Origin of the sequence: Xenorhabdus bharatensis (genome assembly GCF_037996705.1) — a bacterium.
Taxonomy (GTDB): domain Bacteria; phylum Pseudomonadota; class Gammaproteobacteria; order Enterobacterales; family Enterobacteriaceae; genus Xenorhabdus; species Xenorhabdus bharatensis.
In genome coordinates this window covers 1-115343 of record NZ_JBBMXG010000013.1, presented here as the reverse complement: position 1 = coordinate 115343, position 115343 = coordinate 1, and the positions used below count along the sequence as shown (strand labels likewise).

General features: G+C 43.2%; 86 protein-coding genes, 2 tRNA genes and 2 pseudogenes (1 of these 90 running past the window's edge). 49 read left to right on the top strand and 41 right to left on the bottom strand.

Features of this window, described 5'->3' with window-relative positions; translation table 11 throughout:
* The 5 genes from AAC855_RS13675 to AAC855_RS13655 form a co-directional block, all read right to left on the bottom strand.
* Window positions 1-17, bottom strand: partial view of a helix-turn-helix domain-containing protein gene (locus tag AAC855_RS13675; protein ID WP_340610338.1) — the start only. 637 nt of this gene lie to the left of the window's left edge; 17 of the gene's 654 nt are visible here — the first part of the coding sequence; the start codon lies at window positions 15-17; its stop codon lies off the left edge, out of view.
* A gap of 359 nt (window positions 18-376) precedes the next feature.
* On the bottom strand, window positions 377-7825 hold the full coding sequence (locus AAC855_RS13670) for an amino acid adenylation domain-containing protein (RefSeq protein ID WP_340610337.1): 7449 nt from the start codon (window positions 7823-7825) through the stop codon (window positions 377-379).
* Entirely contained in the window at window positions 7822-20991 is a 13170-nt protein-coding gene (locus AAC855_RS21795; protein ID WP_340610336.1) for an amino acid adenylation domain-containing protein, read from the bottom strand. Before AAC855_RS21795 ends, AAC855_RS13670 begins: the two co-directional genes overlap by 4 nt.
* A gap of 26 nt (window positions 20992-21017) precedes the next feature.
* The gene (locus tag AAC855_RS21790; RefSeq protein WP_340610335.1) at window positions 21018-24257 is read right to left on the bottom strand and encodes a non-ribosomal peptide synthetase; all 3240 of its coding nucleotides are present in this window, start codon (window positions 24255-24257) and stop codon (window positions 21018-21020) included.
* Window positions 24258-24852: 595 nt separating this feature from the next.
* Window positions 24853-26490, bottom strand: coding sequence for a cyclic peptide export ABC transporter (locus AAC855_RS13655; RefSeq protein ID WP_340610334.1), 1638 nt, complete (start codon window positions 26488-26490; stop codon window positions 24853-24855).
* Window positions 26491-27037: 547 nt separating this feature from the next.
* Here AAC855_RS13655 and AAC855_RS13650 point away from each other — a divergent pair.
* The gene (locus tag AAC855_RS13650; protein WP_340610333.1) at window positions 27038-27244 is read left to right on the top strand and encodes a hypothetical protein; all 207 of its coding nucleotides are present in this window, start codon (window positions 27038-27040) and stop codon (window positions 27242-27244) included.
* Window positions 27245-27858: 614 nt separating this feature from the next.
* Window positions 27859-28074, top strand: a complete 216-nt coding sequence (locus AAC855_RS13645) for a hypothetical protein (RefSeq protein WP_340610332.1) — start codon at window positions 27859-27861, stop codon at window positions 28072-28074.
* Between the two features lie 154 nt (window positions 28075-28228).
* Here AAC855_RS13645 and AAC855_RS13640 read toward each other — a convergent pair whose 3' ends face one another.
* The 4 genes from AAC855_RS13640 to pth all read right to left on the bottom strand — a co-directional run bounded on the left by AAC855_RS13640 (window position 28229) and on the right by pth (window position 34190).
* The gene (locus AAC855_RS13640) at window positions 28229-30337 is read right to left on the bottom strand and encodes a peptidase domain-containing ABC transporter (RefSeq protein ID WP_340610331.1); all 2109 of its coding nucleotides are present in this window, start codon (window positions 30335-30337) and stop codon (window positions 28229-28231) included.
* Complete coding sequence (locus AAC855_RS13635) at window positions 30334-31620, bottom strand: HlyD family secretion protein (RefSeq protein ID WP_479715141.1); 1287 nt, start codon at window positions 31618-31620, stop codon at window positions 30334-30336. The genes AAC855_RS13640 and AAC855_RS13635 overlap by 4 nt, the downstream gene beginning before the upstream one ends.
* 743 nt (window positions 31621-32363) lie before the next feature.
* Window positions 32364-33455, bottom strand: coding sequence for a redox-regulated ATPase YchF (gene ychF / locus AAC855_RS13630; RefSeq protein ID WP_340610328.1), 1092 nt, complete (start codon window positions 33453-33455; stop codon window positions 32364-32366).
* Window positions 33456-33599: 144 nt separating this feature from the next.
* Window positions 33600-34190: an aminoacyl-tRNA hydrolase gene (gene pth, locus AAC855_RS13625; protein WP_340610326.1), complete on the bottom strand. Its 591-nt coding sequence runs from the start codon at window positions 34188-34190 to the stop codon at window positions 33600-33602.
* Between the two features lie 261 nt (window positions 34191-34451).
* Here pth and ychH point away from each other — a divergent pair, with 261 nt between their 5' ends.
* A complete protein-coding gene (ychH, locus tag AAC855_RS13620) occupies window positions 34452-34730 on the top strand; it encodes a stress-induced protein YchH (protein WP_340610325.1) in 279 nt (92 codons plus the stop codon).
* A gap of 141 nt (window positions 34731-34871) precedes the next feature.
* On the opposite strand, the gene AAC855_RS13615 is transcribed toward ychH, so the two are convergent.
* The 6 genes from AAC855_RS13615 to lolB form a co-directional block, all read right to left on the bottom strand.
* Entirely contained in the window at window positions 34872-36827 is a 1956-nt protein-coding gene (locus AAC855_RS13615) for an autotransporter outer membrane beta-barrel domain-containing protein (RefSeq protein ID WP_340610324.1), read from the bottom strand.
* A gap of 262 nt (window positions 36828-37089) precedes the next feature.
* Entirely contained in the window at window positions 37090-39249 is a 2160-nt protein-coding gene (locus tag AAC855_RS13610) for an autotransporter domain-containing protein (protein ID WP_340610323.1), read from the bottom strand.
* Window positions 39250-39660: 411 nt separating this feature from the next.
* Window positions 39661-41748, bottom strand: a complete 2088-nt coding sequence (locus AAC855_RS13605) for an autotransporter outer membrane beta-barrel domain-containing protein (RefSeq protein ID WP_340610321.1) — start codon at window positions 41746-41748, stop codon at window positions 39661-39663.
* Window positions 41749-42410: 662 nt separating this feature from the next.
* Window positions 42411-43358, bottom strand: a complete 948-nt coding sequence (prs, locus tag AAC855_RS13600) for a ribose-phosphate diphosphokinase (protein ID WP_141554498.1) — start codon at window positions 43356-43358, stop codon at window positions 42411-42413.
* A 97-nt stretch (window positions 43359-43455) separates the two neighbouring features.
* Window positions 43456-44325 carry a 4-(cytidine 5'-diphospho)-2-C-methyl-D-erythritol kinase gene (ispE, locus tag AAC855_RS13595; RefSeq protein WP_340610320.1) on the bottom strand — a complete coding sequence of 290 codons (870 nt, stop codon included), beginning with the start codon at window positions 44323-44325 and terminating at the stop codon, window positions 43456-43458.
* Window positions 44325-44942 (bottom strand): lipoprotein insertase outer membrane protein LolB, encoded by a 618-nt coding sequence (lolB, locus tag AAC855_RS13590; protein ID WP_340610319.1) that lies wholly within the window; start codon window positions 44940-44942, stop codon window positions 44325-44327. The genes ispE and lolB overlap by 1 nt, the downstream gene beginning before the upstream one ends.
* Before the next feature lie 244 nt (window positions 44943-45186).
* Here lolB and hemA point away from each other — a divergent pair, with 244 nt between their 5' ends.
* The 5 genes from hemA (at window position 45187) to kdsA (ending at window position 50244) form a co-directional block, all read left to right on the top strand.
* On the top strand, window positions 45187-46446 hold the full coding sequence (gene hemA, locus AAC855_RS13585; RefSeq protein ID WP_340610318.1) for a glutamyl-tRNA reductase: 1260 nt from the start codon (window positions 45187-45189) through the stop codon (window positions 46444-46446).
* Between the two features lie 30 nt (window positions 46447-46476).
* Window positions 46477-47559, top strand: a complete 1083-nt coding sequence (prfA, locus tag AAC855_RS13580) for a peptide chain release factor 1 (RefSeq protein ID WP_340610317.1) — start codon at window positions 46477-46479, stop codon at window positions 47557-47559.
* Window positions 47559-48446, top strand: coding sequence for a peptide chain release factor N(5)-glutamine methyltransferase (gene prmC / locus AAC855_RS13575; RefSeq protein ID WP_340610316.1), 888 nt, complete (start codon window positions 47559-47561; stop codon window positions 48444-48446). Before prfA ends, prmC begins: the two co-directional genes overlap by 1 nt.
* Window positions 48430-49245, top strand: a complete 816-nt coding sequence (sirB1, locus tag AAC855_RS13570) for an invasion regulator SirB1 (protein ID WP_340610315.1) — start codon at window positions 48430-48432, stop codon at window positions 49243-49245. Before prmC ends, sirB1 begins: the two co-directional genes overlap by 17 nt.
* Window positions 49246-49389: 144 nt before the next feature.
* Window positions 49390-50244 (top strand): 3-deoxy-8-phosphooctulonate synthase, encoded by an 855-nt coding sequence (kdsA, locus tag AAC855_RS13565; protein WP_228858230.1) that lies wholly within the window; start codon window positions 49390-49392, stop codon window positions 50242-50244.
* A gap of 197 nt (window positions 50245-50441) precedes the next feature.
* Here the strand turns inward: kdsA and dauA are convergent, their stop codons facing one another.
* The 4 genes from dauA to AAC855_RS13545 form a co-directional block, all read right to left on the bottom strand.
* Window positions 50442-52184, bottom strand: coding sequence for a C4-dicarboxylic acid transporter DauA (gene dauA, locus AAC855_RS13560; protein WP_340610314.1), 1743 nt, complete (start codon window positions 52182-52184; stop codon window positions 50442-50444).
* A gap of 319 nt (window positions 52185-52503) precedes the next feature.
* On the bottom strand, window positions 52504-54273 hold the full coding sequence (locus tag AAC855_RS13555; RefSeq protein ID WP_340610313.1) for a bifunctional alpha/beta hydrolase/class I SAM-dependent methyltransferase: 1770 nt from the start codon (window positions 54271-54273) through the stop codon (window positions 52504-52506).
* Between the two features lie 10 nt (window positions 54274-54283).
* Complete coding sequence (locus tag AAC855_RS13550) at window positions 54284-54907, bottom strand: CDP-alcohol phosphatidyltransferase family protein (RefSeq protein WP_340610312.1); 624 nt, start codon at window positions 54905-54907, stop codon at window positions 54284-54286.
* A 331-nt stretch (window positions 54908-55238) separates the two neighbouring features.
* On the bottom strand, window positions 55239-56003 hold the full coding sequence (locus AAC855_RS13545; protein ID WP_340610311.1) for a hypothetical protein: 765 nt from the start codon (window positions 56001-56003) through the stop codon (window positions 55239-55241).
* Between the two features lie 562 nt (window positions 56004-56565).
* Here AAC855_RS13545 and AAC855_RS13540 point away from each other — a divergent pair.
* From AAC855_RS13540 to AAC855_RS13520, 5 genes are all read left to right on the top strand, one after another.
* A complete protein-coding gene (locus AAC855_RS13540; RefSeq protein ID WP_340610309.1) occupies window positions 56566-58005 on the top strand; it encodes an amidase in 1440 nt (479 codons plus the stop codon).
* A gap of 206 nt (window positions 58006-58211) precedes the next feature.
* Window positions 58212-58898 carry a helix-turn-helix transcriptional regulator gene (locus AAC855_RS13535; RefSeq protein ID WP_340610308.1) on the top strand — a complete coding sequence of 229 codons (687 nt, stop codon included), beginning with the start codon at window positions 58212-58214 and terminating at the stop codon, window positions 58896-58898.
* Between the two features lie 88 nt (window positions 58899-58986).
* Complete coding sequence (locus AAC855_RS13530) at window positions 58987-59418, top strand: SRPBCC family protein (RefSeq protein WP_340610307.1); 432 nt, start codon at window positions 58987-58989, stop codon at window positions 59416-59418.
* A 93-nt stretch (window positions 59419-59511) separates the two neighbouring features.
* Entirely contained in the window at window positions 59512-59886 is a 375-nt protein-coding gene (locus tag AAC855_RS13525; RefSeq protein ID WP_340610306.1) for a VOC family protein, read from the top strand.
* A 99-nt stretch (window positions 59887-59985) separates the two neighbouring features.
* The gene (locus tag AAC855_RS13520; RefSeq protein WP_340610304.1) at window positions 59986-60504 is read left to right on the top strand and encodes a DUF6622 family protein; all 519 of its coding nucleotides are present in this window, start codon (window positions 59986-59988) and stop codon (window positions 60502-60504) included.
* A 98-nt stretch (window positions 60505-60602) separates the two neighbouring features.
* Here AAC855_RS13520 and AAC855_RS13515 read toward each other — a convergent pair.
* The 3 genes from AAC855_RS13515 to AAC855_RS13505 form a co-directional block, all read right to left on the bottom strand.
* Window positions 60603-60692 (bottom strand) — tRNA-Ser (locus AAC855_RS13515).
* Window positions 60693-60723: 31 nt separating this feature from the next.
* Window positions 60724-60813: transfer RNA gene (locus AAC855_RS13510), tRNA-Ser, on the bottom strand.
* 222 nt (window positions 60814-61035) lie between these two features.
* Window positions 61036-61623 (bottom strand): TetR/AcrR family transcriptional regulator, encoded by a 588-nt coding sequence (locus tag AAC855_RS13505; RefSeq protein ID WP_340610302.1) that lies wholly within the window; start codon window positions 61621-61623, stop codon window positions 61036-61038.
* A gap of 209 nt (window positions 61624-61832) precedes the next feature.
* Here AAC855_RS13505 and AAC855_RS13500 point away from each other — a divergent pair, with 209 nt between their 5' ends.
* The 3 genes from AAC855_RS13500 (at window position 61833) to AAC855_RS13490 (ending at window position 65428) form a co-directional block, all read left to right on the top strand.
* Window positions 61833-63083 (top strand): MFS transporter, encoded by a 1251-nt coding sequence (locus AAC855_RS13500; protein ID WP_340610300.1) that lies wholly within the window; start codon window positions 61833-61835, stop codon window positions 63081-63083.
* 772 nt (window positions 63084-63855) lie between these two features.
* On the top strand, window positions 63856-64797 hold the full coding sequence (gene ghrA / locus AAC855_RS13495; RefSeq protein WP_340610299.1) for a glyoxylate/hydroxypyruvate reductase GhrA: 942 nt from the start codon (window positions 63856-63858) through the stop codon (window positions 64795-64797).
* An 88-nt stretch (window positions 64798-64885) separates the two neighbouring features.
* Window positions 64886-65428, top strand: a complete 543-nt coding sequence (locus AAC855_RS13490) for a TorD/DmsD family molecular chaperone (protein WP_340610370.1) — start codon at window positions 64886-64888, stop codon at window positions 65426-65428.
* 99 nt (window positions 65429-65527) lie between these two features.
* On the opposite strand, the gene AAC855_RS13485 is transcribed toward AAC855_RS13490, so the two are convergent.
* Window positions 65528-66091: a lipoprotein gene (locus AAC855_RS13485; RefSeq protein WP_340610297.1), complete on the bottom strand. Its 564-nt coding sequence runs from the start codon at window positions 66089-66091 to the stop codon at window positions 65528-65530.
* A 54-nt stretch (window positions 66092-66145) separates the two neighbouring features.
* On the bottom strand, window positions 66146-67351 hold the full coding sequence (gene mdtH / locus AAC855_RS13480; RefSeq protein ID WP_340610295.1) for a multidrug efflux MFS transporter MdtH: 1206 nt from the start codon (window positions 67349-67351) through the stop codon (window positions 66146-66148).
* A 175-nt stretch (window positions 67352-67526) separates the two neighbouring features.
* Between mdtH and rimJ the strand changes: the two genes are divergently transcribed.
* Both rimJ and murJ read left to right on the top strand, forming a co-directional pair.
* Complete coding sequence (gene rimJ / locus AAC855_RS13475; protein WP_340610293.1) at window positions 67527-68099, top strand: ribosomal protein S5-alanine N-acetyltransferase; 573 nt, start codon at window positions 67527-67529, stop codon at window positions 68097-68099.
* 195 nt (window positions 68100-68294) lie between these two features.
* Window positions 68295-69833, top strand: a complete 1539-nt coding sequence (gene murJ / locus AAC855_RS13470) for a murein biosynthesis integral membrane protein MurJ (RefSeq protein ID WP_340610291.1) — start codon at window positions 68295-68297, stop codon at window positions 69831-69833.
* 64 nt (window positions 69834-69897) lie between these two features.
* On the opposite strand, the gene argS is transcribed toward murJ, so the two are convergent.
* Together argS and AAC855_RS13460 are read right to left on the bottom strand one after the other, a co-directional pair.
* The gene (argS, locus tag AAC855_RS13465; RefSeq protein WP_340610289.1) at window positions 69898-71628 is read right to left on the bottom strand and encodes an arginine--tRNA ligase; all 1731 of its coding nucleotides are present in this window, start codon (window positions 71626-71628) and stop codon (window positions 69898-69900) included.
* Window positions 71629-71746: 118 nt separating this feature from the next.
* Window positions 71747-72169, bottom strand: coding sequence for a DUF4180 domain-containing protein (locus AAC855_RS13460; RefSeq protein WP_340610287.1), 423 nt, complete (start codon window positions 72167-72169; stop codon window positions 71747-71749).
* Between the two features lie 558 nt (window positions 72170-72727).
* Here AAC855_RS13460 and cutC point away from each other — a divergent pair.
* Window positions 72728-73474, top strand: a complete 747-nt coding sequence (gene cutC / locus AAC855_RS13455) for a copper homeostasis protein CutC (protein WP_340610286.1) — start codon at window positions 72728-72730, stop codon at window positions 73472-73474.
* A gap of 85 nt (window positions 73475-73559) precedes the next feature.
* Here the strand turns inward: cutC and cmoB are convergent, their stop codons facing one another.
* From cmoB to AAC855_RS13440, 3 genes are all read right to left on the bottom strand, one after another.
* The gene (cmoB, locus tag AAC855_RS13450) at window positions 73560-74531 is read right to left on the bottom strand and encodes a tRNA 5-methoxyuridine(34)/uridine 5-oxyacetic acid(34) synthase CmoB (RefSeq protein ID WP_340610283.1); all 972 of its coding nucleotides are present in this window, start codon (window positions 74529-74531) and stop codon (window positions 73560-73562) included.
* A complete protein-coding gene (gene cmoA / locus AAC855_RS13445; RefSeq protein WP_340610282.1) occupies window positions 74531-75286 on the bottom strand; it encodes a carboxy-S-adenosyl-L-methionine synthase CmoA in 756 nt (251 codons plus the stop codon). Before cmoA ends, cmoB begins: the two co-directional genes overlap by 1 nt.
* Window positions 75287-75454: 168 nt before the next feature.
* On the bottom strand, window positions 75455-75853 hold the full coding sequence (locus AAC855_RS13440; RefSeq protein WP_340610280.1) for an MAPEG family protein: 399 nt from the start codon (window positions 75851-75853) through the stop codon (window positions 75455-75457).
* Between the two features lie 265 nt (window positions 75854-76118).
* Here AAC855_RS13440 and aspS point away from each other — a divergent pair, with 265 nt between their 5' ends.
* The 9 genes and pseudogenes from aspS (at window position 76119) to AAC855_RS13400 (ending at window position 83799) form a co-directional block, all read left to right on the top strand.
* Window positions 76119-77888, top strand: coding sequence for an aspartate--tRNA ligase (gene aspS, locus AAC855_RS13435; protein WP_340610278.1), 1770 nt, complete (start codon window positions 76119-76121; stop codon window positions 77886-77888).
* Window positions 77888-78322 (top strand): dihydroneopterin triphosphate diphosphatase, encoded by a 435-nt coding sequence (nudB, locus tag AAC855_RS13430; protein ID WP_340610276.1) that lies wholly within the window; start codon window positions 77888-77890, stop codon window positions 78320-78322. The genes aspS and nudB overlap by 1 nt, the downstream gene beginning before the upstream one ends.
* Window positions 78323-78412: 90 nt before the next feature.
* On the top strand, window positions 78413-79156 hold the full coding sequence (locus tag AAC855_RS13425) for a YebC/PmpR family DNA-binding transcriptional regulator (protein ID WP_099110169.1): 744 nt from the start codon (window positions 78413-78415) through the stop codon (window positions 79154-79156).
* A 137-nt stretch (window positions 79157-79293) separates the two neighbouring features.
* The gene (ruvC, locus tag AAC855_RS13420; RefSeq protein ID WP_340610274.1) at window positions 79294-79815 is read left to right on the top strand and encodes a crossover junction endodeoxyribonuclease RuvC; all 522 of its coding nucleotides are present in this window, start codon (window positions 79294-79296) and stop codon (window positions 79813-79815) included.
* A gap of 91 nt (window positions 79816-79906) precedes the next feature.
* The gene (gene ruvA / locus AAC855_RS13415; RefSeq protein ID WP_099110167.1) at window positions 79907-80524 is read left to right on the top strand and encodes a Holliday junction branch migration protein RuvA; all 618 of its coding nucleotides are present in this window, start codon (window positions 79907-79909) and stop codon (window positions 80522-80524) included.
* 16 nt (window positions 80525-80540) lie between these two features.
* Window positions 80541-81548: a Holliday junction branch migration DNA helicase RuvB gene (gene ruvB / locus AAC855_RS13410; protein ID WP_340610272.1), complete on the top strand. Its 1008-nt coding sequence runs from the start codon at window positions 80541-80543 to the stop codon at window positions 81546-81548.
* Window positions 81549-81574: 26 nt separating this feature from the next.
* Window positions 81575-82336 carry an aminoglycoside adenylyltransferase family protein gene (locus tag AAC855_RS13405; protein ID WP_340610270.1) on the top strand — a complete coding sequence of 254 codons (762 nt, stop codon included), beginning with the start codon at window positions 81575-81577 and terminating at the stop codon, window positions 82334-82336.
* 284 nt (window positions 82337-82620) lie between these two features.
* Window positions 82621-82796: pseudogene (locus tag AAC855_RS21630) on the top strand (IS1 family transposase); the annotation flags it as partial.
* 241 nt (window positions 82797-83037) lie between these two features.
* The gene (locus AAC855_RS13400; protein ID WP_340610268.1) at window positions 83038-83799 is read left to right on the top strand and encodes a hypothetical protein; all 762 of its coding nucleotides are present in this window, start codon (window positions 83038-83040) and stop codon (window positions 83797-83799) included.
* Between the two features lie 172 nt (window positions 83800-83971).
* Here the strand turns inward: AAC855_RS13400 and znuB are convergent, their stop codons facing one another.
* Complete coding sequence (gene znuB / locus AAC855_RS13395) at window positions 83972-84757, bottom strand: zinc ABC transporter permease subunit ZnuB (RefSeq protein ID WP_340610266.1); 786 nt, start codon at window positions 84755-84757, stop codon at window positions 83972-83974.
* The gene (gene znuC / locus AAC855_RS13390) at window positions 84757-85512 is read right to left on the bottom strand and encodes a zinc ABC transporter ATP-binding protein ZnuC (RefSeq protein WP_340610264.1); all 756 of its coding nucleotides are present in this window, start codon (window positions 85510-85512) and stop codon (window positions 84757-84759) included. The genes znuB and znuC overlap by 1 nt, the downstream gene beginning before the upstream one ends.
* 92 nt (window positions 85513-85604) lie before the next feature.
* Between znuC and znuA the strand changes: the two genes are divergently transcribed.
* The 3 genes from znuA to lpxM all read left to right on the top strand — a co-directional run bounded on the left by znuA (window position 85605) and on the right by lpxM (window position 88999).
* Window positions 85605-86561 (top strand): zinc ABC transporter substrate-binding protein ZnuA, encoded by a 957-nt coding sequence (gene znuA, locus AAC855_RS13385; protein WP_340610262.1) that lies wholly within the window; start codon window positions 85605-85607, stop codon window positions 86559-86561.
* 21 nt (window positions 86562-86582) lie between these two features.
* Entirely contained in the window at window positions 86583-87905 is a 1323-nt protein-coding gene (gene mepM, locus AAC855_RS13380; RefSeq protein ID WP_340610260.1) for a murein DD-endopeptidase MepM, read from the top strand.
* 125 nt (window positions 87906-88030) lie between these two features.
* Complete coding sequence (gene lpxM, locus AAC855_RS13375) at window positions 88031-88999, top strand: lauroyl-Kdo(2)-lipid IV(A) myristoyltransferase (RefSeq protein ID WP_340610259.1); 969 nt, start codon at window positions 88031-88033, stop codon at window positions 88997-88999.
* 41 nt (window positions 89000-89040) lie between these two features.
* On the opposite strand, the gene AAC855_RS13370 is transcribed toward lpxM, so the two are convergent.
* Entirely contained in the window at window positions 89041-89364 is a 324-nt protein-coding gene (locus AAC855_RS13370) for an AzlD domain-containing protein (RefSeq protein ID WP_340610258.1), read from the bottom strand.
* On the bottom strand, window positions 89364-90026 hold the full coding sequence (locus AAC855_RS13365) for an AzlC family ABC transporter permease (protein WP_340610257.1): 663 nt from the start codon (window positions 90024-90026) through the stop codon (window positions 89364-89366). The genes AAC855_RS13370 and AAC855_RS13365 overlap by 1 nt, the downstream gene beginning before the upstream one ends.
* A gap of 104 nt (window positions 90027-90130) precedes the next feature.
* Between AAC855_RS13365 and AAC855_RS13360 the strand changes: the two genes are divergently transcribed.
* The gene (locus tag AAC855_RS13360) at window positions 90131-90679 is read left to right on the top strand and encodes a helix-turn-helix domain-containing protein (RefSeq protein ID WP_340610255.1); all 549 of its coding nucleotides are present in this window, start codon (window positions 90131-90133) and stop codon (window positions 90677-90679) included.
* A gap of 51 nt (window positions 90680-90730) precedes the next feature.
* Here the strand turns inward: AAC855_RS13360 and pyk are convergent, their stop codons facing one another.
* Together pyk and AAC855_RS13350 are read right to left on the bottom strand one after the other, a co-directional pair.
* Complete coding sequence (gene pyk / locus AAC855_RS13355; protein WP_340610253.1) at window positions 90731-92173, bottom strand: pyruvate kinase; 1443 nt, start codon at window positions 92171-92173, stop codon at window positions 90731-90733.
* A 185-nt stretch (window positions 92174-92358) separates the two neighbouring features.
* Window positions 92359-93207 carry a MurR/RpiR family transcriptional regulator gene (locus AAC855_RS13350; RefSeq protein ID WP_340610251.1) on the bottom strand — a complete coding sequence of 283 codons (849 nt, stop codon included), beginning with the start codon at window positions 93205-93207 and terminating at the stop codon, window positions 92359-92361.
* Window positions 93208-93600: 393 nt separating this feature from the next.
* On the opposite strand from AAC855_RS13350, the gene zwf reads away from it, so the two are divergent.
* The 3 genes from zwf (at window position 93601) to mdtI (ending at window position 96252) form a co-directional block, all read left to right on the top strand.
* Window positions 93601-95076 (top strand): glucose-6-phosphate dehydrogenase, encoded by a 1476-nt coding sequence (zwf, locus tag AAC855_RS13345; protein ID WP_340610249.1) that lies wholly within the window; start codon window positions 93601-93603, stop codon window positions 95074-95076.
* 485 nt (window positions 95077-95561) lie between these two features.
* The gene (mdtJ, locus tag AAC855_RS13340) at window positions 95562-95918 is read left to right on the top strand and encodes a multidrug/spermidine efflux SMR transporter subunit MdtJ (RefSeq protein WP_340610247.1); all 357 of its coding nucleotides are present in this window, start codon (window positions 95562-95564) and stop codon (window positions 95916-95918) included.
* A 1-nt stretch (window position 95919) separates the two neighbouring features.
* Window positions 95920-96252 (top strand): multidrug/spermidine efflux SMR transporter subunit MdtI, encoded by a 333-nt coding sequence (gene mdtI / locus AAC855_RS13335; protein ID WP_340610245.1) that lies wholly within the window; start codon window positions 95920-95922, stop codon window positions 96250-96252.
* A gap of 94 nt (window positions 96253-96346) precedes the next feature.
* Here the strand turns inward: mdtI and AAC855_RS13330 are convergent, their stop codons facing one another.
* Window positions 96347-96691 (bottom strand): RidA family protein, encoded by a 345-nt coding sequence (locus AAC855_RS13330; protein ID WP_340610243.1) that lies wholly within the window; start codon window positions 96689-96691, stop codon window positions 96347-96349.
* A 402-nt stretch (window positions 96692-97093) separates the two neighbouring features.
* On the opposite strand from AAC855_RS13330, the gene AAC855_RS13325 reads away from it, so the two are divergent.
* From AAC855_RS13325 to AAC855_RS13315, 3 genes are all read left to right on the top strand, one after another.
* Entirely contained in the window at window positions 97094-99010 is a 1917-nt protein-coding gene (locus tag AAC855_RS13325) for a DNA repair helicase YoaA (protein ID WP_340610241.1), read from the top strand.
* Window positions 99011-99074: 64 nt separating this feature from the next.
* Window positions 99075-99770 (top strand): tRNA (adenosine(37)-N6)-threonylcarbamoyltransferase complex dimerization subunit type 1 TsaB, encoded by a 696-nt coding sequence (gene tsaB / locus AAC855_RS13320; protein ID WP_340610239.1) that lies wholly within the window; start codon window positions 99075-99077, stop codon window positions 99768-99770.
* A 205-nt stretch (window positions 99771-99975) separates the two neighbouring features.
* A complete protein-coding gene (locus tag AAC855_RS13315; RefSeq protein WP_340610237.1) occupies window positions 99976-100572 on the top strand; it encodes a Slp family lipoprotein in 597 nt (198 codons plus the stop codon).
* 50 nt (window positions 100573-100622) lie between these two features.
* Here the strand turns inward: AAC855_RS13315 and AAC855_RS13310 are convergent, their stop codons facing one another.
* Entirely contained in the window at window positions 100623-101789 is a 1167-nt protein-coding gene (locus AAC855_RS13310; RefSeq protein WP_340610235.1) for an MFS transporter, read from the bottom strand.
* Window positions 101790-102423: 634 nt separating this feature from the next.
* Here AAC855_RS13310 and fadD point away from each other — a divergent pair.
* From fadD to rnd, 3 genes are all read left to right on the top strand, one after another.
* Window positions 102424-104100 (top strand): long-chain-fatty-acid--CoA ligase FadD, encoded by a 1677-nt coding sequence (gene fadD, locus AAC855_RS13305; protein WP_340610233.1) that lies wholly within the window; start codon window positions 102424-102426, stop codon window positions 104098-104100.
* Window positions 104101-104570: 470 nt separating this feature from the next.
* Window positions 104571-105338 (top strand): Thoeris anti-defense Tad2 family protein, encoded by a 768-nt coding sequence (locus AAC855_RS13300; protein WP_340610231.1) that lies wholly within the window; start codon window positions 104571-104573, stop codon window positions 105336-105338.
* Between the two features lie 407 nt (window positions 105339-105745).
* Window positions 105746-106906, top strand: a complete 1161-nt coding sequence (gene rnd / locus AAC855_RS13295; protein ID WP_340610230.1) for a ribonuclease D — start codon at window positions 105746-105748, stop codon at window positions 106904-106906.
* Window positions 106907-106998: 92 nt separating this feature from the next.
* On the opposite strand, the gene minE is transcribed toward rnd, so the two are convergent.
* Genes minE through minC form a run of 3 tightly spaced genes read right to left on the bottom strand, consistent with a single transcriptional unit; the run spans window position 106999 to window position 108791 of the window.
* Complete coding sequence (gene minE / locus AAC855_RS13290; protein ID WP_340610229.1) at window positions 106999-107268, bottom strand: cell division topological specificity factor MinE; 270 nt, start codon at window positions 107266-107268, stop codon at window positions 106999-107001.
* 3 nt (window positions 107269-107271) lie between these two features.
* Entirely contained in the window at window positions 107272-108084 is an 813-nt protein-coding gene (minD, locus tag AAC855_RS13285; RefSeq protein ID WP_340610227.1) for a septum site-determining protein MinD, read from the bottom strand.
* A gap of 23 nt (window positions 108085-108107) precedes the next feature.
* The gene (gene minC / locus AAC855_RS13280; protein ID WP_340610225.1) at window positions 108108-108791 is read right to left on the bottom strand and encodes a septum site-determining protein MinC; all 684 of its coding nucleotides are present in this window, start codon (window positions 108789-108791) and stop codon (window positions 108108-108110) included.
* Window positions 108792-108925: 134 nt separating this feature from the next.
* On the opposite strand from minC, the gene AAC855_RS13275 reads away from it, so the two are divergent.
* From AAC855_RS13275 to AAC855_RS13250, 6 genes are all read left to right on the top strand, one after another.
* Window positions 108926-109198 (top strand): YcgL domain-containing protein, encoded by a 273-nt coding sequence (locus tag AAC855_RS13275; RefSeq protein WP_340610369.1) that lies wholly within the window; start codon window positions 108926-108928, stop codon window positions 109196-109198.
* Window positions 109199-109261: 63 nt separating this feature from the next.
* On the top strand, window positions 109262-110347 hold the full coding sequence (locus AAC855_RS13270; RefSeq protein WP_340610223.1) for a lytic murein transglycosylase: 1086 nt from the start codon (window positions 109262-109264) through the stop codon (window positions 110345-110347).
* A 48-nt stretch (window positions 110348-110395) separates the two neighbouring features.
* Window positions 110396-111052 carry a fumarylacetoacetate hydrolase family protein gene (locus tag AAC855_RS13265; RefSeq protein WP_340610221.1) on the top strand — a complete coding sequence of 219 codons (657 nt, stop codon included), beginning with the start codon at window positions 110396-110398 and terminating at the stop codon, window positions 111050-111052.
* Between the two features lie 18 nt (window positions 111053-111070).
* The gene (locus tag AAC855_RS13260; RefSeq protein ID WP_340610368.1) at window positions 111071-111508 is read left to right on the top strand and encodes a YcgN family cysteine cluster protein; all 438 of its coding nucleotides are present in this window, start codon (window positions 111071-111073) and stop codon (window positions 111506-111508) included.
* Window positions 111509-112013: 505 nt separating this feature from the next.
* Window positions 112014-112283, top strand: coding sequence for a hypothetical protein (locus AAC855_RS13255; RefSeq protein WP_340610219.1), 270 nt, complete (start codon window positions 112014-112016; stop codon window positions 112281-112283).
* 565 nt (window positions 112284-112848) lie between these two features.
* Window positions 112849-113130 carry a phage tail fiber protein gene (locus AAC855_RS13250; protein ID WP_340610217.1) on the top strand — a complete coding sequence of 94 codons (282 nt, stop codon included), beginning with the start codon at window positions 112849-112851 and terminating at the stop codon, window positions 113128-113130.
* An 86-nt stretch (window positions 113131-113216) separates the two neighbouring features.
* Here the strand turns inward: AAC855_RS13250 and AAC855_RS13245 are convergent, their stop codons facing one another.
* On the bottom strand, window positions 113217-113582 hold the full coding sequence (locus AAC855_RS13245) for a LecA/PA-IL family lectin (protein WP_340610215.1): 366 nt from the start codon (window positions 113580-113582) through the stop codon (window positions 113217-113219).
* 999 nt (window positions 113583-114581) lie between these two features.
* Between AAC855_RS13245 and AAC855_RS13240 the strand changes: the two genes are divergently transcribed.
* Together AAC855_RS13240 and AAC855_RS13235 are read left to right on the top strand one after the other, a co-directional pair.
* Entirely contained in the window at window positions 114582-114758 is a 177-nt protein-coding gene (locus AAC855_RS13240; protein ID WP_340610213.1) for a hypothetical protein, read from the top strand.
* Between the two features lie 4 nt (window positions 114759-114762).
* Window positions 114763-115343, top strand: a pseudogene (locus tag AAC855_RS13235) (phage baseplate protein); the annotation flags it as partial.

Genomic DNA, 115343 nt, shown 5'->3' with positions numbered 1-115343 from the left:
TTGTTTGTCTCTTGCATTATATTGTCTCATTGATATTATCTTATAAGATGTAAGTCGCTATAAATTTACCTTATCGCCATTATTTTTTATGATACAGGAACTTAAAAACAAGAGAAAGAGGAGTTTATTAGCCCTACACTAAATAGGAGTTGTTTTATAGTTACGCTGCTTATTTGTTCATCATATAAACTATATGAGTTTTAATTTTTAATGAAGGGTTATATTTTTATTTCAGTACACCAGGGAATCAATGTAAAATAATCACCTTTTATTATAATTGTTAAAGATATTTTTATGTCTGTGAGCTTTAGTTTTATTATTGGCTATACTATAAATGAACCACCTCTTACAGAGGTGGTTCATTCTTTTCGCTGCCTTATTGATTATTCATTACCGCTTTAACTAATGCTTTGCCCGTATCCTGAATATTGGGTTGCATCATCATAGAGTCATGATCTCCTTTAATCGGGATAATAGTCAGCTGCTCACTGGGTAGTATTTGATCCCATTTTAGTGCCATTGTTCCTCCTTCGGCGACTTCATCCATTGATCTGAACAGAGTGACGTTCGTGTTTATCGCCTGTGGTATGTAACAGTTAGCTGCCACAGAGATGTTATAGCGCATTTGCACAAGATCACTGACATTTTGCCGTGTGACCTTCGGTGGTAATAAATTGAGCTTCTCAGCTAATATTAACATCGCGTCGTAATCACGTTCATTGGCTAGCTTATTGAATTCATCGTTAATATCTTCTGGGATATCGTACGGGAGTAGTTCGAGCAGTATGGCACTTTTCTCAAACATCATTCCGGACTCTTTCTCTTCAGCTGAATAGAAATCCAAATAATTAGAGGCGCTGTCCAATAACCCGACAAAATTTACTGTTTCACCATCGGCAATTAATTGGCGGGACATTTCATAAGCAATCGTTCCGCCTGATGACCATCCAGCCAGATGGTAAGGGCCATGTGCTTGTACCTGACGAATGCAGTTAATATATTCTTGAGCAATATTGTTGATGGTGGGCTTTATGCCTTCTTCTGCAAGGGTGTCGCTGGCAATAACACCATAAATTGATAATTCGTCATTATCCATATATGGCTCAAGCTCGTAGGCATAGTGAACATCGCCATTGACTGCGTGAATGAGGAACAGTGAAGTATTGCCATTCCTCTGACGGATAGTCACTAAGTTTTGTTGTTGGGGCAGCGCCGCGTCTGACTGAATATAGGTTGCCAGTTCACTGATTGTTGAGTAAACCAGCAAGTCGCGGATACTGATATCCTTAGCTAAAGCCTGATTCAGACGGGTAGCAACCTGCAAGGTTAATAGGGAATGACCACCAAGCTCAAGGAAGTGGTCATGGCGTCCTATTTGTTCCAGCCGGAGTACGTCCTGCCATATCGCAGCAATGATCTCTTCGGTTTCACCGATAGGGGCTTCATAGTTGCGGCTGATAACAGACGATTTATCCGGTGCCGGTAATGCCCGACGATCCAGTTTGCCATTAGGTGTCAGCGGGAATGTATCCAGAATCACAAAAGCACTGGGGATCATATAGCTGGCTAAGTTGACGTGCAAAGAGTGACGCAGGTCTTCCAGATCGAGAGTTGTGCCCGGTTGTGGTACCAGATAGGCCACCAGACGTTTATCACCCAGAGTATCTTCCCGCACGATAACAATTGTGTCTTTGATTCCGGGGTATGCAAAGAGTCTGGCTTCAATTTCTCCCAGTTCAATGCGGAATCCACGGATCTTAACCTGAAAATCATTGCGTCCGAGATACTCAATTGTACCGTCCGGCAACCAACATCCTAAATCACCTGTTTTATACATACGTGCATCAGTTTGATGGCTGAATGGATCAGGAATAAAGCGTTCTGCTGTCAGTTCAGGCTGGTTGAGATAACCCCGTGCAACGCCTGCACCACCGATATGAATTTCCCCGGAAACACCGAGAGGAGCCGGTTGTCCCTGTCCATCCAGAATATATAGGCGTGTATTGGTTAATGGATAACCAATAGGCAGGGTTGGTTCGGTATACAGGGCATGACCATCCACTTTTAATACGGTTGCGATGACAGTGGTTTCTGTTGGGCCATAGGAGTTAATCCAGCGGCAATGTTGAGTTTCAGCCAGTGATTTCCAGAGAGTCAGATGGTGAAGCTCAGCTTTTTCGCCACCAACGATAACCAGACGTAACGAAGGACTGAAATCACATCGTCCGGCGACCAGCTCTTGTACCCACTGATGCCAGAAAGCGGTAGGGAGATCGGTGACGGTAATTTTCTGCTCCCGCAGGAAACGACCGAAGTGACTGTCTGGTACGCGGAGATCGGCAGGTCGCAGGATCAGGGTTGCGCCGGTTGCCAGTGTCGCAAAAATATCCGACACGGTGGTGTCGAAAGCAACAGACGTAAATTGCAGTACACGGTCAGCAGGGGTTAATTCGTTAGTCTGACGCTGGACATGAACGAAGTTAACCACATTACGATGTTCTATCATTACGCCTTTAGGCTGCCCGGTGGAGCCGGAGGTATAGATGATATAGGCCAGATGATGTGGTGCCAGCTTCGATTGTGGATGTTCAGGATTGTGGTGTGGTTGCTGTTCCACATTGCTCTGATGCGCTTCACTATCCATTAACCAGACAGGGACTTCTGTTGCCAGACGGTTTTGTAAATGTGTTTGAGTCAGTAATAGCTTCGGTTTACAGTCGGAAAGGATATAAGCCAGTCTTTCAGTCGGATAATCAGTATCCAGCGGGACATAGCCTGCACCGGCTTTCAGTATTCCGAACAAGCCGATAATCATATCCAGACTACGTTCAACACAAATTGCGACCCGATCATCGGGTTGTACACCTGCGGCAATCAGGGTGTGTGCCAGTTGGTTGGCCCGTTGGTTCAGTTCAACGTAGCTGAGTTGCTCATCACCACTAACCAGTGCAATGGCATCTGGTGTGCAAGAAACCTGCTGTTCGAATAGCTGATGGAGCAGGATATCCTGCGGATAAGCGATTTCAGCACCGTTAAATCCCACCAGTAACGCCGTATTTTCCTCTTCTGGAAGAATAGATATTGCCTGAATATTTTGCTCTGGTGCGATTTGTAATGCAGTCACCAGCCTTCTTAACGCCGTTGTCATATAGGCATTAATACGAACAGGGTCAATCTTTTGGTTGCATTGGGCTGTTAATTCAAACCCGTCGTCATAGGCATCAACGTCCAGTGATAAAGGGTAATTGCTGCGTTCTTTAGTGTTGAGGGTTTCTATACCTTCCCAGATTGATGAGAGAGTAGATTCCTCGTCATCAGAGACACCTGAACTATGACGGAAATTAAACAGACTGTTAAACAGTGGTAGAGAAGCGGGAATACCGCTGCACCGCTGAGCAATCACTAATGGTGCTTGTTCATGTACCAGTAATGTACTGAGCTGCTGGTAAGTTTCTTGTACTATTTGCCGAACCTTACGCCCCTGAAGAATAATCCGGACAGGTAATGTGTTAATAAACATGCCCAGTATTCGTTCTGTTTCTTTTCCACCCTGTAGTCTTCCCAATAAAACGGTACCGAAGATGACATCTTCACGCCCACTACACTGCGCCAGTACCTGTGCCCATGCAACATGGAAGATAACTGCGGTACTGACACCTTGCTGGCGGGCACATTGTTGTATCATCTGAACTAAATCATCATCCAGTGTCAGGATATCTTCTACAATAGTGTCATTGTTAGCCTGGATATCCAGTAACCCAAATGGCAAGGTTGGTTCTGCAACATCCCCCAGTAGCTGCTGAAAATAAGCTTGATGTTGTTCAAGAGGGATACTTTTGGTCTGGGCAATGAAATTACGATAGGGTAAAGGTATAGGGAGCTGTTCATATTTTCCCTGTAGCAGGGTATTAACTTCATCAAATATTAACTCCAATGACAAATGATCACAGACTAAATGATGGTGCAGTAAAGATAGCAGCCACTTATCACTATGAGGGTCTCTTGCAATGCTGGCAGATAATAGCGGTGCTTTGGTCATATCCATACGTACAGTTTCGGGATTGGTATAATCACGCAATTGCTGTTCAGCATCAATTTCAGGCGACAATTCTAACCCTGTGACAGGTATCAAGGCATGACGATGAACCACCTGTACCGGCTCCGGCAGATTTTCCCAATAGACGGCACTGCGCAAAATATCGTGGCGTTCAATGACCTGTTGCAATACTTGCAGGAATGTATCCAGATGTGAATGACTGTCGAAAGTCATCAGCAGGTTGTCCAGATAAGTATCACCGGTTGTTTCCAGCAAATGGTGGAACAGAATACCTTGCTGTAATGGCCCGAGTGGGTAGATATCCTGAATATTACTGACACCGTCTGTCACCTGTGAGGCTATCTGGTCAATATTCGCCTGAGACAGCGTTACCAGTGGCAGCATATCCGGTGTAATCGCCCGACAGTTATCCGGGATCAGGTTTGGTGGCACCGATGTGTTGTTGATATCAGATTCGGTTTGTTGCGTTAAATTGGCTGCCATCGCTGCCAGTGTGGGGGATGCGAATACCGCACTGACATCAATAGCAAGGCTGTGTTGACGGAGTTTCTCAATCAGACTGACGACCAATAATGAGTGTCCGCCCAGTTCGAAGAAGTTGTCATGGCGTCCGACTTGTTCCAGCCCCAACAGCTCCTGCCAGATATTTGCCAGTTGTCGCTCTGCTTCTCCTTCCGGTGCCTGATATTCCCGACTGATAATGGCGGTATGGTCAGGGGCAGGCAATGCTTTACGATCGACTTTCCCGTTGGGTGTGAGTGGGAAAGCATCCAGAACGACGTAAGCACCGGGCAGCATATACTCCATTAATTGCGTACTGAGTTGTTCACGTAACTGGAGGATATCCAGTATTGTCTCCGGCTGCGGTATCAGGTAAGCGACCAGACGTTTATTGCCACTTTCATCTTCATGGGCAGTAACAACGACATCTTTGACCCCGTCACATTGAGCCAGTTGTGCTTCAATCTCTCCCAATTCAATGCGGAATCCACGGATTTTGACCTGAAAATCATTGCGTTCCAGATATTCAATCGTACCGTCCGGCAGCCAGCGTCCGAGATCACCGGTTTTATACATGCGGGCATTGGCTTGTTGACTGAACGGATCGGCTACGAATCGCTCAGTAGTGAGATCAGGGCGATCCAGATATCCCCGGGCAACACCTGCTCCAGCGATATGAATTTCACCCGCGACGCCGATAGGCACCGGCTGCCCTTGCGTATCAAGGATATAAATTTGCGTATTGGTGAGGGGATATCCAATCGGGATTGTGCCTGCCGGAGATGCAGTATGACTGTCGGGTTTCCAGACCGTGGCGATAACGGTGGTTTCCGTCGGGCCATAGGAGTTTATCCAGCGACAAGACTGAGTTTCAGGTAACGCCTGCCAGGTATTGAAATGACGTAGTTCCGCTTTTTCTCCGCCGACAATCACCAGCCGTAAAGAAGGGCTGAAACCGCAGCGCCCGGCAGCCATTTCCTGTACCCATAAGTGCCAGAAAGCAGTGGGCAGATCGGAAACGGTAATGGCCTGTTCCCGTAAGAACTGGCTGAAATTTTTATCGGGTATGCGCAGCGAGGCCGATCTCAGTACTAATGTTGCTCCGGCGGCCAGTGTGGCAAAAATATCGGATACCGTTGTATCAAAGGCAACTGAGGTAAATTGAAGTACCCGATCAGAAGGTGTCAGCTCATTCGTTTCACGTTGAACATAAACAAAATTGACCACATTGCGGTGTTCAATCATCACTCCTTTCGGTTGACCCGTTGAACCGGAAGTGTAGATGATATAAGCCAGATGATGCGGTTTCAGCCCCAATTGATGCGGTTCAGGGTTGTGGGCGGGTTGTTGTGCCACATGATCCAGATAGTGACCGCTGTCCATTATCCAGATGGGAACTTCAGTACTCAGGCGGTTCTGTAAGTGCTCCTGAGTCAGTAATAGTTTCGGTTTACAGTCTGACAGAATATAGCCCAGCCGTTCAGTCGGGTATTCCGGGTCTAACGGTACATAACCGGCTCCGGCTTTCAGAATACCAAACAGACCGATAATCATATCTGCGCCCCGTTCGACACAAATTGCTACCCGATCATCCGGTTGTACTCCGGCAGCAATCAGGGCATGGGCAAGCTGGTTCGCCTTCTGGTTCAGTTCATGATAGGAGAGTTGTTGCGCTTCGCTGATCAATGCCGGGCTGGTGGGAGAGTGGGCGACTTGTTGCTCGAACAGTTGCTGGAGCAGCATTTCCTGCGGGTAAGACGCTGTTCTGGCATTGAAGCCGACCAATAATTGATTACGTTCATTTGGTGTCAGTAACGGCAAATCAGCCACACGTTGCGTATCATCAGCCACCATAACCGTTAACAGTGTTTGCAGATAACCCGCCATCCGTTCCATCGTGGCCTGATCAAACAAATCACTGGCATATTCCAGTTCACCGATTAAGCCATCATCCGTGTCATGCAGTGACAGGGAGAGATCAAAGTGGGAGCTGCTCTCGGATAAATCCATCTCGCTGATCGTTAATCCCGGTAATTCGAACTGTTGTTGTCCGGGCGTATTATCCAGAGACATCATCACCTGAAACACCGGGCTATAACTCAGGCTGCGGGGTGGTTTTAACGCCTCAACTAATTGTTCAAACGGGAGATCCTGATTTTCAAAAGCAGTGACAGTATGTGCTTTCACGTGTGCCAATAATTCGCTGACGGTCGGGTTATCCTGTAATTGAACCCGCAGTGCTAATGTATTGACAAAAAAGCCGATTAATGGCTCCAGAACGCGATACTTACGATTAGCGACTGGCGTGCCGATGACCAAATCATGTTGTCCGCTGAGACGGGAAAGCAGTATTGACCAGCCGGTCAGCAGCGTCATAAATAACGTAATACCGTGACGCTGTGCAAAGGCTTTTAATTTTCCGGTTAAATCCGGTGACAGGGTAACAAGTGCTTCTCCACCGGCATAAGTTTGCCGTGCCGGACGGGGGCGGTCAGTAGGAAGTGTCAGAAGCGTCGGCGCATCCTGTAGCCTATTACGCCAATAATCCAGCTGGTTTTCCAATGTCTTGCCCTGTAATTCCTTCCGTTGCCAGAGGGTATAATCAGCGTACTGAATTTTTAATGGCGGTAATGGGTCAGGCTGCTCGTGGCAGAAACTCAGGTAAAGAGTAGAAAACTCCTGCATCATGACGTTAACTGACCAGCCATCGGAAATAATATGGTGCTGGGTGAGTAACAGAATATTTTCATCTTCTGCGAGCCTGAATAACTGGCCCCGAATCAAGGGGCCATTTTCAAAATCGAAAGGATGGCTGGCTTCAAATTTTATCGCATTCTGGATAGCAATCTGTTGAGCATCATCGGTGAACGGACGCAGATCCTGCATATTTAAAGAGAAACCGAAATCTTTCCCATGAACAATTTGCCGCGCCGTACCTTCTCCTCCGTCTTCTGCCAGCCCGATTGTGGTACGCAGAATTTCATGGCGGGCCACAATTCTGTCCAGTGCGGCCTGTAAGGCCGCAATGTTCAGTTGGCCCTTCAGATGAAGGGCGGCGGGAATGTGGTATGCCGTCAGTGCTGCCGGATCTAACTGAGCCAGAAACCACAGGCGCTGTTGCGCCCATGATAGGGGGATCGCCTGCTGCGGATCACGGGCAGTTATCGGCTCTTTTTCGGTCGTCAGGCTATTTTGAATACGCTCTTTCAGTTTCTTCTGGAGTACAGCCTGCCTTAATTGATTCAGTGTCTGTTCATTTTTGCTCATAGTTTCTCTCCCTCTGGTTGTTCTCCATTTAACATGGCAAGCAACTCATCTTCAGATAGGTTCTCCAGCTCTTTTTGCATATCTTCAATATCCTGATCGAAAAAGGTTTCCACTTGTTTTGATAAGATAAGCTCAGCAAGTTTGGCTAATGCTGAATGACGGAAAATATCTGTAATTGAAATTTCCAGATGGAACTCGTCTTGCAGTCTTGTCGCTAATTGCATGATTGATAATGAGTTCCCTCCCAGTTCAAAGAAATCATCATGGCGACCGACTTGCTCCAGCCCCAGTAAGGTCTGCCAGATAGCAGCAAGTTGTTGTTCTGTTTCCCCCTCTGGTGCTTCATACGCTTTTGTGGCCGTTGCAGAGCGGTCAGGAACCGGCAGGGATTTGCGATCCAGCTTGCCGTTCGGATTCAGCGGGAAGGCTTCCATTACGACAAAGGCGCTGGGGATCATATAATCCAGCAGATGCGTACTGAGCTGTTCACGTAAATCAGCGATGTCCAACTGGGCATCAGGTTGTGGCACTAAATAAGCCACCAGACGTTTATCACCGGTTTCGTCTTCACGTACCATGGCAATAGCATCTTTGACCCCTTCACAGGCTGCCAACTGAGTTTCTATTTCCCCCAATTCAATGCGGAACCCGCGGATCTTGACCTGAAAATCGTTCCGTCCGAGATAGTCAATCGTTCCATCCGGTAGCCAGCGACCTAAATCCCCGGTTTTGTACATTCTGGCATTCGGTTGTTCACTGAATGTATCCGGAATAAAACGCTCATCAGTCAGTTCAGGCTGGTTGAGATAACCCCGCGCAACGCCGGCACCTGCGATGTGAATTTCACCGGAAACACCGATGGGAACAGGTTTTCCGCGTGTATCTAGTATATAGATACGGCTGTTGGCGAGTGGGTGACCAATTGGCAGCGTTTCTGCGTTATAGGCAGGATGACTGTCCACTTTCAGGACGGTGGCAATCACTGTCGTCTCCGTCGGGCCGTAAGAGTTAATCCAGCGGCATGAACGGGTTTCCGGTAGTGCCTGCCAGGTCATCAGATGACGCAGTTCCGCTTTTTCCCCGCCGACAATCACCAGACGCAGAGAAGGGCTGAAGCCACAACGTCCTGCGGCCATTTCCTGAACCCATAAGTGCCAGAAAGCGGTAGGCAAATCAGTCACCGTGATTTGCTGTTGTTGCAGGAATTGAGCAAAAGCTCTATCCGGAACACGCAGTTCTGACGGGCGCATAATTAAAGTCGCACCTGCGGCAAGTGTGGCGAAGATATCCGAGACGGTAGTATCGAACGCGACGGAAGTGAACTGAAGTACACGGTCAGATGGCGTCAGTTCATTGGTCTGACGTTGAACATGGACAAAATTAACCACGTTATGATGTTCAATCATGACGCCTTTTGGTTGCCCGGTGGAGCCGGAAGTATAGATGATATAGGCCAGATGATGCGGTGCCAGTCCCAGTTGCTGCGGATCCGGGTTATGGATTGGCTGCTGGGTTATGCACTCGGTATGGCTGTCATCATCCAGCATCCATACCGGCGTATCAGTTGATAAGCGGCTGTGTAAATGCTTCTGCGTCAGCAATAACTTCGGTGCACAATCTGACAGAATATAGTTCAGACGTTCGGTAGGGTAATCCGTATCCAGTGGTACATACCCCGCACCGGATTTTAAAATACCGAACAAACCAATCACCATATCCAGACCACGTTCGACACAAATAGCCACCCGATCATCCGGTTTAACGCCGGCAGTAATCAGGGCATGGGCCAATTGGTTGGCTTTCTGGTTCAGTTCACTATAGGTGAGTTGAACCTCGCCATTATCTGCTGCGTGGATCAGCGCGATAGCATCCGGTGTGAGGATTACCTGCTGTTCAAACAGTTGCTGGAGCAGCATATCCTGCGGGCAGTCAACTTTGTTGCTGTTAAAGCCTTCCAGTAGCTGAGTAAGTTCTGCTGGTGGCAGGATATTGAGGGAATGAATATCCTGTTTCGGCATTTCCTGCAAGGCCATCACTAACGCTTTCAGTGCGGTATCCATATAAGCGTTAATGCGGGCCGGATTAATCTGGCGGTTGCATTGCGCAGTCAGGGCAAAGCCGTCACCAAAATCATCAACATCCAATGATAGTGGGTAATTACTGCGTTCTTCGCTGCCGGAGATCTGGATACCTTGCCATACGGCTGAGCCAGCCTGTTGATCGTTACGCGGGCTATGACGGAAATTAAGCAGGCTGCTGAAAAGGGGCTGAGGTGCCTGAATACCGCTGCAACGCTGGGCGATGGCTAACGGTGTCTGCTCATGCTCAAACAATGTGCTGAGCTGCTGATAAGTTTCCTGTACCACCTGTTGGGCAGTACGTTCCTGCAACATAATGCGCACGGGCAGGGTATTAATGAACATCCCAAGAACCTGAGAGGTATCTGCACCTTTCAGTGACCGGCCTAATAACACGGTGCCGAAAACAACATCTTCCCGTCCGCTGCATTGTGCAAGAACTTGTGCCCATGCGACATGGAACAGAACGGCAGCACTGACACCCTGCTGGCGGGCGCAGTCACGTATCTGATGCGATAACTTATCATCCAGCGCCAGTCCGGCTTCCTCTATCTTATGGTGCTCATCATGGTTCCCCTGCACATCAAGTAAGTTAAACGGCAGAGTTGGCTCATCCACATCACCCAGAAGCTGGTGGAAATAGTCCTGATGTTGCTCCATCGGAACAGACCGGATCTGAGCGATAAAGTTACGATAAGGCAGAGAAGGCGGCAGCGTCTCTTTTTGCCCGAGCTGTAATATCTGCACTTCATTAAAGATCATTTCCAGTGATAGATGGTCACAAACCAGATGATGGTAAAGCAATGCCAGATGCCAGTGTTCGGTATGCGGATCTTTGGCCATGCAGGCGGATAGTAATGGTGCTTTGGTGATATCCATGCGTATCTGGCGTGGGTCAGTCGCATCACGTAATTGCTGTGCTGCATCCGTATCGGCTGAGAGCTCCAATTCAGTCACTGGCAGAGGAGCATGACGATAAACCACCTGTACCGGCTCCGGCAGATTGTCCCACTGAAATGCGCTACGTAAAATATCGTGACGCTCAATAACCTGTTGCAGTGCCAGCAGGAATGTATCCAGACGTGTCCGGCTGTCGAACGTCATCAGCAGATTATCCAGATAAATATCGCCTTTTGTTTCCAGTAAATGGTGGAACAAAATCCCTTCCTGTAATGGCCCTAATGGATAGATATCCTGAATATTCGTCACACCATCGGGAACGTTGGCAACAATCTGGTCAATATTATTCTGTGTCAGGGTGATCAGCGGCAGCATGTCCGGGGTGATGAAATGGCTGTCATCCGTAATCAGATTGGGTGGAACAGCATAAGTGACGTTGTCACTAGTGGTTGTTTCCGTTATGCGTGATGCCATTGCCATCAGAGTGGGAGAAGAAAAGACCGTACTGACTTCTAGTGTAAGGTCATGCTGGCGAAGCTCTTCAATCAAATTGACAACCAGCAGGGAGTGTCCGCCTAATTCAAAGAAATTATCATGACGACCGACCTGTTCCAGACCCAGCAGTGTCTGCCAGATAGCCGCCAGTTGTTGCTCGGTTTCTCCCTGAGGAGCCTGATATTCACGGCTGATAAGGGCTGAACTGTCCGGTGCAGGCAGAGCTTTGCGATCCAGTTTGCCATTCGGATTCACAGGGAAGGCATCCAGAATGACGTAAGCTCCGGGCAGCATATACTCCATCAGGCGGCTGCTCAGTTGTTCACGCAATTGAATGATATCCAGTGTTATTTCTGGTTGCGGGATGACATAGGCAACCAGACGTTTATTGCCGTTTTCTTCTTCACGTGCCACCACAACCGCATCTTTGACGCCTTCACACTGCGCCAGCCCGGCTTCGATTTCCCCCAGTTCAATGCGGAATCCACGGATTTTGACCTGAAAGTCATTGCGCTCCAGATACTCAATCGTGCCGTCCGGCAGCCAGCGGCCGAGGTCACCGGTTTTATACATACGGGCGCCAGTTTGTGGGCTGAACGGATCAGTAATAAAGCGTTCCGCTGTCAGATCAGGGCGGTTGAGATAACCACGGGCGACACTTAATCCCCCGATATGAATCTCGCCGGCTACGCCGATAGGAACAGGTTGCCCCTGAGTATCGAGAATATAAAGGCGGGTATTAGTCAGCGGGTAACCAATCGGCACGTTCGGGTTCAGGCAGAGTGCCCGGTTTTCCGGTTTCCATACGGTGGCAATGACTGTGGCTTCTGTCGGGCCGTAGGAGTTTATCCAGCGACAGGCTTGCGTTTCAGGCAAAGACTGCCATGTGTTGAAATGGCGTAATTCGGCTTTTTCTCCGCCGACAATCACCAGTCGTAAAGAAGGGCTGAAACCGCAGCGACCGGCTGCCATTTCCTGTACCCATAAATGCCAGAATGCGGTGGGTAAATCGGATACCGTGATAGCCTGATCCCGCAGGAACTGACCGAATGCTCTATCCGGAATGCGCAGATGAGCCGGGCGTAGCACCAGTGTTGCGCCGGTTGCTAGTGTGGCAAAAATATCGGATACCGTCGTATCAAAGGATACAGACGTAAATTGCAGCACCCGATCTGTTGGGGTCAATTCATTCGTTTCACGTTGGACATGAACAAAATTGACGACCTGACGGTGTTCAATCATGACGCCTTTTGGTTGCCCGGTGGAGCCGGAAGTATAAATAATATAAGCCAGATGATGCGGTAATAACCCCAGTTGCTTAGGTTGTGGATCATGGATAGAAAGCGTTTTGACAGAACTTACGTGGTTGCTGTCATCCATCACCCACACAGGGATATCAGTTGTCAGGCGATCTGCTAAGTGTTGCTGGGTCAGCAATAACTGCGGGGCACAGTCAGACAGAATATATGCCAGCCGTTCAGTCGGGTAGTCCGGGTCTAACGGAACATAACCGGCACCGGCTTTCAGAATGCCGAACAGGCCGATAATCATATCCGGGCTGCGGTCAACGCAAATGGCGACCCGATCATCCGGTTTGACGCCGGCGGCAATCAGCGCATGGGCCAGTTGGTTGGCTCGCTGGTTCAGTTCAATGTAACTGAGTTGTTGCCCGTCGCTGACCAGCGCAATAGCTTCGGGGGAGCGTAATACCTGTTGTTCGAAGAGTTGTTGCAGTAACAGATCCTGCGGATAAGCGACTTCTGTGGTGCTGAATTCAGTCAGAAGCTGTGTGCGTTGCTGTGGCGTGAGCAGCGCTAAATCGGAGACTTGTTGTGTTTCATCTGCCACCATTGCTGCCAGCAGGGTTTGCAGGTGCTCCGCCATCCGTTCGATGGTAGCGTGCTCAAACAGATCGCTGGCATATTCCAGTTCACCCACTAACCCGTTTTCGCTCTCACTGAAGGACAACGACACATCAAACTGAGTTGTTTTTTGGGCTAAGATCAGCTCGTTAATGGTCAGGTCTGGTAAATTGAATTCTGATGAACCAGAAGTATTATCCAGCGCTATCATCACCTGAAAGACCGGGCTGTGACTCAGGCTGCGCGGCGGTTGTAATGCTTCCACCAACTGTTCAAAAGGCAGATCCTGATGCGCATAGGCTGCCAGTGCATGGGTTTTGACCTGTGCTAACAGGGCGCTGACAGTCGGGTTGTCCTCCAGCCTGACCCGTAACGCCAGCGTATTGACGAAGAAGCCAATCAACGGCTCCAGTTCACTATATTGGCGATTGGCGACGGGAGTACCGATCACAATATCCTGCTGACCACTCAGTCGTGACAGTAAAATTGCCCAGCCTGTCAGCAGTGTCATAAACAAAGTGGTGCCGTGTCGCTGGCTCAGGGCGAGTAAGCCTGCATTTAATTCACGCGGCAGGGTGAAAATAACCTGATCTCCACGGTAGCTCTGCTCCAGAGGACGAGGGTGATCCGTCGGCAGCTCCAGTAATACCGGTGCATCCTGTAGGGTCTGGCACCAGTAATTTACCTGTTGTTCTAATTTGTCGCCCTGTAACCATTGCCGTTGCCACACGGCATAATCCGCATACTGAATGGGCAGGCGGGGGAGCGGGTCCGGTTGTTGCTGGCAGAAAGCTTGATAAAGTGCTGAAAACTCGTTGATCAGCACATTCAGTGACCAGCCGTCAGAAACAATATGGTGCTGAGTCACCAGCAGAATATGGTGTTCCTCGGTCAGTTTCAGCAGTTGGGCGCGGACTAACGGCCCTTGTGTAAAGTCAAAAGGCTGGTCAGCTTCGGCCTGTTTTGCTGCTTCAAGGGCGATATGCTGCTCTGCCGGGGATAACGGGCTGAGATCCTGCGATATCAGAGAGAATCCACGGGCTGGATTGCCAATAATCTGACGGGCTTCTCCGTCAATCATGTCAATCGTGGTGCGTAGGATCTCGTGACGAGCCACAATCCTGTCCAGCGCGGCTTGTAACGCGGCCTGATTCAGTTGGCCCCGTAATTCCAGCCCGCCATCAATGTGGTAGGCTGCCTGTGCAGCGCTGTCCAGCTGGGCGAGGAACCATAAACGCTGCTGGGCCCAGGAAAGGGGCAAAGGCTGCTGGCGATCGGCGGGCAGAATAACCGACTGAGTGGATTGAGCCGCATTCCCCAGAGAGTGGGCTAGATCCGCCAGTGTGGGGTGGTTGAAGAGATCCTGTAAGGTCACTTCAATGTTCAGTTTTTCACGTAAACGGGCAGCGACCTGTACCGTCAATAAGGAGTGCCCGCCCAGCTCAAAGAAGTGGTCATGGCGTCCGATGTGTTCCACTCCCAATAAACTTTGCCAAATATCAGCCAGCGCCTGCTCCATTTCCCCCTGTGGTTCAGCATATTCACGCTGGACGATGGCAGAGCTGTCCGGCGCAGGCAGGGCCTTGCGATCCAGTTTACCGTTCGGGTTGACAGGGAAAGCATCCAGAATGACATAAGCTCCCGGCAGCATATATTCCACCAGACGGCTGCTTAACTGTTCACGTAACTGAAGCAAATCAAGCGTAACCTCCGGCTGTGGCACCAGATAAGCGACCAGACGTTTATTACCGTTTTCTTCTTCACGGGCTACCACAACCGCATCTTTGACCCCGTCACACTCCGCCAGCCGGGCTTCAATTTCCCCCAGTTCAATGCGGAATCCGCGGATCTTGACCTGAAAATCATTGCGCTCCAGATATTCAATTGTGCCGTCTGGCAGCCAGCGGCCGAGGTCACCGGTTTTATACATACGGGCATTCGGTTGCGGACTGAACGGATCGGTAATAAAGCGTTCTGCTGTCAGGTCAGGACGGTTGAGATAACCACGGGCGACACACAATCCTCCGATATGAATCTCGCCGGCTACACCGATAGGAACAGGTTGTCCCTGATTATCGAGAATATAGAGCCGGGTATTGGTCAACGGGTAGCCAATCGGTACGGCGTTAGTGAGGCAGCACTCATGGTTATCCGATTTCCACATCGTGGCGTTAACGGTGGTTTCAGTCGGGCCGTAAGAGTTTATCCAGCGGCAGGCTTGCGTTTCAGGTAAAGACTGCCAAGTGTTGAAATGGCGCAGCTCGGCTTTTTCTCCGCCGACCAGTACCAGCCGTAAAGAAGGGCTGAAACCGCAGCGACCGGCGGCCATTTCCTGTACCCACAAATGCCAGAACGCAGTGGGTAAATCGGACACCGTAATAGCCTGATCCCGCAGGAACTGGCTGAATGCTTTATCCGGAATGCGCAGATGAGCCGGACGCAGTACCAGTGTTGCACCGGTCGCCAGCGTAGCGAAAATATCGGCGACGGTCGTATCAAAGCAAACGGACGTAAATTGCAGTACCCGATCTGCTGGGGTCAGCTCATTGGCTGCACACTGGACATGGACAAAATTGACGACCTGACGGTGTTCAATCATGACCCCTTTCGGCTGTCCGGTGGAGCCGGAAGTGTAAATAATATAAGCCAGATGGTGTGGTAACAGGCCCAGCGCGTGAGCATCCGGGTTATGAACGGGTTGCTGTGCTGCGGTGTTCAGATAACTCATATCGTCCATCACCCACACAGGGATATCAGTCGTCAGACGATCTTTCAGGTGTTGCTGGGTCAGCAATAACTGCGGGGCACAGTCAGACAGAATATACGTCAGCCGTTCAGTCGGGTAGTCCGGGTCTAACGGGACATAACCGGCACCGGCTTTCAGAATACCGAACAGGCCGATAATCATATCCGGGCTGCGGTCAACGCAAATGGCGACCCGATCATCCGGTTTGACGCCGGCGGCAATCAGGGCATGAGCCAGTTGGTTGGCTTGCCGGTTCAGTTCAGTGTAACTGAGCTGCTGCCCGTCACTGACCAGCGCAACGTCATTGGGGGAGCGTAATACCTGTTGTTCGAAGAGTTGTTGCAGTAACAGATCCTGCGGATAGGCGACTTCTGTGGTGCTGAATTCAGTCAGAAGTTGTGTGCGTTGCTGTGGCGTGAGCAGCGCTAAATCGGCAACGTGTTGTGTTTCATCTGCCACCATTGCTGCCAGCAGGGTTTGCAGATGATCCGCCATCCGCTCGATGGTGGCATGTTCAAACAGATCGCTGGCATATTCCAGTTCAACCATTAACCCGTTTTCGCTCTCATTGAAGGACAGCGACACATCAAACTGAGTTGTTTTTCTGGCTAAAGGTAGATGACTGATGGTCAGGTCTGGCACATTAAATCCGGATGAGCCAGAAGTATTATCCAGCGCTATCATCACCTGAAAGACCGGGCTGTGACTCAGGCTGCGCGGCGGTTGTAATGCTTCCACCAACTGTTCAAAAGGCAGATCCTGATGCGCATAGGCTGCCAGCGCATGGGCTTTGACCTGTGCTAACAGGGCGCTGACAGTCGGGTTATCCTCCAGTCTGACCCGTAACGCCAGTGTATTGACGAAGAAGCCAATCAGCGGCTCCAGTTCACTATATTGGCGATTGGCGACGGGGGTACCGATCACGATATCCTGCTGACCACTCAGTCGGGACAGTAAAATTGCCCAGCCTGCCAGTAGAGTCATAAACAAAGTGGTGCCGTGCCGCTGGCTCAGGGCGAGTAAACCTGCATTTAGTTCACGCGGTAGAGTGAAAACGACGATATCTCCGCGGTAGCTCTGTTCCAGAGGGCGAGGGTGATCTGTCGGCAGCTCCAGTAATACCGGCGCATCCTGTAGAGTCTGGCACCAATAATTTACCTGTTGTTCTAATTTGTCGCCCTGCAACCACTGCTGCTGCCACACGGCATAATCCGCATACTGAATGGGCAGGCGGGGGAGCGGGTCTGGTTGTTGCTGGCAGAAAGCCTGATAAAGCGCCGAAAACTCGTTGATCAGCACATTCAGTGACCAGCCGTCAGAAACAATATGGTGCTGAGTCACCAGCAGAATATGGTGTTCATCAGTCAGTTTCAGCAGTTGGGCGCGGACTAACGGCCCTTGTGTAAAGTCAAAAGGCTGGTCAGCTTCGGCCTGCTCTGCCGCTTCAAGGGCGATGCGCTGCTCTTCCGGGGATAACGGGCTGAGATCCTGCGATATCAGGGAAAAGCCAATATCAGGATTGCCAATAATCTGACGGGTTTCTCCGTCAATCATGTTAATCGTGGTGCGCAGGATCTCGTGGCGAGCCACAATCCTGTCCAGTGCGGCCTGCAATGCAGCCTGATTCAGTTGGCCCCGCAATTCCAGCCCGCCGGCAATGTGGTAGGCCGCCTGTGCAGCGCTGTCCAGCTGGGCGAGGAACCATAAACGCTGCTGGGCCCAGGAAAGGGGCAAAGGCTGCTGGCGATCGGCGGGCAGAATAACCGACTGAGTGGATTGGGTGGCATTCCCCAGAGACTGAGCCAGATCCGCCAGTGTGGGGTAGGTGAAGAGATCCTGTAAGGTCACTTCAATGTTCAGTTTTTCACGTAAACGGGCTGCGACCTGCACCGTTAATAAAGAATGCCCGCCCAGCTCAAAGAAATTATCATGACGGCCGACTTGCTCCAGACCCAGCAGGGTTTGCCAGATATCAGCCAGCGTCTGCTCCATTTCTCCCTGTGGTTCTGCATATTCACGCTGAACGATGGCAGAACTGTCCGGCGCAGGCAGGGCTTTGCGATCCAGTTTACCGTTCGGGTTGACGGGGAAGGCATCCAGAATGACATAAGCGCCCGGCAGCATATACTCCATCATACGGCTGCTTAACTGTTCACGTAATGAAAGCAAATCAAGCGTAACCCCCGGCTGTGGCACCAGATAAGCAACCAGACGTTTATTACCGTTTTCTTCTTCACGCGCGACTACAACCGCATCTTTGACCCCGTCACACTCCGCCAGCCGGGCTTCAATTTCCCCCAGTTCAATGCGGAATCCGCGGATCTTGACCTGAAAATCATTGCGCTCCAGATATTCAATTGTGCCATCTGGCAGCCAGCGGCCGAGGTCACCGGTTTTATACATACGGGCATTCGGTTGCGGATTGAACGGGTCGGCAATAAAGCGCTCTGCTGTCAGATCAGGGCGATTGAGATAACCACGGGCGACGCTTAAACCCCCGATATGAATCTCGCCGGCTACGCCGATAGGAACAGGTTGCCCCTGATTATCGAGAATATAGAGCCGGGTATTGGTCAGCGGGTAGCCAATCGGCACGCTCTGCTTCAGGCAGGGTTCATGATTGTCCGATTTCCACATCGTGGCATTAACGGTGGTTTCCGTCGGGCCGTAAGAGTTTATCCAGCGACAGGCTTGCGTTTCAGGTAAAGACTGCCAAGTGTTGAAATGGCGCAGCTCGGCTTTTTCACCGCCGACCAGTACCAGCCGTAAAGAAGGGCTGAAACCACAGCGACCAGCCGCCATTTCCTGCACCCATAAATGCCAGAACGCGGTGGGTAAATCGGACACGGTGATAGCCTGATCCCGCAGGAACTGGCCGAATGCTTTATCAGGGATGCGCAGATGGGCCGGACGCAGTACCAGCGTTGCGCCGGTCGCCAGCGTAGCGAAAATATCGGCGACGGTTGTATCAAAGCAAACGGACGTAAATTGCAATACCCGATCCGCCGGTGTCAGCTCATTGGCTGCACACTGGACATGAACAAAGTTGACGACCTGACGGTGTTCAATCATGACCCCTTTCGGCTGTCCGGTAGAGCCGGAAGTGTAAATAATATAAGCCAGATGATGTGGTAACAGCCCCAACGAATGCGTGTCAGGATTATGAGTAGGCTGCTGTGCCGTGGTGTTCAGGTAATCGGTTTCGTCCATCACCCAAACAGGAATATCGGTCGTCAGACGATCTTTCAGATGTTGCTGGGTCAGCAATAACTGCGGGGCACAGTCAGACAGAATATACGCCAGCCGCTCAGTGGGGTAGTCCGGGTCTAACGGGACATAACCGGCACCGGCTTTCAGAATACCGAACAGACCGATAATCATATCCGGGCTGCGGTCGACGCAAATGGCGACCCGATCATCCGGTTTGACGCCGGCGGCAATCAGGGCATGAGCCAGTTGGTTGGCTCGCTGGTTAAGTTCAGTGTAACTGAGTTGCTGCCCGTCACTGACCAGCGCAACGTCATTGGGGGAGCGTAACACCTGCTGTTCGAAGAGTTGTTGCAGTAACAGATCCTGCGGATAAGCAACTTCTGTGGTGCTGAATTCACTCAGAAGCTGTGTGCGTTGCTGTGGTGTGAGCAGCGCTAAATCAGCAACGTGTTGTGTTTCATCCGCCACCATTGCCGCCAGCAGGGTTTGCAGGTGATCCACCATCCGTTCGATGGTGGCGTGCTCAAACAGATCACTGGCATATTCTAAATCACCGACTAATCCGTTTTCTGTATCATAGAGTGTGAGAGTCAAATCAAAGTAGGCACTTTCTCTGACCAGAGGAAGTTCGCTCAATTTTAATCCTGCTAACTCAAACTGCTTTTGTTCTGATTGGTTATCAAGAGTCAGCATGACCTGAAAAATAGGGCTGTGGCTCAGACTGCGGGTAGGTCGCAGCGCTTCAACAAGGTGTTCAAAGGGCAAATCCTGATGTGCATAAGCGCCCAATGCGCGCTTTTTCACCTGTGACAGTAACTCACTGACACTCAGGTTATCACTTAGCTGAATACGCAATGCCAGTGTATTGGCAAAGAAACCGATTAATGATTCCAGCTCAGGTTGCGGGCGATTGACAATGGGTGTTCCTATGACCAGATCGTCCTGTCCGCTGAAACGGGAAAGTAATACCGCCCAGCCCGCCATCAGGGTCATAAATAAAGTCGTTCCATGACGCTGGCTGAGATCTTTCAAACCTGTACTCAGTTCAGAAGGAAATGCCAGCTCAACACGATTACCTTGATAACTCTGCTGTATCGGTCGGGGTTTGTCAGTAGGTAATTCGAGTAACTCAGGAGCATCCTGTAACTGCTCACGCCAGTAATTGAGTTGTGTTTCGAGCCGTTCGCCCTGTAGCCATTGCTGCTGCCAGAGTACGTAATCAGCATACTGGAGAGATAATTCAGGTAGTGGGTCCGGCTGTTCCTGACTAAAAGCCTGATAAAGTGTGGAAAGTTCCTGAATGAATAATCTGACCGACCAGCCATCCGAGATGATGTGATGCTGTGTTAATAACAGCACATACTCATCTTCAGCCAAATGCAATAAATGCCCTCGGAGTAATGGCCCACCGATAAAATCGAAAGATCTGACCGCTTCGTCATGAGCACGTTCTTCGACGGCTGCCTGTTTTTCTGGCTCGGGTAAATGGCGAATATCTTCAGACGTCAAAGCAAAACCACTGTCGGGATGCCCGATAACCTGTCGGGCGGTTCCATCAGTGGAGATAAACGTCGTCCGCAGGATTTCGTGACGGGCGACAATCCTGTCCAGCGCGGCCTGTAGTGCACTTTGATTAAGCTGACCCTGAAGATGTAAGCCCACAGGCATGTGGTATGCCGTTTGAGCAGAGGGATCTAACTGCGTCAGAAACCAAAGTCGTTGTTGTGTCCAGGACAAGGGGATATCTCCCTTGCGGGGCTGGGGGAGGATCGCTGTTTTTTGCGTATATTGACGGGATAGCTTTGCGGCTTTGGCTAACTCAAGTAGCCTTTTCCGTTCAGCTAATGGTAAAGAAGTTAATTCATTATTATTCATTGTTAAGTACCATTCGAGAGCCAGATTTATTCCATCGATTCATAAAGACCCTGTAGGGATCCTGCGTCAAATTGCATTAATTGAGCGTTGATAATGCACTCTTCAAGTTGACTGATAGAGGGGTGTGCAAACAGTTGTTGAATGGAAAGGTCAACCTCAAAGATTTCATTAACCTTTGACTGAAGTTGCAGCACCAGAAGCGAGTGTCCGCCGAGTTCAAAGAAATTATCGTGGCGGCCGACCCGGTCTATTTTCAGTATCGTCCGCCAGATATCTGCCAGTTGCTCTTCGGTTTCCCCCTGCGGTGCCGCATATTCCTGAGCGCTGACTGATGAATAGTCCGGGGCAGGCAGAGCACGGCGATCCAGTTTTCCGCTCACTGTCAGCGGGAAAGCCTCCAGCATGACAAAGGCGCTGGGAACCATGTAATCGGGCAGGCTACGACTCAACTGCTCCCGCAGTTCGGAGATGCTTGGGGTAATGCCGGAGTCAGGGACGATATAAGCAACCAACCGCGTATCTGCCGTATCATATTCACGGGCAATGACGACGACTTGTTGAACACCAGAGCACTGAGCCAGACGGGTTTCAATTTCACCCAGTTCAATGCGGAAACCGCGGATCTTGACCTGAAAATCGTTACGACCCAGATATTCGATATTACCATCTGACAACCAGCGTCCCAGATCGCCGGTTTTATACAGGCGAGCGTTTGAGTCAGTGGCAAAAGGATCAGCAATAAAGCGCTCTGCTGTCAGTTCGGGGCGATTCAGATAACCACGGGAGACGCCGGAACCACCAATATAAATTTCACCGGTGACGCCCAGAGGAGTGGGCTGGCCATCAGGGTCAAGGATATAGATTCGGGTGTTAGCCACCGGTTTGCCGATACTGGGCAGTGGCAGGGAGCTATCCACCGGACAGAAGGTCGCTTGAACAGTACATTCTGTTGGCCCATAAGCATTGATAAAACGGGTCGTTTTTATCTGCTGTAAACGCGACCATACGGCAGGGTGAATAGCTTCTCCGCCGATCAAAGCCAATTTGGGTTGATAATCAGTACTGGTACCTAAACCCGCATTTAACAACCCGTGCAGTTGTACGGGGGTGCAGTCAAACATATCTACTTCGTGATGAGCCAGATAATTCCAGAGCTGCGGTCCGTCGGTACGGATGGCATTCGGAATGATGACCAGCGTATGACCGGCAAGTAATTGCAGACAGCTTTGCAACGAGGCATCAAACACGATGCTGGCATTCAGGGCTACGCGGCTTGATGGAGTCAGTTCGAGCATCAACTGTAACCCGATATACAGGTTGATGACGTTGTGGTGTTCCACCATGACCCCTTTCGGTTGTCCGGTGGAACCGGAAGTGTAGATCACATACGCAAGATGATGTGAGTTCAGCCCACTTGTACGGTGGTCGGGGTTCGTATCCGGCATCTGGTCAAAGACGGATGAATTGCTGTCATCCAGTAACACGATTGTCGGGAAGCTTTCCAATCGATCAGTCAGGGAGGATTGTGTGAGCAGAGCGACGGGAGCGGAATCTTCCAGCATATAAGCCAACCGTTCAGCCGGATAAGCAGGATCGAGCGGAACATAAGCGGCTCCGGCTTTGAGAATACCCAGCAATCCGACTATCATTTCCGGACTGCGTTCTACACAAATAGCAATCCGGTCATCCGGTTGCACTCCTAACCCAATCAGATAATGTGCCAGTTGGTTGGCCCGGCGATTTAATTCATCATAAGTCAGCTGATTGTCACCATAAACCAGAGCCATCGCTGCCGGTGTCTGGTCAGCCTGTTGCTCGAATAATTGGTGGATCAGGGCATCTTGTGGGTAAGAGACGTGAGTGGCATTAAAATCACAGAGGATCTGCTGAAGCTGGTGTTCGTTCATTAACGGTAATTGACTAATAACCTGTTGGTCATCATCCGTTATAGCTGCCAATAAAGTGAAAAAATTATCCATTAGCTGAGTGATAAACTCAGAGTCGAACAATTGAGTATCGTAATGGAAACCACAATTAATTTGCTTATCAACCTCAATCAGGTTGATCATTAATGGTACAGGCATTTCAGCATAATAAGGATATGGAAAAGAGCGTAGTTCTGCGCCTGCCCACTCCACTGTAGTAGTACCGCTTTGATCCATCCATAACGATGGCAGGTCATGGATATATCTGGGTTGATGGAAGGTCATGATTGTCTGGAAGACAGGGTGGGTATCCGCACTGCGCTGTAACTTAATGTGCTCCAGTATTTTCGCAAAAGGATATTTCTGATGCTCAATCGCCAGACGAATACTTTTAGCGGCCTGTAAAATATGTTCCTGTACTGTCATTTCACCCTTGATCTGGGCGCGTAAGGCAACCGGATTGATAAACTCACCGACAACTTTGCTCCAGTGAGACCGGCTACGGCCGGGCATGATAGAGCCGACCAGAATATCATCCTGACCTGTATAGCGATGTAGCAGAAGTTGATAAGCAGCCAGAAAAATGGCAAACAGGCTATTATGGTATTTTGGTGTCAGTGCAAGTAATTTTGCGGCCAGTGCATCAGGGAGTCTACGAGTCACTGTAATTTTATCCGCGACAGAAGAGGGAGTTCTGACACTTGATTTATTGCTGACAGGTAATTGTAATTCGGTTAACTCACCACTTAGACTATCACACCAGAATCTCTGTTGTTTTTTTGCATTGTTACTATTAAGCCACTGTTGTTGCCAGATAACATAATCCTGATAACTCTGTTCCGAGGCAGGAGGTAATTCTTGCCCGGTTAAAAGCATGCTGAGTTCTTCCAATAATATCCAATAGGACCATCCATCAACGACAATATGGTCAAAGGTTAATACCATGACACATTCCTGATCATGGCACTGATACCAATTAACATAAATCCGCAGCGGATTTTCGAGATCGAAAGGATACCAGCAATCATTGCGGACTAACTGTTGAAGCGTTTCTGCATCCAGATCCCGGGCATCATGTTTTTTGATTGTAACAATGGCATTTTCTGCTATTTGATATCCCAGTTTACCGCCATATTGACCAAAACTAGCCCGTAACATAGGGTGGCGTCTGATCAGATGATTAAGTGCATCTTCTAATTTCTCAGCAGTTAATCCTCTGACTCTGGCACAAAATGCGCTATTGTTCTGCCCCCTTTGGGCCGGGTTAATTTGATATTGAAACCAACGGCTGCTTTGAGCTTCAGATAAAGCAAATGGTTTCAATGTTTCAGGATGATTCATTTTATAGCTCCCCTTTTATGGGCATATGGAAAAACAAAATTTTCAGAACTGATAAAACAAAAAAAGTGGAACAGAATTAAAGCCAAGGGTATTGGCTAAATAAATTTCAAAGAAATATATTTTCTAATAAGAAACTTAATGTGGTGAAAGTATTACACAACAAAAAAAATAACAGCGATAAAATGAGTGGAATTTTATAGGGAAGTTATAAGTTAATTTCATCTTTATATGGACTATTTCTTGTCTTTGTTATTGGGTTTAATGTAATGGGTTATATACCAAGTCAACTTCGAGATACGTGTTATATCTCTCCGCGTGGTGGGGAGATATAAGGATTCGCCTCATATTACCCGTAGTCACCTGAAGTTTATCGAGTATATATTAAGTAAAGTTATTTTACAGAGTGATAGCAATGTTATTGTATATCTAATTTTATTAGAGCCCCGTTTTCTTTCATGTTACTAGTATTAATGTTTTATATTAAAGCGTGTTTTAAATAATAATGCATGGTTTAAAAAAAAGAGCCTGTTTTCATGAGGCTCTTAAAATGGGCGAGGATATATATATTATAATTAATTTTTTGATCTAGATCATTTTAGCTAGGATGATGACTGCTGGTTTTTATCTCCTTAATATGCCCATCTTCCAATTTAATTACGCGTTCTGCAATATCAAAATATGCATCATCATGGCTAATTACAATAACAGTCTTGCCACGGGATTTTAGCTCTGGCAATAACTCAGTATAGAAGATTCTTTTAAATACAGGGTCTTGATCTGCCGCCCACTCGTCAAATAGATAAATAGGGCGGTCTTCTAAATAGGCAGCGACTAAAGCTAATCGTTTTCTCTGACCAGCGGAAAGATCAGTCGTTGAGAATTGCCCGTCGATAACTTTGACTTTATGGCCCATGTTTAAGGCTTCAATATAGTGAGTTGCCTTCTCAGTAACATTCGTACCGGTATTTAATAGTTGATCGAATAAATGATAATTGGAGAAAACGGCCGAAAAATACTGGCGATAATGTTCATTATTCGTTTCATCCATTTTTATGCCATTAAGTATGATAGAGCCTGATTCTTGTTCGAACAAACCGACTAATAGCATAGCAAGTGTTGTCTTTCCACTCCCGTTTCCTCCGACAATAAACACTATCTCACCCTGAGAAATAGTCATGTTCATCGGCCCTAGTTTAAATTCCCGATCTTCTTTATCAGTAGTGTAATGGTGAATAATATCTTTTAACTCAAGAGATAAGGGTTTTTCGGTTAAAAAGGGATCCGGGGTGTTAGCCTGCTGTATATACAGAGATTCTTCCAGCTCGCTATCCAGCCGTTTCATTTTTTGTAATGAAACTTCCGCCTGCCTTAATTCAGGAATTGCACCGATTACCTCACTGATAGGGCCAGACAAAAACAGAACAATCAGAGTCACCGTCATTAACGTTGCCGGTTCCTGAGGCAGCCAGATAGGGACGACAAAAATCATCAGTCCGATAACAATATAGAAGATTACTGAGCCGGCATTCAGTACCCAGGCATAGTTATTATTCGCCTTGATACAGATCTCTTTGAACTTTAGTGCCGCAGGGGAAATGACTTTATCAATAAACGCATTACCTTTTTGGCTATTGAGTTTCAGCTCCTTGCTGCCATCGATCAGTTGCTGAAAATTGAGGTATATTTTATCTACTTGTTCACGCATCTCTTCCATCAGACGTATAGGACGTTTTTCCAAAAAATAGAAGAGAGAAGCGGTTACCAGACAGACAATAGCCAAAATGATAAATAGCTGCCATGAAATCCAGGCTAAATAACCGAAACAGGCAATGATGAGTGTAATATTACCAAAAACAGTCGGAGCTAACATAAAAGAGTGGATAAATACATCAACATCTTTAGTCAGAACGGCCAGTAATCCATGTTTCCCAAAACGGTTCAATTTTTTAAAAGGTGCCCGTAATATTTTATTACTCAGGCTCAGACGCAGGGAATAAATGGTTGCCTGAGTTAAATGTGACAACATAATTTCTGATAGTGTTTTAGTAACAAAAAAAATAATACAGAGACCAAAAAAGTTCCAGATAAACGAAGTTAGATTAACAGATCCTGTAATTCCCTGGCTAATCATCCCGACTACTGACGCCCCGGAAAATCCACTGATCAATGCAAATATTGTTGATAGAAGCAGCAATATCCAAGATTGGCGATAGAGATAAACTATTAGAGTCATAAACTAAACCATTATAGGAGGTTATAGGTAATATAAAAAATATACACCAGCCAATGAGACCCGTAATGGTTATTTTTTTCTAGTGAAAATTCAAGGAAGATTTATAAATGAAAATATGAATAAAGTTAAACCGTGATAAAATTCACAATTCAAACATGATGGGTTTTTCCTTAATTATTAGAGGTGATCTTTTTCCTTAATAGATAGAAATTATTATAATGGTGGAGGCAGTTACATCTTGTTAATCAGAATAATCAGTAAGAACATGGCTAAATAGTCACGCTCAGTTACACACCAATATCCTGAATAATGTGAATCGAATTTATTAAAAAAACGTAAATGAGAATGACAGATGGAGTGGTTAGGGTAACCAAAGTTTGTTTGATAGGGGTTTATGTTTGGTGGTTTACTTTAATGTCGGATCAAAAAAGAATAATGCCATAGTGTATTAATTGCAATATGAAATTTACTCTTCGTGTAATAGTAACAATGGTATTTTTGGTATTGATGAGTTTAATAAATATCGTAATGATGAATGAGGTTAAATATGAAAGAGTTAACAGGAAAAGAATTTGAGCAAGTTTCTGGGGCTGGTTTAGTAGATAGTTCTACATATCATCCACATGAAGTAGGTAAAGGAACTGAGTATGGTAGTATAATAAAGATGATTGAAAAATGGGGGGAAGGTGCACATCCAAGCACTCCTGCAATTATTGTAGAACCAAGTACTCCCACAGTCCCAGTCGGAAACTAAGTCACTAAAGTCAGGAAAATAATCCAGACTGAATCATTACTGATACTCTGTAATTTCTGCGTTTTTTTAATTTGAATACATGTTATATAGAAGCCAGTCACTCTGTTTTATTAGAGTGACTGGCTTTTTTTAAACAAACTAACCACCTTTAAGAAGTAGAGTTGTTTTTTATTGTACGGCCTTCTGAAATTCATTAAGTATAGAGTTTGTTTACCTTTATAAATTCAATTAAAATTGCTAATGATTTAATGGTTAAAGGTCACAATAAATTCCCTATGCAATAAGGTGTAATTAAAGTTTATTATTGGATAATTATTGGAAATAAATAACAAATTCAATATCTATTTTCACAATATAATGACTTTTGTTTTTAATTATATATTTTTATGAGTAAGGCATGAATTCAATTTACTATGAATGAGTATGTGATAATTGCTGGGTTAATAGTTAATTGGATTTTATTTTGTTTAATGAAAGTTAATGTTGAGTGATATATTGTAATGACGTAGTAGAGATAAGCCATGACTCAGAGTATCAATTCTATATTGTGGTTTTTACGGCTAGTAGCCATTTAATCGTTGAAATAAGTACCCTAATTAATAATGAGGTAACATATGAAAGAGTTAAATCAAAAAGAAATGGAGCAAGTCGCTGGTGCTGGCTGGAAAGAACTGGTTGAAGGTGTTGTGCATTTGTTTGAACAAATAGGTGAAGGTGTAGTCGGTATCTTGGAAGACGCGGGTGTTGTGTCTAAAGAAACTGGAGAACATATTAAAGGTTCGCTTGAAAAAGGAGAAAAAGCCATAGATGGATTTATTGATTCTATTTAATTAATAATAGACCATATGGCAAGAACCACCCACGCTATTTTATTAGCGTGGGTATTTTTTTATAGGCCATAAATTATTCTCTATAGTATATTGTTGAAAAAAACTTCCTCGCAAGGCGGCTCTGAGACATTATAAAATCTGCCAGATGGGATTATTAGGTAGCTTTAGGAATAGAAATAACACGCTCTGCAGATTGGATGGTTGAGGGCCTGTGCGCAATGATAATCCGGGTAATATTTAATGAAGAGATTGACTCGTTAATATATGACTCATTATCTAAATCCAGATGGCTGGTTGCCTCATCCATAAATAGGATGCTTGGGCGACGATACAGCGCCCTTGCAATCAATAACCGCTGTATTTGCCCACCGGATAAACCACTGCCTAACTCACCAATCAGTGTTTCATATCCCATGGGCATCAATAAAATATCCTCATGAATATTTGCACGTTTAGCACATTCTTGAATGAAATGTGCATCTGGTGAGTGGGTAAACCCTGATATATTTTCTGCGATAGAACCGGAAAGTAATTTATCATCCTGTAAAACACAGGCAATACATTTTCGGTAGTTATTTAAACCAATAACATTAATATCAAGCCCATTCATTAGAATTGTACCTTTATTGGGCTCCAATAAACCGCTCATGATCTTCATTAACGTTGTTTTCCCGGCTCCGGACGGACCAACAATTGCGACACTTTCTCCCGCATTGATATGAAGATTAAAGCCAGAAATAATCGGTTTTGATAGACTATCATATTGATAATATAAATCATGGATGGTTAAATTAACCGCTTTTCCTGAAAAACCAAGTTCCCGATCTGGCGTTTCTTTTTCTGTGTCAGTCAGTACGATATCGGCAATCCTTTCATTATGTAAATTTAACATGCGTAATTTTATGGCCATATCAATTAAATTACTCGCTCTGTCAGCAAATTGCCCACGATATGAATTAAAGGCGACAAACATCCCAAGAGTCATATGATTATCGATAACTAATGATGCTCCTAACCACAGAATAATAATTTGCTCACTGGTTGAAATAAATTTATTAACAATATTAAGAATGGAGCCTATCTTGCTAAGTCTGGTATTCGAATTAAGCGTATCAATATTCAGATTTAACCAGGATTTTGCCCGGCTATCACATAACCCCAGCGCTTTTAATGTATTAATGCTATACAATGTTTCCATAAAATGAGAATTAGCTCTGGCATCTTTAACTATCTGTTCCTCAGAAAGCTGCCTGTAATATTGGTAGGTTATAAATCTGATTATGATATAAATGACAGTAAATCCTAATACAACCCAAACCAGCCAATTGCCGTAAAGCATCATCATAATGAAGACGCTAACCAGCATAATAGTATCAATAATGCTGTTAATAATATTTTGAGTGAAGGTTGTCCGTATTACATTGAGTGAACCAAAACGGGACTGAATATCACCTAATTTACGTTTTTCAAAGTAGGCTAACGGTAATTTCATTAAATGATCAAATACACCGGATTTCCATTGTACATCCACAAATGCTTCCATAGTAATGGATGTCCAGCTACGCAATGTGGATACACTGACTCTAAATAAAATGAAAAAGAGTAAACCACAGCAGATGATCTCCAGAAGGCTATGATCCTGAGCTATGATGACATGGTCCATGATTAATTGGGTTCCGACCGGCAAGAGTATATTAATTGCTTCTATAACCAGAGATAAGAAAAATATTTTACTCAGTGTCGATTTAATTCCCTGAATATTATTCAACAGGGAGATAATGCGTAATCTATTTTGTTTTTTTATCGGAACAAATTCACTGCTTGGCCACACTTCTAATGCAATGCCAGTGAAGTGTTTGGATACTTCCGCAAAAGTCATCACACGTTGCCCGAACGCAGGATCATGAATAGTAATTTTATTTTTTTTTACATTAACTAAAACGACAAAATGATTCATGTCCCAATGTAAAATACAGGGTGTTTTTAATGCTTGAAGCTCATCAAGATCCAGTGCTACAGCTCTGGTTTTGAACTTAAGAGTAGTGGCAATATTGATCAGTGTCGTCAGAGTGACGCCGCGCGTGGAAATTCCAAATTGGCTGCGTAAGCTGGATAAATCAATTTGTAGCCCATGATAATGAAATACCATTGCTAAACTGGCTAATCCACATTCGGCTGCTTCAGTTTGTAAAATTTTAGGAACTCTTCTTCTGAATCCTAGATTTAATCTTTCGGTGATAGTTTCAAAAGAGGTTTTATTCATTTTTGAGGGCCTGCCAATGTTTTTTTCATGTCATAGAATGGTGCGAACATCCACTGATAAAGAGGTCTTTTTTCAAGGAAAAAAGTCGATTGAGCTTTCATTCCGTTAGATAAATATAATTTTCTTCCATTATAATTGAACTGTTCTTTCTTCAGGCCAACCAGAACCTTATAATATGATTCGGTTTTGTCTCTGGGGATATTGACTGGTGAACTTCTATAGTGAGACATTTCTTGTGGAGAGGCAGGAATATAGGAAATATTATCGATGTCTCCTGAAAATTGGCCAAACTTCTCAAATGGGAAAGCGTCATAACGTATATTAATATCATCACCTTTTTTGATATAAGGTAAACTGCTATTAGGAACCCATAAAATCAAATAATAAGTTGGTTTCACATCATCTGGGCTTACCTGAACTAAATTATCATTTGTGACAACCATTTGACCATCGGTAAAACTCATTGATTCAACCCGTCCATCAATAGGCGAGGTAATAAATATTGATCCGCTGACATTCATTTCAGTCAACTTTTGTTCTAAATCATCCTGCTGAATTTTATATTGTGAAATTTGCTTATCAAAATCGGATTTTTGCAGCATTATGTCACTATTCAGACTGGTGATTTTTAATGAATCGCTGATGTATTGACTATAGAGGTTTTGATACATATTTTGTTGCTGATAATAAGAGTAACCGTAGTTATTAAACTGATCTTTTGTAATAAGCCCCTGTTCTTGATAAGTTTTATAGTTCTTCATATTTTCTTTTGCAAATTCAACACCCTGACGTGCATTTTCTACAATGATCCTGTCCTTTTCATGTGATAGTTCATACTGATTCTTTTGTTCTTCAAGGCTGGCTAAAGTAACGCTTTTATTATGCTCAAGGTTTTCAATGATCTTGTTTATTTGCATTATCTGGTTTTTGAGGGTGTTTTGCGCGTTAGTGCTGGTTTTACCGGATTCTGTCACTTGGCTGATATCAATCTGGTAAATTTTCTGACCTCTTTCTACGATATCACCAACTTTTACAAATGACTTTAAAATAAAACCTTGCTGAGAGGCAAAAATATTGATTGGATGAGGGTTAGTGATGACTTCACCATAAACATTAATACGCCTTGTGTAATTTCCAAAAGTAATAAAAATAAATAAAATGGTCAGAAAAACTAGTGAGGCAATACAAATAACCCATGCCGGAACTTTTGCTATCAATAGTGCCTTACCAGTCCATCTGGATTTTTTATTATCTAAGGCTTCTTGCCTAAATAACTTATTCATAGCAGTCATTTATGATTAATCTTCATGTTTTATTTGATTGAAATGTGCCTGAATGTAATTGAGTGCTACCATTTATCAGGTAATGTCAGTGGGTTGGCGGATTTGATACTATCTTACTGTAATATAGTTAACCTGAATGTTACTTAAACCATTAATGAGGTTTCAGAGGCTTAATGCGGGGGTCTGTTGGATATAAGAGAGAGAAGGGGAAAGCGGGGAGGGCAGAGTTTCTTCCGGAATGAATTAATGATGTTGATAGAGTATTAGTTAAATAATTTATTAACTTATATACTAATTCAACTTCAAAATATAAGGATTCGCCTCATATTATCCATTGAAATTTGAAGTTTATCACGTATATTGATGGATATTCATTGAGTTATATTAAACTATTTTATTTTGGGTAATAAATATCGATTTTAAGAGATTTGATAATATAACAAGAAAAAGTCAATGAGAATAAAGTAAGTAATATAAAATTTTAATTATCAGGTAAATGAAAAGAATTATTATTAATTGTTGATAATCGTATATTTATAAAAATGATTAACGAGGGAAGTTAATAAAAAAACAACTTGAAAGACGAAGTGTATAGGTATAAATAGTTAGTTCACGGTAATAAAGAGGGTTTTGGTTATATTTTTAATGCGGCGCTGAATCTGTTTATGATATCAACGCCGCCTTCATATTAAAACTCGTCAGTGACGAGTTATTCCATCGAAATGGAAAAAGGGCAGGGGATATTACACGTTAAACAGGAAATTCATTACATCGCCATCTTTAACGATATACTCTTTTCCTTCCGCCCGCATTTTGCCCGCTTCTTTTGCACCTTGCTCACCTTTATAGGTGATGAAATCTTCAAATGCGATAGTCTGGGCACGGATAAATCCTTTTTCAAAATCAGTATGGATTTTACCCGCTGCTTGTGGTGCGGTTGCTCCTACCGGGATTGTCCATGCGCGGACTTCTTTCACGCCAGCGGTGAAATAGGTTTGCAGGCTCAACAGTTCGTACCCGGCGCGAATAACACGGTTCAGGCCCGGTTCTTCCAGCCCCATTTCAGCCATGAACTCTTCACGATCTTCATCTTCCAGTTCTGCGATATCTGCTTCAATGGCAGCACAAACAGGCACAACGACAGAGCCTTCCTGCGCAGCAATAGCACGAACGGTATCAAGATGCGGGTTATTTTCAAAACCATCTTCATTGACGTTAGCAATGTACATCGTTGGTTTGAGTGTCAGGAAGCTCAGGTAACGAATAGCGGCTTTCTCTTCCACACTCAGATCCAAAGCACGCAACATGCCTGCCTGCTCAAGGTGTGGGAGACATTTTTCCAGCGCGGCTAATTCAGTCTTCGCGTCTTTATCGCCACCTTTGGCTTTTTTCTGGACGCGCTGGATAGCACGTTCACAGGTTTCCAGATCTGATAACGCCAGCTCGGTATTGATAACGTCAATATCAGCCGCCGGATCAACCTGACCGGAAACGTGAATGATATTGTCATTGTCGAAGCAACGTACAACGTGACCGATCGCTTCGGTTTCACGAATGTTGGTCAGGAACTGGTTACCCAGACCTTCGCCTTTTGATGCGCCTTTCACCAGACCGGCAATATCTACAAATTCCATTGTGGTTGGCAGAATGCGCTGTGGTTTAACAATTTCAGCCAGCTTGTCGAGGCGTGGATCCGGCATCGGAACAACACCGGTATTTGGCTCGATAGTGCAGAAAGGGAAGTTTGCTGCTTCGATACCTGCTTTGGTCAACGCATTGAATAATGTAGATTTACCGACGTTAGGCAGGCCAACGATACCGCATTTGAATCCCATAAATTTATCACCTTTGATTACTTATAAACCAAAAAAGAATATGCCCGTTATCTGGCTTGGAAGCCATAGGACATAACCTGTCGGTCAGTTATATAAAATTGGCGCCATTATACACGCAATAGCATCACGTGCCATGTACTCCCGTCAGGCACTGGCTTTAAATGCGTGCAGGCGGTTAATGGCTTTGCTCATGCCATCTTTCATAAGAATATCAGTACAGCTTAATGCTTCTGCGATAGCATCATCAATCAGCTTTTGTTCACTGGCGGGGGGTTTGCCAAGTACAAATCCCACAACTTTGTTTTTATCACCCGGATGGCCAATGCCAACCCTCAGGCGATGGAAATTAGGGTTATTGCCGAATTTGTTCTGGATATCTTTCAATCCGTTATGCCCGCCATTGCTGCCGCCCAGTTTCATTTTTGCCACACCCGGCGGGAGATCAAGTTCATCATGTGCAACCAGAATTTCATCCGGCTGGATACGGTAAAACCCGGCCAGGGCAAGAACAGACTTACCACTGAGGTTCATGAAGGTCGTTGGCACCAGCAGGCGGATATCCTGCCCGTTTATATTAATTCGAGCGGTATAACCGAAAAATTTACTTTCTTCTTTTAAAGATTGGTTATGGCGCTGTGCTAATAAATCGACAAACCATGCTCCTGCATTGTGGCGGGTCTGTGCATATTCAGCCCCGGGGTTTGCCAGACCAACGATTAATTTTATGTTACTCACAGTTTGGTTTCGCTTATTGGCATTAAGGTATTAAAAAAAGAGGCCTAGTTTACCTGCCTCAGAGCTTGAGTACAAAATTGATTATGATATTAGATAATAGGATGTCAGTATTAAAAATAAGTTAAAATTTGTACAGCTTGTGATCACCGGCGCAATAACCTTTTTAATACTATGGCTATAATAACTAGGAGGCATCCGCTTTCGTGCTTTTGAGTTCGTTTGTAAACAAATTACGTTCACAAAAAGTATTGGAGGTTGGCTATGGGACGTAAAAAAGCGTTTATTCTGGGTAATATTTTTATGGGATTAGGCATGGCAGGGATGCTTATTAGTCTAGCCTATGTCTTGCTCAGCCATATATTTAATATTAAGGAATCTGAATTTTTTGCGGGAGTTGCACTGGTAGGGTTATTTGTCGGTGCACTTATTTGGTTGGGTGGTGCTAGTCTTGGAGGACGGGAGCATATAACGGATAGATATTGGTGGTTGAAAAATCATGATGAGCGCTATCGTCGCAAAAAGCAACATAAGCATTCCTAATTTTATTAAGAGATATTTATATTTTGAAGTAACGCTATTATTAGCTTTGCACACAATATAAAAATACGTATTTTTGTACCCACGTATTTCAGTTATTTCAAGTTGCAGCTGATAACGCTGCAACTTGAAAGGTAACAAAACTTAGAACACAGCATTAATTCCCAGATTGATATTATAGTCAGGCTCCTCACCACTACCTTCATTACGGGTTACGCTAATAAAACTATGCAGGTTATTGACCAGACCCATATTCATCCCAAGGGTATATTGTCGCCAGTTTTTGCTCCGTTTATTACTTTCTATTACAAAGGAAGTTTTGGTGGCGTTAATAGCACTGCGTATTTTAGTGCTGAGATCCCCGAATTGGCGGTTAAACTGAATAGCAGCATAAGGATTAAAGCGACCTAACTGTGTGTCTACACGCCAGCCCAGAGTGCCGACTTCAGATGTATATTTCTGACCAGAAAAGTGCATGGATGTACTGTTATTTGCGTGTTCACGATAACCGTTAACATCACCTTTATCCCAGACAAACTGAACAATCGGGCTGGTAGTGATGACCTCATTAACAGGAATATTCCAGTTAGCAGTAATGCGGGCACCCCATTGTTTACCCGTTGTTGAACCAATTTCTCTGCGGGTAGCTTTACCAAGCTCGATATTACGGATCAGGCTGTCGTAATTTGTATGTGAATAATGGAGATCAGCACTCAGCCATGCATTGTCATAGAGATTCCATAGACCGTAAGCGATGGCGGTATGCCCCAGCCCTTCATAAGTGAAGCTGGAAGCGACAGTTCGCTCATCTTCGTAGTGGGAATAGAGTGCTCCCAGTAATAAATTATCTGTCAGTTGGTAGTCACTACCCAACGTGAAGGTATCATTACCGCTATGTGTATAACCACCAAATACGCCGATTTTTCCCGGTGTATTGCCGGCATCGCGGAGTTGTTGTAAATGGCCATCAAGGAATGATCGAACACCCTTGACCGGGAGTTGATTGACACTTGTCAGTGATGCCACAAGGAATGGCGCAGTATAGATTGAGGTAATGTATTGACCGGCGACGTGATGAACATATGGGGTTGGGTGGAAGCCATCTGAGAATAAAAATTCTTTGTCTTTATCAAAATTTTTATCTTTTGAAGAGCACTTATTCGCGTCTATTCCCTGAGGACAAGAGTAACCTAATGTATTCTGAATACCGTAGGCATAGGGGTTTTCCATGACCTCATGCAGTAGGGCATTAATGTCAGCACGAAGAATATTGCCATGACTTTGGCTGATTTTATCATCCACCTGTTGGTTATAACTATCAGTGAGCTCTGAGGCTTTTTGGCGGTATGTGTTATAAAAACTCGCCAAAGCATCTTTAGGTAGCCTAGATTCTTTTGCCAACTTTTCAAGGAGCTTATTTAGTGCCATCTCGCGGGCTTCACCGCTGGGAATATCGTGTTTGTTAATCTCCTTATGGATCTTTTCTAATATTTCTTTAATTTGTTTTGGCGTTTTGTTCAGGGTTGTTAATCCCTTTGTAATCAATTCTTCCATCATTCTGGGCGTTGTTCCCACATCAGGAACGGTGGGTACAATGATTAATCCGGCCCCGGCTTTGACCAGATTGTTGATTTGGTTTGATGTGGCATTTGCACTGGAATCAACAATTTTATGTGATTGTTTAGAATCACCTGTTATAAAATTATAAGCTTTTAAAGCAGTAGTAATGTCATTACCACCTACCCAATGAATATAGATGCCATTTGGATCGGCTTTTCCTCCATGTTGTTTAAGATAATTATTTAACTGATCTTCTGTTGTATAAGGATGGTCTGGCATCGGTAGCGCGGTTGCACCTCCCTCAGCATAGTTAGTCCCATTTTTATTGGAAGGCCTTAAGTCGTCTTTACCGGTAATGTAGTGGCTCACATATTCATCATACAGTTCGCTATTTGCTCCATCGGTTGTGTAACGTCCGTTATTTCCACCGTCACTCAGACTATCGCCGAAAACATAGGTATTGTTATAAGCATAGGAATTTGTAATGAAACTGGTTAAAAGTAGTGTTGCAGTTGATATTCCGAAAAGTACTTTTTTCATTGGAGTTCTCCAGAGAACGTAGCCATTGCTTTCTTCACAGCTCTTATCCCCCAATATTGCTGGATTAAGAGTTGCTTCCTTATATCCCCTGATAATTTCAATTCGATATTACTTCTGGCTACTTATACGGAAAATCAACGTGATGTGGATGTATATAGAAAGAGAAAATATGACGGGACAAGAAAAGCGCAAGGGAGAGATTATTTTCCCTTGCGCTTTATTTTGCTTGTTGTTTTTTAGCTTTATTTTTTACGACATCAAATCAGAAGCGAGAGCTGACACCCAGACTGAAATTGTAGTTTGTATCCTGCGAACTGCCTTCATTACGGGTAACAGAAGCAAAACCATGGATATTACCGAACAGGTTGGCATTCGCACCTATAGTATATTGGCGCCAGTCTCTGCTCTGTTTACTGCTATCCGTAACAAACAATGTCTTGGTGGAGTTAATCGCACTGCTTAGTTTGTACTGGGTATCGCCGAACTGGTGGTTAAACTGAATGGAGGCATATGGGTTAAAACGCCCCAACTGGGTATCTACCCGCCAGCCCAGTGTTCCGACTTTAGAGGTATAGTTTTGGTCACTGAAATGCATGGCAGAACTGTTATTGCCGGATTCACGATAACCTTTAACATCACCTTTATCCCAACTGAACTGCACAATCGGGCTGGTGGTGACAATATCAGTGACAGGAATATCCCAGTTAGCAGTAAGACGGGCACCCCATTGTTTACCGGTGGTTGAGCCTGTTTCTTTACGGTTTGCCTGACCAAGCTGGATGCTACGGGTCAGGCTATCGTAATTGATACGGGCATAGTGAATATCACCACTCAGCCATGCGTTATCAAAGAGATTCCACAGTGCATAACCCGTTGCTACATGCCCATTTCCTTCGTAATTAAAGTTAGAAACGAGGGAACGATCAAATTTGTTGTTGGAGTACAGAGCGCCCAGTAAAAAGTTTTCCGCCAGTTGGTAATCGCCGCCTAACGTAAAGGAGTCATGACGGTTATCGGTATAGCTACCGAAAACCCCAAATTTTCCCTGTTCATTGCCGGTATGGCGTAGCTGTTGCAGATGACCATCAAGGGAGGCACGGGTGCCTTTAACCGGGGTGCGGTTGACTTGGTTCAGAGTCATTACTTGGGATGGGGCGATAAGGGTGGATACTATATATTGGCCCATAATTTTGTGTGCTAATGGTGATGGGTGGAAGTTGTCAGAGAATATTTTTTTTATAACATCATCAAAGTCTTTATCTCCAGATTTGCATTTCGTGGCGCTTACACCTAAGCCACAGGAATAACCTAGGTTATTGCCAAAACCATAACTAAATGGATTATCTATAACTTCATTTAATAAGCCGTAGATATCAGCGCGAAGGATATTGCCGTTACTTTGGCTGATTTTATCATCAATTATACTATTATAAAGGCTTGTGAGTTTTGTCGCACCATTACTGGCGTTGGCATATCCTTCAGAAAATTCTTTCGCAATTTTTTTAGGATCTATTCCATAATTTTTAGCAAATTGTTTCGCCATATTTTCGATCTGTTGTTCAGCTACTTCTTCAGATAGTTTTTCTCCCGTTTCTTTTTCTCTCTTTTCCACTTCTTTTTTAGCCATTTCTCTGAGCATATCTTCGGCTAGCTGTCCCATCCCATCAAATACATTTTCGAGCGCTTTTTTGCGCGCATCATTATTAGGAAGAGTGGCTTGATTTATTTTTGTACGAATGCCACTCAAAATGCTTGTCGTTGTATTTTCAATGGTAAGCTTTATTTCTTCTGGTGACTTTCCTTCTGCCTCCATATATTTTGTTAATAAGGGTTCTAATTTATTGTTTAATCCTATTTTCAAAACGTTTTCCAGTAACCTAGGGCTAGCTCCAACATCGGGTACATTTGGCGCAATGATTAATCCGGCTCCGGCGTTCACTAACTGCGTTATTTGCTCTGAGGCTGCATAGGCGCTGTTTTTCACAATATTCTGTGCAATAAAAGGATTTTGCTGACCAGCTATTAAAGCAGCAGCAAGGTCATTACCACCAATCCAATGGATATAAACGCCGTTAGAGTCAGCTTTTCCATTTGTACTTGCAAAATATTTATCAATTTGTGCCTTTGTTGTATTGTTAGGTTCTCCAAAATAGGGTTGCCAAATGGCTGTAGCGCGACCTCTAGCGTGGTTATTGCCACCTAAGTCTGATGCAAGTGGTTCTTCATTTGTCCATATTTTATTCACTATTTTAGTATATGAATCACAGGCATCATTTTCATCTTTTGCCGTGTAACATCCATTATTTCCAATATCGGTCAAACTATTTCCAAATTCATAAACCGTATTATAAGTCTTAGCATTAGCAATGGTGCTGATTGAAAGTGCTAATAGGGCAGGTGCAAATAAAAAAGCCTTTTTCACTGGTATTCTCCATAAATAGTTTTTGTTATTTATCAGTTCCCCAATTTTTTTAATGACGAAGTCTGAGCAACGACTTTTCGGAAGTTTTGAGGTGCTGACAGGTGAAATATTTTGTGAGTTCGATCAAATTGTTAACCATTCGATAACAATTGACTAAATTAGAGTATGTTCAAACGTAAAAAATAATCCATATCGCATTGAATTATTTGTAAATAATGTGATGTCTGACCAGTGTGTCTGAAATAGTTAACCCAGTATATTTATATTATTTCAGTGTTAAGTTTTATGTGGTTTAGGCTGGGGAAGGGGGGTGACGGGGATAAAAAAATGCAGGGCACAATATTGTTGCCCTGCATTTTTAATCAGCTGATTAAAATTAATCGGCTTCTATCGGGTTTATTACCTACAAAATTAGAAGCTGGCATTGATACCTAAGCTGAAATCATAGTTAGCATCTTGTGCACTGCCTTCATTACGGGTGACAGATGCAAAACCGCGTACGTTACCGAACAGATTGGCATTCGCACCTACCGTATATTGATGCCAGTCTTTGCTCTGTTTGCCACTATCCACAACAAAGGATGTTTTGGTGGAATTAATCGCACTGCGCATTTTAGACTGAGTATCGCCGAACTGGTGATTAAACTGCACAGACGCATATGGGTTGAAACGACCCAGCTGAGTATCTACACGCCAGCCCAGCGTAGCGATTTTAGAGGTGTAACTCTGGTCACTGAAGTGCATGGCTGAACTTTGATGACCGGATTCACGATAGCCTTTAACATCACCTTTATCCCAGCTGAACTGCACAATCGGGCTGGTGGTTACGATGTTGGTGACTGGGATATCCCAGTTGGCAGTAAGACGGGCACCCCATTGTGTACCTGTAGTGGAGCCGACTTCTCTGCGAGTTGCCTGACCCAGTTTGATGCTGCGGGTTAAGCTGTCGTAATTGATGTTCGCATAGTGGAGATCACCACTTAACCATGCTTTGTTAAATACGTTCCACAAACCATAGGCAGTGGCAACATGTGCATCACTTTGATAAGAGAAGTTAGAGGTCGGTGAACGCTCAGTATTATCGTTAGAGTACAGAGCACCCAGTAACAGACTTTCTGTTAGCTGATAATCGCCACCTAAGGTAAAGGTGGTATTACGGCCGCCGCTATAGCCACCGAATACACCCGTTTTCCCCTGTTCATTACCACCGCTGCGCAGTTGTTGCAGATGACCATCAAGGGAAGCACGCGTACCTTTAACCGGAGCACGGTTGACCTGATTCAGGGTCATAACCTGTGATGGGGCAATATAGATGGATTCTATGTATTGGCCCATAATTTTGTGTGCTAGTGGTGATGGATGGAAATTATCTGAGAATATAAATTCTTTACTGCTATCAAAGCCATTTTTTCCTTTTTTGCATTCACTTGAACTTATGCCTAAACCGCAGGCATAACCAAGGTTATTACTAAAACCATAAGTAAAAGGACTATCTATGACCTCATGTAATAGACTATAGATATCGGCACGTAGTATGTTGCCACCACTTTTGCTGATTTCATCATCTACTATATTGTTATAATTATTAGTGAGTTTTGTAGCACCTACACTAGCTTGAGCATACCCTTCAATAAGTTCTTTTTTAACTTTTTCTGAGTCTAAGCCAAAATCGTCATGAGCTTTTTGCGCTAGTCCATCAAATACTTTTTGGAGTGCCAGCTCACGACCTGTACCGCTAGGAATATCATGCTTATTAACTTCTATATGGATTTCAGTCAAAATATCTTTGATTTTAGTCGCAATTTCTTTTTTGATTTCTTTTTTGATTTCATCCGATGATTTCCCTTCCTTTTCTAGCTTCGCTGTTAACACTGGAGCTAATTTTTGTTCTAATCCTGAACTCAACACTGTTTCTAGTAATTTAGGGGTTGTACCAACATCAGGTACAGTTGGTGCAATAATCAATCCGGCACCAGCATTTACCAATTGGTTAATTTGTTGAGCAGCAGCGTTTGCACTGTCTTTGATGATGATACTCGGCTCTTTAGGCATTTCCTCTGGAAGAGGAAGAATTCCTGCTTTAATAGCGTTTAACTTCGCACCAGTTTCTAAAGCCACGGCAAGATCATTTCCACCTACCCAATGGATGTAGATCCCATTAGAATCTGCTTTACCATTATTTTGCTTTAGGTAACGATTAACTTGTGCTTTTGTATTAGGATTAAGAAGGTTTAGCCAAAAATTATCACGTGGCATTCTTAGGGCTGTTGCACCACCTGCTGCATAATTGGTACCACTATCTTTAAGATTTTTACCAGTTAATGCCTGAGAAAGATATTCGTCATATAATTCTTCCTGGTTGGTTGTAAAACGGCCATTAATTCCACCATCACTCAAACTATCACCAAAAACATAAAGATGGTCATAAGCATGGGCATTAGAGATGGTGCTGATTGAAAGTGCTAACAGTGCTGGTGTGAATAAAAATGCCTTTTTCATTAGCATTATCCTTACTTAAATAGTTTTTATTTATCAGCAACATCGACTTTTTTAATGGCAAAGCCTAAGCGACGCCTCTTCATAAATTTGAAGGTGCTGATAGGTTGAATATGTCTGATTGATATCTGGCTGGTCAGGTCAATATCTATGGGCAACAACTTTTCTGGATTGAATGGTGTTTCCTGTCTGAGTAGTCCAAATGAGCCTGAAATTTATCTCATCAGATAATTTTAACTTTTTCGATGAAAAATATTTACTAACATAATTGTTGTTTTTTTAAGGTATTTTTATCGTCAGTTTTCAAAACGGCGACAGGTTAGCAGCAACCACACGGGCGCACCAGTATTGTTACGTTTATAGAAGACTGGACGTACCAGATGATTTGTTATGCACTGATGTACTAGCTGTTTTTCTGTTCAGGTATGTCTATGGCGAGTTTTCCGGAGATATTAATCATAAATCAGATTAACTTGTTGATATGGATGATTATTTTTATATTGTGAATATTCCCATGATTAACTAAACCGATATCTAATTATTTCATTTGATTGCTAAATAAACAGAAAAACCCGCTGGTACAGGCGCACCAACGGGTTTTTTCAGCGATGATTTATTTAATCACTTGTATAAGTTTGTGCTCGAAATCTGCACTGACTTATATCTTAGTGTTCAAACATTGCAGAGATTGACTCTTCATTGCTGATACGGCGGATTGCTTCAGCAAGCATGCCAGACAGTGTCAGAGTACGAACTTTGTTCAACGCCTTGACCTCATCAGACAGAGGAATCGTGTCACACACAATAAATTCATCTATCACTGAGTTCTTGATGTTTTCTACAGCATTACCAGAGAAGATTGGGTGAGTTGCATAAGCAAACACCCGCTTCGCTCCGCGCTCTTTCAGTGCTTCAGCGGCTTTACACAGCGTGCCACCTGTGTCGATCATGTCATCAACCAGAATGCAGTCACGGCCTGCAACATCACCAATGATGTGCATAACTTGAGAAACGTTCGCACGTGGGCGGCGCTTATCAATAATAGCCATGTCAGTATCATTCAGCAGCTTAGCAATAGCACGGGCGCGAACAACACCACCAATGTCTGGAGAAACAACAATCGGGTTTTCCAGCCCTTTCTGGAGCATATCTTCCAGAAGGATTGGGCTACCAAATACATTATCAACCGGAACATCAAAGAAGCCTTGGATCTGCTCGGCGTGCAGGTCAACCGTAAGAACACGGTCTACACCAACGCTGGACAAAAAGTCGGCAACGACTTTGGCAGTGATAGGCACACGCGCTGAACGAACACGACGATCCTGACGGGCATAACCGAAGTAAGGAATTACCGCAGTGATACGTCCGGCAGAAGCGCGACGCAGCGCATCGACCATAACGACCAATTCCATCAGGTTATCGTTGGTTGGTGCACAAGTGGACTGGATGATGAATACATCGCCACCGCGTACATTTTCATTGATTTGAACACTGACTTCACCGTCGCTGAAACGACCGACAGCAGCGTCTCCCAGGCTTGTGTACAGACGGTTGGCAACACGTTGTGCTAGTTCAGGGGTGGCATTACCAGCAAAAAGCTTCATATCGGGCACGAGAAAAACCTCAGGCTTGCGTCCAGAGAGATATTGTTGACCAATCAAACCGCTACTCATTAAAGCAAAACAACGATCCATTGGTTCAATAACATGTTTATCCCAGAGCTGTTTGTCTACAGCGAAATGTATGCAATGGTGAAATGTTAACGCCACGCGCAACAAAGCCCTGCATCCACTCTGGGGCTTGATTTAACACCTTACGGGCTGATGCTTCTGCTTCGAACTCGCCGAAAACACATGCACCTGTCCCGGTCAGGCGTGACGGGGTGTATTCTAACAGCCATGAAAGAAGCTGTTCAACCTTACGGAAACGTTTTCTTGCGATTGGCTCACAATCATTTTTGAATGGTGCCTGTAATAATGCGGGTAAAGTGCGGATCGGAGAATTTCTTTTTAATTCAGGATCTGTGAATATTTTTGGGGTCGGGATCTCAATTCCGGGGTGAGCAACCAGAAACCATTTCTCTTCAGGTGAGGCGGGTTGGAGTTTTTCACCGATACCTTCGGCAAAAGCAGCATGCCCTTTAACGAAGACAGGTACGTCCGCGCCGAGCGTGACACCAAGTTGAGCCAGTTCATCATCCGACAGGTTTGTCTGCCAGTGATAGTTCAGGGCAATCAGTACCGTGGCGGCATTGGAAGAGCCGCCACCCAGACCCCCCCCCATGGGCAGCCGTTTATGAATGCGGATATCTGCGCCCCGGTATTGGGTGCCGATTGACTGTTTTTCAGCGTGCTCTTGTAATAATCGTGCTGCGCGGACGATCAGATTATCATCATTTGGTACGCCTTTAACGGGTGTCAGCAGGTGGATCTGATTATCCTGACGGGGAGTAATGGTTATTTCATCACCATAATCCAGAAACTGAAACAGTGTTTGTAGTTCATGATAGCCATCAGAACGGCGCCCGGTGATATATAAAAATAAATTTAATTTTGCCGGAGAAGGCCAGGTTAAAGTCATTATTGGGTAGTCCAGTTATCCATTTTCAGTTTAATACGGTTTTTACCTTGGGTCAGTTCCAACCGGTTTGGTAAGGCGGGAGTCATTGAAGTATCGTATCCCTGATAATTTACCTGCCAGATTTCACCATTTTCTTTATCGCTTACCGATTTAAGCAGATAATTTTTATCCAGTTGAAAATCACGGGCATTTCCGGGGAGGCCGATAATCCAGCTTTTCAGATTATCCAAAGGAATATTCATATTGGTCAGCTTATAAATCAGTTCTTCCGGATTATGGCTGATATATTTTTTCCCTTCACTGTCCGTAATCTGGGTCATATTAGGCTGGACAGCTAATTCCAGCTCAGTTGTCCCTAATGGATTCAGCAGAAGCAGCTTGTAGTTATTTGCTGCATATTGTTGCCAGAAAAAACGGGCATACACTTTTTTTTCATTTGCCAGATAAGCGAAAGAGCCCCGGGTTTGATAATGAGTCAAATTTTGTAGTTGTGCTTTACGATCATTCCATTGTGGGGAGCTCATTGACCCTGTTCCGTCTGGTGCCTGTGTAACGGTACAGGCCGTCAGCAGAACAGCGGAGAGGGGAAGTAAACGAAAAAATGATGGTATTTTCATAGGGTAGCCCAAGGATGTGATAGCGAATAATGTGCAATCAAAGTCTATAATCAAGAAGGTAATTTAGCGAAGTTTCGTTAAAATTTCCCGAATAATTATAGTCGAACTGTTTGATTGACTTTTATTGAACTGTTGCATCAAGTAGAATGCTCAACCAATGAGAGTCCTTACGAAAGGTGTAGGTTTATGAGAATGATTATTAATATTGTTATGAGCCCATACCAGATAACTCAACGCAGTTAAGATGACTTTATTAGCACTCGGTATAAATCACAAAACAGCGCCTGTTTCTTTGCGTGAACGGGTAGCCTTTTCTCCCGATACGATAGGGCTTGCACTTGATAACCTGCTCCAGCAGCCGCTGGTGAAGGGTGGGGTTGTGCTGTCAACCTGTAATCGCACTGAACTGTATCTCAGCGTTGAACAGCAGGATAACCTGAAAGAGCAACTCATCAATTGGTTATGCGAATATCACCAGTTAAACCACGATGAACTCAACACGAGCCTTTACTGGCATCTGGGAAGTGATGCTGTCAGTCATTTAATGAGGGTGGCCAGCGGTCTGGATTCACTGGTACTTGGTGAACCTCAAATTTTAGGTCAGGTGAAAAAGGCCTTTTCTGAATCGCAGAACTCCCAATCCTTATCTGGTGAATTAGAGCGTCTGTTCCAGAAATCATTTTCTGTTGCCAAACGGGTCAGAACTGAAACAGAAATTGGGGCGAATGCGGTTTCTGTCGCTTTTGCTGCCTGTACGCTTGCCCGGCAGATCTTTGAGTCGCTTTCTCAGTTAAGTATTCTGCTGGTGGGCGCCGGGGAAACCATTGAGCTGGTCGCCCGTCATCTTAAAGAGCATCGAGTCAAACACCTTATGATTGCCAACCGCACGAAAGAACGTGCGTATACGTTGGCGAGTGAGGTGAATGCGGAAGTGATATCCCTGTCAGAAATTGATACCCGTCTGGCAGAAGCAGATATAGTCATTAGTTCCACCGCCAGTCCTTTACCGATTATTGGTAAAGGCATGGTCGAACGGGCACTAAAATTGCGCCGTAATCAACCCATGCTGTTGATTGATATTGCTGTTCCCCGGGATATCGAGCCGGATGTTGAGAAATTGAGTGACGCTTATTTGTACAGTGTCGATGACTTACAGGCCATTATTCAGCAAAATCTGGCGCAACGTAAAGCGGCGGCTGTGATTGCTGAAGGAATTGTACAACAAGAAAGCACTCATTTTATGGATTGGTTGCGTTCGCAGGGCGCAGTTAATACAATTCGCGAATATCGGGAACAGGCAGAAAAAATCAGGGCTGAGATGACTGCAAAAGCAGTAATGTCCATACAACAGGGTGCTGACGCAGAACAGGTCATCAACCAGTTAACTCACCAATTGACGAATCGTCTGATCCATACACCAACTAAATCACTCCAAAAGGCTGCCAGTGACGGCGATTTAGAACGCCTGAATCTCCTGCGGGACGGCCTTGGGCTGGATCCATAACCCTATTCTGAATAAGGTCTGATATTACGAATGAAGCCTTCTATTGTCGCTAAATTGGAAGCATTGCAAGAACGCCATGAAGAAGTACTGGCTCACCTCGGTGATGCCGAAGTGATCGCTGATCAAGAGCGTTTCCGTGCATTATCAAAGGAATATGCTCAACTTACTGATGTAACGAGCTGTTTTAAATCCTGGAAAACAACTCAGGATGATTTACAGACAGCCGAGATGATGCTTGATGACCCTGAAATGAGGGAAATGGCGCAGGAAGAACTCAAGGACGCAAAAATTCGTAATGAAGAGTTGGAACAGCAACTCCAGTTATTATTGTTGCCAAAAGATCCGGATGATGAGCGCAACTGTTTTCTGGAAGTTCGTGCGGGAACCGGCGGTGATGAAGCGGCAATATTTGCCGGAGATCTGTTCCGTATGTATAGCCGTTACGCAGAATCCCGTCGTTGGAAAGTCGAGATTATGAGTGCTAACGAAGGGGAACATGGCGGTTACAAAGAGGTTATCGCGAAAGTTTCTGGTGAGCAGGTTTACGGGCATTTGAAATTTGAATCAGGTGGTCATCGTGTTCAACGTGTGCCGGAAACAGAATCTCAGGGGCGTATCCACACTTCGGCCTGTACAGTAGCGGTACTGCCGGAAATTCCGGAAGCTGAATTACCGGAAATCAGCTCGGCAGATCTGAAAATTGATACTTTCCGTTCTTCCGGTGCGGGTGGTCAGCACGTTAATACCACCGATTCCGCGATCCGAATTACCCATATTCCTACAGGAATAGTGGTGGAATGTCAGGACGAACGTTCGCAACACAAAAATAAAGCTAAAGCATTATCTGTGCTGGGTGCCCGTATCCGTGCGGCTGAAACGCAGAAGCGTCAGGAAGCTGAAGCCTCTGAGCGCCGCAACCTGCTTGGTTCCGGTGACCGTTCAGATCGCAACCGGACTTATAACTTCCCGCAAGGGCGAGTGACTGATCATCGCATCAACCTGACGCTATACCGTCTTGATGAAGTCATGGAAGGCAAACTGGATATGCTGATCCAGCCAATCATTACTGAATATCAGGCTGACCAGTTATCTGCACTGTCAGAGCAGGATTAATGAATTATCAACATTGGCTGCAATACGCAGCGGCTCAGTTATCTGATAATTTGCCAGCTGGCAGCAGCCCTAAGCGAGAGGCGGAAATCCTGTTGGGGCATGTGACAGGCCGCTCCCGTACCTACCTGATAGCGTTTAGTGAAACGTCCATTTCAGGGGCAGAATCCCTTCAGCTTGATGATTTACTGGCTCGGCGACTGAACGGTGAGCCAATCGCTTATATCGTGGGTGAGAAAGAGTTCTGGTCATTGCCGCTCGCAGTATCACCTGCAACCCTGATCCCGCGGCCTGATACGGAGTGTCTGGTGGAAAAAGCACTCGAGTTATTGCCGGAAACGCCGGCACAAATACTCGATCTTGGCACGGGAACGGGAGCGATCGCTCTGGCACTGGCAACTGAAAGGCGTGATTGCCATGTGACAGGAGTCGATATTAATCCTGAAGCAGTCATACTGGCAAAAAGCAATATTGAAAAGATCAATGTTGGAAAAGTCAATGGACAAGTAGCTATTCACAATGTGAATTTTTTGCAAAGTGAGTGGTTTTCTACAGTGGGTGACAGACAATTTGATATGATTGTCAGTAATCCCCCGTATATAGATGAAAATGACCCTCATCTGAAAGAAGGGGATGTTAGGTTTGAACCGGTCACTGCCTTGATTGCCGCCCAAAATGGTTTAGCGGATTTACAGGCAATCGTGGAACAGGCCCGCCATTTTCTATTACCGAATGGATGGCTGTTATTGGAGCATGGCTGGAAACAGGGAGCAGTTGTCAGGAACCTGTTTTTAGAGAAGGGTTATCATCAGATAGCGACTTTTCAGGATTATGGTGGTAATGAACGTATCACGGTAGGTCGATGGAATAAAAATGAAACCCATAACTAATTATGAATTCAATGATGCTCCCCTGATTGATGGTATTATTCTGGTATCAAAGGCTATTCGTCCTGATTTCCCTCAGGCATTAGTGTCAGAACAGTTAGCTGTGTTAGTTGAAGAAGCACAGCAGGCACTTTTTTCAATCAATGACCATAAAGAAAAACTGCAATCATTACTGACACTTTTTTATCAAGAGTGGCAGTTTGGCGGAGCAAATGGGGTGTACTGTCTATCGGATACTCTATGGCTGGATAGTGTCATTGCTTCCCGTCAGGGGGCACCGGTTGCACTGGGTGCACTATTTGTGCATATCGCTCAGACGTTAGCTATTCCTATCTCGCCGGTAATATTTCCGACCCAGTTGATATTGCGTATTGATTTGCCTGATCAACCTGCTTGGTTTATTAACCCCATGAATGGGGAAACGCTTAATGAACATATCCTTGATGTCTGGTTGAAAGGTAACATTGGCCCGACTGTCCGGCTGGAAAAGAAAGACTTACAGGAAGCCGATAACAGCAGTTTAGTACGCAAAATCACGGATACGATCAAAGTTTCTCTGATGGAAGAAAAAAAGATGGAACTGGCACTCAGAGCCAGTGAGGTTGTGTTGATGTTTGATCCGGATGACCCGTATGAAATCCGTGATCGGGGGCTTATTTATGCCCAGCTTGACTGTAATCATATTGCGGTTTCAGATCTGAGTTACTTTGTAGAGCATTGTCCTGAAGACCCTATCTCAGAGATGATAAAAATGCAGATTAACTCTATAGATAGAGAGCGTAGACCCATCGTGCTGCACTAACCTTACTATCGCATTGATCGTCAGGTATTAAGCAGGTGATAGCAGAATTATTCACACCTGATTTGGTGTTTTATTAAAAATTTTTTTACCCATTAACAAATGGTTTGTTATTAACATTTGTCCTTAACAACAGAAGGTATAAGCATGCAACAGAAAGTGGTTAATATTGGTGATATCAGGGTCGCAAATGATCTGCCATTTGTGTTGTTTGGTGGCATGAATGTTCTGGAATCACGGGATTTGGCCATGAAGATTTGTGAACACTATGTCACGGTGACACAAAAACTGGGCATTCCTTATGTTTTTAAAGCCTCTTTTGATAAGGCTAATCGCTCTTCTATCCGCTCTTACCGTGGCCCGGGTCTTGAAGAGGGAATGAAAATTTTTCAGGAACTGAAACAAACCTTCGGCGTAAAAATTATCACGGATGTACACGAACCTGCGCAAGCTCAGCCTGTAGCTGAAGTGGTTGATGTTATTCAACTTCCTGCTTTTCTTGCCCGTCAGACCGATCTGGTGGAAGCGATGGCGAAAACAGGCGCTGTGATTAATGTTAAAAAACCACAGTTTGTCAGCCCGGGGCAAATGGGCAATATCGTCGAGAAATTCAAAGAAGGCGGTAATGATCAGGTGATCTTGTGTGACCGTGGCAGCAACTTCGGCTATGACAATCTGGTTGTAGATATGCTGGGTTTTGGCGTAATGCAACAGGCAACTAACGGTTCACCGATTATTTTCGATGTTACCCATGCGTTGCAGTGCCGTGATCCATTCGGTGCAGCTTCCGGCGGACGTCGCGGACAGGTTGCCGAACTGGCTCGTGCGGGAATGGCAGTGGGTATCGCAGGGTTATTCCTTGAAGCACATCCAGACCCGGAAAATGCAAAATGTGACGGCCCATCTGCATTGCCGCTGGCAAAACTGGAAGCATTCCTGATGCAGATGAAAGCGATTGATGATGTAGTGAAAGGCTTCCCGGAGCTGGATACCAGTAAATAATTCTTGAGCTGGTCGGATGTATTGCTGAAATTGCGGTTATACCCTTCGTCTTTCAAGTTACCTCTTTGTTGGCTGCACTCGCTCACCCCGGTCACATAGCTATCTATGCTCCCGGGGATGAACTCCCTTGCCGCCGCGATGCAACTTGAAATCCATTGGGTATATATTTATTTATACCTTGTAACCGCGTATTTTAATTATTGATGGTGGGCTTTATCCGCTGAAACACAAATTTCAGGTGAATATTCAACTTTCATCTCTTTTAGTGCCTTAGGTAAAGTCGCATAAAAACTGAGTTGCCCTGTAATGGGTGTGACTTTGGCTCTTGCCAGTGTTTTCAGAGGTTGGAAAGGGATATCACAGACAACAACCTGCTTCGAGGCTTTAGCCATTTCGCGAACAAAACTCTGAAAAGCATGTAACCCGCCTGCATCCAACACAGGAACTGCATCCCACTGCATAATAATATTCTGATATTCCACACTTTTTTCTTTTAATTCAGTGAAAATGCGCTCCGCAGCCGCAAAGAAAAGTGGCCCGTTAATCCGAACGACCAATAGTCCTTTCTCAGTATCTGTTATGGCAGAAGTGCTGATACGGGTCATATTGGCTATTTTCCGCATAAACAGTAGTGATGCCAGAACAATCCCGACAGTAATTGCGATCACCATATCAAACAGAACGGTCAATGACATACAGAGCAGCATCACAATAATGTCATCTTTGGGGGCATGGCGAATTAAGTCCACCACTTTATGGGCTTCACTCATGTTCCAGGCCACAATCAGTAAAATAGCGGACATTGCAGCTAACGGTAAGTATGAAAGAATAGGAGCCAGAAACAATAAAGTTAATAACACCAATAAAGAGTGAATGACTGTGGCGACAGGGGAGGTTGCTCCGGCTCGTACATTAGCTGCCGAACGGGCAATGGCGGCGGTTGCTGTGATACCGCCAAAGAAGGGCGCTGCAATATTCCCTAAGCCTTGCCCGACCAACTCACTGTTGGAATGATGTTTTTTTCCTGTCATACCATCAAGAATGACCGCACACAGTAAAGATTCAATAGCACCTAACATAGCCATTGAAAATGCAGCAGGCATTAATGCAGAAATCGTCTCCCAGCTGATATCAAAAGAAGGTGAATTCGGTAAATTCCACGGTAATACAAATTGGGGCAAAATTGGCGGAATGCCCTGACCCTGTGTTCCATCCTCCAGCGTATAACTGAATGAAGAGCCGATAGTGGCTACATCATGCCCCAGCAGGTGCATTATACCCATCACAGCCGTACCGGCAGCTAAAGCAGGTAAATGCCCCGGTAACTTGAGTCCCAGTTTGGGCCAGAAAATTAATATCAGAAGGGTGGTCAGGCCAATAAGTGAGTCACTGAACTGAAATGAAGGAATTGCCTGAGAGAGAGTAATGACTTTATCGATATAATTTTCCGGAACTTCGCTGATTTGCAAGCCAAAGAAGTTTTGTATTTGCATAGTGGCAATGGTGATAGCAATGCCGGAAGTGAACCCAAGGGTGACAGAAAGCGGAATATATTCGATAAGACGACCAAGACGAGCCAGACCCATAACAATCAGAATGACACCGGACATGAGTGTCGCTATCAACAGGCCACTCAGGCCAAATTGTTGTGAAACCGGGTAGAGAATGACGACAAAGGCGGCAGTCGGCCCCGATACGCTATAACGTGAACCGCCGGTAATGGCGATAATGATACCGGCGATTGCGGCGGTATACAGACCATACTGCGGTGCCACTCCACTCCCTATAGCCAGAGCCATTGCCAAAGGAATGGCGATAATACCCACAGTGATCCCGGCAATGATATCTTTGATAAAACGGGAGAAAGAGTAAGATTCTTTCCAGCAGGCGTCAATAAAGGCGCTAAAAATCCGTACTCCATTGATTTTTATAGTATTCATTTCATGTAAGACCTAAGAATAAAAGATCCATTTATACACTTTGTCATTCAAGTTGCTTGCCGCCGCGATGTATCTTGAAGTCCATTGTGTATAGTGGATTGAAATAAGAAACAGGGATAAGGATATCGCGTTAGTTACCTAATAAAGGTGTTATACGTCAAAAAGTTACCTGATAGGTTAGCGTTGAATAAATAAAAATCAATCGAATGCTGTTTTTGATGCTTTTATGATTTTGTTAAATTAACGAGAATATGAATTCATCGTTATGAAAAGTTTTAATAAAATAATATGAGCCAGTGAATACTGGCTCATATTATTTTCAACGATAAACACGCTTAGCAATTGAAACGGAAAAGATACCCCAGTTATCTGTTAACTGGTATAACTTCTCAAACCCGGCAGCTTCCACCAATGAATCCATTTCACCTTGTGTGCGACGACGCATGATCCACGGCTTATTTTCTCTATGGCTTGAAAGAACACGGGCAATAACTTCAATCTGCGGATGCCACGGTTGCCCGGTATATATCAGGTAGCCATCTTCTGTAATAGCTTCAGCAAGGCCGTGCAGGGAATTTCTGACCAGATTATTATCAGAAAATAATTCATAGAGACCTGAAACAATTCCTAATGTTGGTGTAGGTGTTATTGAGGCTATGCTGTCAGCATCAAAAGCATTCCCGATAACAAACCGAATCTTTTCTGACAGATGGCGTTCTTCAATATAAGCCTGCCCCTGACGCACATTAATATCGCTATAATCTCTCAGTAAAACAGAATCTACTTTGCTGAACTCGTTGATGGCATCAAGCACATAGCGCCCATGCCCGGCAGCAATATCCACAATGTGTACTGGCATTTTTTGTGCATGTAAACAACGAATAGCATGTTGGATCAGCGTTTCTATATGAATTTTACGTTGCCGTATGCCACGCCAGCCAATGCTGTTCAGATAGTGTTTATCCAGCAATCTCCCCCAAATTCCCTGACCTTGTGGCTGATCCCGGTAGATATAATCGAGTGTAGAACCGGAATCAAACCCTGTTGTAAGACCCAACCGTATTCCTTCTGAAGCCTTACCCAAATCACTCTCCATGGCTTTACGCATTAATTGATAAGCGAGGTTTTTGGGACTGAAATGGGAAAGCGGCGTACTGAGCGCACGAAACTCATCGGCGGAGTCGCTCCAGATATCTTGCAGCGCATAGTTATGCTGGTAACGTGGAATAGCAAAAATACGTTCCAGAAAAAGCCGGATCTTATCAAAAATAAGGTGGCGATCTTTTTCACCCAGCGTATCGTGATAGAAACCAGCCATGACATGCTTCTCTTTCATCGGGCTACTTAATTGCTGGTAGAACTGGTGCTGTGGTTTTGAGTTCACAACATAATCACTGCCTGAAATGAATAACTGAGTAGGAAGTGTGATAGCGGCTGCATCTCTGACGACACGTTCTGAGGTTTGGTAAAGCTCCAACAAGATATTGACTGCAATCTCACGGGTAATCAGTGGGTCGTTATTATAAGATGCAATGCGGGCTTCATCGTGGGTTAAAAATTTCGCTTTTACATAGGAGTTGACGAAGAAAATCCCGCGTATTTTCTGCATCAACTGCAATCCCTGAGTAGCGAAAGGAATATACAATTTAATATCAAAAGCCGGAGCCGCAAGGATCATTGCCCGGATTTTCGGCGCATAATCATGTACCCAGGCGGATACTAACACCGCGCCGACACTCTGACCAATTACTACGATATTTTCCATTGCAATATCATATTTAGCGGCAATAAACCGGACAAACTCATCTACATCACGAATTGATGTGCCGATTGACGGACTGTAGCCACGTGCTCCTTTTGTCAGACCGTGACCACGGGCATCCCACGCAAAGAAAGCAAAATCAGGCAGATTGAGCTCATCAACAATATGCTGAACGCGCCCGGAGTGTTCATGACCCCGGTGAAAAATAATAATCGCTTTTTCTGCTTTAATTTGTTGCTGTGGCCAGTGGCGATAAAACAGAGATACATCATCAGATGTAGTGAAGTAATGTTCCTCAGCAATACGTTGACTGAATAACTGTGTCATTGTGGGGGCCTTATCTGGATTGGGATTGTTCAATTTGCCTGATCTCATACAGAGCTTTGACAACCCGCTGATAGCAAGTTACTAAGAGTAAGATAGCGATAAAAGGAAACAGATAGCTACTCCAACTTAAAGCCGAAGGAGAAATGGCAATAATTAACCCATAAGCACCAAAAACAAAAGCACGGTCACTTTTTCCCATTGGGCCATCATAGCGTCGTGATGCGCCAATGGTTTGCGCTAATACGCCAATAAACTCGGTTAAAATGGTAAGAAATAGAATTATCAGCAAGCTGATATTGTTGACACCGAGTAAAAAACAGAAGGGAAGATAGAGGGCAACATCAGAAATAACATCCCCTAACTCATTATAAATAGCGCCTAAATGAGACTTTTGGTTATGTTCCCGCGCCAGCATTCCATCAATTGCATTCAGTGCCATACGAATAAACAGAAAAACAGGCAGTATCCAATATAGGGAAGGCGAGGGAAAGAAACTTAATAATAGACCGATAAAAAGTGATAAAAACAGAGCGGCTAGCGTGGTTTGATTGGCCGTATAACCCAGATGATGAAGACGAATGACGATAGGGCGTAACAGGTTCTGAAAACGGGGTTTTAGATCATATATAGTCATTATTCCCTAGATCCGTTAGAGGTAAAAACATTAACGTTGATGATGAATTTAATTATTCATTTATTATCTACATTAATCAAGAAAAATCATGAAAGCTATGCGTTAAATTAAGTTGTTTTTACATGTTTATATTTCAATTTAGATATTGTAGAAGTGGAAAGGAGAGTGGGTTGTGTATTAGTTCAAGCCTGATGGTTTGCAACGTGTGATTCTATTGCTTACAAAAATTCTCCAGAGCATCCTGAATAGATGTGTGGGGAATAGGAATAATTAACCCGTAGGGTGTTTCAGGCTAGAACAGCTACAAGGTTAATTTTCTTGCTATATATTTTCATTTATATTTATCTGGAAACCATCGCTTGTACTTCTCGTAGAGATGGTCAGGAAGAGGTTCTCTTTTTTTCTTATATGAAGGTTGATTCTTAACAAATTTGATACTCTTGAATTTACTATCGGGTAGAAGTCTCCTGATGTAAGGGCTTAGTAATAGTCTCCAATCTTCAGGGGGTTTATAATGCCCACTGGCGTTTGACCATTCCAGTAATATACCTTGTTTAAATAATAAATTCCCTGCGAAATACACTGGCTGTCTATTGCCTATTGAAGTATGCCCATCAACAGCGTCATACCAATGATAGTTACTATCTAGTACGGTTCTTGCGCAACATATAGTAAGAGGGTCGTTAACTGAAATAACAAAGATATACCTGCCATTAGCTAATATAGATTCATGGCTTACATAATTTTTTAAAAAATAGTTGTCGGTTTTTTCTAAGTAATACAGTGATTTTGGATTCGCCGCGTGCTGCAATGACATATTTTTATGAATTGAAAGAGGTTTATTCATCATGTTAAGTCTATTTGGTAAAATAGTCTCATTCATTCTTTTAAACGCGGAAATATAATCAGGTTTGTTTGATAGAACGGTTTTGTTAAGCTTTATTTTTTTATTTCCAGGTAAAATAAAATTAACAGGTTTTCTATGGTTGATATTTTTTCCATCTTGATGAATCTTTTCTAAATCTCCAAGATTAATAAGTCCATTAATTTTTTCATCAATGGTTACACCATCATCATCGCTATCGCTATCAATCATAATAAACTCCTTCAATAGGCTGATATATTATTTGTTGTGTGAAGTTAGTGTTAACATTTTGAAGAGCATGGAAAATAAAAGATGTGATAGTAATTTTAAGATTATTAAATTATCAATACACTGGCTCATTATACTCACAGGAAAAAAATAATTTCAATTTTTTTTGTGGTTGTTCTTTTTTGGGCTTAAGTGATTAAAAATCAACAGATTAATATCTAACTCCAATTCCATATTTAATTTACTGCAATTTTATAATCATGTTTTATGACAAATTCTTTTTCATTTCAAATATAATGATTTAAATATGGTTATATATGTAGTTATTTGAATTGATTATTTTTAATATGTTTTATTAATAATGTAATTATGTTTGACGTATTTCAGTTCGTCCCGTTACTGGAACAATTTATTCATCTCAACTATATGATTAAGATTATTCCAAAACATAAATTGTTTTTTTCATTGAGTTATCATGGATAAAAACTTGTCATTGACAATAATTCGGATAGTTCTAGACTGAATTCGTCTAAAAAGTGTCTTTTTTGGAATGAAGGGGGGTGATATGGCAGTAACTGAAAGTCTTATCAATACTTATACTGAGTCGGATGCACTTGGTCTGGCCAGATTGGTGAAGCTGGGTGAAGTAACTCCCGAAGAGTTGGTAGAAGCCGCTGTTACCTGCATTGAGCGTCTTAATCCTGAACTGAATGCTGTGGTTCATAAACTCTACGATATGGGTAGAGAAGCAGCGGCTTCCGTTGATCATTCTGCTCCCTTTGCTGGCGTTCCATTCTTACTTAAAGAACTCGCCTCCCTATGGAAAGGGGCACCATTCACCAATAGCTCTTATTATCTGAAGAATATGACAGCGCCGTTTGATTCTGAAGCAACCCGGCGTATTAAACGTGCCGGGCTGATATTGGTCGGAAAATCAAATGCGCCTGAGAATGGTTGGTCAATCAGTACTGAACCCAAACTCTATGGTGTTACAAAAAATCCATGGAAAGAGGAAATTACTGCGGGTGGCTCGAGTGGCGGGACGGCGGCGGCCGTTGCTGCACGTATTGTTCCTATCGGAGAAGCCAGCGATGGTGCAGGTTCGATCCGTATTCCTGCATCCTGTTGTGGTATTGTGGGGATGAAACCATCACGAGGGCGTGTGACTTTAGCTCCTTATGGTGACTACTGGTATGGTGGTGCCTATTTTCTTTGTTGTACACGTTCTGTCAGAGATACGGCGGCTTATTTGGATGCTTTGGCAGGAACACTTCCGGGTGAGCCTTACACGCCTCCGACTCCCGACTTGCCATGGTTAGAACTGTCAGAGCGTGATACGGGCAAATTACGCATTGGGTTTACAGTTTCACCGCCAAATGGTACTCAGATGGATCCGCAGGTTAAAAACGCTGTGCTGGCGACAGTGCGTGAACTTGAAAGACTCGGTCACATTGTTGAAGAATATGATATGACGTTTGATGCGGATACTGCGTGGAAAACTTATACAAATATGATTTGTGTGCAGACTGCGGCAACGTTCAATCAACTCTCGGGTATCGTTGGTCGCCCGGTAACCGCTGACGATGTTGAGCCTGTGACCTGGGCGACGATTGACCGCGGGCGTTCTATCAATGGTATAACTCATTCAAATGATATAGAGCACATTCGCCTACTCGGGCGTGAATTGGCAACCCAGCTTTTGCCTTACGATATTTTTATTACTCCTACGCTGACACAACTACCGCGTCCCACAGGGTATTATGATATGTCGGAGAAGGATATCGACCGTTACAACGCCAAATGGGCAGATTCAGTGTTTGCTTATCCTTTCAATATATCCGGTCAGCCAGCTATTTCATTGCCACTGGGCTGGAGTGATGAGGGTATTCCTATTGGCATACAGCTTGTCGGGCGTTATGGTGATGAGGCTACTGTTCTTCAGGTTTCTACTCAACTGGAATGTGCAATGCCCTGGAAAGACCGCCGACCGCCGATGACAGCCTGAATTGATGCTATTGAAGCTGTATTGTCAGATTTGTGTTCCATTGATCCATAAAATAACCCGGTTGATAAAGCCGGGTTATTTTATGGATCTCATAACTTGCTTCCGCATATGTATTCACCAATATCCCCACAGATTCATTTGAGTCCGCTCTAATAGTTAGCCTATGATTTACGAAATAAATAAACAAATTGGATGAGGATGGAATATTGTCCAGAGCACAGCGTCTGTTATCTTTGATTGAAATATTACGTAGCTATCACTTTCCTGTGCAGGGAAAAGTCTTAGCTCAGAAGATGAATATTAGCTTAAGAACGCTTTATCGGGATATTGCCACTTTACAGGAGCAGGGAGCGATTATTGAGGGGGAGCCGGGGGTAGGGTATGTCTTAAAGCCCGGTTTTGTTTTGCCGCCTCTGATGTTTACCCATAATGAAATCGAAGCGCTGGCATTAGGTGCTAATTGGGTGGTTAAACGAGCAGATCCACAATTGAGAGAATCAGCAAAGAGTGTCGTCAATAAAATTGCAGCGGTTATACCAACAGAATTGAAGCAACTTCTGGAGAGCAGTTCTTTGTTAGTCGGGCCAGCGGCAGCCGCTACCCAGCCCGTGATCGATATTTCATCAATCCGGCAGGCAATTCGTGCCAGACGTAAAGTCACTTTGACTTATCGGGATTTGAAAGAGCAGGATTCTGAAAGAACTATCTGGCCATTTGCATTAGGGTATTTTGAAAATGTCAGTATTGTGATTGGCTGGTGTGAATTGCGGGGGGAATTCCGACATTTCCGGTCTGACAGAATTTTGAGCCTACATGTTGAAAAACAGTGTTACCCCCGTTCAAGGCAATCCTTACTGAAAGAGTGGAGAGAATTTAAGAAAATACCTCACTAATCAAGTCAGGCTACTGACAGAAACTGTCACTCAGTGTTGATACCTTACAACTATTCTAAGTAGCACATACAATAGTTGGAGGTATTTCATGCTCGTTCTGTCTTTTTCTACTCCAGTAAAAGCTGAACCATCCCATATTTGGGCTCATTATGTTGATTTTGAGTTAAGGAAAAAATGGGAAATTGATCTTGAGTTTTTTCAATTTGAAGGTGAGGTAAAAACCGGGCAATACGGAAAAATGGTATTAAGGGGAAAGCCAGAAATTCGATTCTATCTTTCAAATATTGAAGTCAATAAAGAATTTACTGATCAGGTTAGTCTCCCGCATATAGGAACTTTAACTTTTTCTCATCAAATTATCCCAGGTGAGAACAATAAGGAATATCTGATTAAGGCAACAGTATCACTTATGCCTGATTCAAATGTACCTGCTATTCAGGTTCAGAATTTCTTTAAGCAAGTTACGCATGATTTAGTTGAGACAGTATTAAGGCTGAAAGCGACTGTTGAAATCTATTAAGTATAAAAAATATTAATCAGGGAAAACTGAATTACTTCAGTCTGTTATTTAAATACGAATAAAGAATATTTATTATATTAATATGAGGGTAAGATGGAAAAAATAACTGCTAAACCTAATCTTCAGCTTGTCTATGTTACTGATATAGCGCGTTCGACATCCTTTTATACAAAAATCTTTAATTCTGAACCGGTTTTTTCTGGCCAACGTTACGTTGCATTCTCTGCTGGCGGTGAAGCCTTATTTTCCATTTGGTCAGGAGGTACGAAACCTGATCTAAGTACTCCTCGATTCTCCGAAATTGGTATCATGCTACCAAATAGTGAAGATATCGATAAATTATTTTTAAAATGGCAACAGGAACTGAAAGTTAAAGTATTACAAGAACCTTATACCGAAGTATTTGGCCGTACGTTTGTTATTGAGGATCCTGATGGCCATATGATTCGGGTTTGTTTATTGGATTAAAGAGAAGACAAAATAGAAAACCTACTCAGGAGCCATTATAATAAGAGCCTATATGATTAGGCTCTTTTAAAAATAAGAGCACTAAGAAAGGGGAAAGATATGTCAATTCTGATGATTATCAAAGACACGCCAGTATGGGTTTGGATCTTATTTATTTTTTTGGTTCTCCGTGGCATTAAAGCATTAGATGACAGAGAAATGACGGTGAGCCGTCTATTCTTATTACCAATCGTATTTTTTATCTGGGCCGTTTACAATGTACTGCATGAAACGGTTTTTCAGGCTTCGGCATTATTAGCACTTGTTGTGGGGATATTGGCCGGTATTGCAATAGGCTGGACATTATGGAGTACTCAACCCCGCTTAAGACAAAAACCTGATAGCGATTTAATTATCCGTTCAGGCACTCCTTTAACCTTGATTTTTATTCTGGTCATATTTTGCGTTAAATTCATTATTTCCGCTACGGCAGCAATACATCCCGCGCTAACACACTCTTTTAGCTTTAATTTATTATTTGGTTTTGCCAGTGGTTTGTTAGATGGTATTTTCTGGGGTGGAACATTGAATCTCTATATTCCTTATTATAAGGATCGGCAAAAAAGAAGAGTGGAATGAGAATAAAAAAGGGATTTTTGAGTAGTATAAAACAAAAAATCCCCGTTATTTTAACGAGGTATTATGTCTTTATCATTTATTCAACTGATATAAAATAATGGCGGTGAGGGAGGGATTCGAACCCTCGATACGTTTTCACGTATACACACTTTCCAGGCGTGCTCCTTCAGCCACTCGGACACCTCACCGTTTTTTAATTTTTCAGTTGATTACAAAATATGGCGGTGAGGGAGGGATTCGAACCCTCGATACACTTTCGCGTATACACACTTTCCAGGCGTGCTCCTTCAACCACTCGGACACCTCACCCTATTTTGTCATTTCAGCAATTTCGTTTGTATTCATCGCTGCAACGGGGCGTTACTATAGGGAAAAGCAGCGCAGGCGTCAACAGACTTATCACGATTTTTTCGCGCTTTTTGATTGATTAGACAAATAAAAAACAATTTGCATGCTTGATAAGCATTTATAGCAGTAGATAGCACTTTTTTAGTTGCTTTTAATCAAAGCGCAGATGATTTTTTCTGTAATTTAGGGGGCTGATGCTAATCGTCGGGCAGCTTCAACAACAGAAGCACGGCGTCTGGCATGTTCCTGCTGGCTATCTGAGCCTGTGAGCATACGCGCTACCTGAGGTACTGCTGACCACCACCCCGCCAGAGACAATATCAAGAATGCCAGATGATCGGGAGCCAGCGCCTGTGTGATTGAACCTTGCTGCTGCCCATCAGTTACAGCCTGAACCTTGGAACTGTAGTATTCGCGTCGTTGTTCTTCGTCCGGCACTTCACCGTTGAAAACAAGCCCTTCCCAGCGCATAAGTCGACTTAATTCAGGATGCTCGTGGTGATAATCGTAGGCTTTACCGGCATACTCTGCAATTTCCTCAATGGTGAAAGGCTTAATCGGCACTTCCTGAGCGACTCTGGCTAATTCACTGCGTAGCACAGTTGAAAATAATGCTCGTTTATTACCAAAGTAGTTGTAAATACGTTCTTTATTCACTCCGGCCAACTTAGCAATCTTTTCGATGGTAGTACCATCAGGTCCAAGGCAGGCAAACTCTTTTACTGCTGCTTCTAAAATCCTGCGCTTTGTTGCCTCTGTATCCCAAGCCATAATTTGCTGTCCTATTTATCAGTTGTTGCCATTACAAAAATAATACTATAATAAATTCCAACGTTTTAGTTGGATTTGGGTGCTGACACACTCGATACTAATTAATAGGTGTAGTTCTTAATAGGTATAGTTCAGGTATTCCACACTATTCCCCTCTGCTTTGGCGGGGGATATCCCATCAGCAGTAGTAGGATCGGAGACTGTAGATTGTGAATAATCAGAGAGAACATATAGAAGAGATTGTTGGGAATATAGACAACCAGACCGCTTCATCAGAACAAACCTATGTAGCAGGTGCCTGTGTGGTTATGTTGTTGGCGGTAATAGCATTGTTTGTCTTAACTCAGCTTTATTTGGCGATCCCTCTGCTAACGCTTGTCAGCCAGAATTTTAGTTTGGTAGATTCGGATGAAGTTACACTTGCGCTTGCCACAAGTTTTAGTCTGGCTTATGCAATAGGATTCCTGATTTGGGGACCAATATCGGATCAGTATGGTCGCCGCGTTGTGATGTTATGGGGATTAATGGCAATATCGGTTTCCACACTCGCATGTTCGTTTGCACCGTCATTATCATGGTTGGCTGGTTTACGTGTGGTTCAGGGGCTGGCAGCCTCTAGCTTTGCTCCCATAGCGCTGGCATATCTGGCTGAGACAGTACCAGCGCGTTACCGTGCGACCGCAATCGGAACTATGTCCACATCGTTTCTTGTGGCAGGTATTTTCGGGCAGGTTTTAGCAGCTTGGATAGCTCTACGATGGAATTGGAACGAAGTCTTTCTGGTGACGGGAACATGTCTGATGGCGATGATCCCACTGTTTATTATCATGGTCAAAGAACCGAAACGTTTTATTACCGAGGGGCATCTTGGTCATCGTTTCATAACATTAGGAAGAATTATCGTTCGTCCGGCGGTTTTACTTCTGTCATTCGCGCATATTACGTTGTTGTTATCATTTGTCGCCATGTACATGGCGTTAGGTCCCCATTTATGGGAGCTGGGTCTGACGCCGGATAAAGTCATTTTACTGCGTTTAATTGGATTACCGGGCATGTTTGCAGCACTGCTGGTTGGGGTGTTAGCTAGCAGAATCAGTATGCCTACAATTGCTATCATGGGCTATATTACCGCTGCTGTCGGGTTGTCACTGGAAGCTATATTATCACAGTCCTTGATTGGCGTTGCCATTGGTAGTCTGGTTTTTGTTATTGGTATCGCCCTTGCTATTCCTGCGATGATCACGCAGTTTGGTTCTCTATCAGCGCCGAATAGAGGTGCTGGAATGGCGCTTAATGGGTTCATTCTATTTATTGGTGCCAGTATCGGGCCCTTAATTGCGGCAGAAATATCTCACTTTAATCTGTTATTGTCTGTATTTGTCGTCATGCTTCTTTTGGGAGCTATTTGTGTGGCTGGTAGCGCGTCACTTATTGCATCTCTGAAAAAACATAAAAGTTAATGTAATCCTCGTTCGGTTTACAGACTCCACTGCCAGAAATTATGGGTTACTCAGAAAACGTATTGCCACCTCAGAGTTATTTGATCTGGGGTGACAGGAGTATGTTAGGACACTTTGTGGGTGAGAGTGTGGTGGATATTGCCGTCCTACTTGGTGTTATTATAAAGATAGACAAACATCGTACCCAGTTGGACTATTACCGAAAAACACTAGGCACGCAGTCATACATTGAGCCCAATCGCTGCCAGTCCGATTCTGGCAAATCGAAGCATAGGTTTGCATTGGAGCGAAAAGAATTGTGCTAGCTACCAGACAAAGAAGAAGATATTTTTTCATCATTATTTCCTACATCGTATGTAGCACTACTTGCCACAAAATCTAGTAACTCCATTTCAGCGCAATTAAAAGCGAATAATATTTAACAATTAGTTAACGATTGAAAATAAAGCCGATATTTTTTTATCTATTTTCTGAGTGACTTATGCGGGGTTTTGTCTCTGTTTTGATTCCTGTTTGTCTCAAAAAATAGGGATTACATATAATCAAGTGTGTTATAGCGACTACTTGTAGGTCTGTTTTTTTTGGGAGTTATTACTGTTAATTTAAAAATAATCTTCAGTACATGAAAATCGGCAGAAATATAAATTGATTCAATTCAATTGAATAGTGGATATTGGTGAGCGAATGTACGACGTTCGGCTATGTTTTTCTTGACATTTTACCTTTCGGCAATAGTTTTAATCTATTAAAAAATAAAAAGGGATAAGATTATATGAACATCATTTTTTTTAGTCCTGCGTCTGATGCCGATAAGTGGGTTCAAGGAATAACGGAACGTTTACCTGATGCTAAAGTGAGAAAGTGGGCTAAGGGAGATAATGCTCCTGCAGATTATGCTCTTGTTTGGCACCCTCCCTATGAAATGTTGACCGAGCGCTCAGATCTTAAGGGCATATTTTCTCTGGGTGCTGGTGTTGATTCTATTCTTCAACAAGAGTTGGAAAACCCCGGAGCTTTGCCAGCTAATGTCCCGTTAATCCGCCTCGAAGATACGGGGATGGGGTATCAGATGCAGGAATATGCAGTTAGTGCGGTGTTACACTATTTCCGGCGAATGGACGAGTATAAACGTAATCAGGAACAGCGTATCTGGCAGCCATTATCTCCACACGATCGAAAAGAATTTGTTATTGGTGTACTGGGTGCCGGGGTTTTGGGGCGCTGTGTGATTGAGAAATTGGCTGAGTTTAATTTTACGGTACGTTGTTGGAGTAAGACGCCAAAACAAATTACCGGCGTTGAAAATTTTTATGGTGAAAAACAATTTGGAGAGTTTCTTTCTGACTGTAAAGTATTAATTAACTTACTTCCCAGTACGTCTGAAACCCGCGGTGTGTTAAACCTTTCGGCATTTAGTCAATTAAAAAAAGGTTCATATATCATTAACATAGCGAGAGGTTCTCATCTTGTTGAACAGGATTTACTGACTGCCATTGATAAAGGGTATATTGCCGGCGCAACACTTGATGTCTTCGCTGAAGAGCCGCTGTCAAATATGCACCCGTTCTGGACTCATCCCCGTATTACTATTACGCCACATATTGCTGCAAACACCATTCCTGAACAGGCAATGGACGCTATTTGTGAGAATATCCGGAGAATGGAGCAGGGGCAAACACCAACTGGCCTTGTGGATATATCGCGTGGCTATTAATAAGCTGCTTTACAGCGTAGCGGATGATTAGCAAAATAGCGCCATTTGAATGAGTCGTTATTTTAACTTATTGGGATTTAATGAAGTCATGAATGAATTTTCGATTGTCTGCCGTATTTTAGGAACCCTGTTTAACCGCGCACCGCAAGATCCTATGTTGCAGCCTCTGATGAACATGATTGCTGAAGGTAAATTAAAGCAGGCATGGCCTTTAGAACAGGATGAATTATTGGTTCGCCTGCAACAAAGCAGTGAGTTATCTGTAATAGAATCAGACTATCAGGCGCTGTTTGTCGGGGAAGCCGCTAAGGTTGCCATTTGCCGCTCTGATTATACTGATGGAACAGAAAATGAAGTGCGCCAGTTTCTGAGTGAGCGGGGTATGCCATTATCTGATACGGCAGCCGATCAGTTTGGCTCTTTATTGCTGGCTGTATCATGGTTGGAAGATCAGGCGGCAGAAGATGAAGTTCAGGCTCAGATAACATTATTTGATGAATATTTATTGCCGTGGTGTGGGCAGTTCCTTGGAAAAGTTGAAGCTCATGCTGCCAGCGGCTTTTATCGGACTCTGGCTATGATTACCCGTGAAGCGTTACAGGCTTTACGTGAAGAACTGGAATCGGAGTGACATTGTCACTTAACTGAGGCCAATTGGATTAGTTATCGATAAAATAAGGGCAAATTATTTATGAATAATTTGCCCTTACTATTTCAATCACAATGAAAATTATTTATCAGTTAACCCAATCACCAATTTTCCCGGCTTAATTTCCAGTCCTTTAGCGAATTTTGCCGCTGCTGCTTCGGACTTGCTTTTTTCCGGATTGAGAACATAAACCGGATGAGTATCAAAAAACTCAGTTAGCGAGGTATTCAGGTAAGGAATCAATGCTTTGATCGGCCCAGCTACTTTTTCAGGGGTAGTTTGATAATCGATAATTTCCAGCCCCTTAACAAAAATAGCCCCTTTCTCTGCATCAAATACAGGCTTGGCCCTGATAGCCAATGTCATATCTGCCTGTGTTGAACCGAATAATGTTGCAATTTCAACCTTGGCTTTGCTGGTCAGGATAATTTTTTCAGGATCCTGACGGCCTATCTGACTACTTAAATTTCCCAGAGAAACATTGAAATTTGCTATGCCAGCAATGCCAATATCTTTCTGATAATGCACTTTTTTTAATAAATATTCATTGAGCAAGCCTTCACTGATGCTGAGATCTTTAAACTGACCACAACCACTGAGTAAACCAATCAGCACTAACGCTGCCCCTAATAAAAACTTTTTCATGCTGGCTCCTATATTTATTTTTGCTGGGCAGATTCTACACCATTATTTATATTGTTAATGTCTACTAATGGTTATTGGTTCGATTTTTTTCTGATTAAATTGGCGATGAAGAGCATAAATGGTGAACAAGCCGATCAATCCCAATAAAACCCATGGTAATTGAGGCATATTCAATGCATGACCGGTATCATAAAGCCAGCCACCACCGGTATAGCCCAACACACCACCAAGCGCCAGCCCTAATCGACTGAATCCCATATAACTGCCACGAGCTCTTGGGTCTGCCAGACCGGCGCTGAGGATTTCCCGAGCAGGCTCTGCCGTGACCGTTCCCAAGTAAAATAGGGCAATAAGGGCAAAAAGCAGGTGTAATTGGTTAATCCAGCCGATAGGAAACATGCAAAGGCTCATTAAAGATAAACCTATCATCAGGCGCTGTTCCATGCGGAAATGTTTTTCACTCCACCGTGCGATAGGGTAAAGCAATGTCAGGGAAATAATTGCTTCGATAGCATACATCCATTTTACGGCTGTATGGCTGCCGGACATTTCATGGATAATAATCGGGAACATCAGCATCACTTGTACTGACAAAATAAAATACCCTGTCAGAGTCAGTACATAATGAAAGAATCGACGATCTTTAATGACCCGCATCATTCCTTCTTTGATTGGTGTGCGGATCGTTGAGATACGATATGCAGGTAGTAACCAGGCATTCGCAATAGCAGCCAGAACGAAAATACCAGCACCTATCCAGCACACCATATTGAAATTGTATTGTAATAACCAGCTTCCTATTAATGCACCAATCACAGCGCCTGCACTGTCTTGCATTAATAACAGTGAATAGAAACGGCCGCGTTCATGCGGACGGGTTAGTTTAATAACCAGTGCAGCTCTTGGTGGATCAAACAGTGTTCCGCCCAAACCAGATAAGACACAAGAAAAGATTAATATCCACGGTTCAGAAGCCATTGCCATCAGGGCGAAGCCTAATGCTCTCAGTAACATTCCGCAGACAATCATCGGCTTGGCACCAAATTTATCCGCAATGGCGCCCCCAAAAATTCCCAGCCCTTGCTGAACAAACTGGCGAGTCCCCAGAGCAAACCCGACAATAACGGCAGCCCAACCCATTTGTTCGACGAAACGGATCGAAATTAATGGAAAAACAACGAAAAATCCCAAGACAACCAATAGATTATCAAGTAATAAAAAATATTTACCTAAACTACGGGCCTGTGAAACCAATGACATTTCGCACCATCAATATATGAGAAAATAAAAGTGAAATTTCTATCATTTTGTACGCAATCCTATTTTTAAGATAGAGGATTCATATATGATATTTTTTTATCGTAAAACAATGATATTGGCTTTTATTAGCTATAAATTATTCAGAGTCTTTTTAAAATAAATATCGGGAGAGGGCATGTTTGGTTATCGGTCTACATCGCCTAAAGTTCGTTTTATTACGGACAGGATGATCGTCCGTCTGGTATATGAGCGTGATGCTTATCGTTTGGCTGAGTATTATTCAGAAAATAAAGATTTCCTTAAGCCGTGGGAGCCGATAAGAGATCGGAGTTTTTACCAACCTTCGGGTTGGACGAATAAGCTGAGTTATGTTGCGGAATTGCAACGGCAAAATGCGACGTTTAATTTTGTGTTGTTGGACCCTGATGAAAACGAAATTTTAGGTGTGGCAAATTTTACCAATGTTGTCCGTGGAGCATTTCACTCTTGCTATCTTGGTTATTCGCTGGCGGAAAAATTGCAAGGGCAGGGGTTTATGTATGAAGCATTGCAGCCGGCTCTTCGTTATATGCAGAATCATCAGAAAATGCACCGGATTATGGCTAACTATATGCCGCATAATCAAAGAAGTGGAAATTTGCTCAAGAAACTGAATTTTGAGCAGGAAGGATATGCCAAAAAATACTTAATGATAGACGGCGTCTGGCAGGATCATGTTCTGACGGCATTAACCAATGATAATTGGTGAACGGGAAAGCGCATACAGGGTTAAAAATAATTAATAAAAAGGAGATAGCCAATGTAGGCCGGGTTTTTGTCTGTTAAACTTTGCCTATCAGTGCTATCTCATCGGATCATATTCTGTTCCATTTTAAGCATATCTGATGAAGTTGCTTTACGCTTTCACGCTCATTTCATAGAAATATACTTATTAAACAATATCATGAACTTACTAAAATCACTGGCAGCCGTCAGTTCAATGACGATGTTTTCCCGCATTCTGGGGTTCATCCGTGATGCTATTATTGCTCGTATATTTGGTGCAGGTGTAGCAACAGACGCCTTCTTTGTTGCGTTCAAATTACCTAACCTACTACGCCGTATTTTTGCTGAGGGGGCTTTTTCACAGGCTTTTGTTCCCATTCTTGCCGAATATAAAAATCAGCAGGGGGATGAAGCAACACGAACTTTTATCGCTTATGTATCGGGTATGCTGACATTGATCTTAGCGATTGTCACTGTAATTGGGATTATTGCTGCGCCGTGGGTTATTTATGTCACCGCACCGGGTTTTGCCGATACACCGGATAAGTTTACGCTGACCCGAGATTTACTCAGAATCACATTTCCGTATATTTTCTTGATTTCTTTAGCATCTTTGGCGGGGGCAATTCTGAATACATGGAACCGTTTTTCGGTACCGGCTTTTGCACCAACTTTGCTTAATGTCAGCATGATTTTCTTTGCGTTGGTCGTGGCTCCTTACTGTCATCCTCCCGTAATGGCGCTTGGATGGGCTGTGGTTGCTGGTGGTATTTTGCAACTGGCTTATCAGCTCCCCCATCTGAAAAAAATAGGGATGTTAGTACTGCCTCGCGTCTCTTTCCGTGATAGCGGGGTATGGCGTGTTATCCGCCAGATGGGGCCGGCTATTTTGGGGGTATCCGTCAGCCAGATTTCTTTGATTATCAATACGATTTTTGCTTCATTTCTGGTTTCCGGCTCAGTTTCATGGATGTATTACGCTGATCGATTAATGGAATTACCTTCTGGTGTTTTAGGGGTCGCATTAGGAACGATTTTATTGCCTTCTCTGGCGAAAAGTTTCTCCAGTGGGAATCATGATGAATACCGGAGATTGATGGATTGGGGATTACGCCTTTGCTTTTTGTTGGCATTGCCCTGTGCTGTGGCATTGGGAATTTTGGCTGAACCATTAACAGTATCACTGTTCCAGTATGGTAATTTTTCTGCTTTTGATGCAGCCATGACACAACGGGCATTGATCGCCTACTGTTTCGGTTTAATGGGGTTGATCGTTGTCAAGGTTCTGGCGCCCGGTTTCTATTCCCGTCAGGATATTAAAACACCGGTTAAAATTGCGATTGCAACCCTGATTTTGACTCAGTTAATGAACCTCGCTTTTATCGGCCCTCTGAAACATGCAGGATTAGCTCTTTCCATTGGTTTGGCTGCCTGTTTCAATGCCGTGATGTTGTACTGGCAATTACGTAAGCGTGAAATATTTAAACCGTTAGCAGGATGGGGTGTATTCTTGCTGAAATTGCTGGTGGCAATCGCCGTTATGGTTGGTGTTTTGCTGGCAATGTTATGGTTCATGCCGGATTGGGAGCAAGGAAACATGGCAATGCGTTTGTTGAGATTGATGGGTGTTGTGATTGCCGGTGCAGGCAGCTATTTTGCTGCATTAGCCTTGATGGGATTCCGGTTAAAGGATTTTGCACATCGGGGATTACAGTGATTATTTAATCTATTAGTGTGTTTAAATACCCCGCCGCAAACGGCGGGATATTTTTATAGTTCGATTACATCCGCTCTACAGTCTGAATCCCCAGAGTATCCAGCCCCTGCTTCAGGGTTTTTGCTGTCAGCAATGCCAGTTTCAGGCGACTCTGACGCAACTCTTCATTTTCAGCATTCAGGATTGGGCAGTGTTCGTAGAAACCGGAGAACAGGCCAGCCAGATCATACAGGTAAGCACACATCACATGTGGTGTCCCTTCACGAGCGACGGTTGTGATCGTTTCTTCAAATTGCAGAAGACGGGTAGCCAGCGTTTGTTCGCGTTCTTCATTCAGGACAACAGGTAATGTCAGGCTGCTTTCATCGATTTCAGCGCGTTTGAAAATAGAGGAGACACGGGTATATGCATACTGCATATAAGGAGCCGTGTTACCATCAAAGGCCAGCATATTATCCCAGTCAAATACATAGTCTGTTGTGCGGCTCTTGGAGAGATCGGCGTATTTTACTGCGCCAATGCCAACGGCTTCGATAACTTTTTTAAGTTCATCTTCCGGCATATCCGGGTTTTTCTCACGGATAAGTGCATCTGCACGTTCAATCGCTTCATCCAGCAGATCAGCTAATTTTACTGTACCGCCTGTGCGGGTTTTGAATGGCTTGCCATCTTTGCCCAGCATCATGCCGAACATATGATGTTCCAGTGACATGGATTCAGGGATGTAACCGGCTTTGCGTACAATCGTCCAAGCTTGTATTAAATGTTGGTGTTGGCGTGAATCGATGTAATAAAGCACACGGTCTGCATTCAGGACTTCATGACGGTATTTGGCACAGGCGATATCTGTCGTTGTATAAAGGTAGCCACCATCTTTTTTCTGGATAATAACGCCCATCGGTTCGCCTTCTTTATTTTTGAATTCATCAAGGTAAACCACGGTTGCGCCATCACTTTCAACAGCAATACCACGTTGCTTGAGGTCAGCAACGATCCCCGGCAGCATATCGTTATAAAGGCTCTCGCCCATCACGTCTTTTTCTGTCAACGTCACATTCAGGCGGTTATAAGTCGCCTGATTCTGTGACATGGTTATTTCAACCAATTTACGCCACATATTGCGGCAATATTCATCACCGCCTTGTAGTTTTACAACATAGCCGCGGGCACGAATGGCAAATTCTTCGTCTTCGTCGTAGTTTTTCTTGGCGGCGCGATAAAATTCTTCCAAATCTTCTAATGCCATATCACTGGCATTTTCATTCTGTACTTTTTCCAGATAGGCGATCAGCATGCCGAACTGAGTACCCCAGTCGCCAAGGTGGTTAGCACGAATAACTTTATGGCCAAGGAATTCAAGGGTACGTGCTGCGGCATCACCGATGATGGTTGAGCGAATATGACCAATATGCATCTGTTTTGCGACATTAGGAGCAGAATAATCGATAACGATAGTCTGTGGTTCTACAGGAGATACCCCTAGTTTTTCTGCGGTCAGCGCGTTTTCTACATTTGTTGCAACCCATGCTTTATCAAGGAAAATATTGATAAACCCCGGGCCAGCGATTTCGATTTTGCTGGCAATTCCTTGCAGATCCAGCAAATTGACAACTTTTTCTGCCAGTTGTCGTGGAGGCATACCAACTTTTTTCGCTGCCGCCATGACACCATTTGCTTGATAGTCACCAAATTGAGCTTTTGCAGATTGACGAACGTGAGCCTCACTATCGGCTGGAGCACCAGCTGCAATCAGCGCACTACTGATTTTTTCTGAAAGAATAGCCTGTATATTCACAGTGTTACCTTAAATTACGTACCAAAACTACACATTTTTATAATGCAGCATTTTCTGGCATGCGGGTTATGAGAAAATAACGGGGTTTATACCATATTCAATACCCTGCATGCTACTATCAGCCCCGTTTGGTAGGGGGACTTTTTGTTTTTGCCATTTCTTTTGGTGGATTCTTCGTCGAGGACAGATATCTGATAGCATCATTAATCTCTGATACGAAGAAAAGCGGGTTATTTCGATGACTTTCCACAATAAAAGCGCGCAAGCTGGTACTCGTATTGGTGTATTTTGTCATGTCACCTAAGATAGCGATTTTTACCCGATAATTAACGAAAATTTGCAGCATTTCTCCAGCAATCCCCGTTTTTAATCTGAAAAAATCAGGATGAAAGCAAGTTTCATTGATTATAAAACCAGCAATGCTTCTGTGCTCATGACTAAGAATGATATTAATGGCATCCTGCCGTGAGCGGAAAGGCTCTGGGGTATCCGTAATATGGATAAAGCACATAGAATCTCGTTCAATAACCTTTATCTTCATTTAATTAATCCCAGACTTACTTATACATTTTGTTGATTTTAAGACCTTCTTGTTTTGGATTAAATAATGTGTTTGTTATGACGCCAAAATAATAGAGATACTAATAATTACTATCCAGTAAAAAGAATTAATGAGTAATTATCATAATATACTCACTTAAATTAAGAATGGGTGGTTGAACAAAATTTGAGCCTCGGCACAAACAATTATCGCGCTGATAAAGAGTCATATAAATGTGATTAATGCACTGATATTTAGAAAATATTTAACTAATTGATTTGTCTTGATGGGGATTCAGATTGTTATAATTGTGCAGTCAGTAGCTGATAATGCCACGGTGATCAAGCATTATTCTTTTTCTATCTATAAATCTTGCTAAAAATGCGGACATATCAGCAAAATTGACTTTTTCATAATGGTTTATCAGCAAAAAATTCTGTTCTTGTGATTTGCAATATGTCATTTTGAAAAATAGTTGTCATAGTTAATAAGTTCGCTAATGAAATATTTCGAATCTATTTATGACACATTGGCAGATTTGAATTCAGGGGGGGATTAATGCTAAAACTAGAAATTTGCTGTTATAGCGTAAACTGTGCGCTTACTGCACAAGAGGCAGGAGCTGATCAAATCGAATTGTGTGCAGGGCCATTGGAAGGGGGGGTGACCCCCAGTATGGGGATATTAAAACAAGCGTTGCAGTATTTAGTTATTCCTGTACACCCGATTGTTCGGCCCAGAGGTGGAGATTTTTGCTACAGTAGATTCGATTTTGAAGCGATGAAAAATGATGTTTCCTGTATCCGTGATATGGGATTTCCCGGTGTTTCCTTCGGTGTTTTGAATGAGGAAGGGAAAGTTGATATGTTGCGCATGAGGCAACTGATGTCCTTGGCAGGAGATATGGCTGTCACGTTCCATCGTGCTTTTGATATGTGTTGTGATCCGCTAAATACGCTGGAGCAGCTGACTGAACTGGGTGTAAAGCGAATATTAACTTCTGGCCAGCAAAGTAGTGCGGAGTTAGGCTTACACTTATTAAAAGAATTGGTACAGGCTACTCGTGGCCCGAGTATTATGCCGGGAGCGGGTGTCCGGGCCAGTAATATTAGTAAGTTTTTAGAAATTGGCGTGAAGGAAGTACATAGCTCAGCAGGTAAAATTGTCCCTTCCAGAATGATCTACCGTAAGGCTGGTGTAAGAATGAGCTCCGAAGACCGTGAGCTAGAGGAATACACGAATTATAGTGTCGATCCTGAGTTAGTAGAAGCCATGAAAGGAGTAATGATCCTGATTGATCACTAAATTCCGACTAAAATTACCTCTTAACTTTGAAGGTGTGAACTGCCACAACGAGCAATTCACACATCAATATTTAAATTTGCAGGTCTTAAGGCTTGCGGGCAATAAGAACGGCGCGCAATGGTGCCGGATAGCCTTCGATTGTTTTGCTCTGATCTGATGGGTCAAGGAAATCAGCTAAAGATTCAGTTTTCATCCACTCTGTCTGACGTTGTTCATCTGTCGTTGTCACTGCCTGATCAACAATCCTGACATCCACGAAACCGCATTTTTCCAGCCATGTTTTCAACATTTCAGCTGAAGGAATAAAGTAAACATTGCGCATTTGCGCGTAACGTTCACCCGGGATTAGACATTGATATTTATCTCCTTCAATGACTAAACTCTCCAGAATCAGCTCTCCGCCTGAGACTAACTGATTTTTCAACTGCCATAAGTGGTCAAGAGGTGAACGGCGATGATAAAGCACTCCCATGGAAAAGACAGTATCAAACGCTTTTAATTCAGGTAACTGTTCAATACCCAGCGGGAGTAAATGCGCACGTTGGTCATTACCCAATAATTTTCTGACCGCTTCAAACTGGCAAAGGAAAAGTTGAGTAGGATCGATACCGACAACTAAATCCGCACCTTCACCCACCATACGCCACATGTGATAGCCACTGCCACAACCGACATCAAGTACGGTTTTTCCTTCAAGAGGGGAGATATGCGGTAAGACACGATCCCATTTCCAGTCAGAGCGCCATTCCGTATCAATTTCAACACCGTATAACGAAAAAGGCCCTTTGCGCCAAGGCATCAGGATTTTCAGAATATTACGGATACGTGCTTTTTCACCATCGGGTAATTCGGGAATGTGTGTGGCGATGACACCATTCTTTAGATCAAGGTGAGTTGGTTGAATTTCAGGCAAGTTATCCAGATTCTTTAACCATGAACTGAATTGGCCATGTAATGAGGCTTTCTGCCACTGGTTTAATTGTGCTGGTAAACATTCCAACCAATGATTCAGATGGTTTTTGGCAATTAATTGATAAAAATTCCCGAAATCAATCATTATTCGGCTCCCTTAACCGCTAATAACGAACCGAAATTGAAACATTGGAACCAGACTTCGCTATGCTGAAAACCGGCTTGTTTCAGGCGTGATTTATGAGTTTCAACAGAATCTGTCCGCATGACATTTTCCAGCATGCTGCGTTTTTGACTAATTTCCAGCTCACTGTAGCCATTAGCCCGTTTGAAGTCATGATGCATGCTGAACAGTAACTCGCCAATGTTCTGATCTTCAAAATTGAACTTTTCAGACAGAACCAGAACGCCCCCTGGTTTTAGTCCGGCATAAATTTTATTTAATATTTTCTGGCGATCATCCGGTTGAAGAAACTGCAAAGTGAAATTCAGTACCACCATTGAAGCATTCTGAATGTCGGTATCAAGAATATCCTGTTCGATGATTTCAACGGGAGTTTTTGCCTTGAAAGCATCAATATGACGGCGGCAGCGCTCAACCATCGCTGGTGAGTTATCAACAGCAATAATACGGCAGCCGTCAATATTAATATTGCGGCGAATAGATAAAGTGGCTGCGCCGAGGGAGCAACCAAGATCATAAATCTGGCTGTCCGGCGTGACAAAGCGGCTTGCCAGCATGCCTATCATGGAGATGATATTTGAATAACCAGGAATGGAGCGTTTCACCATATCTGGAAAGACTTCGGCAACTCGTTCATCAAAACTCCAATCACCTAAGTTAGCGATTGGAGCAGAGAACAGGCTGTCCCGTTGGTTGTGCGGATCTTGATTTGACATAACAACATTGATTTTGGAAACAATTAAGAATTGGCTATTCTAACAGAATGCAGGAAAAGGCAGGAAGCGCTAATCCAACAGAACGGTTTTGAGTAGTAAGATCAGGCAGTAAAGATGCCAATTGAAATGAATAATTGGCTTCTTTTAATCAGTCAATCCGGGAACAGGTTACGAATAGGGAGAAAATATTGGCTCCCAGGGCAAGTAATATATGTTGGCAACCACCATTATGATCATTGACATAAATGTCGCCCCCATACCCATTCGCCGCCATCGGAGTTCACGCTGACGCAGACCATAAAAATGCAATAACCTGCCAGCAAGTAGCAATATTCCGCAAATATGCAGCATCCATACTGTTGCTCCATTCATTTCCATGACCAGTAACAGAAGTAAGGAAATAGGAATATATTCAACAGCATTACCATGAACGCGAATCGCTGTTTGTAATTCGTAAAAACCGCCATCACCATATGCAACCTGATACTGTGTTCTTAATTTAATGACATCAAGAGACAGTTTAATTAACAATAGTGCGCCCAATACAATATAAAGTGAGCTAACCATTTCCAACTCCATTGCCCAACCAAAAAACGGCTTACTGATGATAAACCTCAAAAGTAAAACTGTCGCTATAAATCATCATATTTGATAGTAAATTGAATTTGGTTTATCTGATCGTGAAAATTGTCTTGTCATGAAGCGTGTTATAGCCTTATCTCCAGATAGAATTTCCAGTATAATGGCTTCCTTTTTTGACAATTCTTCCTAAAAGAACAATGCCAAAATTTCCGCAGCAGAATGCATAACGAGCTGAGTAAAAGGATATTGTATGCGTACTAATTATTGTGGGCAGTTGAGCCGGGCCCATGAAGGCCAAAAAGTGACTTTATCAGGTTGGGTAAACCGCCGTCGTGATTTGGGTGGTCTTATTTTTATTGATATGCGAGATCGTGAAGGTATCGTTCAGGTATTTTTTGATCCGGATAGAAAAGACGCATTTGCTCAGGCTTCTGAACTGCGTAATGAGTTTTGTATTCAAATTACCGGGGTTGTGCGCGCCCGTCCTGACAGCCAGATCAATAAAGATATGGCGACAGGAGAAATTGAAGTTTTTGCTGAAAGTCTTGAAATTTTCAACCGTTCAGAACCATTACCGCTGGATAGCAACCAAAACAACAGTGAAGAACAGCGCCTGAAATATCGCTATCTTGATCTGCGTCGTACGGAAATGTCTCAGCGTTTCAAAACCCGGGCAAAAATTACCAGTTTTGTCCGTCGCTTTATGGATGGTGCCGGTTTTCTGGATGTGGAAACGCCGATGCTGACTAAGGCAACACCCGAAGGTGCGCGAGATTATCTGGTGCCAAGCCGTGTGCATAAAGGCAAATTTTATGCACTGCCTCAGTCTCCACAGCTGTTCAAGCAATTGTTGATGATGTCCGGTTTTGACCGTTATTATCAAATCGTCAAATGTTTTCGTGATGAAGACCTGCGTGCTGATCGTCAGCCAGAATTCACTCAGATTGATGTTGAAACTTCATTTATGACCGCTGAGCAGGTTCGCGAAATCATGGAAAAAATGATCCGTGAACTGTGGCAGGAAATTCGTGGTGTTGATTTGGGTTCTTTCCCTATCATGACGTACGCTGAAGTCATGCGCCGCTTTGGCTCGGACAAACCGGATCTGCGTAACCCGCTGGAATTGGTTGATGTTGCTGACTTGGTGAAAGACGTAGAGTTTTCTGTTTTCGCTGAGCCAGCAAATAACCCGAAAGGCCGTGTCGCAACCCTTTGTGTACCGGGTGGTGCTGAACTGAGCCGTAAACAGATTGATGAATATGGCAAGTTTGTCGGGATTTATGGTGCGAAAGGGTTGGCATGGATGAAGGTTAATAACCGTGCCACTGGTCTGGAAGGCGTTCAAAGCCCGATTGCCAAGTTCTTGTCTGCAGAAGTGGTTGAGAGTTTGTTGTCCCGTACTAATGCACAAGACGGTGATATTCTGTTCTTCGGCGCTGACCAGAAAAATATCGTTACTGATGCTATGGGCGCACTGCGTCTGAAAGTGGGTCGTGACCTGAATCTGACGGACCTGACTAGCTGGAAACCGCTTTGGGTTGTTGACTTCCCAATGTTTGAAGGTGATGGAGAAGGTGGTCTGGCTGCAATGCACCATCCATTTACTTCTCCATGCGATATGTCTGCTGAAGAGCTGGAAAGTAACCCCGAATCTGCTATTGCGAACGCATATGATATGGTTATCAATGGCTACGAAGTGGGTGGTGGCTCAGTGCGTATCCATCGCAATGAAATGCAGCAGGCGGTCTTCCGTATTCTGGGTATCACCGAAGAAGAGCAACAGGAAAAATTCGGGTTCCTTCTGAATGCTCTGAAATATGGCACGCCTCCTCATGCAGGGCTGGCTTTCGGTCTGGATCGCCTCGTTATGTTGCTGACAGATACGGATAATATCCGTGATGTTATTGCATTCCCGAAAACAACAGCAGCGGCATGTCTGATGACTGAAGCTCCGGGTTATGCAAATTCAGCAGCACTGGAAGAGTTAGCTATTTCGGTTACTAAAAAAGAGAGCGAATAATGGATTACAAGCGCCCTGAATCTGTACTGGTTGTTATTTATGCTGCCGACAGCAAAAGGGTGCTGATGTTACAACGGCGGGACGATCCTGATTTCTGGCAATCTGTTACGGGTAGCCTCGAAGAGGACGAAAAGCCGTATGAAGCAGCGTTGCGTGAAGTACAGGAAGAGATTGGGATTGATATTGTTGATGCCAATCTTCAACTGATTGATTGTCACCGCAGCCTCTATTATGAGATTTTCTCACATTTACGTTATCGATATGCTCCCGGGGTAACACAGAACAAAGAACACTGGTTTTTGCTGCCGTTGCCCGGGGAGTGCGAGATCCTGCTGACAGAGCATCTGGCTTATCAATGGCTGACAGTAGAAAAAGCTGCCAGCCTGACTAAGTCATGGAGCAATCAGCAGGCAATTGAAGAGTTTGTTATTTAGTCTGCTAAACCTGACAGATTTCAGTTTACAGTTGATAAGGCGGGTAAACTGAATGATGAAAGGCACAGACATTTTATCGGAGATATTTTCATGGCAGGTCATAGTAAGTGGGCCAATACGAAGCACCGTAAAGCGGCGCAGGATGCAAAACGCGGTAAAATTTTCACTAAAATTATCCGTGAGTTAGTCACTGCAGCACGTTTGGGCGGTGGTGATCCTGATTCTAACCCACGTCTTCGCGCAGCGATTGACAAGGCACTGTCCAACAACATGACTCGTGATACCTTAAACCGCGCTATTGCTCGTGGAGTGGGTAATGACGAGTCAGATAACATGGAAACCATCATTTATGAAGGTTATGGTCCGGGCGGTACAGCCGTGATGGTTGAATGCCTGAGTGATAACCGTAACCGTACAGTTTCCGATGTTCGTCACGCATTTACCAAAACAGGTGGCAATTTGGGGACGGATGGTTCTGTTGCTTATCTGTTCACTAAAAAGGGCGTTATTTCCTATGCGCCGGGTCTGGATGAAGATGCTGTGATGGAAGCGGCTTTGGAAGCAGGTGCGGATGATGTTGAAACTTATGATGATGGCGCGATTGATGTCTATACTACACCAGAGAGTTTTGGTGAGGTTAAAGACGCGCTGGATGCAGCTGGTTTCAAAGCTGATTCTGCTGAAGTTTCCATGATCCCATCGACGAAAGCAGAACTGGATGCAGAAACCGCACCTAAATTACTTCGTCTGATTGATATGCTTGAAGATTCTGACGACGTTCAAGAAGTTTATCACAATGGTGAAATCTCTGATGAAGTTGCAGCCTTGCTGTAATTAACATTCGGGTTCACAGCGTAGGGAAAGTGCGCCTCATGTCAGGGCACTTTCTCTAACGTTTTTATTTTATGCGTTTTTATTCAGGATTTATTTATTCCATCGTTTTTATTCCATATAACAGGTGAATAAACAGAATGGCGGTTATTCTTGGTATAGACCCTGGTTCCAGAGTGACAGGGTATGGTGTTATCCGCCAGCAGGGACGACAGCTTATTTATCTTGGTAGCGGCTGTATCCGGACAAAAGTTGATGATCTTCCCGGACGTTTACAGCGAATATATGCAGGTGTTGCCGAAATAATCACTCAATTCCAACCTGATGTTTTCGCAATAGAGCAAGTTTTTATGGCGAAAAATGCAGATTCAGCCTTAAAACTTGGGCAGGCGCGTGGTGTCGCTATCGTTGCGGCAGTTAATGAGTCCATTCCTGTATTTGAGTATGCAGCACGTCAGGTGAAACAGACTGTTGTCGGTACCGGTGCAGCAGATAAAAGTCAGGTTCAGCATATGGTACGCTCAATGCTGAAATTATCATCCAATCCACAGGCCGATGCGGCAGATGCTTTAGCGATTGCGATTACACATTGTCATATGAGCCAGAATTTACTCCGTATGGGCAATGCGAGGTTAAATTTAGCGCGGGGACGTCTGAAATAACCTTTCAATTGTTTTGGCTGGATATGCATCCAGCTTTTTTTGTGCTATAAGCTTTATCGAATCATTTATTTTTATTTTCAGGGGGTAAGTAGTGATAGGGCGTTTGAGAGGAACTGTATTGGAAAAACAGCCACCACTGGTTTTGTTAGAAACGAATGGTGTAGGTTATGAAGTTCATATGCCAATGACCTGCTTCTATGAACTACCTGAAATTGGTCAGGAAGCCATATTATTCACTCAGTTCATTGTGCGGGAAGATGCTCAACTACTCTATGGTTTTAATGATAAGCAAGAGCGTGCTCTTTTCCGTGAACTGATTAAAGTCAATGGCGTCGGGCCAAAACTGGCACTGGCGATCCTTTCTGGCATGTCTGCTCAGCAATTTGTTACTGCTATTGAGCAGGAGGCTATTTCTTCTCTGGTTAAGTTACCGGGAGTTGGTAAAAAAACAGCAGAAAGATTAGTCGTAGAAATGAAAGATCGTTTTAAAGGGCTTAATGGCGATCTGTTCAATCAAAATAGTGATATTAATCTACCGGCAGCAACTCAACCGGCTAATTCCGATGCTGATATTGAAGCAGAAGCTGCGGCGGCTCTGGTTTCACTGGGATATAAACCACAGGAAGCAAGCCGGATGGTCAGTAAAGTGGCCAAACCGGGCGCAGATTGTGAAACCCTTATCCGAGAAGCGCTTCGTGCGGCTCTGTAATTACAGGAGTTAAGTGATGATTGAAGCTGATCGACTGGTTTCAGCAGAGGTTCTGCAAGATGATGAGGCGGTTGATCGCGCTATCAGGCCAAAATTCTTATCGGAATATGTTGGTCAGCCCCATGTCTGTGAGCAAATGGAGATTTTTATTCAGGCCGCACGGCAGAGGAGAGATGCGTTAGATCATCTGCTGATTTTTGGCCCTCCCGGGTTGGGTAAAACGACGCTGGCGAATATTGTTGCCAACGAAATGGGAGTGAATCTGCGTACAACTTCAGGGCCAGTATTGGAAAAAGCGGGTGATCTCGCGGCGATGCTGACGAACCTTGAACCCCATGACGTTCTGTTTATTGATGAAATCCACCGCTTATCTCCGGTTGTCGAAGAAATTCTTTATCCGGCTATGGAAGACTATCAGTTGGATATCATGATTGGCGAAGGGCCGGCAGCCCGTTCAATCAAAATTGATTTGCCTCCGTTTACATTAGTCGGCGCTACAACCCGCGCAGGCTCTTTAACCTCTCCTTTACGCGATCGATTCGGTATCGTACAGCGTCTTGAGTTTTATAACGTTGATGACCTACAAAGTATCGTTTCCCGTAGTGCTCATTATATGGGATTGGATATTTCAGACGATGGGGCAAGGCAAATTGCCATGCGTTCTCGGGGCACTCCGCGTATCACAAACCGCTTGTTGCGGCGGGTACGTGACTTTGCTCAGGTAAAAGGTGATGGCTCAGTTAATAATGATATCGCCGCAAAAGCACTTGATATGTTGAATGTGGATTCAGCGGGTTTTGATTATCTTGACCGCAAATTACTGGTTGCCATTATTGATAAATTTATGGGTGGCCCGGTTGGTTTGGATAACATCGCCGCAGCTATTGGTGAAGAGCGGGAAACCATAGAAGATGTTCTGGAACCTTTTCTTATCCAGCAGGGTTTTATCCAGCGTACACCACGGGGCCGAATAGCAACCAACCATGCTTATCGGCATTTTGGCTTGAGTAAAGAAAGCGAATAAAAATTCCTTTAATGGCTATTCCTTTAATGACTATTCCTCCTGAAGCAGATAACGCATTGTTAATCCTCCAGAAGAGATTAGCAGGATCGCTGGTGGCTGTTTACCTCCATGGTTCGGTTGTGGCAGGAGGTCTGCGTCCGAACAGTGATGTAGATTTACTGGCAGTTGTTAATAAACCGCTGACGTCTGAAATCAGAGAATGTCTTGCTACTGATTTAATGCTGATATCGGGCCGATACCCATCTGACCCTGATGGACGTCGCCCGGTTGAACTGATTGTTTTCTTGAGCACAGATCTCGCAGCTTTACTTTATCCTGCTCGGAGCGAGTTCATATACGGTGAGTGGCTACGTCATCAATATGAAGAAGGAAAAATGCCTAAATCTATTTGTGATCCGGAACTGACTTTAGTGTTGGCTCAATCACAACAGGAAGCGGTAATTCTGTTTGGCTCTCACGTAAACGATCTTCTGCCGATTATTCCAATTTCTGAGATTCATCGGGCGATTAAAGATGTTCTGCCGGGTTTAATTGAGACTCTACAGGGAGATGAACGTAATGTTCTGCTAACACTGGCACGCATGTGGAGAACATTAGTTACCGGAGAGTTTGTTCCTAAGGATATTGCTGCTGACTGGGCGGCGGCACGCCTTCCCGCTATACAATCCACAGTCTTAGCTGATGCGCGGAAGGCTTATTTAAGTGGGAATGAAGACAATTGGCAAAGTCGCCAGCAGGAACTTCAGCTCACGGTAAGTTCGCTACGCGACTATGTACTGGAGAGTTAATCAGTGCTGGAGAGTTAATCACATCTGCTCATGCTACTAACGCCTTATCAATACAATATTAAGGCTGTTTGTTAAATCTTTTGTATATACACAATGGATTTCAAGATGCGTTTCGGTGGCAAGGGAGTGAATCCCCTGAAGCATAGATAACCGTATATTGATAAAAACGGTGACCGGGGTGAATGAGCGCAGCTAACAAAGCGGCAACTTGAAAGATGAAGTGTATAGCGATATTACTATTGCTTGATAATTTAGTATCTCTGTCTCTGGTTAACCCATATGGGTTGCTCACAGATAAACACCTCATAGGAAAAAGTTTCACACAACGGATTGAACGTGAAAACTTCACCCACCGAAACCGAATTAACTTATTGAATCGTAAACATTGTGTTATTCAAAATTACCGGAAATGTACGACAAAACCATCGGGATTTTTCTCGGAAGAGAATATTATATTTAAGGGGAATCAACAAATTGAATACGTGACCGATATAAAACTATATTGAATGAAATTATAATACGGGGTACATTCTATATGCCTATGTTGGTAATGAAATGTTGATACAAAATGCTGGAAAATAAAGTCGTTATATGGATAAGCTTTTGGGTTTTTTATTTCAGTACAATCTTATTAATTGTTTATAATTTTTTGACTTATATATAGATCATATTCTTATATGGAATTTTCGGAGAATTGTAAAATGTCAATTATCAGTATCTTAAGAGATGCAAATAATTTTTCAAGACGAAAATTTTCGTTTAAATTTGGCGGCCTTAAGTCGCCAAATAAAATATATATAGACCAAAGTAAGTTATCAGGAAAAAAGAGAGAACTTTATTCAATGGAGGCTATTATCCTAAAGAATGGTCTTCTAGGGGATTTTCGTAGAAGCACAAGCTCTGATTCATCAGAGAGAAAATATCAAAAAATAGAATCGTCACCATATCCCGTAGGGAACTGTTACGAGTATTCATTGGTGGCATTTTTTTATTTACAACAACAAAGAAATCAAGATGTTTTAAATGAATTTAAATCATCTTGTACTATAGAAATTATTGGAACATATCCCCCATATAGTCATAATTTTGTTTTAATTGTACCTGATCAGGGAAGTATAACCCGTAATATAGGAGATACCTTTATACGTAACCAATTGCCCGCTAACTCTTGGATATGTGATCCGTGGGCAAATATAGTCTGTGAAGCTAAGTTCTATTCTATAGAATGGAGACTTAAAATGGAGAAATGGTCTAATAATAAAAAACATATTCTTGGAGTACTCGATGCTAATGGGGTACCAATGGATCATGCAGATCCAAGAGATGACAGCATGTATTATCTTGCAGAAAAAAGCATAACGAAAATTGTTGATTTAATTAAATTGGAATATGAGAAAGAAGAACGTTTAAATAATATTGGTGAGTTGCTTATGTCGCTTGATAAAGATGACATGTTGCCATAATTAAATTGATAAAACACATTGTTTTTGTGGTGAAAAGTTATATTGATAAGGAATGAAATTATTGATGTTGATGAGGCTTGATGTTTATATTTTAAATAAATTTAATGTCGATTTAAATAAAAGGGTCATAATTTTAATAAATATGACCCTTTTATTTTTTTAATTAAAAAAGTTAATTTTTTGTCTTGAAAGTTAAACTTAAAGCAAATAACACTGCCGCACAAAGCACAACAGAAGGCCCCGCTGGTGTGTTATAAAATGCAGATAAAGCCAACCCACCGGTAACTGAGAACATACCGATACCAATGGCACAAATTGCCATCTGTTCAGGCGTGCGAGCAAAACGGCGAGCCGTAGCTGCCGGGATAATAAGCAAAGAGGTGATAATCAGCGCCCCGACGAATTTCATTGCCAGCCCGATAGTCAGCGCTGTAACCAACATCAATAACACTCGTAACCGCTGAATATTAACCCCATCAACAAAAGCCAGATCCTGGCTGACAGTCATCGACAGTAAAGCGCGCCATTGCCATGCCAGTAACCCTGCCACAGTGACAACACCCGCCGTAATCAACCAGAGGTCTTCATACGTCACAGAGAGTAGGTCACCGAACAAATAAGCCATCAGATCAACCCGGATACCACTCATAAAGCTCACAACCACTAAGCCCAGTGATAATGCGCTATGAGCCATAATTCCCAGTAACGTATCAACAGCTAATTGTGGGCGTTTTTCCAGCCAGACCAGAATCACAGCCAGTATCAGTGTCACTGCAATCACCGCATAAAACGGATTCACATCTAACAGGAAGCCGAATGCCACACCAAGAAGTGAAGCATGGGCCAGTGTATCGCCAAAATAGGACATTCTGCGCCAAACGACAAAAGAACCAAGAGGCCCAGCGGCAACCGCCAATAAAACCCCGGCCAGCCAGCCCGGAAATAGTAGTTCGATCATTAGCGAGGCTCTCCACCCTTTTTCAAAATAATTTTCCCTCTTAAATCGTGATGATGATTATGATGATGGCGATAAACTGCCAGTTGTTCGGCACCATGATGACCAAACATGGCAATAAATTCTGGATGCATGGATACCACTTCTGGGGTACCTGAACAGCAAATGTGTTGATTAAGGCATAAAACCTCGTCTGTTTTCGCCATCACCAAGTGCAGGTCATGCGATACCATAAGGACAGCACAATTTAGTTCTGTTCTGATTTGATTAATTAAATCATAAAGTGCTAATTGACCATTCACATCCACACCTTGTGTCGGTTCATCGAGAACCAGTAGTTGAGGATGGTTGAGTAATGCTCTGGCAAGCAAAACGCGTTGAGTTTCTCCTCCTGATAGTTTTTGCATGGGTTGCTGCAATAAATGAGCAGCATTGACTCGTTCTAAAACAGGGGCGATATCAGCTGATTTAACCCCCGGCTTAAGCATCATGAAACGTTTAACAGTCAAAGGAAGAGTAGGGTCAAGATTTAATTTTTGTGGAACGTATCCTATCCTTAGTGTTTGGCTGTGCTCAATGGCACCGGAAGTAGGACGAATTAATCCAAGAACAATGCGTACTAAGGTTGATTTGCCGGCTCCATTTGGGCCGATTAACGTCAGGATCTTACCTTGTGTAAGGCTGAAAGAAATATTGTTTAATACCGTGCGGCTACCAAACTTAACCGTAATGTTTTTCAGGGTGATCATAATTGGCATGTTACATAACAAGCATGTTAAAAGTGTCTTGCAGAATCATTGAAATGTTATAATATAACATTTTTAGATTTTATGCATAGGGTATTCATAATATGTTACACAAACCACAAAGATACGCGCATACATTTTTTCGTCAGGTAGCTTTGATTTCAGTGCTGACAGCAGGGATTAATTATTCTGCACAGGCGGATGTTGTCACATCTATTCGTCCTCTGGGCTTTATTGCTGCAGCTATTGCTGATGGTGTAACAGAGACACAGGTACTTTTACCTGATGGCGCCTCGCCACATGATTACGCGTTAAGGCCTTCAGATATCCGCAAACTTGATCAGGCGGATCTGGTTGTCTGGATTGGCCCGGATATGGAAACATTTTTAGCGAAGCCAATAGAGAAAATTGCACAAAATAAACAACTGGAATTGGCTAATTTACCTACCATCAAACCTTTATTACTGAAAAATAGCGAAGATAAACATGATTCAAGTGAATCGAATCAGCATAAACATGAAACAGATCACGAACATCATCACCATGGCCAATATAATATGCATATTTGGTTGTCACCAAACATTGCACAGAAGGCTGCTCAGGCGATATATACCCGTCTTGTCGAGCAATATCCTCAACATAAGCAACAATTAGAAGTAAACCTACGTAAATTCAATGGACAGCTTGTACAAACTGACAAGAATATTACAGATATGCTAAAACCCGCGTTAGGGAAGGGGTATTTCGTTTTTCATGATGCTTATGGCTACTTTGAAAAACACTATAAGTTGGCACCGTTAGGTGTTTTTACCGTGAACCCTGAAATCCAACCCGGTGCGCAGAGGTTACATAACATACGAACACAATTGGTTGAGCAAAAAGCGAAGTGTATTTTTGCTGAGCCTCAATTCAGGCCAGCCGTTATTCATGCCGTTGCAAAAGGTACTGATGCACGTATTGGGATACTTGACCCATTGGGAAGCGGCATTGTATTGAATAAAGACAGTTATATGAAATTTATAACTCAGTTGTCAGAACAATACTTAAGCTGCCTGAATTAATATAATAAGGAATTATAAATAGTGCAGCAGATGGTTAAAACTATCGTTTTGGTATATAACAGCCTGCCTAAACCACACAAAATCATGCTTGGTTCTTTGACGTTGGTCACTTTAGCTGTGGCTGTGTGGCGGCCGGTTGTTTATCACGAGCAAGAAGAAAGAATGGAAAGATCGGGGAGTATCACTATCACAGCTCCCAGTACTATTCCTGACGCGACAGATGACACAATTGGTGATAGTAATGAGCAGTTCTCTGATGAAGGGATCAGAGATGAGGAAAATGAACCGGAAACAGCTGTAAATGTTCCTCATAAGTATGTTGTTTCCAGTGGTGATACTTTAAGTTCTATTTTAAATCAGTTTGGTATTGATTCGTCTGATATTGCTTTATTGGCGAATCAGAATAAGGCACTGCGTGGCCTGAATATTGGTCAGTCATTATCATGGGTTGTCGATGAAAGCGGCAGTCTGAAAACGTTAACATGGGAAATATCGCGCCGTGAAACACGGGTTTATACTCGTGAAGGTGATATCTTCAAAGAAACAAAAGAGCTCCAGAAAGGGGAGTGGGTAAACAGTGTTATAAAAGGCGCTGTGAACGGTAACTTTACCGGAAGTGCTTTAGCCGCAGGGCTAACCAGCAGCGAAGCAAGGGATGTGACGAAGGCACTTCAATGGCAGATCGATTTTCGCAAGCTGCGGAAAGGTGATCAATTCTCTGTATTAATGTCCCGCGAAATGCTTGACGGAAAAAGTGAACAAAGCCAGTTATTGGGCGTTCGCTTACAAAGTGGTGGTAGCGACTATTATGCATTCCGGGCTGACGATGGTCGTTTTTACGATAGTAATGCATCTGGTTTGGAGCGTGGTTTTTTACGTTTTCCAACAACAAAACAATTCCGGGTTTCTTCTCCTTTTAATCCGCGTCGTTTAAATCCTGTCACGGGAAGAGTGACGGCTCATAGAGGCGTTGATTTTGCTATGCCTGTAGGAACGCCGGTTCTGGCTGTTGGTGATGGCGAAGTTATTGTTGCCAAATTTGATGGTGCCGCAGGTAATTTCATTGCTATCCGGCATGGTCGTCAGTACACAACCCGATATATGCACTTAAGAAAGTTATTGGTAAAACCGGGCCAAAAAGTGAAACGTGGCGAGCGTATTGGTCTGTCGGGTAACACTGGTCGCACAACAGGTCCTCATTTGCATTTTGAATTCTGGGATAATCAGCAGCCGGTGAATCCATTGACTGCAAAATTACCTCGTTCCGGCGGTTTAAGTGGTAAAGATCGTTCGGAATATATTGCGATGGTTAAGGAGCTTAAACCGCAACTATCACTAAATTAAAAATTCAGATTGTTAACACATAAAAGCGGATGATTGGTATCATCCGCTTTTATGTTATGTTTGTTGAAAACAGATTGAAAAAAAAATGATTTGGAAGTTTATGTTGGAGCCTGCAGAGTTAGCTCATGAATAAAGAGAAAGACACAGATAGCAAACGGGGTTATATCCCAACGTTTCATTTATCCTATTTGCACCCTCGTTATTGGGGTATTTGGGCTGGTGTTGGAATATTGGCGGGTTTGGCTTATATCCCCGCTAAATGGCGTGACCCTTTGCTGGCTAAAATAGGTGTTTTTGCAGGCCGGAAGGCAAAAAGTGCCCGGCGAAGAGCGAAGATTAACCTGCTGTATTGTTTCCCTGAATTATCAGAACAGCAGCACGAGATATTAATCGACAAAATGTTCGCAACAGCGCCACAATCTTTTGTTATGCTGGCCGAGCTTTGTTTTAGAGGCGTAGAACCTACACTCCAACGAACTCAGTGGCATGGTGAAGAAATCACTCAGGCTTTAAAAGAGCAGGGCAAAAACGTCATTTTTATGATCCCACATGGCTGGGCTATCGATATTCCTGCTATGTTAATGGCTGCCCGGGGTCAACCAATATCAGGCATGTTTCACCATCAGAGTAATCCGGTGGCTGATTATTTGTGGAACAAGGCGCGTTGCTATTTTGGCGGGCGCTTACACTCCCGTGATGCGGGGATAAAGCCCTTTATTGCCTCAGTACGTGAGGGATACTGGGGGTATTATCTTCCGGATCAGGATCATGGCGAAGAGCATAGTGAGTTTGTCGATTTTTTTGCGACTTATAAAGCGACACTACCCGCTGTCGGGCGTTTGATGAAAGTGTGTAAAGCGGCAATTGTTCCTTTGTTCCCGGTATATAACTGTGAAACGCATCAACTGGATATTTATATTCGTCCACCGATGGATGATATCGCAGGACAAGAGGATGCTTATATCGCCCGCCGTATGAATCAGGAGTTGGAAGAATTGGTGAAGCCTAATCCTGAGCAATATACTTGGATATTGAAACTGCTTAAAACCCGTAAAGAGGGTGATATTGAGCCTTATAAAAGGAAAGATATTTGATTTAATAATAATCAGGGGCAGAGGTCGCCCCTGATTATTTTTTAGTTTATTCCAGCATAGCGCAATAACGCTGTTATGAGCGCAGCCGATAGAATAACCACAATTAACGGTACTTTTCGCCAGGCCAGAAATACTGCGATAACAACACCCAGTACACGCGCCATACCCGCAAAATGTTCACCTTCGTAGAAAGTTGCAGCAAGCGCTACCGCAAACAACAATGTAGTTGCAGCATCAGAAAGTAGCGCTTGAGAACGCTCAGATAAAGCCAATTTATTACCCAGTTTTGCTCCACCCAAACGCATTAAATAAGTACCCAGCGATAGTATGGCAATACCAATAATAACCAGAGAATAATCAGCCATTATTTTTTCCTCACGAATAAGCCCAATAACGAAAGCAAAACCGGTAAACCCACGGGGACAAAAGGTACAACGGTAAGTGAAAGTGCTGCTCCGCTGGAAGCGCGAATAAGTGACGTTTTATTTTTGAATGCAGGGATCACCATCGCGAGCAAAATTGTAGGAAAAACAGCGTCTAGGCCAATCGTTTCTGGTGCGGGAATAAATTTGCCAACTGTGCCGCCAATAAGAACACCTAATGGCCAGAATAGAGCGACACCAAGACCACAAAACCAGTATGCAGCCTTACGTTGTTCGGGGGTAGACTGTGACATGCCGAATACCACACTCTCATCGTTCATGATATGGCAGCCCAAAAACTTTGCTGTACCTTTTCCGACTAATTCACGCACCGCGACACCAAAAGGTAAATGGCGGGCATTGACCAATAAACCCGCAGTTGCCGCAGCAAGTGGATTGCCACCACTGGCAATGATGCCGATAAACATAAACTCAGATGCTCCTGCCAGCACTAACGTGGATAACACAAGAGGAAGCCATAGTGGGAAGCCATAAGCAATGGCGAGCGATCCATAAGAAACGCCAACAACGCCGACAGCCAGATAAACCAGAAATATTGCTTTTTTAATCTCTCCTGACAAACAGGAAAAATGGTGTGTGAACATATACATTTACCCATATCGAACAAAATTACATTATAATGAACAGAATTAAAACGTAGGTCAAGATGAACATTTTGTTCATTAAAATGAACAACGGAGCAGCGATAATGACACAGCCAATCAGCATAATTGCGAAGAGTTTAGTTCGTGAACGTGCACGAAGCGGCCTTTCACTGACGGAAGTAGCACGGCGGGCGGGCATTGCCAAATCTACACTTTCACAGTTGGAAGCAGGGAATGGAAATCCCAGTCTTGAAACGCTCTGGGCATTGTGTGTGGCATTAAATATTCCTTTTGCCCGTTTGCTGGAACCTCAAAGTAATAAAACGCAGGTGATCCGACGTGGTGAAGGAACTAAAGTCACGGCTGAACAGGCAAACTATCAGGCAACTTTATTGGCAACCTGTCCACCGGGCGCTCGTCGCGATATCTATTTGCTGATGACTCAACCGGGAGCCGATCGCCTTTCAGAACCGCATCCAACCGGTTCGGTAGAGCATATTATTGTTACGAAAGGGCGGGCATTGGTGGGGCTAACAGAAGCCCCGGAAGAATTAAGTGAAGGCGATTACATCTGTTATCCGGCAGATCAGGAGCATATATTTAAGGCACTGGAGCCGGATACACAGGCGATATTAGTCGCCGAACAGAATTAATCTTATTTTTTTATTCTGCGCGTTTCTGAGCGCGCAGAATAAGCATTTGCATTACTCGACTTCAAGCACTCGGCAAGTATTGGTACTGCCGATAGTCCCCATCTGATCCCCCTGAGTGACCAGCACTAAATCGCCGGAAGCTAAGTAACCTTTGTCGCGCAGGCGGCTGACTGCTTCACTCGCCGCGGCGATACCATCAATGTGGCTGCTACAATAAACCGGTGTGACACCACGGTATAATGCAGTACGGTTCAGCGTCGATTCATGGCGTGACATAGAGAAAATAGGCAGGCCGGAGCTGATACGTGACATCATACGTGCTGTACGACCTGATTCAGTCATGGCAATAATGGCTTTGACGCCTTTCAGGTGATTAGCTGCATACATGGCTGACATTGAGATAGCTTCTTCAATGCTGTCAAATGTAATATCCATTCGATGCTTGGATGCATTGATCCCCGGCATTTTTTCTGCTCCAAGGCAGACTTGAGCCATTGCAGCAACCGTCTCCGCAGGATATTGACCCGCCGCTGTTTCCGCAGACAGCATAACCGCATCAGTACCATCAAGGACGGCATTAGCAACATCCATCACTTCGGCTCGAGTTGGCATTGGGTTAGTAATCATCGACTCCATCATCTGAGTTGCTGTGATTACGACACGATTCAGTTGGCGGGCACGACGAATAAGTTTTTTCTGGACGCCAACTAATTCAGGGTCGCCGATTTCAACACCCAAATCGCCACGGGCTACCATGACCACATCAGATGCCAGAATAATCTCATCGATAATTTCATCACTGCTGACTGCTTCAGCACGCTCTACTTTGGCTACAATTTGTGTTTCGCAGCCAGCGTCCCGTGCCAATCGGCGGGCATAATTTAGATCTTCACCGGAGCGGGGGAAAGATACCGCGAGATAATCAACGCCGATTTTTGCGGCAGTAATGATATCTTCTTTATCTTTTTCTGTCAGTGCTTCGGCAGATAAGCCGCCACCCTGTTTATTAATACCTTTGTTATTGGAAAGCGGGCCGCCTACAGTCACTTCTGTAAATACTTTCATGCCCTGCACATCAAGCACTTTTAATTGAACTCGTCCATCATCCAGCAACAGAATATTGCCGGTTGTAACATCTGATGGCAGACCTTTGTAATCAATACCGACTTTTTCTTTATCGCCTTCCCCTTTTCCTAAATTAGCATCAAGCAGGAATTTATCCCCGATATTGAGAAATATTTTTCCTTCTTTAAACGTCGAGATGCGTATTTTAGGGCCTTGTAGATCACCAAGGATAGCGACATGACACCCCAACCGGGCGGCTATTTCTCGTACTTTATTTGCGCGTAGGATATGATCTTCTGCTGTACCATGAGAAAAATTAAGGCGGACAACATTGGCTCCCGCATTGATCACTTTCTCTAAATTATTGTCACGATCTGTAGCAGGACCGAGTGTAGTGACGATTTTAGTTCTTCTGAGCCGTCTGGACATGTATTACTCCGTTGACCTGTAAAGTATGGATGCTTGATTACCGTGAGATAACCATACAACTTTTTTGATTATCAACCCCGCAATATGTGTAATATGCATGATATTGACGGGGATAAACTTTCCATTATGCTATCAGGCTGGAGAGTTGATAAATAGTGAACAAAAACACAGTCTATTTTTATGCTTTAGTCGTGCTTATCAAACCGCGAATTGCGTAATGCTTCCTTGACTTTCTTCAAGTTATCTCTGAATTTTGAACCTCTGCGTAATGTAAAACCCGTTGCCAGCACATCAATGATGGTAAGTTGAGCAATCCGGGAAACCATTGGCATATAAATATCGGTATCTTCGGGAACATCCAGCAGAATAGAGAGAGTGGCTTCCTGTGCCAGCAGTGAATCAGTTGAAGTGATGGCAATAACGGTTGCGTCATTTTCACGGGCGAGTCTGGCAAGCTCCACCAGATTTTTAGTTCTTCCTGTATGGGAAATCAGCACGACAACATCACCTTCGGTACTGTTGATACAACTCATCCGCTGCATAACAATATCATCAAAATAGCTGACCGGAATGTTAAAGCGGAAAAATTTGTTCATGGCATCATGTGCGACAGCAGCAGAAGCGCCCAGACCAAAAAAAGAGAGTTTTCTTGCCTGTGTCAGCAGGTCAACAGCACGGTTAATGGTTGTGATATCCAGATTACTCTTGACTGTTTCCAGATTAGCCATCACCGATTCAAAAATTTTATTGGTATAAGAAGTGACACTGTCACTTTCTTCCACATTGCGATTTACATAAGGGGTGCCATTCGCCAGACTTTGTGCCAAATGCAGTTTAAAATCAGGAAAACCTTTGGTATTCAGGCGACGGCAAAAACGATTAACCGTAGGTTCACTGACATTCGCCATTTTTGCCAGAGTAGCGATACTTGAATGAATGGCCGTATTGGGTGAATCGAGAATGACCTGCGCAACCTTTTTCTCTGACTTACTCAAAACATCAAGGCTATTTTGGAGCCGTTCCAGTGTGTTCATAAGACGCAGTTAAACCTCGGTTTTAACGATTTCATTAACAGGGGAAATCTATGTAATTTTCGTGAAAATATACTACTTGTTATTGAAAGCTGGCAGAGGTAAAAGTCAATAACTTGATATTTTTCATGAAAATATGACAAACATCTAACTTTCAACTTGGTAAGATTACTTCTTACTCGTAGTAAATTTTCACCTGATTACCACTTTTCGATGCAAATATCATTCATAATACAAGATGAAATGTAAAAATTTATGCACAGTAAGTCAGATAGTAAGATTCATGCAGGCCATCATGATCTAGGAATGAAGTATTTACTGCATATAACCAAAAGAGTACATTACCTGCAATTTCTGTAAAAAAATTACAATATCCCGTAATTGAGGAGATGCAACATGGCGGTGACGTCTACAGCTCAGGCTTGTGATTTGGTGATTTTTGGGGCGAAAGGAGACTTAGCACGCCGGAAATTAATGCCTTCCCTTTACCAACTGGAGAAAGCAGGTTATATCCATCAGGATACCCGTATTATCGGGGTTGGTCGTGCTGACTGGGATAAAAAAGCCTATACAAAATTGGTTGAAGAAGCATTAACGACATTTATGTCCGAAAAACTGGACCCGGAATTATGGAAGAAACTCAGTTCGCGTCTGGAATTCTGTAATCTGGATGTCAACGAGACGGAGCATTTCTCTCGGCTAGCGAAAATTCTCAATCAGAATAAATTACCTGCCATTCATTACTTCGCTATGCCTCCAAGTACATTTGGCTCGGTCTGCCATGGGTTGGGTGTTGCGGGATTGAATAAAGAACCCAATCGTGTCGTGATGGAAAAACCATTGGGTACAGATCTTGCCTCTTCTCGTGCTATCAATGATGAAGTAGCAAAATATTTCAGTGAAAATCAGATTTATCGTATCGACCATTATCTGGGTAAAGAAACCGTACTGAACCTGCTGGCGTTGCGTTTTGCTAACTCTTTATTTGTTAATAACTGGGATCATCGCACAATAGATCATGTGCAAATTACGGTTGCTGAAGAGGTTGGTATCGAAGGGCGCTGGGGGTATTTCGATCAGGCTGGTCAGATGCGGGATATGATCCAGAATCATTTGCTGCAAATCCTGACCATGATTGCTATGTCACCTCCGTCTGATTTGTCCGCAGATCGTATTCGTGACGAAAAAGTTAAAGTGCTGCGCTCGTTGCGCCGGATTGACCACACCAACGTACGGGAAAAAACAGTCCGCGGGCAATATACCGCCGGATTTGTGCATGGTAAAAAGGTTCCGGGGTATCTGGAAGAAGAAGGGGCAAACAAGGCCAGCAAAACGGAATCTTTTGTTTCGGTTCGTGTCGATATTGATGACTGGCGTTGGTCGGGTGTGCCTTTCTATCTGAGAACGGGTAAACGTTTGCCGGCGAAATGCTCTGAGGTTGTGGTTTATTTTAAAGAGCCTGCATTAAATCTGTTTGCTGGCTCTTATCAGCAGTTACCTCAGAATAAGCTGACTATCCGTTTACAGCCAGATGAAGGTATTGATATTGAAGTGCTGAATAAAGCACCGGGGCTGGAGCACAAGCACCGTTTACAGACAACAAAACTTGATCTGAGTTTCTCTGAAACATTCAATCAAACCCACCTTGCTGATGCTTATGAACGCCTGCTGCTGGAAGCTATGCGCGGTATTCAGGCACTGTTCGTTCGTCGGGATGAAGTAGAAGAAGCCTGGAAATGGGTTGATTCCATTATGGAAGCATGGGCGGCGGATAACGAGCCACCAAAACCTTATCAGGCAGGAACTTGGGGGCCAGTTGCCTCTATCGCGATGATCACCCGTGATGGGCGCTCATGGAATGAGTTTGAGTAATTAATTGGCTTAAATCTGGCCGCGTTAGCGGTCAGATCCTGCCTGAATTCCTTGTTTATACATACAAAGGAAGGTGAAAGAGATAGAAACGATGCGATTGTGTTTATTGTTTGAATATGCTAAAAATATAGCGCAATCAGTTACACCACTAATATGAGGGTTCGTAGTATATTACACAGTGATTATCGTGTGATGAAAGAATAAAACATCATGAATAGCGCCAAAAGCGTAAAAATCCAACGTAGTACCAAAATTCAAAGCAATACCCACGTCTTATTTCTCTCAGCGATTTTATCCAGTGAACATTACTGGTGCGGTGCACTTTAGCCCCTTTTTCTCCTGCTAACCGGCTTGTTCCGGAAAATTCTAACAATTTTTTAGTCAATTATTAGTCAGCTAATTATTTGCTAAAGATCAGACTCTTTTGATATCGCATTATTAGGTGATGTTTTGGCATACCTATTCGGTATGTTTGGGAGAGAAAAATGATTTATTGGATATTTCTTGCACTGGCGATTGTGACAGAGGTTATTGGTACGCTGTCCATGAAGCAAGCCAGTATTTCAGGTGATTTCACCGGTATGTTTGTGATGTATTTCATGATTACAATGTCTTATATTTTATTGGCAATAGCGGTTAAAAAAGTTGCTTTGGGTGTCGCTTATGCCTTATGGGAAGGGATCGGCATCCTGTTTATTACAGCGTTTAGTGTGTTGTGGTTTGATGAATCATTGTCACCGATGAAAGTAGGTGGGTTGTCATTGCTAATAATGGGTATTGCACTTATCAAAGCAGGTGCAAAAAAAGCACCAAAACTCCAGATGAAAGAGAAGGAGGCATAATATGCTGGCACATTTTGAATGGTGGCATATCGCTTTTCTGATTCTGGCTGTTTGTTTAGAAATTGTGGCAAATATTTTGTTGAAAATTTCCAATGGATTCCAGCGCTTCTGGATTGGTATCTTATCGCTGGTGGCTGTTTTAGGCGCATTCAGCGCACTGGCACAAGCGGTAAAAGGTATTGAACTTTCCATTGCATATGCGCTTTGGGGGGCATTCGGAATTATTGCTACAGTTACGGCGGGTTGGATTATGTTTAACCAGCGTCTGAATTTTAAGGGATGGGGAGGAATTGTATTATTGCTGATTGGTATGGTTATGATCAAAATGGCATAAATTCAGCTTAAACCTGAAAGCTAAAATGGCATTGAATAAGTGAACAATGTTCAATGCCATAAATTTTATTTCAGTATTAGAACAATACTAGAACTTAACAAGCTGCAATAATTTTAATTTCCACTTTGTATTTTGGATGCATCAGTTCGGCCTGAACAGTACAACGTACAGGAGCATTGCCTGCAACAACCCAGTCATCCCAAGCGGCATTCATACCTGCAAAGTCGGCTTTATCGGCCAGAAAAATTGTTGCATCAATGATTTTACTTTTATCTGAACCCAGACGTTGCAACATCGCATCAATGTCAGCCAGTGTATTGGTGGTTTGCTCTGTGATATCACCATCCAGATTTTCCGGCACACTGGTATAATAAATGGTGTCGTTGTGGATAACAGCTTCTGACCAGCGGGTATCTGGGTCAATGCGTTCAATAGTCATTTAATTTCCTGTTGATTTGTACGATTTTCATCCTGAATTGGCGGATTATTGCCCCCTGTAAAAGGTCTATGGAAATAAACCCATAGTACATCTTATCCTGATAGGGGATGTTCATTATTGTGATGTCATAACCTGTTGTCCAGTTCCGTCTGCAAGCTATTTATTATCATCATTCACAGGAATATCTCAGGCAGTCATGTTTGCGAGAGTCGTTTGAAATTAAAGCTAATATTTATCCATTTCCTGAGTGATCAAAGAGGGGCAGCTAGCACATATTGTCATTTTGCCCTGTGAATCTGCAGACTAGCGGCATTTTTAGATAAAATGAATTATCCTGATCTTAACTTCTATGTTTATATAATGATTTTTAAATCAATCTTATTTTATTAAAAGAGACGATCTGTGTCAGACGATTTTGCAGAAAATGGCATACTTGCCAAAACTATACAGGGCTTTAAACCCCGTGATGCGCAACGGGAAATGTCTTCTGCGATTACTGCGGCAATTCAAAATAAGCAACAGCTAGTGGTAGAAGCAGGGACAGGAACGGGGAAAACTTTTGCCTATCTGGTACCTGCATTGCGGTCAGGTAAGAAAGTGATTATTTCCACGGGCTCAAAGGCGTTACAGGATCAACTCTATAGTCGGGATTTGCCTGCTATTACTGATTCGCTGGCATTTTCCGGTCGTCTGGCACTGCTAAAAGGGCGTTCAAATTATTTATGCCTTGAGCGCCTTGAGCAGCAATCAATCGGCGGTTCTCAACTTGAGCCAGAAACACTCTCAGAAATAATTACGCTGAAAAATTGGTCGTCACAAACCGAAGATGGTGATATCAGTACTTGCCATAAAATTGCGGAAGACAGCGCTGTCTGGCCATTGGTAACAAGCACTAATGATAACTGCCTTGGTCGTGACTGCCCGAATTATCAGGAGTGTTTTGTCCTGAAAGCCCGCCGTAGAGCGATGGAAGCAGATATTGTCATCGTCAATCATCATTTGTTTATGGCGGATGCGGTTGTCAAAGATACCGGATTCGGTGAATTAATCCCGCAGGCGGAAGTGATGATTTTTGATGAGGCGCACCAAATTCCTGATATCGCCAGCCAATATTTTGGGCAGCAGTTAAGTAGCCGCCAATTACTGGATTTGTCCCGGGATATCATCATGGCTTATCGTACAGAACTCAGGGATCAGGCTCAGTTACAGAAAAGTGCAGATCGTCTGAGTCAGAGTACGCAGGATTTTCGTTTATCACTAGGTGAAAACAGTTACCGTGGTAATCTCCGTGAAGCCTTGCAGCAGCAACATATTAAACGGGTATTGGTGCGGCTGGATGATGCGCTGGAGCTTTGTTATGACGTCATGAAATTGTCACTGGGTCGTTCAATAATGCTGGATGCGGCTTTTGAACGGGCTACAATCTATCGTAACCGCCTTAAAAGACTGATTGATGTGACTGTGCCTGATTATAGTTACTGGTTTGAAAGTTATGGGCGGCATTTTCTGTTGGCATTAACGCCTCTGTCAGTTTCTGATAAATTCAGTGAAATGATCCGTGAACAATCCGGTTGTTGGGTTTTTACATCAGCAACGTTGTCAGTTAATGAACAACTTGAACATTTCACTGCACGTCTGGGGTTAAAACAGGCTCAGACTTTGCTCCTTCCCAGCCCGTTTGATTATCAGCGTCAAATGTTGTTGTGTGTCCCTCGTCATTTACCATTACCTAATCAGAATGGTGGGGCGAAATGGTTAGCGGGTATGTTAAAACCGCTGATCGAAAGTAATAAAGGGCGCTGTTTTTTCCTGTGTACTTCCCATCAAATGATGCGCAGTCTGGCTGAAGAATTCCGTGCAAGTATGACATTACCCGTATTGGTACAAGGTGAGACCAGTAAGGGAAAATTATTATCACAATTTCTCGCAGCAGGTAATGCTTTGCTGGTGGCTACCGGAAGTTTTTGGGAAGGCGTGGATGTGCGAGGTGATGCACTATCCTGTGTCATTATCGATAAATTACCCTTTACAGCGCCGGATGATCCGCTACTTAAAGCGAGAATTGAAGACTGTCAGCATAAAGGAGGCGATGCTTTCAGTGAGGTTCAGCTTCCTGATGCTGTACTCAGCCTGAAACAGGGAGTAGGGCGTTTGATTCGTGATGTTGATGATTATGGCGTGGTAGTCATTTGTGATAATCGATTAGTCATGCGCCCTTATGGTGAAGTTTTTCTCAATAGCCTGCCTCCATCTCCCCGTACGCGGGATCTGTCGAAAGCGGCGGAATTTCTTAAATCCCGTCAATCACAGTCGCAGTAAAATCTCTGGGGGTATGATAGTATAACCCCCTTATTTCGAATTCTATTCTTGCCGGAGTTAAGGCATGTCCACACGGATTTTAGCTATTGATACTGCAACTGAAGCATGTTCTGTTGCACTTTGGAATGATGGTCTCATCGAGGCACAGTTTGAAATTTCCCCACGGGAACATACCCAACGTATTCTGCCTATGGTGGAGTCGGTATTGTCCAAAGGTGGTATGAAGTTACAACAATTGGATGCACTGGCATTTGGCAGAGGGCCGGGCAGTTTTACAGGTGTGCGTATTGGAGTAGGGATTGCTCAGGGGCTGGCATTAGGTGCTGAGCTGCCAATGATTGGTGTTTCTTCCCTGAAGACGATGGCTCAGGGAGTATTCCGTCTTAAAAATGTATCGAATGTCTTGGTTGCCATTGATGCCCGTATGGGCGAAGTGTATTGGGCACAGTATACCCGTGATGAACAGGGTAAGTGGTCAGGTGAAGAAACTGAATCTGTGTTAAAACCTGAGCAGGCACAGGCCATCATGTCTAATTTAACAGGGGAATGGGCAATCGCTGGAACGGGATGGGAAGCTTATCCTCAATTACTGGAAAGCCACTTAAGTCTCATTCCCGGAGATATGGTGTTACCTCATGCTGAAGATATGCTGCCGTTAGCAGATCAGATGTGGAAAGAGGGGGAGGCAACTGCTGTTGAGCTGGCAGAGCCCGTTTATCTACGTAATGAAGTCACATGGAAAAAATTACCAGGCCGTTAAAATTGTTCGGGAAACTTTAGGGGCGAAAGTTGCATAAATTTAATGCAACTTGTAGCGGAAACGAGTGTCCATGAAATATTGATATCCATAAAAACAGAACTGGCTATACCCGCCGTCTTTCAGGTTGAATCTTAGCCAAAGAAGAGGCAATCTGAAGACGAAGAAGTCGCGTTCTCTGATTTTTCCTGTATGGGAGGTATTTAATATGCTCAATGGGACATACTGCCGGATTATATTGCAATCCATTGTATTTATAGGGGCAATGGTGCTTATCGGTTGTGCATCAGTTCCGGATTCAATAAAAGGAGCGACTAAACACCCGGAGGAAAATCTGATTAGTGTCAAAAACAAACCCGGTTTATATATTGGGCATGAAGGGCGCTTTGGTGGAAAAGTCCTGAGTGTCTTAAATGAAAAAGGGCGGACACGGTTAGAAATTTCAACAATGCCATTGGCAAGTAATGCCGCTCCTCTTATTGGTGCTCCTTCACTCGGTCGGCTTTATGCTTATGTGAATTCTTTTCTGGAACCCACTGATTTCAAGAATCATTATGTGACTGTTGTCGGTTTGATTACGGGAATAGAAAAAGGAAAAGTCGGTGATAGCCCATATAACTATGTTGTGATGAATGTTAATGGTTTTAAGCGCTGGCATGAAATAAAACGTATTTCATTACCATCTTCAGTGGGGAATATGTGGGGTTATTATGGTGACCCCTATTTTAATGAATGGACAGAACGCCCAGAAATTCGATCTGCGCCTGTTGAAACTATCTTGACTGGGAAACATTCGGCCGAATGATAAAGGTGGTCTCATGTTTGAAATAAATATGAGGCCATTTTAAATAAGAATTAAATTTTATTACGACAAGATTGGAATCGTAAAGAAAAATATATTATCAACAAAGCAACAGTAAAGATCATGAAGACATAAATTAACTGATGAAAATCAGTCAGATGAAATAAATCAAAGCACAACATAAATACACCGGTGAAACTCATTTTTAATGCACCCTGTAAGGCACTGGCAGCACCTTTGTTGTTAGTCACATTTTCCATACATAAAATCAATGATAAAGGAGCAGTAACACCTGAGGTTGTAGCTAATAAAAAAGAAAATATCATAATAGTAACAGGTGTTTCTAAGCTTAGTAATGAGAAGAAAATAAGAATTAAGCTATAAAATATGAGTGATAGTAGATAGAGTATTTTAGACGTTATTCTTATAAATTGCCTTCCTAACAACCATGATCCAAAAATAATCCCGGAAGAATAAATAATGAAGAATAGACTATTTTCTATCGGGCTATAGCCAAGGTTATGGAAAATATAAGGCGAAGTAGCATAATAGCCTATTGTAAAAGAAAATATGAGTGATGATGCAATGCTGAATGCAATAAATTGTATGTTTTTTGTTAATTGGATATATGGGGTCAGGAGCGCTGTTGGTTTTGGTTCTTTTTTTCTCGTTTCACCCATTGTAAGTAAGACGATAATTAAGCCAATAAAATAAATAACAGCCAGTGTAAAAAAAGATATATGCCAGTTATATTTTATTTGTAGCCAGCCTCCAAATACAGGGGCAAGAGCCGGAGATAGTTGGCTGGACATTGAAAAATAAGAAAATGCTTTTTTTAGTTTTATATTATCCTGAAAGACATCAACAATAATAGCCCTTGAGATAACAGTAAAACTAGCTGCACCAAATGCTGTAATTATTCTGGATAAATAGAGATGGCTGATTTTTTCGCTATAGCCTGATAAAAACAACCCAACAATAGAAATGATAAACCCTATGACAACAGCAGGTTTTCTGCCATAGTGATCACTGATACTGCCATAAAAAAACTGAGAAATACCCAGTATTGCCATATAAACGACAATTAAATTTTTTATGCTTTCTTGTGAAGCGTTGAATTCTTTTAAGATAAAAGGTAGCGAAGGGTTAAAAAAATCAACAGCCATTAAACCAATAACGAGTAAAAAGCATGAAAAAAGAATTGTTTTTTGTTCGTTCATTCAAATACCTTTATTTCTACCGACTCGTACATATAAAAATTATTTCTGATGGCAAAATACCCGTTTGATGCAGCAGGGCTATCCATTAATAAAATGACTTTACTCTAATGTAGTGAAAAAATTATCAATACAACATAAACAATATTGAAGCGTTTATTGGGTATAAGATAGATAAAGATGTATACAACATGGATTTCAGAATGTGTTGTGGTGGCAAGGGCGTTCATCCTCGGGAGCCTAGTTAACGCATCATTCTGTTTAAACATTAGCCACAGATATGCGAATAATCCTTAATAATTATCGGGTATTGGTTTACAATTTTTATAACTATTTGGAATAATGATATGGGCTTTCGGCAAAAATAACTAAATCAGTGTATAATTAGTGAATTATACATCTAAATACTAGTTATGGTCTTAACTATTTGATAAATAATAAAAACGTATGGGCGGCATAAGCTGCCTTATTTTTTAGCAGCGATAATGAAGTATTAAATTAGTGATGTGTATCGCCAACCTGAACAATGTTCCTTTCCAAACTGGTACGCTGAGTTAATAATTTGTTAAATACACAGGTCTGGTTTTTGTTTCATGGTCAATGGTTACACAGCAATTAGATTTCAGGAGTACTTAACTTGGAAAAAGTCTGGCTAAAACATTATCCGGCGGATGTTCCGGCAGAAATCGATCCCGATCGTTATTCATCATTGATTGAAATGTTTGAAAATGCCGTGGCGAACTATGCTGATCAGGTCGCATTTATTAATATGGGTGAGGTTCTCACTTTCCGCAAACTCGAGGAGCGTAGTCGCGCCTTTGCTGCTTATTTACAAAATGGATTGGGGCTTAAAAAAGGCGATCGTGTGGCATTAATGATGCCGAATCTGCTGCAATATCCCATTGCTCTCTTTGGTATTCTGCGTGCGGGAATGATTGTCGTTAATGTAAACCCACTGTATACCCCGCGAGAATTGGAGCATCAACTTAATGACAGCGGTACTTCGGCTATCGTTATTGTCTCTAATTTCGCCCATACCTTAGAAAAAGTAGTTTTTAATACTCCGGTCAAGCATGTCATTCTGACTCGCATGGGTGACCAGTTATCCCGTCCAAAAGGGACTCTTGTAGATTTCGTCGTAAAATATATTAAACGGCTTGTTCCGAAATACCATTTGCCGGATGCAATTTCATTTCGCAGCGTTATCCACAAGGGTTATCGCATGCAGTATGTCAAACCAGAGGTAAATAACGAGGATTTGGCATTTCTGCAATATACCGGAGGTACAACAGGCGTGGCAAAAGGCGCTATGCTAACCCACCGGAATATGTTAGCGAACCTTGAGCAGGTAAAAACCAGTTATGCATCGTTATTACGCCCCAGACAAGAATTGGTTGTTACAGCGTTGCCGCTATACCATATTTTTGCTCTCACTATAAATTGTCTGCTGTTCACTGAATTGGGGGGGCGGAATTTATTGATTACCAACCCGCGGGATGTGAACTCAACGGTTAAAGAACTTTCCCGTTATAAGTTTACTGCATTGTCTGGTGTTAATACGTTATTTAATGCCTGGATGAACAATGCGGAGTTCCAGAAACTGGATTTTTCTGCATTACGTCTGGCTGTCGGTGGTGGTATGGCAGTGCAGAGCGCCGTTGCAGATAAGTGGCAAAAACTGACAGGCTGCCATTTACTCGAAGGATATGGCCTGACTGAGTGCGCACCTTTAGTGTCTGCCAACCCATATAATCTGGATCATCATAGTGGCAGTATTGGTTTCCCGATTCCTTCAACAGATATTAGGCTGGTGGATGAGAGTGGGAATGAGGTTCCTATGGGAGAGGCTGGTGAAATGTGGGTTCACGGGCCTCAGGTAATGAAAGGTTACTGGAACCGTCCTGATGCAACAGCGGAAGTATTAAAAGACGGTTGGCTGGCAACAGGGGATATTGCCAATTTAGATGAAAAAGGCTTCCTGCATATTGTTGATCGGAAAAAAGATATGATTCTGGTTTCCGGTTTCAATGTCTATCCGAATGAAGTGGAAGATGTTGTTTCATCACATCCAAAAGTGTTGGAGTCAGCGGCAATCGGCGTTCCGAACAAAAATTCAGGGGAAACGGTTAAGATCTTTGTTGTGCGTAAAGATCCGAGTTTAACTGAGGATGAACTTAAAACACACTGCCGCCGCTATTTGACCGCCTATAAGGTGCCGAAAATTATCGAATTCCGTGATGAATTACCGAAATCGAATGTAGGTAAAATTCTTCGTAAAGAGTTACGTAAAGAAGAAATAGAAAAAGCAGAATAATAGCTTAGAGTGATTTTACAAAGGCTATGTTAATTGCTTATTACATCAACAACGCCGGTTTTTACCGGCGTTGTTGTATGCTGATATTTCAATTTTGAAATTAAAGAGTTGTAACTTATTCAAAAAGGATTTTGTGTAGTAATTACTTTTTTTGTATTAAATTTAAGCAAAATTCAGGTTGTCATAAGCCATGAAGATATCCCCTGTTTTATATTCAAAACCCTCAGGAAATAGTTACTATCTGGCTAAGGGCAGATCTGGCATGTCCCAGCACTAAACTTCAAATATACAACTCATTTAATCAGCCACTCGATAAACAAGCATATCTTATAATACACCACACTATTTAAATGCGTATTGATTCTGTTACAGGTTATTCAATTGAGATAAAAATTCGCCCTAAGTAATATTGACTAGCTAGTTAGCAGTAGGATGAAATTACCTTTAACGAATAATAAAGTGAGGTGTTTATGTCTGAAGTTAATAAGCTGGATAATAAACAATGTCCATTTGATCTTGATAAATATCAGATGAAGATTGATAACCTTGCTCCAGAAGGCTCTCTGCCGTGGGCAATCATTCAGGTGTATAAAGGAAAGGTAGTCGCTCGTAGTGAATGGGAAGCACCTGAAGAGTATATAGCGCTGACAGTTAAAAATCCTGACAGTGCCGCTCATATTGTTAAACACGATAAATATGGCATGTCAGATTGGGTACCTATGCAGGAAGAATTGATGGCTTGTGATTGGAAGTTGCAGGAGTTAACACCAAAGCCACAGCAAGCTGATTGTATGTTGTCATTTTATCTTGTGGTAGGAACTGGCTCTTTTTCTAACAAGGAGCAGATGTGGGGTTATCTTGCTGATGCTGAATTTGAACCTATGGGTGAACATCTGGGGCCTTTCGGTACTTTGAGTAATTTCCAGAATAAAACTGATATCACAAAATTCTCATTACTCGTCTGGGATGGAAAGCAACAGAAGATTTTTATCCGAGCCTCTTCTGATAACAATCAACAAGGCTATCAGAAAATGGTGGAATTATTTAAGAAAAGCCTCACGATAAATGTAAACGATACCGCTTATCAATTGGGTGGGAGTATTGATAGCTATTTATATGGTAAGCATGAATTTGAGTTTATTGGCGAGTATGGTAACGATAATGCTCAAAGATTGGGTAATCTTCTGCAACACCAAAATGCAGGTGATTTATTTCCTTATTGCTTCAACTGGAAATAGCTTGCCTGAACCTACATTATGTATTTTAGGCTACGCTTCAGTGTGGCCTTTTTCGTATTTTTAGTAATCAAGATAAATAGTTCTTCAAAATGATAGGAGTATCCCTTACCCCGCGTGTCACGCGGGGTAAGGGATACCGCATGCGGATACTCTCACTATTATGAAAAGGTATATAGAGTTTACAACTCAGAGTGATCTGGCTGGGGTAAGGCTTATCTCCTTAACAGGCGCTTTAAAAGGTTTTCCTGATATTCCTTGGTGTAACTTTTGCAAAGTTGTGGTAAGTGGAGGGTATGTTTAATACTATAGAAACAGCTACCTGAGTAAAGAATATTTAGAGATTTTTCTGTGTGTACATAATTGTGTGCATGTTTATGTTTTAATAGTATATATGGTTATATAAGACAATGTATTTAAAGGATACTTTCCTAAATAATTGTAATTATCAGTTGATTACCTCCGATGCCCAGTTACAGTCCATCTGTGATCGGGCCAAACAACATGCAAAAATTGCGTTGGATACAGAATTTGTACGCACAAGGACATATTATCCCCAATTAGGCTTGATTCAACTGTTTGATGGGGAAGAACTTTCCCTGATTGATCCCCTTGAAATTTCTCAGTGGCAACCTTTGCGCGAGTTATTGACTGATCCGAACGTCGTAAAATTCATTCATGCTGGTAGTGAGGATTTGGAAGTTTTCTGGAACAGCTTTCAGTGCATGCCGACTCCGATCATAGATACTCAGGTATTGGCGGCGTTTGTTGGGCATCCATTGTCGTGCGGATTTGCAACATTGGTTTCAGAATATTTACATGTAGAGCTGGATAAAAGTGAATCGCGTACCGATTGGCTGGCTCGCCCGCTCAGCGAAAAACAGTGTAAATATGCTGCAGCGGATGTTTATTATCTCTTGCCTCTGGCTGATATACTGATGACTGCCACAGAGCAGGCGGGTTATCTGGATGCAGCCAAAGATGAAAGTGAACTGATTGTCCAGCGTCGTAAAGAGATTCTAATGCCGGAGTCTGCATATAAAGATATCAGTAATGCCAACCAACTACGTCCGAGGCAATTGGCCTGTTTAAAAAAACTGGCTGCATGGCGTTTGAATCAGGCTCGTGAGCGGGATTTGGCGGTTAACTTTGTTATTCGTGAAGAAAACTTGTGGCAGGTGGCGCGTTATATGCCAACTTCACTGGGCGAATTGGATGCTTTGGGTTTAAGTGGGCAAGAGATTCGTTGCCATGGGCGTCGGTTACTGGCAATGGTAGCAGAATGCCGGGATCTTTCGGATGAAGAATGCCCTGAATTAATTAAAAACTTAGTTGATTACCCTGAGTACCGTAAAGCATTTAAAGAAATAAAATCACTGATAAATAAGGTCAGTGAATCACACCAGTTTTGTGCTGAATTATTGGCATCCCGTCGTCAGATTAACCAATTACTCAGTGCACACTGGAAATTGAAATCGTCAGAAAATCTACCTGAATTATTACGGGGTTGGCGGAATAAACTATTGGCTGAACAAATTGCTGAAATATTAGCTGAATATTCAGTTCAGTGATTCATTTGTCTTAACTGAAGTCGGGATGTCTATACATCCCGATTATTTTTTGGAAATCACACGCTTAAATTAAATAGCGCTATTTGATAGCGTTATTTTGACGATTCCTCAATCTCCGGTAATGTTACATTGAGTTCCAGTACGGAGATATCATCATTCTTTTGCTCAAACTGTACAGAAAGCATATCCGGGTCAATTTGTACATATTTACAGATGACAGCCAGAATATCGCGTTTCATTTCGGGCAAATAGGCAGGCTCAGCATCACCACGGCGCCGCTCTGCCACGATGATTTGCAGCCGTTCCTTGGCAATATTGGCTGTCGACTTTTTTCTCGACAGGAAGAAATCTAACAAAGCCATGCGTTACCCTCCAAACAGGCGTTTCAAAAAGCCCTTTTTTTCTTCCTCAATGTAGCGGAAAGGCCGCTCTTCACCGAGTAAACGTAAAACTGTGTCTTCGTATGCCTTACCTGCATCAGATTCTTTATCCAGAATAACAGGCTCTCCCTGGTTTGAAGAGCGCAAAACAGACTGATCTTCAGGAATGACACCGATTAAAGGAATACACAAAATTTCCAGAACATCTTCCATGCTCAGCATATCCCCACGGTTCACACGGCCGGGATTATAACGGGTCAGTAAAAGATGCTCTTTGATAGGTTCTTCACCTTGTTCGGCCCGACGTGATTTAGACGCGAGAATACCTAAAATTCGATCCGAATCGCGGACAGATGAAACTTCCGGGTTTGTTGTAATAATAGCTTCATCGGCAAAATAGAGAGCCATCAAGGCACCACTTTCAATACCTGCTGGTGAATCACAGACAATAAACTCAAACCCTTGTTGAGTTAACTCATTCAGGATTTTTTCGACACCATCGCGGGTGAGGGCATCTTTATCCCGAGTCTGAGAAGCAGGCAGAATATATAAATTCTCTGTGCGCTTATCTTTTATCAGCGCTTGATTTAATGTAGCATCACCTTGGATCACGTTAACGAAGTCAAAAACCACACGGCGCTCACATCCCATTATGAGATCGAGATTACGCAGCCCGATATCAAAATCAATGACTACGGTTTTTTTCCCTTTTTGTGCGAGGCCGGTAGCAATGGCCGCGCTTGAAGTGGTTTTGCCAACGCCACCTTTACCAGATGTAACAACAATAATGCGTGCCATGAAGCGATTCCTTGTTATAAGGGCTAGATTAAGGTTTCAATAGTTAATTCATTATTTACCAAACGTAATTTCACCGCTTTACCAGCAAAATTATCTGGAATTTCATCACTGAGCCAATATTGACCGGCAATAGAGGTTAGCTCAGCATTTAAATGGGTGCAGAAAATCTGGCTTTCTTGATCGCCAGATGCGCCTGCTAATACACGCCCACGTAGCACGCCATATATATGAATATTTCCGTCAGCGATTAATTCTGCACCAGCACTGACATTACTGGTCACAATAAGATCACTATTCGGAGCATAAATTCTTTGTCCTGAACGAACAGGCGTATTAATTATACGAGTTTTTTTGAAAATAGGTTCAGGTGGCTTATTTTCTTCAGTACGAATTTTCTGGCTTTTCCCTTCTTTTAATAAAGGAAGTTCAGATTCCAGCACAATTTTCCGCTGTGCTTCATCCTGACAGCCGCTGATGCCAACAATACGCAGCCCGCTAGATTCAACCACACGGTGTAGAGCAAGAAGGTCTGCACTAGCAGGGAGATGGGATATGTTGATAACAACCGGAGCATTTTTCAAAAATTCGGGCGCCTGCTCCAATTTTTCCTGTATGGCCTTTTGAATGACTTCCGGCTGGTCATCATGCAAATGAACGACCGAAAGCGTAAAATTACTGCCTTTTAGCTCAATTGGCGATTGTGACATCGATATTCAGACTCAGCAAGGTTAAGTTCCATGGAACAACTCCAAGGATACGTTATTCTTAAATATAATAAGCATGTTATAGTTACTGAATTATTCAAGCAAGTCGCAGTGTTAATTAAAAAGAGTTTATGACGATGATTTGTGTAATCTATAGAAGTCCAAAACGTGAACAAACATATCTCTACCTTACAAAAAAAGGAGATTTTTCCTCTGTTCCCGAAGAGTTATTGAAAGCTTTTGGCGAGCCACAATTCGCTATGATGATTTCGTTATCAGAAAGAAAAAAATTAGCTAATGCTGATATTGAAAAAGTAAAAGCGGCATTGGCTGAACAGGGTTTTTATTTACAGGTTCCCCCTCCCGTTGAAAGTTTAATCAATGAACATCTGGCAGCAGCCAAATCATGAAAAAAATCGTCATACAATTAGAGCCACGGAGAGTGGCTTGATCCTGAATTAAGAGGATGATTTATGAAATTCATCATCAAGGTGCCTTTATTATTGAGTGTAATACTGCTGGCCGGGTGTAGTTCGCCCAATAGGAAAACACTGCAGGATTCAGGGTTGACGGTTTTATCTCAAGTCGATGTTAAGGTACTGGAACAGCAGTTTCCACGCGCCTCACGTGAACCATCACAGTTTCCTGCTTATGTCGCTTTAGTAAGGCAGCAGGCGAGGAAACAGGGGTTCAGTGAGGAAACCATAAAACGGGCATTTGCTGATATACACTTTATTCCACGGGTTATTAAATCGGATCGTAATCAGCCAGAGAAAAAAGCAACTCTGGATGAGTATCTGAAACGTGTTTTGCCGGACTGGAAAATAAAACAGGGCGTTGAACAATATCAGAATAACTCCCTGCAATTAGAAAGGGTCAGCCGCAAATATGGCATCCCTGAATCTTATATTGTCGCCTTATGGGGATTGGAAAGTGGATTTGGCCGTATTCAGGGGCAGGAAGATGTCATATCCGCATTGTCTACACTTGCTTTTGAAGGGCGGCGGGAAGATTTTTTTATCAAACAACTTCTGGCCGCTCTTGAGATTATAGAGAAAAGATACATTGACGCAGACCAGACTCTGAAAGGCTCTTGGGCCGGAGCGATGGGGCAGAGCCAATTTATGCCGACTTCGTATCTGACTTATGCTGCAGATGGTAATGGTGACGGAAAGATCGATATCTGGAATAACAAGGAAGATGTTTTTGCATCCACTGCGAATTACCTTCATAAAGAAGGTTGGCAGAAAGGGTTACCGTGGGGTTTTACCGTTTCATTGCCGGCTAATTTTGATAAAGCGCTGGAAGGCGTTAAAGTGGAGCAGGGTAAATCGATTTCACAATGGCAGTCACTGGGTGTTTTTTCTCCTGAATTTGCACAATTACCCGCTAAAACTCATGGTTGGATTATCATCACTGATGGGGGCGAACCGCAGGCGTTTTGGGTGACGCAAAATTTCCGTACTATTATGCATTGGAATCGTTCTTACTATTTTGCCCTCAGTGTTGGTATGATGGCTGACGGTATCGAACAGAGAATACATCATCTCACTCATTAAATATCAGAGCCTGAGTAATCAGGCTGATAACAGCTAAGGAAGAGTACTATGTACCAGCATAGAGACTGGCAGGGGGCACTGCTGGATTTTCCTGCTAATAAAGTTGTTTGCGTTGGCAGTAACTACGAGAAGCATATTAAAGAGATGGGTTCTGGTATCACTCACGAGCCAGTGATATTTATTAAACCCGAAACTGCGCTTTGTGATTTGTGCCAACCTATATCCATCCCGGAAAAATTGGGGGCAGTGCATCATGAAGTAGAGCTGGCGGTTTTAATCGGTTCGACACTTAAAAATGCCCATGAGGAACGGGTCAGCAACGCCATTGCTGGTTTTGCCGTTGCTTTGGATCTGACCCTGCGCGATTTACAGCGTGAATTTAAACAATCTGGCCAGCCGTGGGAGAAGAGTAAAGCATTTGATGGTTCATGCCCGATCTCAGGTTTTATTCCGGTTAATATCTTTGAAGATCCACAAAACGTCCATCTTTCTCTGGCAGTCAATGGCGAATTACGCCAAAACGGCAATACGCGTGACATGCGAACGCCAATCATCCCCTTGATTAGCTACATGTCACAATTTTTTACCCTGCGTCCCGGTGACATTATTCTGACCGGAACACCTGAGGGGGTAGGGGCTTTGAAATCTGGTGATGTTCTGAACGTCTCTCTTAATGAACGCGTTTTAACCACCAGAGTGATTTAATGATGAGGAATGGCAGTAATTATGTCTCAACCTTTCTGGCAGATGAAAACCTTGGAACAAATGACCGATCAGGAGTGGGAAGCCCTGTGTGATGGTTGTGGTCAGTGTTGTCTGCACAAACTGATGGACGAAGACACTGATGAAATTTATTTCACCAATGTCGCCTGTAATCAACTGAATATCAAAACCTGCCAATGCAGAAATTATGAAGATCGTTTCAGTTATGAACCTGACTGCATAAAACTGACTCGTGAAAACATGGTGACTTTTGAGTGGTTGCCCACAACCTGTGCTTATCGCCTGATTGAAGAAGGAAAAGGCCTTTTGCCCTGGCATCCGCTAGTCAGCGGTTCAAAATCAGCTATGCACGCAGAACGTATTTCTGTCAGGCATATTGCTGTGCGTGAGGTTGACGTGGTGGACTGGGAAGACCATATCTTGAATAAGCCTGAGTAGGCATTTTACTTATTGATATAAAAGGGAATTTATATCATAGGGTAGATACTTGGGGCATAGATGGGGCATTACTGCTAAAGTTAGCATTTAAGATGTTTAGTTGATTTTGGTTATTATCACTAATCCATTTACCATAAATTTGATAAACCATTCCACGTAGTTGCAAATGATCTTGGAGAATAACAATCACCGTTTTTGAAGTCCGTTTATTCTATTTCGACAGTGTATTCTTGTGATAATTTACTGAAAAAATAAGCGGTGAATATTTTTCATTATACTAATTCAACTTCAATATACGTGTTATATCTCCCTGCGTCGTGGGGAGATATAAGAACTCACCTCATATTACCTGTTGTAACTTGAAGTTTATCGAATATAAATTTATTTTCTATTTATGATCTCCTGATTTATTACTTTACTGTTTTGGGTGTACAAAATTTGATGATTTAAAAAAATACATTAGGAGTAGTATTTAAAAACCATTTCTAAAAAATAGAGGTGATATATGGTATGGGTAGTTGATGACGAACGTGCCGAATGGGCAAAAATACCACGTGCTGCCGAAAATAAATATGATGAATGGGTAAGAATTATAGTAGAAAGTAATAGATCTCCAAGTGATGCTGCACGTGATATAGGCGACTCCAATTTTAAAATGTTGAGTGGTACAACGGAACTATACACGATCAGACTTAGTCAGAAGCACAGAGTTTTATTTACAATAGATAATGCCAATGAAGTAGTCAGGGTTCTTCAGGTGGGTGGGCATACTTAGTAATGTTGGCTACTTATAAAAATCCGCTGTCGGGGTGAGGTTCTCCGGTATGTATATGCAATCTATGTGGACGCATCCCGTTTGCAAGACAAAAATCATTAAACCACATCAATTAGGATGCAGTGTAGGTGAGTTGAAAAGGGAGGTTGGAACACTTCCACCTCCCTCAGTTTTATGATGAACAAGCTCCTCCTGGATACAATGTGCATACAAGTTGGCAGTCCCTATATTCTGGGCTATTAGGAGCGTACCTATCTGAACAAATATTAGCATAAGTCTGCATAGAGGCTAAAAGAGTCGTGCCAGCCACTAGGCAAAGAAGAACGTATTTTCTCAAAGATATCCTCCACATCGGTTACATCATTACTATCAAAAAAAGCTGGTAAATTTATTAACGCCATCACACCGTAACAACAAGCGAATAATTCTTAACAATCAGTTAACGCTTGAAACTAAAGCTAATATTTTTTTACTCATTTCCTGAGTGGTTAAAGGAATACCCAAGCCATCACAACCGTGATGGTTTTTTATATCTGAATTTCACCGCGCATTTGATTTTCAGGAAATGGTCACTGCCGTTCAAAACAAGATGAATAAGGACGGCAGTATCACGATTGAAAGCTTCCTCCGTCAGCATAGTCACTTATCGGAATACTTTCAGAACAAGCGAATAAAAGAAATTGTTAACAGGGAGAAAGTGTACTATCAGGATGATGAACTGTGCGGTATTTCCGAAGGCTGTCGTTTGGATGTCTGCGTCCAGATGCCGGAGAATTCAGTGAGAAATATGAAGCAGAAGATGGTAGAAGTTACCACGGATAGCGAACAGACTGAGCAGATGGCGTAATGGCGTAATGGCGTAATGGCGTAATGGCGTAATGGCGTAATGGCGTGATTAACCCGCGGAAAATAGCGGGTTACAATCTTAATTATTTATTTTATTTCTTGGAGAGGAGAATAACGGGATTCTATTTTAACGTTGACATAAAAGTCGCCGGAATTATCTTCATAATGGGTATCTAAAAATAAAAGAGTTAACTCTCCATCTGTGGGAATGGTTCTATGAAGTACACCATTGCCAATTTCATAGGTCTTATCACCAATTTTTGCAGCTAAAGCACCTCCCGGAGGATTAGGTGGAACCCCTTGAGGGGCAGACCAAGGGTTCGGACGGTTATCATTAGCATACTGCACCCATCCTGACGCAATAACAGAGATCACATCCCCTTTTTTGAGTACAAGCCCTGTGGGTTGACCTTGTTGAAGTTTTCCAGACACAGTTCCAGACCAATCATACATAGCATTACCTCCAATATATTTTTATAACTTTCTGAGGGAGATGTTTTTCCACCAATGAATATCAATAAATGGATTCATCAGTAATGGAGAACATACTTTATTTTTTAGTGCAGTGGGTAGGCTACATGTTTTAGTTCTAGGATGACATGGAATAACTGGCAGGAAATTAATGAAATTTATATGGCTATTGATAAGAATGAATGTATAGCAAGCTCTACAGCGACAATTAATTAAAAAACAATCTGGTATGGTTAGACTTATTATAGGTTAAGGTTTTTGAATTAGATTGATTAGAGCATCCATTATATTTTTCACATGGATTTTAGTCATTAATAAGGTCTCAATCTTTATGTAGACAATGGGGGGGTATATATTGGCGCTCATAATGAAATAGATTTACCAGTGGGATATCTAACATTCAATAGGATAAAATTTGATAATAATATATTAATTCAACTTTAATATGTGTGTTATATTGCCCATCATAACTTGAAGCCATAGGAAACTATTCAGGTCAGTATGATTGCCCATGTATAATAAACTCACAGTTAGGGTTGTGGGGGAAGTAACACCATCTATTTATGATGATAGAGCAGCGCTAATCAAAATACAGAATATTACAATTAATCTATTTTCCATAAAGATAACGTAGCTAGAGTGTTTTTAATCACTCTTGTCAAAATATCATTAATGATATTATTCCAGAATTAATCTTAATCACAATAGCTCTCCTTTTAATAAAGTGCATTAATTATAAATACCCGATCGTATTTCATTAAATATCACTGACGGAATAAAATTTATTAATATCTTATATTTTATGCTTCTGTTATAAAAGTATGGCCGTAGAAAATGCTTATACTACGGATAGAAAGAGAAACTCATCAAAATAGACTTTCCGTGTTGTTAAACCTGATAAATGATGTTTACAGGCGGAGAAGTATCAACCGCCTTCATATTACATTAACAATGTATTTGTTGATTAAATGAGGGTTACAAATGAATACTCAAGATAATAAGCCGGTTCAGACGACGAAGAAAGATGATGTGCTCCCTGATATTCCAATCGGGGAAAAACAGACTGTCACACTAAACCAAGCTGAAAACAGTGTCAGTAATATCTTTGGCTTTGGCTATTCACATGCCAATTTCTTTAACAGCCATTTCGGAGCTTAATACCATGACAAAACAATTTAAAGTTCCTTTTGCCACTCAAGGGGACAAGGTTTCTATACCTGACGAAGCCCAATCAATTGGTGCTGTCTCGTATGCTCAAGGTTACGGTTCTGCATACGAGCGTGACCCCAACGAAGATGCCACTGCAAGGAATATTGAACGTAAAAAAATGAATGGCATTTTTCACGATATTACGGAAGCGGTGGGTGAGATTCAGACTTTTGGTGCATCGCAGTGGGCAGTTGAAGGCCAGCCTTATCCTCTGCGTGGGTTGGTTTACCATAAACAAAAACTCTGGCAATCCCGCATTGATAACAACAAGGAAGAGCCAAAAGCAGGAAATGCCTGGGTGGAGTTAAAAGCTGATCTGACTGCCGATGATGTGGGAGCTTATAGTAAAGCAGAATCTGATGGGCGATACGAATCTAAAGGGGTGAGTTATACAAAAGGAGAATCTGATGGACGATACGAATCTAAAGGAGTGAGTTACACAAAAGGAGAATCTGATGGACGATACGAATCTAAAGGAGTGAGTTATACAAAAGGAGAATCTGATGGACGATACGAATCTAAAGGAGTGAGTTA

Coding starts and splice junctions, on each gene's coding strand:
- ispE (WP_340610320.1), bottom strand. CDS start 44,325: ATGACTTTAACCTGGCCTTCTCCGGCAAAATTAAATTTATTTTTATAT.
- pyk (WP_340610253.1), bottom strand. CDS start 92,173: ATGTCCAGACGGCTCAGAAGAACTAAAATCGTCACTACACTCGGTCCT.
- murJ (WP_340610291.1), top strand. CDS start 68,295: ATGAACTTACTAAAATCACTGGCAGCCGTCAGTTCAATGACGATGTTT.
- AAC855_RS13265 (WP_340610221.1), top strand. CDS start 110,396: ATGTACCAGCATAGAGACTGGCAGGGGGCACTGCTGGATTTTCCTGCT.
- znuC (WP_340610264.1), bottom strand. CDS start 85,512: ATGCCAATTATGATCACCCTGAAAAACATTACGGTTAAGTTTGGTAGC.
- znuA (WP_340610262.1), top strand. CDS start 85,605: ATGTTACACAAACCACAAAGATACGCGCATACATTTTTTCGTCAGGTA.
- AAC855_RS13350 (WP_340610251.1), bottom strand. CDS start 93,207: ATGAACACACTGGAACGGCTCCAAAATAGCCTTGATGTTTTGAGTAAG.
- mdtJ (WP_340610247.1), top strand. CDS start 95,562: ATGATTTATTGGATATTTCTTGCACTGGCGATTGTGACAGAGGTTATT.
- AAC855_RS13505 (WP_340610302.1), bottom strand. CDS start 61,623: ATGGCTTGGGATACAGAGGCAACAAAGCGCAGGATTTTAGAAGCAGCA.
- prfA (WP_340610317.1), top strand. CDS start 46,477: ATGAAGCCTTCTATTGTCGCTAAATTGGAAGCATTGCAAGAACGCCAT.
- ghrA (WP_340610299.1), top strand. CDS start 63,856: ATGAACATCATTTTTTTTAGTCCTGCGTCTGATGCCGATAAGTGGGTT.
- AAC855_RS13315 (WP_340610237.1), top strand. CDS start 99,976: ATGCTCAATGGGACATACTGCCGGATTATATTGCAATCCATTGTATTT.
- nudB (WP_340610276.1), top strand. CDS start 77,888: ATGGATTACAAGCGCCCTGAATCTGTACTGGTTGTTATTTATGCTGCC.
- AAC855_RS13275 (WP_340610369.1), top strand. CDS start 108,926: ATGATTTGTGTAATCTATAGAAGTCCAAAACGTGAACAAACATATCTC.
- AAC855_RS13670 (WP_340610337.1), bottom strand. CDS start 7,825: ATGAGCAAAAATGAACAGACACTGAATCAATTAAGGCAGGCTGTACTC.
- AAC855_RS13555 (WP_340610313.1), bottom strand. CDS start 54,273: ATGACACAGTTATTCAGTCAACGTATTGCTGAGGAACATTACTTCACT.
- AAC855_RS13330 (WP_340610243.1), bottom strand. CDS start 96,691: ATGACTATTGAACGCATTGACCCAGATACCCGCTGGTCAGAAGCTGTT.
- ruvB (WP_340610272.1), top strand. CDS start 80,541: ATGATTGAAGCTGATCGACTGGTTTCAGCAGAGGTTCTGCAAGATGAT.
- prmC (WP_340610316.1), top strand. CDS start 47,559: ATGAATTATCAACATTGGCTGCAATACGCAGCGGCTCAGTTATCTGAT.
- AAC855_RS13530 (WP_340610307.1), top strand. CDS start 58,987: ATGCTCGTTCTGTCTTTTTCTACTCCAGTAAAAGCTGAACCATCCCAT.
- AAC855_RS13485 (WP_340610297.1), bottom strand. CDS start 66,091: ATGAAAAAGTTTTTATTAGGGGCAGCGTTAGTGCTGATTGGTTTACTC.
- AAC855_RS13365 (WP_340610257.1), bottom strand. CDS start 90,026: ATGTTCACACACCATTTTTCCTGTTTGTCAGGAGAGATTAAAAAAGCA.
- ruvC (WP_340610274.1), top strand. CDS start 79,294: ATGGCGGTTATTCTTGGTATAGACCCTGGTTCCAGAGTGACAGGGTAT.
- AAC855_RS13615 (WP_340610324.1), bottom strand. CDS start 36,827: ATGAAAAAAGTACTTTTCGGAATATCAACTGCAACACTACTTTTAACC.
- AAC855_RS13300 (WP_340610231.1), top strand. CDS start 104,571: ATGTCTGAAGTTAATAAGCTGGATAATAAACAATGTCCATTTGATCTT.
- rimJ (WP_340610293.1), top strand. CDS start 67,527: ATGTTTGGTTATCGGTCTACATCGCCTAAAGTTCGTTTTATTACGGAC.
- cutC (WP_340610286.1), top strand. CDS start 72,728: ATGCTAAAACTAGAAATTTGCTGTTATAGCGTAAACTGTGCGCTTACT.
- aspS (WP_340610278.1), top strand. CDS start 76,119: ATGCGTACTAATTATTGTGGGCAGTTGAGCCGGGCCCATGAAGGCCAA.
- AAC855_RS13645 (WP_340610332.1), top strand. CDS start 27,859: ATGAAAGAGTTAAATCAAAAAGAAATGGAGCAAGTCGCTGGTGCTGGC.
- minD (WP_340610227.1), bottom strand. CDS start 108,084: ATGGCACGCATTATTGTTGTTACATCTGGTAAAGGTGGCGTTGGCAAA.
- zwf (WP_340610249.1), top strand. CDS start 93,601: ATGGCGGTGACGTCTACAGCTCAGGCTTGTGATTTGGTGATTTTTGGG.
- AAC855_RS13250 (WP_340610217.1), top strand. CDS start 112,849: ATGGTCACTGCCGTTCAAAACAAGATGAATAAGGACGGCAGTATCACG.
- hemA (WP_340610318.1), top strand. CDS start 45,187: ATGACTTTATTAGCACTCGGTATAAATCACAAAACAGCGCCTGTTTCT.
- AAC855_RS13650 (WP_340610333.1), top strand. CDS start 27,038: ATGAAAGAGTTAACAGGAAAAGAATTTGAGCAAGTTTCTGGGGCTGGT.
- AAC855_RS13400 (WP_340610268.1), top strand. CDS start 83,038: ATGTCAATTATCAGTATCTTAAGAGATGCAAATAATTTTTCAAGACGA.
- AAC855_RS13240 (WP_340610213.1), top strand. CDS start 114,582: ATGAATACTCAAGATAATAAGCCGGTTCAGACGACGAAGAAAGATGAT.
- mdtI (WP_340610245.1), top strand. CDS start 95,920: ATGCTGGCACATTTTGAATGGTGGCATATCGCTTTTCTGATTCTGGCT.
- AAC855_RS13270 (WP_340610223.1), top strand. CDS start 109,262: ATGAAATTCATCATCAAGGTGCCTTTATTATTGAGTGTAATACTGCTG.
- AAC855_RS13310 (WP_340610235.1), bottom strand. CDS start 101,789: ATGAACGAACAAAAAACAATTCTTTTTTCATGCTTTTTACTCGTTATT.
- dauA (WP_340610314.1), bottom strand. CDS start 52,184: ATGAATACTATAAAAATCAATGGAGTACGGATTTTTAGCGCCTTTATT.
- ychH (WP_340610325.1), top strand. CDS start 34,452: ATGGGACGTAAAAAAGCGTTTATTCTGGGTAATATTTTTATGGGATTA.
- AAC855_RS13605 (WP_340610321.1), bottom strand. CDS start 41,748: ATGAAAAAGGCATTTTTATTCACACCAGCACTGTTAGCACTTTCAATC.
- mdtH (WP_340610295.1), bottom strand. CDS start 67,351: ATGTCATTGGTTTCACAGGCCCGTAGTTTAGGTAAATATTTTTTATTA.
- cmoB (WP_340610283.1), bottom strand. CDS start 74,531: ATGATTGATTTCGGGAATTTTTATCAATTAATTGCCAAAAACCATCTG.
- lpxM (WP_340610259.1), top strand. CDS start 88,031: ATGAATAAAGAGAAAGACACAGATAGCAAACGGGGTTATATCCCAACG.
- AAC855_RS13655 (WP_340610334.1), bottom strand. CDS start 26,490: ATGACTCTAATAGTTTATCTCTATCGCCAATCTTGGATATTGCTGCTT.
- AAC855_RS13460 (WP_340610287.1), bottom strand. CDS start 72,169: ATGAAGATAAAGGTTATTGAACGAGATTCTATGTGCTTTATCCATATT.
- AAC855_RS13540 (WP_340610309.1), top strand. CDS start 56,566: ATGGCAGTAACTGAAAGTCTTATCAATACTTATACTGAGTCGGATGCA.
- AAC855_RS13405 (WP_340610270.1), top strand. CDS start 81,575: ATGACTATTCCTCCTGAAGCAGATAACGCATTGTTAATCCTCCAGAAG.
- cmoA (WP_340610282.1), bottom strand. CDS start 75,286: ATGTCAAATCAAGATCCGCACAACCAACGGGACAGCCTGTTCTCTGCT.
- AAC855_RS13545 (WP_340610311.1), bottom strand. CDS start 56,003: ATGATTGATAGCGATAGCGATGATGATGGTGTAACCATTGATGAAAAA.
- AAC855_RS13520 (WP_340610304.1), top strand. CDS start 59,986: ATGTCAATTCTGATGATTATCAAAGACACGCCAGTATGGGTTTGGATC.
- AAC855_RS13245 (WP_340610215.1), bottom strand. CDS start 113,582: ATGTATGATTGGTCTGGAACTGTGTCTGGAAAACTTCAACAAGGTCAA.
- kdsA (WP_228858230.1), top strand. CDS start 49,390: ATGCAACAGAAAGTGGTTAATATTGGTGATATCAGGGTCGCAAATGAT.
- AAC855_RS13425 (WP_099110169.1), top strand. CDS start 78,413: ATGGCAGGTCATAGTAAGTGGGCCAATACGAAGCACCGTAAAGCGGCG.
- AAC855_RS13490 (WP_340610370.1), top strand. CDS start 64,886: ATGAATGAATTTTCGATTGTCTGCCGTATTTTAGGAACCCTGTTTAAC.
- AAC855_RS13635 (WP_479715141.1), bottom strand. CDS start 31,620: ATGAATAAGTTATTTAGGCAAGAAGCCTTAGATAATAAAAAATCCAGA.
- AAC855_RS13525 (WP_340610306.1), top strand. CDS start 59,512: ATGGAAAAAATAACTGCTAAACCTAATCTTCAGCTTGTCTATGTTACT.
- AAC855_RS13360 (WP_340610255.1), top strand. CDS start 90,131: ATGACACAGCCAATCAGCATAATTGCGAAGAGTTTAGTTCGTGAACGT.
- rnd (WP_340610230.1), top strand. CDS start 105,746: ATGTATTTAAAGGATACTTTCCTAAATAATTGTAATTATCAGTTGATT.
- sirB1 (WP_340610315.1), top strand. CDS start 48,430: ATGAAACCCATAACTAATTATGAATTCAATGATGCTCCCCTGATTGAT.
- AAC855_RS13370 (WP_340610258.1), bottom strand. CDS start 89,364: ATGGCTGATTATTCTCTGGTTATTATTGGTATTGCCATACTATCGCTG.
- AAC855_RS21795 (WP_340610336.1), bottom strand. CDS start 20,991: ATGAATAATAATGAATTAACTTCTTTACCATTAGCTGAACGGAAAAGG.
- tsaB (WP_340610239.1), top strand. CDS start 99,075: ATGTCCACACGGATTTTAGCTATTGATACTGCAACTGAAGCATGTTCT.
- ychF (WP_340610328.1), bottom strand. CDS start 33,455: ATGGGATTCAAATGCGGTATCGTTGGCCTGCCTAACGTCGGTAAATCT.
- minE (WP_340610229.1), bottom strand. CDS start 107,268: ATGGCTTTGTTAGATTTCTTCCTGTCGAGAAAAAAGTCGACAGCCAAT.
- AAC855_RS13550 (WP_340610312.1), bottom strand. CDS start 54,907: ATGACTATATATGATCTAAAACCCCGTTTTCAGAACCTGTTACGCCCT.
- minC (WP_340610225.1), bottom strand. CDS start 108,791: ATGTCACAATCGCCAATTGAGCTAAAAGGCAGTAATTTTACGCTTTCG.
- lolB (WP_340610319.1), bottom strand. CDS start 44,942: ATGAAAATACCATCATTTTTTCGTTTACTTCCCCTCTCCGCTGTTCTG.
- znuB (WP_340610266.1), bottom strand. CDS start 84,757: ATGATCGAACTACTATTTCCGGGCTGGCTGGCCGGGGTTTTATTGGCG.
- AAC855_RS13640 (WP_340610331.1), bottom strand. CDS start 30,337: ATGAATAAAACCTCTTTTGAAACTATCACCGAAAGATTAAATCTAGGA.
- AAC855_RS13440 (WP_340610280.1), bottom strand. CDS start 75,853: ATGGTTAGCTCACTTTATATTGTATTGGGCGCACTATTGTTAATTAAA.
- AAC855_RS13255 (WP_340610219.1), top strand. CDS start 112,014: ATGGTATGGGTAGTTGATGACGAACGTGCCGAATGGGCAAAAATACCA.
- AAC855_RS21790 (WP_340610335.1), bottom strand. CDS start 24,257: ATGAATCATCCTGAAACATTGAAACCATTTGCTTTATCTGAAGCTCAA.